Here is a 115343-nt window from a genome sequence, read left to right as displayed (position 1 = left end):
CGTGGAGCAGCGCGACGCCCTGCGCGGCAAGGGCCACTCCCAGGGCGAGAAGCGCACGCCGCACCTGCTGGTCATGACGGCCACCCCCATTCCGCGCACGGTCGCGATGACGGTCTTCGGCGACCTGGAGACCTCCGTCCTCGACCAGCTCCCCGCGGGCCGCTCCCCGATCTCCAGCCACGTCGTCCCGGCGCAGGACAAGCCGCACTTCCTCGCCCGCGCCTGGGAGCGCGTCCGCGAGGAGGCGGAGAACGGCCACCAGGCGTACGTGGTCTGCCCCCGCATCGGCGACGAGGAGGACGACCCGAAGAAGGCCGCCAAGAAGAAGTCCGCCGAGGACGAGGCCGAGAAGCGGCCCCCGCTCGCCGTCCTGGACGTCGCCGAGGAGCTGGCCCACGGCCCCCTCCAGGGTCTGCGCGTCGAGGTGCTGCACGGCCGCATGCAGCCGGACGACAAGGACGCGGTGATGCGCCGCTTCGCCGCGGGCGAGACCCACGTCCTGGTGGCCACGACGGTCATCGAGGTCGGCGTGAACGTGCCGAACGCGACCGTCATGGTGATCATGGACGCCGACCGCTTCGGCGTCTCCCAGCTGCACCAGCTCCGCGGCCGCGTCGGCCGCGGCTCCGCCCCGGGCCTGTGCCTGCTGGTCACGGACATGCCCGAGGCCAGCCCGGCCCGCGCCCGGCTGAACGCGGTCGCGTCCACCCTGGACGGCTTCGAGCTGTCCCGCGTCGACCTGGAGCAGCGCCGCGAGGGCGACGTGCTGGGCCAGGCGCAGTCCGGGGTCCGCTCGTCCCTGCGGATGCTCGCCGTGATCGACGACGAGGAGATCATCGCCGAGGCCCGCGAGGAGGCCACCGCCGTGGTCTCCCAGGACCCCGCCCTGGAGCACCTGCCCGCCCTGCGCAACGCCCTCGACGCCCTCCTGGACGCCGAGCGCGAGCAGTACCTCGACAAGGGCTGACGCCCGGGGACGACATATCGTGAGGTCAAGCCCCCAGGCCAGGCTCCAGCCCCGGCTCCGGACCAAGCCCCGGGGCAAGTCCCGCGAAAAGTCCGGGCCAGGCCCCAGCCCAAGCTCCACCACAGGCCCCAGACCAAGCCCCACGACCGGCCCCAGCCCCCAGCCAAGCCCCACCCCCAGCCGAAGGACGCAGACACCCCCATGACCCGCGTGATCGCCGGAGCGGCCGGTGGCCGCCGCCTCGCCGTCCCGCCGGGGAACGGCACCCGGCCCACATCGGACCGCGCCCGCGAGGGCCTGTTCTCCACCTGGCAGGCCCTCGAAGGCGCCCTGGACGGCGCCCGCGTCCTCGACCTGTACGCGGGCTCCGGCGCCGTCGCCCTGGAGGCGCTGTCCCGCGGCGCCGGGCACGCCCTGCTGGTCGAGGCCGACGCCCGCGCGGTCCGCACCATCAGGGACAACGTGAAGGCGCTCGGCCTGCCGGGCGCCGAGGTGAGAGCGGGCAAAGCCGCGCAGATCATCCGTGACGCAACCCCTGATGCCCCCTACGACCTGGCCTTTCTCGACCCGCCGTACGCGGTGGGCGACGACGATCTTCGGGAGATCCTGCTCACACTCCGCTCGGGAGGCTGGCTCGCGGACGACGCGCTCGTCACCGTTGAACGCAGTACCAGAGGCGGCGAATTCACCTGGCCCGACGGGTTCGAGGGACTGCGGTCCCGTCGCTACGGCGAAGGCACGTTTTGGTACGGTCGCGCCGCCTCTGCGTGCGACGAACCAGAAATCGCGCCATGATCCGACCGGAGAGCGAGGGACTTCCGTTGCGCCGCGCCGTCTGTCCGGGGTCGTTCGACCCCATCACCAATGGACACCTCGACATCATCGCCCGCGCCTCCAAGCTGTACGACGAGGTGTACGTCGCGGTGATGATCAACAAGTCGAAGAAGGGCCTCTTCGAGATCGACGAGCGGATCGAGCTGATCCGCGAGGTCACCGCCGAGTTCGGCAACGTGCGCGTCGAGTCCTTCCACGGACTGCTCGTGGACTTCTGCAAGCAGCGCGACATCCCGGCCATCGTCAAGGGCCTGCGCGCGGTCAGCGACTTCGACTACGAACTGCAGATGGCCCAGATGAACAACGGCCTCTCCGGCGTCGAGACCCTGTTCGTGCCCACCAACCCCACCTACAGCTTCCTGTCCTCCTCGCTGGTCAAGGAGGTCGCGGCCTGGGGCGGCGACATCGCGCACCTGGTGCCCCCGGTCGTGCTCGAAGCCCTCAACAAGCGCCTCGCCAAGGGCTGATCAGGGGCTACAGTCGTCCCGTCCGTCTCCCCAACCCCTGTAGAGAGTGGCGAGCCCGCGGTGGACGTACAGAAGAAGCTCGACGACATCGTGGCGGCGGTCGGCAGCGCCAAGTCCATGCCCATGTCCGCCTCCTGCGTGGTCAACCGCGCCGAGCTGCTTGCGATGCTCGAAGAGGTGCGCCAGGCCCTGCCGGGCTCCCTCGCCCAGGCCCAGGAGCTGATCGGCGGCCGTGAGCAGCTGGTCGAGCGGGCCCGGCAGGAGGCGGAGCGCATCATCGAGAGCGCGCACGCCGAGCGCGGCTCGCTGATCTCCGACACCGAGGTCGCCCGCCGCTCCCAGAACGAGGCCGACCGCATCCTCGCCGAGGCCCGCGCGGAGGCCGAGGAGATCCGCGCCGAGGCCGACGACTACGTGGACAGCAAGCTGGCCAACTTCGAGGTCGTCCTCACCAAGACCCTCGGCTCCGTCGGCCGCGGCCGCGAGAAGCTCCTCGGCACCGGCCCGGGCCTCGACGAACACGGCTACGCGGACGAGGACGCCCCCGAGCGCAGCCACGACCCCGAGACGCTGCGCCGCGACGCCGACGCGTACGTCGACGCCAAGCTCGGCGCCTTCGAGGCCGTCCTCGCCAAGACCCTGGAGGCCGTCGGCCGGGGCCGCCAGAAGCTCCAGGGCCGCGCCCCCGCCGACGACCTCGCCGACCTCGCCGAGCTCGGCCAGCACCCGGCCAAGGGCCCCTCGTCCGACGCGGACTACCTCGCCGACCTGGCCGAGACCCCCGAGCCGCCCCGCCCCCAGAGCCCCCGCGCATCCCCGCCCAGGAGCCCTACGCCCCGCCCCGGCCCGCCCAGGACCCCTACGCCTACGACGCCCCGGAGCCGTACGGCCAACAGCCCCAGCAGCCCGGTTACGGCCACCAGGACGAGTACGCCGCGCAGGACCCGTACGCCTACCAGCAGCCCTACGGCCAGCAGGACCCCTACGGCTACCAGCAGGACCCGTACGCGTACCAGCAGCAGGGCTACGCGGCGCCCCCGCAGCACCCCCAGCCCCCGGCGTACGGCGGCGAGCAGCCCGCCGCGCCCGCGGTGCTCGACGAGACCAGCCTCTTCGACACCACCATGATCAGCGCGGAGCAGTTGCGCCGGTACGAGCAGGGGCGGTAGCCGGGGCCGGGCACCGGATTGGGCCGAGAGCGCCCGGTCCAGTATCCTGGCTCTTCGGTCGCGCGTATGCCCGCGATCAGAGCTGCCCGCTCGGGCCCCGGTTCCGGGGCGTCCGCGCGGCGGCCTCCTTGCCACACCCCTGGATCTCGAAAGCAGGAAGAGCCCTGAGTACGCGCCTCGACCACCGCAACCCCCTCGTGTTCGACACGCACGAGCTGGGTCGGCGTCCCGGTGCCATGCAGCGGCTGACCCGCACCATCGACGCTCCCGGCGCCCCGGCGCCGTTCGGCGTCGAGGGCGTCGTCGGAGTGCCGGCAGGCGCCCCGGTGGAGCTGGAGATCCGTCTGGAGTCGGTCATGGAAGGGGTGCTTGTCACAGGCACCGCCCGTGCGTCGGCCGAGGGGGAGTGCGTAAGGTGTCTGGAGCCGGTCGAGCTGGAGCTCGACGCGGACTTCCAGGAGATGTTCTCGTACCCTGACGCCGACGACCGGGGCCGCGCCGCGGAACCGGCCGACGACGCCGAGGAAGACGAGGACAGGCTCTTTCTCGAGGACGGCCTGTTCGACCTCGAACCCGTGCTGCGTGACGCGGTGGTGCTCGCACTGCCGTTGCAGCCGGTGTGCCGGGAAGACTGTCAGGGTCTGTGCTCCGAGTGCGGAGCGCGCCTTGCGGACGACCCGGACCACCACCACGACGCCGTCGACATCCGTTGGGCGGCACTGCAGGGACTCGCTGACTCCATCCAGGGCGGCGAGAAGGACGAGATGAGCGGCGGCGCGACTCGATCAGCGCGCGCCGACGAGAAGCAGGAGAAGTAGCCGTGGCTGTTCCGAAGCGGAAGATGTCGCGCAGCAACACGCGCCACCGCCGGTCGCAGTGGAAGGCTGCGGTCCCCACCCTGGTTGCGTGCGAGCGCTGCCGTGAGCCGAAGCAGCAGCACATCGCGTGCCCCGCTTGCGGCACCTACAACAAGCGCCAGGTCCTCGAGGTCTGAGCGGCTGGTGAGAGGCGCTGTGTCTAGCCCGAAGAAGGCGGAAGACGCCAAGATGCAGGCAGACAGCAACAACGCGGCCTCGTCCCACACGCTTCTGGAAGGGCGGCTCGGCTATCAGCTTGAGTCCGCCCTTCTGGTGCGTGCGCTCACCCACCGCAGCTACGCGTACGAGAACGGCGGCCTGCCGACGAACGAGCGCCTGGAGTTCCTCGGGGACTCCGTGCTCGGCCTCGTCGTCACGGACACGCTGTACCGCACCCACCCCGACCTGCCCGAAGGCCAGCTGGCCAAGCTTCGGGCCGCGGTGGTCAACTCGCGTGCGCTCGCTGAGGTGGGCCGCGGCCTCGACCTCGGCTCCTTCATCCGGCTCGGCCGGGGCGAAGAGGGCACGGGCGGCCGGGACAAGGCCTCCATCCTCGCCGACACGCTTGAAGCGGTGATCGGCGCGGTCTATCTGGACCGGGGACTCGACGCGGCGAGCGAGCTGGTGCACCGGCTCTTCGACCCGCTGATCGAGAAGTCCTCGAACCTCGGAGCGGGCCTGGACTGGAAGACCAGCCTCCAGGAGCTCACCGCGACGGAGAACCTCGGCGTGCCCGAGTACCTCGTCACGGAGAGCGGCCCCGACCACGAGAAGACCTTCACTGCTGCCGCCCGCGTCGGAGGCGTCTCGTACGGCACCGGCACCGGCCGCAGCAAGAAGGAAGCGGAGCAGCAGGCAGCGGAGTCCGCCTGGCGGGCCATCCGCGCCGCCGCGGACGAGCGGGCCAAGGCCGACGCCGCCTCGGCCGCGCCGGACGCGGAGTCCGCCTGACCGACCGCTTTCCAGGGCGCCCACCACCGCGGTGGGCGCCCTGGCGTTTCTCCGTCCCGCTGGTCGCGGGGCGGGCCGGGCGGGCGCGGTCCCCGGCGCGGGCCCCGGTAACGTGGGGACACTGCCCAGCCCGTCCACCCCGGAGGCCCCCGCCATGCCCGAGCTGCCCGAAGTCGAAGTGGTACGGCGCGGGCTCGCCCGATGGGTGGCCGACCGGACCGTCGCCGACGTGGAGGTCCTGCACCCTCGCGCCGTACGGCGTCACCTCGCCGGAGCCGACGACTTCGCGCACCGGCTCAAGGGGCAGCGCATCGGGACCCCGAGCCGCCGCGGCAAGTACCTGTGGCTGCCGGTCGAGGACAGCGGCACCGCCGTGCTCGCCCACCTCGGGATGAGCGGGCAGCTCCTGGTGAAGACCGGGCAGGCCCCGGATGAGAAGCACCTGAGGATCCGGGTCCGCTTCGCCGACACCGTCGGCACCGAGCTGCGCTTCGTGGACCAGCGGACCTTCGGCGGCCTCTCGCTGCACGACACCGCCTCCGACGGCCTCCCGGACGTCATCGCGCACATCGCGCGCGACCCGCTGGACGAGCGCTTCGACGACGACGCCTTCCACCGGGCCCTGCGCCGCAGCCGCACCACCATCAAGCGCGCCCTGCTGAACCAGTCACTGATCAGCGGCGTCGGCAACATCTACGCCGACGAGGCACTGTGGCGCGCGCGACTCCACTACGAGCGCCCCACCGCCACCCTCACCCGCCCCCGCACCACCGAACTCCTCGGCCATGTGCGGGACGTGATGAACGCCGCGCTCGCCGTCGGCGGCACCAGCTTCGACAGCCTGTACGTCAACGTGAACGGCGAGTCCGGCTACTTCGACCGCTCCCTGGACGCGTACGGCCGCGAGGGCGAGCCCTGCCGCCGCTGCGGCACCCCGATGCGGCGGCGGCCCTGGATGAACCGGTCCAGCTACTTCTGCCCGCGCTGTCAGCGCGCGCCGCGGCTGTCGTAGTCCCGCTGGGCGGCGAGCACGTCGTCCTGGTGGCCCTCGACGAACCGGATGAGGGCGAGCAGCCGCTCGGCGACCTGCTCGCCCAGCGGCGTCAGGCGGTAGTCCACGCGCGGCGGGTTGGTGGGCCGCGCGTCCCGGTGCACCAGGCCGTCCCGCTCCAGCGCGTGCAGCGTCTGCGACAGCATCTTCTCGCTCACGCCGTCGACGCGGCGGCGCAGCTCGTTGAACCGGAACGTGCCGTCGCGCAGCGCGCCGAGCGTGAGCGCGCCCCAGCGCCCGGTGACGTGCTCCAGCGTGGCCCGGGAGGGGCAGTTACGGGCGAACACGTTGTACGCCAGGTCCAGGTCCGAGGCCTTCTCCGTCCCCTGGGGACAGTCGCCTGCGGGCGAGCCGTCTCCGGGTGACGTGCGTGCGGGGGAGTCCATGCCCACAGCGTACTCCTGGGCAGCGCTAACCATCAGCTTGCGCTATCCAAAAGTTAGTGCTTTCCTTTCGTGCGTCTCCCCCGTGCCGTGCCGCGCCGCATCACCGCGGCGTCGGTGAGCACGGCTGCCTCAGAGGAGTACCCCCGCCATGTCCAGCCCTGTCGTCGCCATCGCCTACCACTCCGGGTACGGCCACACCGCCGTCGTCGCCGAGGCCGTGCGCGCCGGTGCCGTCGAAGCCGGTGCCACCGTCCACATGGTCAAGGTCGACGAGATCACCGACGCCCAGTGGGAGCTCCTGGACGCGGCCGACGCGATCGTCTTCGGCTCGCCCACCTACATGGGCACCGCGTCGGGCGCCTTCCACGTCTTCGCCGAGGCCTCCTCCAAGCGCTGGTTCACCCGCGCCTGGCAGGACAAGATCGCGGCGGGCTTCACCAACTCCGCCTCCAAGAGCGGCGACAAGCTGCACACGCTCCAGTACTTCCAGACGCTCGCCGCGCAGCAGGGCATGCACTGGGTGAACCTCGGACTCCTCCCCGGCTGGAACTCCAGCGAGGGCTCCGAGAACGACCTCAACCGCCTCGGCTTCTTCTCCGGCGCCGCCGCCCAGACCAACGCCGACGAGGGCCCGGAGGCCGTGCACAAGGCGGACATCGCCACCGCCGAGCACCTGGGCCGCCGCGTCACCGAGACCGCGCGCGTCTTCACCGCGGGCCGCGCCGCCACGGCCGCCTGAGCCGGGGGCACCTCACTGCGCGAACCCGGGGCCGACCTTGGGCCGCCGCGCGGGCCCGGGGCGGTCTCAGAAGCCGAAGTCCTGCGTCCACCACGGGCCGCCCGGCGCGAAGTGCGCGCCGACGCCCAGGGTCCGGTAGTCGCAGTTGAGGATGTTGGCGCGGTGGCCGGGGCTGGCCAGCCAGGCGTCCATCACGGACCGCGCGTCGGCCTGGCCGCGGGCGATGTTCTCCCCACCCAGGTCCCGGACGCCCGCCTTCTCGGCGCGCTCCCAGGGCGTCGCGCCGTCCGGGTCGGTGTGCGCGAAGAAGCCGCGCTCGGCCATGTCGGAGCTGAACCGCTCGGCCAGCGCGTCCAGTTGGCCGTCGGCGCGCACCGGTCGGCAGCCCGCCTTGGCGCGCTCCTGGTTCACCAGGGCGAGCACCTGGGCCTCCGGCGAACCGCCCCCGGCCGGGGGCTTCGCCGCCGCGGGCGGCTCCTCGGGCTTGCCGGGGTCCGTACGGGAGGGGGCCGGGGCCTGGCCGCCCCTGCCCGGGGCCTCGGCCTCGTCGCCTCCGCCCTTCCGCGCGCCCTCGCCCCGGCCCTCGGCGCTGGGGGAGCCCGGGGCGTCCTCGGCGCGGTCGCGCGGCTTCGACGGCCCGGCCGAGGGCTCGCGCGACGACGGCGACGACGGCTTCGCGGACGGCTCGGCACGGGACCCCGACGGCTCCGGAGCCGGGGCGGCGTCCCCGCGTCCCGCACCGGCGCCGCCGGGAGAGGACTGGCCGCCGCCACCCAGCTGGCCGCCCTGGACGTCGAGGCCGGTCGGGGAGCTGGCCGAGCGGATGGCGCCGGAGTCGTCGCCCCCGCCCACCCAGGAGCCGCCCCCGCCCGGCAGCAGTCCGGAGGCCACCGCGACCGCGCCCATGGCGACGGCCGCCGAGACGCCGAGCAGGCCCGTGCGCACGGGGGTCACGGCCCGGCCCCCGCGGCGGTGCGAGGCCGGGCGCGGGCGCGCCGGGGCGCCGGAGCGCGGGTGCAGCTCGGGGTCGTAGAGCGACTCGGCGTAGCGGGACTCGGAGGGGTTCGCGCGGCCGGTGGCGGAGCGTCGGTGGCGTCCCATCTCCTGGCCTTTCGTCTCGTCCAGACGCCCGGTCCTGTTTCCCCGGCGTCGTCCTGACGGCTCGCGTGGCTCGCCCGTACGGGTGAGGCGTGTCGAGTCGCGACTGTACGCGATGGCGCGAGGGGGCGACGTGCCGCGCGTGGTTTTGGCCAGTTAGCGTGCACCTCATGAACGAAGAAGTCCGCCTCACCGCGTGGGTGCGCGGCCGGGTGCAAGGCGTGGGATTCCGCTGGTTCACGCGGGCCAGGGCGCTGGAGATCGGCGGCCTGAGTGGCTTTGCTCTCAATCTCGACGACGGCCGGGTGCAGGTGGTCGCCGAAGGTTCACGCGCCCGTTGCCAGCAGCTCCTCGACTGGCTTCTGGAGGGCGACACTCCCGGCCGCGTCGACGGGGTGACTGAGATCTGGGACACGCCGCGCGGCGGCTACGACTCGTTCGCGATTCGCTGACGAAGGCCCGCCGGGGCCGCTGTCCCAGGGGGGTGCCGGGAGTGGTCCCGGCACCCCCCTGGGACCGGAAATGCCTGGTGGTTGCCAAGAAACGCTTGCCGTGGCAGGCTCCGGCAGGAATGATGATCTCCACACCCCCAGGGTTCCGGGGAGAGGCAGCGCCGCTGTTGCGAAGGCCGCGCGCCCCTCGGTGACCCGTCAATACGGGGTGTGATCGTGTTGACCGTCAAACTTTTTGGTGAGACGCTGGAAGCCCCGCGCACCTTAGCTGTTTGGCATGTGAGAACGGCCAAGTAAGACCCAGCGAGAACCAAAGAGTGCCAAGCACCGCGGGTGCGATTCCCTCACGACCCACACCGATTCAGTCGGTCACGCAGTGTGGAGGACCATCCATCATGGCAAAGGCGCTTCTCGGTTACGTCGGCGGCAGCGATCCGCGACTTCTCGCCGAGATGCGACGGCTCCAGCAGCGCGTCCAGGACCTGGAATCCGAGCTGGTCAGGATCCAGGCGGAGAACGACGCGCTGACGGCTGCCGCTTCTCACGACTCGCTCCTGGAGAGCATCGACGTACCCAAGGCGGAGCCTGCGCTCACCTGACCCCGCTCGCCGAGCCCGGTGGTGTGGAGCACCACCGTCCGCGCACAGCCCCGTCCGCGGACGCTCGACGCGACCGATCCCTCGGCGCGCCGAGGTCAGGCTGCCCGTGTCAGCCGCTCGACCTATGAGATCTGCGACCTATGAGATCTGCAAGGGACGCTTCGGCGTCCCTTCTTCTTGCCCGTTTCCCGCCCGCCCCCGCGGGCTCTTCCCCGCCCGCCCCCCGCGGGCCCGGACGCCCCGGCGGGCGTCGCGCGTTCTTCGTCCGTCCGACCCCTGCGCGGGGCCGTTCCTTAACTCTGATGTGCCCTGCACGTTCCGCCGTGAAACTGCCCGCACGTTCCTCGGCGGACCGGCGGTGAGAGGTAGAGTCCAACGGCGTGCACCTCAAGGCCCTCACACTGCGTGGTTTCAAGTCCTTCGCGTCGGCCACGACGCTGAAGTTCGAGCCGGGCATCACCTGCGTCGTCGGACCGAACGGCTCCGGCAAGTCCAACGTCGTGGACGCGCTGAGCTGGGTCATGGGCGAGCAGGGCGCCAAGTCGCTGCGCGGCGGCAAGATGGAGGACGTGATCTTCGCGGGCACCACGGGCCGCCCGCCGCTCGGCCGCGCCGAGGTCTCCCTCACCATCGACAACTCCGACGGCGCGCTGCCCATCGAGTACGCCGAGGTCACCATCACGCGGATCATGTTCCGCAACGGCGGCAGCGAGTACCAGATCAACGGCGACACCTGCCGCCTGCTCGACATCCAGGAGCTGCTGTCGGACTCCGGCATCGGCCGCGAGATGCACGTCATCGTCGGCCAGGGCCAGCTCGACTCCGTGCTGCACGCCGACCCCATGGGGCGGCGCGCCTTCATCGAGGAGGCCGCGGGCGTCCTCAAGCACCGCAAGCGCAAGGAGAAGGCGCTCCGGAAGCTCGACGCGATGCAGGCCAACCTCGCCCGCGTCCAGGACCTCACCGACGAGCTGCGCCGCCAGCTCAAGCCGCTCGGGCGGCAGGCCGCCGTGGCCCGCCGGGCCGCCGTCATCCAGGCCGACCTGCGCGACGCCCGCCTCAGGCTGCTCGCCGACGACCTCGTACGGCTGCGGGAGGCCCTGAGCGCGGAGGTCGCCGACGAGGCCGCGCTCAAGGCCCGCAAGGACGCCGCCGAGGCCGAGCTGAAGGCGGCGCTCCAGCGCGAGGCGGTCCTGGAGGACGAGGTGCGGCGGCTGACCCCGCGCCTCCAGCGCGCCCAGCAGACCTGGTACGAGCTGTCGCAGCTGGCCGAGCGGGTGCGCGGCACGATCTCGCTGGCCGACGCCCGCGTCAAGAGCGCCACCTCCGCGCCCCCCGAGGAGCGCCGCGGCCGCGACCCCGAGGACCTGGAGCGCGAGGCCGCCCGCGTCCGCGAGCAGGAGGCCGAGCTGGAGGCCGCCCTGGAGGCCGCTCAGCACGCCCTCGACGACACCGTCGCGCACCGCGCCGACCTTGAGCGGGAGCTGGCCGCCGAGGAGCGGCGCCTGAAGGACGTGGCGCGGGCCATCGCCGACCGCCGCGAAGGGCTCGCGCGGCTCGGCGGGCAGGTCAACGCGGCCCGCTCCCGCGCGGCGTCCGCGCAGGCCGAGATCGACCGCTTGGTGGTGGCCCGCGACGAGGCGCGGGAGCGCGCGGTCCTCGCGCAGGAGGAGTACGAGCAGCTCAAGGCGGAGGTCGACGGGCTCGACGCGGGCGACACGGAGCTGGCCGAGCGGCACGAGGAGGCCCGGCGCGCCCTCGCCGACGCCGAGGCCGGGCTGACCGCCGCCCGCGAGGCGGCCACCGCCGCCGAGCGGAAGCGGGCCGCTGTCGCCGCGCGGCACGAGGCCCTCGCGCTGGGCCTGCGCCGCAAGGACGGCTCGGGCGCGCTGCTCGCCGCCAAGGAGAGCCTGACGGGCCTGCTCGGCCCCGCCGCCGAACTCCTCTCCGTGGCGCCGGGCTTCGAGGTGCCGGTGGCGGCGGCGTTCGGCGCGGCGGCGGACGCCATCGCCGTGACGACGCCCGCCTCCGCCGCGGAAGCGATCCGCCTGCTGCGCAAGCAGGACGCGGGACGGGCCGCGCTCGTGCTCACGGGGCCGGGAGGGGGCGACGGCACCTCCGCCGCGGACGCGGCGACCGGCGCCCCCGACGGCGTACCGCGGCAGCCGCTCGCGCCGCAGACGCCGTACGACGGCCATGGGCCCCGAGGCGAGGGGCCGCCCCGGGCCGCCGAACTCGTGCGCGGGCCCGCCGAGTTGATGCCTGCCGTGCGGTGGCTGCTGCGGGACGTCGTGGTGGTGGGGACGCTGGAGGACGCCGAGGACCTGGTGTACGCGCACCCGGAGCTGACCGCCGTCACCGCCGAGGGCGACCTGCTCGGGGCGCACTTCGCGCACGGCGGCTCCGCGGCCGCCCCGAGCCTGCTCGAGGTGCAGGCGTCGGTGGACGAGGCCGCCGCCGAGCTGGCCGAACTGGGCGTGACCTGCGAGGAGTTGGCGCGCGAGCAGGAGCGCGCGGGGGAGCGGCGCCGGGCGGCGGCCGCGCTCGTGGAGGAGCTGGGGGAGCGGCGCCGGGCCGCCGACCGGGAGAAGTCGGCGGTGGCGCAGCGGCTCGGCAGCCTCGCGGGCCAGGCGCGCGGCGCCGCGGGGAGGCGGAACGGTCCGCCGCGGCCGCCGCCAAGGCCCAGGAGGCCCTGGAGAAGGCCCAGTCGGAGGTGGCGGAGCTGGCCGAGCGGCTCGCCGTCGCCGAGGAGGCCCCGGTCGAGGAGGAGCCGGACACCAGCGTGCGCGACCGGCTCGCCGCCGACGGGGCCAACGCCCGGCAGACCGAGATGGAGGCCCGGCTCCAGGTCCGTACGCACGAGGAGCGCGTCAAGGGCCTCGCCGGGCGCGCCGACTCGCTGGACCGGGCGGCCCGGGCGGAGCGGGAGGCCCGCGCCCGCGCCGAGCGGCGCCGCGCCCGGCTGCGGCACGAGGCGACCGTCGCCGAGGCCGTCGCGTCCGGCGCCCGGCAGCTGCTCGCGCACGTCGAGGTGTCGCTGGCGCGGGCCGACGAGGAGCGGGCCGCGGCCGAGCGGGCCAAGGCGGAGCGGGAGCGGGACCTGGTCGCCGCGCGGAGCGCGGGGCGCGACCTGAAGGCGGAGCTGGACAAGCTGACGGATTCGGTCCACAAGGGCGAGGTACTCGGCGCGGAGAAGCGGCTGCGGATCGAGCAGCTGGAGACCAAGGCGCTGGAGGAACTCGGTGTGGAACCCGCGGGGCTCGTCTCCGAGTACGGGCCCGACCAGCCCGTGCCGCCCTCGCCCCCCGCCGAGGGCGAGGAACTGCCCGCCGACCCGGAGCACCCGCGCAACCAGCCCCGGCCGTACGTCCGCGCCGAGCAGGAGAAGCGCCTGAAGGCGGCCGAGCGGGCCTACCAGCAGCTCGGCAAGGTCAACCCGCTGGCCCTTGAGGAGTTCGCGGCCCTGGAGGAGCGTCACCAGTTCCTCAGCGAGCAGCTGGAGGACCTGAAGAAGACGCGGGCGGACCTGCTCCAGGTGGTCAAGGAGGTCGACGAGCGCGTCGAGCAGGTCTTCACCGAGGCCTACCGGGACACGGCGCGGGAGTTCGAGGGCGTCTTCTCGCGGCTCTTCCCCGGCGGTGAGGGGCGGCTGATCCTGACCGACCCCGACAACATGCTCACCACCGGCGTCGACGTCGAGGCCCGCCCGCCCGGCAAGAAGGTCAAGCGGCTCTCGCTGCTGTCCGGCGGAGAGCGCTCCCTGACGGCCGTGGCCCTGCTGGTGTCGATCTTCAAGGCGCGGCCCAGCCCGTTCTACGTGATGGACGAGGTCGAGGCGGCGCTCGACGACACCAACCTCCAGCGACTCATCCGCATCATGCAGGAGCTCCAGGAGGCGTCCCAGCTCATCGTGATCACGCACCAGAAGCGCACGATGGAGGTCGCCGACGCCCTGTACGGCGTGTCCATGCAGGGGGACGGGGTGTCCAAGGTGATCAGCCAGCGCTTCCGGTAGGCGCGCTGGGCGCCTCTCCCGGGCCTGTAGCGGGCGCGCCCTGGCCGCGCCGGGCACCTCAGATTCAAGTCTTGAAGTCAATGAGTGATCAGTCCGTTGAGCACTCCTTCATAACGCCCTATTGACTTCGAAACTTGAAGGCATAGTCTCTGCAACGTTGCTTTTACCTTCAGGTGGTGGGCGGCGCGAAGTTGTGCGCCACTTGAAGGGCTCGCCCCCACCCCGGCAGCGACGCCGGTGGCCCGAGGAGTACACGTGACAAGGACCACGCAGGCACCCGACCCCGGGGCCCCTGATTCCGGAGCCCGGGAGGCTCAGCCCGACCACCTCGGGCACGTCATCTTCATCACGGCCGCCGCCGCGATGGGCGGCTTCCTCTTCGGCTACGACAGCTCCGTGATCAACGGCGCGACCGTGGCCATTCAGCACCGGTTCGACGTGGACGCCAACCTCCTCGGCTGGATCATCGCCACCGCCCTGCTCGGCTGCGCCCTGGGCGCCGCGATCGCGGGGCGGCTCGCGGACCGCATCGGCCGCATCCGGGTGATGCAGATCGCCGCGGTCCTGTTCGCGGCCAGCGCCGTCGGCTCGGCCCTGCCGTTCGCCGCCTGGGACCTGACGATGTGGCGCCTGATCGGCGGCGTCGGCATCGGCATGGCTTCCGTGATCGGCCCGGCCTACATCGCCGAGGTCGCCCCGCCCGCCTACCGCGGCCGCCTCGCGTCCTTCCAGCAGGCCGCCATCGTCATCGGCATCGCCGTCTCCCAGCTCGTCAACTGGGGCATCCTCAACATGGCCGACGGCGACCAGCGCGGCAAGCTCGCCGGGCTCGAGGCCTGGCAGTGGATGCTCGGCGTCATGGTCGTCCCGGCCCTCCTCTACGGGCTGCTGTCCCTCGCCATCCCCGAGTCCCCGCGCTTCCTGATCTCCGCGGGGCGCGCCACCGAGGCCCGCAAGGTGCTCGCCGAGGTCGAGGGCAGGGGCGTCGACCTGGACGCCCGTGTCGCCGAGATCGAGCAGGGCATGCGCAGCGAGCACAAGTCGACGTTCAAGGACCTGCTCGGCGGGAGGTTCGGCTTCCTGCCGATCATCTGGGTCGGCATCGGCCTGTCGGTCTTCCAGCAGCTCGTCGGCATCAACGTGATCTTCTACTACTCGAACCAGCTCTGGCAGTCCATCGGCAAGGACCCCTCCAGCTCGTTCCTGTACTCCTTCGAGACCTCGATCGTGAACATCGTCGGTACGGTGATCGCGATGGTCCTGGTCGACCGCATCGGCCGCAAGCCGCTGGCCCTAATGGGCTCCGTGGGCATGGCGGCGGCCCTGTTCACCATGGCGTGGGCGTTCTCGTACAAGACCGGAAGCGGTGACGACGTCTCGCTGCCGCACGCCCAGGGACTGGTCGCGATCATCGCCGCCAACGCGTTCGTGCTCTTCTTCGCCTTCTCCTGGGGCGTGGTGGTCTGGGTGCTGCTCGGCGAGATCTTCCCCAACCGCATCCGCGCCGCCGGTCTGGGCGTGGCCGCCTCCGCGCAGTGGCTCGCCAACTTCGCGATCACCAAGACCTTCCCGAGCATGTCCGAGTGGTCGCTGACCGGCTCGTACATCATCTACGGCGCCTTCGCGGCGCTCTCCGTCCCCTTCGTCCTGCGGTTCGTCAAGGAGACGAAGGGCAAGGCCCTGGAGGAGATGGGCTAAGTCCCCGCTGCCCCCTCCTCTGCGGAAAGCTGCCCCGGCCCGAGGCGTCAGTCCTTGAGCCGGGGCAGTACGTCGTCCGTGAACAGCCGCAGGCTGCGCCAGCCCTCGTCCAGCGGCATCCCGCCCACCAGCGGGTGCAGGATCAGGCTCGGCGCGCCGCCCGCCGCCAGCGCCACGCACTCGTCCGGCGTGAGGACCCGGTACACGCCCTCCGCCCGCAGCTCCGCGGCCGTCGTGGCCGCCGACCGCACCGCCGAGCGGATGTCCTTCGACTGCCAGGAGGCGTAGGTGCGCGCCTCGTGCAGGAAGTGCTCCCCGTACGCCGCCCAGGCCCGGTCCGGGTCCTCGGCGAGGTGCAGCAGCGGGGTCTCGGCGGCGGGCATCATGGTCCAGCCCTCGGTGCCGTACTCCACCAGCTTCTGCTCGTAGTAGGCCGCCAGGTCCGGCAGGTGCGCGCTGGGGAAGAACGGCAGGCCGAACCGCGCCGCGCGCCGGGCCGCCGCCCGCGACGAGCCGCCGACCAGCAGCAGCGGGTGGGGCCTGCTCCCCGGCCGCGGCGTGACCCGCACCCGGCGGCCCCGGAAGGTGAACTCCTCGCCCGTCCACGCCGCGAGCAGCGTCTCGACCAGCTCGTCCTGGAGCGCCCCGCGCCGCGCGAAGTCGACGCCGAACGCCTCGTACTCCGCGCGCCGGTAGCCGATGCCCACCACCGTCACCAGGCGGCCCCCGCTCAGCAGGTCCAGGACGGCGACGTCCTCCGCCAGGCGCAGTGGGTCGTGCAGCGGTCCGATGGCCGCCGAGACGGTCACCCCGATCCGCCGGGTGGCCCCGAACACCGCGCCCGCGAAGGCGAACGGCGAGGGCAGCCAGTTGTTGGCGGCGCCGTGGTGCTCCTCGGTCTGCACGGTGGTGACGCCGCGCTCGTCGGCGTACGCGGCCATCTCCAGGGCGGCGCGGTAGCGCGCCCCGAGCGCGTCGGCCGCCGGGTCGACGAGGTTGAAGCGCACGACGGACACGGGCATGGGAACGTCCCCCTCCACCGGGGCGGCGGGGCGCCCGGCGAAGGGGGACGTTAGCTGACGCTGCGTCAGATGAACAGGGTCGTACGGGGGTCGGCTCAGGCCTTGGCGGGGACCGGCTCGGCCTCGGCGGCCGGGGCGGTCTCGGTCAGCGGCTGGCGCGGCAGGACCCCGTACAGCACGCCCGCGACCACGATGGTGACGAGCCAGCCGAGGCCGTTGCGCCCGATCCAGGAGGAGGCGAGGGGGCCGGTGAACCAGTCGACCTTGGTGAACAGCAGGCCCACCACCAGTGCGACGCCCCAGGCGGTCATGGCCTGCCAGGCGAAGCCCGCCCGGTACCAGTAGGCGCTGGTGCGCGTGGTGTCCATCAGGGCCGCGCCGTCATAGGTCGTGCGGCGCAGCATGTCGATGCCGAAGACGCCGATCCAGGCGGAGAAGGCGACCGCGAGCAGCGTCAGGAAGGAGATGAACGAGCCCATGAAGCTGGTGGCCACGTTCATCAGCAGATAGCCGAAGACCAGGCTGATGATCGCGTTCACGCTGACCGCCCAGGCGCGCGGGACCTTGATGCCGAGCGTCATGGCCGTGAAGCCCGCCGAGTACATCGACATCGAGTTGATCAGGAGCATGCCGATCAGGGCGATGATCAGGTACGGCACGGCGATCCAGGTCGGAAGCAGCTCGCCGAGGAACGAGACCGGGTCGGCGGCGCTGGACAGGTCCGGCGTGGAGACGGCCATCACGGCGCCCATGAGCACCATCGGCACGACGACGATGGCGGCGCCGCCGACGGCGTGGCCGACCAGCGGCTTGCTCGGCGCCGTGCGCGGCAGATAGCGGGTGAAGTCGGGGCCGGTCGGGACCCAGCTGATGCCGCCTGCCGCGATGGTGCCGATGCCCGCGATCATCATCGCCGTGGAGCCCGCGGGCTTGTCGAAGACCGCGGACCAGTCCGTGTTCTTCAGCAGGTAGACCAGGACCAGGACGCTGAACGCGCCGAAGAGGTACGTCGACCACTGGCTGCACACGTGCAGCACCTTGCGGCCGAGGCCGGAGATCAGGAACGTGGCGGCGACGAAGGCGAGGAGCGTGATGACCTTCAGGGCCGTGTTCGACGTCACGCCGAAGCAGATGTCGAGGACCGTGAGGATCGCGTACGCGCCGGTGACCGCGTTGATCGTCTCCCAGCCCCAGCGGGCGACCCAGATCAGCGAGCCGGGGAAGAGGTTGCCGCGCTGGCCGAAGACCGCGCGCGACAGCGTCATGCCGGGGGAGCCGCCGCGCTTGCCCGCGATGGAGACCAGGCCCACCAGGCCGTAGCTCAGCACGGGGGAGACCAGGGCGACGATCAGGACCTGCCAGAAGTTCAGGCCGTTCGAGACGATGAGGCCCGCGCCCATCGTGAGGAGCAGAACGCTGATGTTGGCGGCCACCCAGGTGGGGAACAGCTCACGGGTCCTGCCGTGGCGCTCGGAGTCGGGGACCGGCTCAAGTCCCTGGTCTCCAGGGCGCCTTCGTGTTCGGCGGATTCGGCGGTGGTGCTCATGAGGGGGAGTTCCGTGCCTCTCGCTCGGCCCGCGTCGACGTTGTCGCGGCCGGTGGGGGTTTGTTCGGATGGACTCTACGCGCGTTGACGCAGCCTCTTCCATCGTACTTTAGTCCGAGTAATCACGGCTAGTGGCCTATGTCCCTTGGAGGAAAGCACAAGGAGGGTCCGTTCGGGGCCCATGACTGATACTGGTCGGGTTATGGAAATCGTCATCCTCGCTGTAGTCATCGCCGTGGTCGTCCTCGGCGCGATCGGCGGGCTCGTCGTCGGCAGCCGCAAGAAGAAGTCGCTGCCCCCGGCCCAGGCCCCGTCGAGCACGCCCACCATCACCGCACCCCCGGCCGAGCCGCACGTCGGCGACGAGGCCGAGACGCCGCGCGACGAAGCGCGCCGCACGATCGAGGAGGTGGACCTGCCGGTCGCCGAGCCCTCGGCGTCCGCCCCCGTCGTGACCGAGGAGCCCGAGGCCCCCGAGGCCCCGGCCGCTCCGGAGATCGAGACCCCCGAGCCCACCGCGGGCCGCCTGGTGCGCCTGCGCACCCGCCTGTCCCGCTCGCAGAACGCGCTCGGCAAGGGCCTGCTGACCCTGCTCTCCCGGGAGCACCTGGACGAGGACACCTGGGAGGAGATCGAGGACACCCTCCTCACCGCCGACGTCGGCGTCGCCCCCACCCAGGAGCTGGTCGAGCGCCTGCGCGAGCGCGTCAAGGTACTCGGCACCCGCACCCCCGAAGAGCTGCGCGCCCTGCTGCGCGAGGAACTCCTGACCCTCGTCGGCACGGACCTCGACCGCACCGTCAAGACCGAGTCGGGCCTGGAGACCCCCGGCATCGTGATGGTCGTCGGCGTCAACGGCACCGGCAAGACCACCACCACCGGCAAGCTGGCCCGCGTCCTCGTCGCCGACGGCCGCACCGTCGTCCTCGGCGCCGCCGACACCTTCCGCGCCGCCGCCGCCGACCAGCTCCAGACCTGGGGCGAGCGCGTCGGCGCCCGCACCGTGCGCGGCCCCGAGGGCGGCGACCCCGCGTCCATCGCCTTCGACGCCGTCAAGGAGGGCATCGCCGACGGCGCCGACGTCGTCCTCATCGACACCGCCGGGCGCCTGCACACCAAGACCGGCCTCATGGACGAGCTGGGCAAGGTCAAGCGCGTCGTCGAGAAGCACGCCCCGCTCGACGAGGTCCTGCTCGTCCTCGACGCCACCACCGGCCAGAACGGCCTGGTGCAGGCCCGCGTCTTCGCCGAGGTCGTCGACATCACCGGCATCGTCCTGACCAAGCTCGACGGCACCGCCAAGGGCGGCATCGTCGTCGCGGTCCAGCGCGAGCTGGGCGTGCCGGTCAAGCTGGTGGGCCTCGGCGAGGGCGCCGACGACCTCGCGCCCTTCGAGCCCAAGGCGTTCGTCGATGCGCTTATCGGCGACTAGGCGCTCGCGCTTGGCGTGTGCCGTGTTGGGCGTGTGCCGCGGTGTGTCGTCGGTTGTCCGCGGCTGCGTTGTGGTTGGGCGCGCCGTTCCCCGCGCCCCTTCGGGGCGCGCCTGTACCGCGTACGCGAGAAAGGGCCCCGCTCCCCGGGGTGCAGCCGGGGGCCGGGGCCCTTTCGTGTGCGGCGCCGGAGCCTCACCCCGGCGACCGGTGCGCCACGTACGCCAGGGTGCCGAGGAGCAGGCGGGCGTGCGGCGGGTGGGTCGCCGAGTCCGGGTCGGGGGCGCGCAGCCAGCGGACCGGACCGAGGCCGCCGCGGTCCGACGGGGGTGCCGTGATGTACGCCCCCGGGCCGAGGGCGCCCAGGTCGAGGGCCGCGTCGTCCCAGCCCATGCGGTAGAGCAGCTGGGGCAGCTCCGCCGCGGCGCCCGGCGCCACCAGGAAGTGCGTACGCCCCTCCGGAGTGGCCGTCACCGGGCCGAGCGGCACCCCCATCCGCTCCAGCCGCACCAGCGCCCGCCGCCCCGCCGTCTCCGCCACCTCGATGACGTCGAACGCGCGGCCGACGGGCAGCATCACCGCCGCGCCCGGGAAGTGCCCCCAGGCCCGCGTCGCCTCGTCGAGCGTGGCCCCCGCCGGGACCTCCGGCGCGAAGTCGAGCGGATGGGCACCGGGGGCGGCGCAGTCGGGGACGCCGCAGGAACAGCGGCCGTCCTGGGCACGCGCCCCGGGCACCACCGCCCAGCCCCACAGGCCCGTGTACTCGGCGACCGCCGTGCCGCACTCGGAGGCGGCCGCGCGGCGCCGCCGCACCGCGGCACGCGGCTCCTTGTACTCCCGGGGCTGCCCCGGGTTCCGGTCCCGGTCCTCCTTGGCGGCCTGCCGCGTGCCGCGGTCCGTGTCCCTCGCCCACCGGGAGCCGGAATCCCCCGTCTCTCCGGCGGTCCCTCTGGTGCCGGAACGGTCACCGGAACGGGGCTCTTTGGTCCCCCGGATGCCGCCGATCGTGAAGCCCATGCCCCCTCCAACGGGTCGAGTGCGCCCTGGTTACGTGACGGATTCGGAACGTGACCCTGCGTCTGTGTCGTCGTTTGCCTGTCGTTCGGACGTCTCAAGGCGACTCTTGCCGAGTTCTGCCGCCTTCTGCCGCCCTGTGCCCACGGCGCTCGGGGGCTTCGTGGGTGGTACGCCCCGCGCCCCGCGCCCCTGTGTGCTCCGCTCCGCCTGCTGCCGGTTGTGGTGTGTCAAGTGAATCGCGTGCGGCGGGTCGGGAGTTCATTCGAAGGGGTGGCGAATGGTGGCGTTTCTGCGAACGCCCTCGCCGGAGGGGTGATCGTAGGATTACTTTCGGTACATGCCGCCGGAGGCTCGCGCACCCGTGGGTATGCCGGAGGCAAGTCGGATTCCCGTTCGACGAGTGGCATTCTCCGGACGGACCGCCGTAACGGGCGGCATTCTGTTAGGGCTTGACGTGAACCGCGTACAAGTGTCTTGAAGGATGGGGGCGTTCCAGTGGGCGGCAGTGGCGGAAGCGGTGCGAACGCTGAGAAGCGCCCCAATGAGATGCTCAGCTCGTGGTTCGTGCGCAGCGGCTGGTCCAAGGGCGAGCTGGCGCGCCAAGTGAACCGCAGAGCACGCCAGTTGGGCGCGCACCACATCTCGACGGACACCTCCCGGGTCCGCCGCTGGCTCGACGGTGAGAACCCCCGCGAGCCCATCCCGCGCATCCTCTCCGAGCTGTTCTCCGAGCGCTTCGGCTGCGTCGTCGCCGTCGAGGACCTCGGCCTGCGCGCCGCCCACAAGGCGCCCTCCGTCTCCGGCGTCGACCTGCCCTGGACCGGCCCCCAGACGGTCGCGCTGATCAGCGAGTTCAGCCGCAGCGACCTGATGCTGGCCCGGCGCGGCTTCCTCGGCACCTCGCTCGCCCTGTCCGCCGGGCCCTCCCTGATCGAGCCCATGCAGCGCTGGCTGGTGCCGGGCCCCTCCGCGCCCCAGACGGCCGAGCCGGACCCGCAGCAGCTCGCCTCGCGCCGCCCCGGCCGCCTGTCCAAACCCGAGATGGACCTCCTGGAGTCCACCACGGTGATGTTCCGCCAGTGGGACGCCCAGTGCGGCGGCGGCCTGCGCCGCAAGGCCGTCGTCGGCCAGCTGCACGAGGTCACCGACCTGCTCCAGGAGCCCCAGCCCGAGGCCACCGCCAAGCGCCTGTTCCGCGTCGCCGGTGAACTGGCCGAGCTGGCGGGCTGGATGAGCTACGACGTCGGCCTCCAGCCCACCGCCCAGAAGTACTTCGTCCTCGCCCTGCACGCCGCGAAGGAAGCGGGCGAGCGGCCCCTCGGCTCGTACATCCTCTCCAGCATGAGCCGCCAGATGATCCACCTCGGCCGCCCCGAGGACGCCCTGGAGCTCATCCACCTCGCGCAGTACGGCAGCCGCGACTGCGCCAGCCCCCGCACCCAGGCCATGCTGTATGCGATGGAGGCCCGCGCCTACGCCGGAATGGGCCAGCCGGGCCGCTGCAAGCGCGCCGTGCGGATGGCCGAGGACACCTTCGCCGACGCCGACGACTGGGACGAGCCGGAGCCCGACTGGATCCGCTTCTTCTCCGAGGCCGAGCTGAACGGCGAGAACGCCCACTCCTACCGCGACCTCGCCTATGTGGCGGGCCGCAGCCCCAGCTACGCCTCGCTCTCCGAGCCCGTCATGGCGCGCGCCGTCGAACTCTTCCAGCAGGACCCCGAGCACCAGCGGTCGTACGCGCTCAACCTCATCGGCATGGCCACCGTCCACCTGCTCCAGAAGGAGCCCGAGCACAGCGTCAAGCTCGCCCGCGAGGCCCTGGCCATCGCCAAGAAGGTCCGCTCGGAGCGGGTCAACACGCGCCTGCGCAAGACCGTCGACAACGCCGTCCGTGACTTCGGCGACGTACCGGACGTCGTCCAGCTGACCGAGCAGCTCGCCATCGAGATGCCGGACACCGTGGAGGCCGTCTGACGCCGTCCGCCCCGGCCGCCCGCACCCCCTGGACGGCCCGTGACGGCACGGCCCTCCCGGCCACTCCCGTGACCGCCCCGACCACCGCCCAACCGCCCGCCCACCGGTCCTCGTACCAGTCCTCGCACCGGCCCCGATGGCGGCCCCCACCGCTCCGGCCGCGGCAACCCATCCCGAACAAGTCCGACTCGGCTCCCCCACGCCAGGTCACCCGGATGGTCGCCGCGGCCGGGCAGTTTTCCGCCGCGGAGCTTCGGGAGGATATGTCCCGAACCCCGCGCGCACCTCGCAGTTCATGCACGCGTAACACGCCCGACCGCTTCGTCACCGCGGTGAAACACCGAGCGGCACTGGCCGAAACCGCGCTGGGACACCCTCGTGCGACATGACCGGCCCACCGCCCCCACCCCGCACGGGCCGCGTCCGCCGACTTCCGACGACGAGGTGACGCCGATGCCCCCAGGCAGCACGCTTGCCGCAGACGCCCCCCAGCTCTCCGCGGCCAACACCGGGTTCATGCTCATCTGTTCCGCCCTCGTGATGCTCATGACGCCCGGGCTCGCCTTCTTCTACGGCGGCATGGTCCGCGTCAAGAGCACCCTGAACATGCTGATGATGAGCTTCGTCAGCCTGGGCGTCGTCACCGTCCTGTGGGTGCTCTACGGCTTCTCCGCGGCCTTCGGCACCGACCACGGGGGCCTCATCGCCTGGAACTCCGACTACGTCGGCCTCAGCGGCATCGGCCTGACGGAGCTGTGGGACGGCTACACCGTCCCCGTGTACGTCTTCGCCGTGTTCCAGCTCATGTTCGCGATCATCACGCCCGCGCTGATCAGCGGCGCCCTCGCGGACCGCGTGAAGTTCACCGCCTGGGCCCTGTTCATCGCCCTGTGGGCCACGGTCGTGTACTTCCCCGTCGCCCACTGGGTCTGGGGCACCGGCGGCTGGGCCTTCGAACTCGGCGTGATCGACTTCGCGGGCGGCACGGCCGTGCACATCAACGCCGGTGCCGCCGCGCTCGGCGTGATCCTCGTCATCGGCAAGCGCGTCGGCTTCAAGAAGGACCCGATGCGCCCGCACAGCCTGCCGCTCGTCATGCTCGGCGCGGGGCTGCTCTGGTTCGGCTGGTTCGGCTTCAACGCCGGGTCCTGGCTCGGCAACGACGACGGCGTCGGCGCGCTGATGTTCGTCAACACCCAGGTCGCCACCGCCGCCGCCATGCTCGCCTGGCTGGTCTACGAGAAGCTGCGGCACGGCGCGTTCACCACGCTCGGCGCCGCCTCCGGGGCCGTCGCGGGCCTCGTCGCCATCACCCCCTCCGGCGGCTCCTGCTCCCCGCTCGGCGCCCTCGCCATCGGCGCGATCGCCGGAGTGCTGTGCGCCGTCGCCGTCGGCTGGAAGTTCAAGCTCGGGTACGACGACTCGCTCGACGTCATCGGCGTGCACCTCGTCGGCGGCGTCGCGGGCTCCCTGCTCGTCGGGTTCTTCGCCACCGGCGGCGGGCAGTCCACGGCGCAGGGCCTGTTCTACGGCGGCGGCCTCGGGCAGCTCGGCAAGCAGGCCGCGGGCGTCGGCGCCGTCCTCGCGTACTCCTTCGTCGTCTCCGCCGTGCTCGCCCTCCTCGTCGACAAGGCCATCGGGATGCGCGTCAGCGAGGACGAGGAGGTCGGCGGCATCGACCAGGTGCAGCACGCCGAGACCGCGTACGACTTCAGCGGCGCGGGCGGCGGAGTCGCGCCGCGCACCGCGGCCGCCGTGCCCGGCCCCGTCCAGGAGACCGCGTCGGCCACGCCTCACACGCCCCCCAAGAAGGTGGACGCATGAAGCTCATCACCGCCGTCGTCAAGCCGCACCGGCTCGACGAGATCAAGGAGGCCCTGCACGCCTTCGGAGTCCAGGGCCTGACCGTCACCGAGGCCAGCGGCTACGGACGCCAGCGCGGCCACACCGAGGTCTACCGAGGCGCCGAGTACACCGTCGACCTCGTACCGAAGGTCCGCGTCGAGGTGCTGGTCGAGGACGACGACGCCGAACAGCTCATGGACGTGATCGTGAAGGCCGCCCGCACCGGCAAGATCGGCGACGGCAAGGTCTGGAGCGTCCCCGTGGACACCGCCGTACGCGTACGGACGGGCGAACGCGGGCCGGACGCGCTGTGACGGCGCCCAGGACGCCGCACGGCGACCTGGTCCCGTAGGACGCGCTGACACACCGCGAGGAACTGAGGAACAGGAGCCGCCGGTGACGAGTGTGGACGAACGAACCGAGAAAGAAGACTCCGGACCCAGCGGCTACGCGGCGGCCCGGCTGCGCCTCCTCCAGGACGGGGCGCGGTCCGGGCCGCCGCGCCGTTCCGCGCTCGCCGGGCTGACCGACGGCTGGCTGCGCGGCCTGTTCGACGCGGCCCTCGCCGACCTCGGCGGCACCAGGCCGCGCGGCGCCGCGCTCGTCGCCGTCGGCGGCTACGGCAGAAGCGAGCTGTCGCCCCGCAGCGACCTCGACCTGCTCCTCCTCCACGACGGCGGCGCCGACCCCGGGACGCTCGCCGCCCTCGCCGACCGGCTCTGGTACCCCGTGTGGGACCTCGGGCTCGCCCTCGACCACTCCGTACGCACCCCCGGCGAGGCCCGCGCCACCGCCGCCGCCGACCTCAAGGCGCAGCTCGGCCTGCTCGACGCCCGGCACATCGCCGGAGACCCCGCGCTCACCACCGGCCTGCGCACCGCCGTCCTCGCCGACTGGCGCGACCAGGCCCCCAAGCGCCTGCCGCACCTGCGCGAGCTGTGCGAGGAGCGCGCCCGGCGCCACGGCGAACTCAGCCACCTCCTCGAACCCGACCTGAAGGAGGCCCGCGGCGGCCTGCGCGACGCCACCGCCCTGCGCGCCGTCGCCGCGTCCTGGCTCGCCGACGCGCCCCGCGAAGGCCTCGCCGACGCCCGCCGCGCCCTGCTCGACGTGCGCGACGCCCTGCACCTGGCCACCGGCCGCGCCACCGACCGGCTCACCCTCCAGGAACAGGACCAAGTCGCCGCCGCACTCGGCCTGCTGGACGCCGACGCGCTGCTGCGGCAGGTGTACGAGGCCGCCCGCACCCTCGCCTACGCGGGCGACGTCACCTGGCGCGAGGTGGGCCGCGTGCTGCGGGCCCGGAGCGCACGGCCCCGGCTGCGCGGACTGCTCGGCGGCGGCGCCCGGGCCACCGCCACGGAGCGGTCCCCGCTCGCCGAGGGCGTCGTCGAACAGGACGGCGAGGTGGTGCTCGCCCGCGCCGCGCGCCCCGAACGCGACCCGGTGCTGCCGCTGCGGGCCGCCGCCGCTGCCGCGCAGGCGGGCCTGCCGCTGTCCCGGCACGCGGTGCGCCACCTGGCCGCGGCGGTCCGGCCGCTGCCCACCCCCTGGCCCGCCGAGGCCCGCGAGCAACTCCTGACGCTGCTGGGCGCGGGGCGGCCGACCGTGCCGGTGTGGGAGGCGCTGGAGGCGGAGGGCCTGATCACCCGCCTGCTGCCCGACTGGGAGCGGGTGCGCTGCCGTCCCCAGCGCAACGCCGTGCACACCTGGACCGTCGACCGGCACCTGGTCGAGACCGCCGTCCGCGCCGCCGCCCTCACCCGCCGCGTGGGGCGCCCCGACCTGCTCCTGATGGCCGCGCTCCTGCACGACATCGGCAAGGGCTGGCCCGGCGACCACGCGGTCGCGGGGGAGACCATCGCGCGGGACGTGGCGGCCCGCGTCGGCTTCGACCCGTCCGACACCGCCGTGCTCGCCCGCCTCGTACGCCACCACCTCCTCCTCGTCGAGACCGCGACACGGCGCGACCTCGACGACCCGGCGACGGTGACGCAGGTCGCGGAGGCCGTCGGCTCCCCGGGCACCCTGGAACTCCTGCACGCGCTCACCGAGGCCGACGCGCTCGCCACCGGGCCCGCCGCCTGGTCCTCCTGGCGCGGTTCGCTCGTCGCGGACCTGGTGAAGCGGGTCGGCGCGGTGCTCGCCGGGGACGAGCCGGAGGGCGGCGCCGACGAGCCACCGGCCCGCGCGGAGCAGGAGCGGCTCGCCGTGGAGGCCCACCGCACGGGCGGGCCGGTCCTGTCGCTGCGCGGCCACGCCGAGGAGCCGTTCGAGGGGCTGGGAGTGGAACTGCTCATCGTGGTGCCGGACCAGCCGGGCGTCCTCGCGGCCGCCGCCGGGGTCCTCGCCCTGCACCGCCTGACCGTCCGCGCCGCCGAACTGCGGGCGCTCACCCTGCCGGAGGAGGTCGACGGCACCGGCGGGCCGGTCCTGCTGCTCGACTGGCGGGTGGCCGCCGAGTACGGCTCCCTGCCCCAGGCCGCCCGGCTCCGCGCCGACCTCGCACGGGCCCTCGACGGCTCCCTGGACATCGCGGCCCGCCTCGCGGAACGGGACGCGGCCCACCCCCGGCGGCGCGGCGTCACACCCCCGCCGCCCCGCGTCACCGTCGCCCCCGCGGGCTCCCGCCGCGCCACGGTCATCGAGGTCCGCGCCCAGGACGCCCCGGGGCTGCTGCACCGCATCGGGGTCGCGCTTGAGGGGGCGGGGGTACGGGTGCGCAGCGCGCACATCAGCACGCTCGGGGCGAACGCGGTGGACGCCTTCTACGTCACCGGGGCGGACGGGTCACCCCTGCCGGGGGAGGAGGCGGCCTCGGTGGCCCGAATCCTGGAGGAGACGCTGAGGAGTTCCAGCCCGTCCGGCGTCTGAGGACGAGCCGCGAAGCGGCGATGAACGGGGGTGCCAGGGGGCTGGCCCCCTGGTTTCGGGAAAGGGGCGGGCCTGGGGCGCCCCCGCGAGGCGAAGCCCCGGCTGGCGACAGGTGGGGACACCCCGCTTGCCGGGCCGGATACCCTGGAGGGCGACGCAAACCCGCTCCCGACTCCGAGGACCGACGCCGCCGTGTTCGACACTCTCTCCGATCGCCTCGCAGCCACCTTCAAGACCCTCCGGGGCAAGGGTCGGCTCTCCGAGGCGGACATCGACGCCACGGCGCGCGAGATCCGTATCGCCCTGCTGGAAGCGGACGTGGCGCTGCCGGTCGTCCGCGCCTTCATCAAGCAGGTCAAGGAGCGCGCGGCGGGCGCCGAGGTCTCGCAGGCCCTGAACCCCGCCCAGCAGGTCATCAAGATCGTCAACGAGGAGCTGATCGGCATCCTCGGCGGTGAGACCCGCCGCCTCCGCTTCGCCAAGCAGCCGCCGACCGTCATCATGCTCGCCGGTCTCCAGGGCGCCGGTAAGACCACGCTCGCCGGAAAGCTCGGCCGCTGGCTGAAGGCGCAGGGCCACTCCCCGCTGCTCGTGGCCTGCGACCTCCAGCGCCCGAACGCCGTGAACCAGCTGAGCGTCGTCGCCGAGCGCGCGGGCGTCGGCGTCTACGCCCCGCAGCCGGGCAACGGCGTGGGCGACCCGGTCCAGGTCGCCAAGGACTCCATCGAGTACGCGAAGACCAAGGTCCACGACGTCGTCATCGTCGACACCGCGGGCCGCCTCGGCATCGACCAGGAGCTGATGCAGCAGGCCGCGGACATCCGCGACGCCGTCAGCCCGGACGAGGTCCTGTTCGTCGTCGACGCCATGATCGGTCAGGACGCGGTCAACACGGCGGAGGCGTTCCGCGACGGCGTCGGCTTCGACGGCGTGGTGCTCTCCAAGCTCGACGGCGACGCCCGCGGTGGCGCGGCCCTGTCGATCGCGCACGTCACCGGCCGCCAGATCATGTTCGCGTCGAACGGCGAGAAGCTGGACGACTTCGACGCGTTCCACCCGGACCGGATGGCGTCCCGCATCCTCGGCATGGGCGACATGCTCACGCTGATCGAGAAGGCCGAGCAGACCTTCTCGCAGCAGGAGGCCGAGAAGATGGCCTCCAAGCTGGCCTCCAAGAAGGGCCAGGACTTCACGCTCGATGACTTCCTGGCCCAGATGGAGCAGGTCAGGAAGATGGGCAGCATCAGCAAGCTGCTCGGGATGCTGCCGGGCATGGGCCAGATCAAGGACCAGATCAACAACCTGGACGAGCGGGACGTCGACCGCACGGCCGCCATCATCAAGTCGATGACGCCGGGCGAACGCCAGGACCCGACGATCATCAACGGCTCGCGCCGGGCCCGTATCGCCAAGGGCTCCGGTGTCGAGGTCAGCGCGGTGAAGAACCTGGTCGAGCGGTTCTTCGAGGCCCGCAAGATGATGTCCCGGATGGCCCAGGGCGGCGGCATGCCGGGGATGCCCGGGATGCCGGGCATGGGCGGCGGTCCGGGTCGGCAGAAGAAGAAGCAGAAGCAGGCCAAGGGCAAGCAGCGCTCCGGCAACCCGATGAAGCGCAAGCAGCAGGAGCAGGAGGCCGCCGCGCGGCGCGCCGCGGCCGAGGAGGCGGCGGCGGGCGGAGCGTTCGGGCTGCCGCAGAGCGGTCAGGGCGGCAAAGACTTCGAGCTGCCGGAGGAGTTCAAGAAGTTCATGGGCTGAGCCCGGCTCGTTCCGTACGTCACCTGGGGCGTCCCTTCCGTCGGGAGGGGCGCCCCAGGCGTTTCCCGCGCGGGTGCCGGTGCCGCTCTTGTGTCGTAACGTCCGCTTATGAGCAACCCCGTGCCGCCGCGCCAGAAGCCCGAGCAGCCCTGGCGCTCAGAGGGCGCGCCCGAGCCGGAGCCGGGGCCGCCGCCGAAGCGGAAGATGCCGGGCGGCTGGCCGGGGCTCATCCTCACCGCCCTGATCGTGTACCTGATCGCCAACCTCGTGCTGTCGTTCTTCAACGAGGGCGACGAGCCGACGATCTCGTACACGGAGTTCAGCAAGCAGGTCGACGACGGCAACGTGTCGAAGATCTACTCCAAGGGCGACGCCATCCAGGGGCAGCTCAAGAAGGAGCGCGAGGACCCGGACGGCGGAGGGAACTACACCAAGTTCACGACGCAGCGGCCCGCGTTCGCCGACGACAAGCTGTGGGAGGACCTGACCAAGAACAAGGTCACGGTCACGGCGGAGCCGGTGGTGCGGGAGCGCAGCTTCCTGGCCAACCTGCTGATCTCGCTCGCGCCGATGCTGCTGCTGGTGGCGCTGTGGATCTTCATCGCGCGGCGGATGGCGTCGGGGATGGGCGGCGCGGGCGGCATGCTGGGCCGCAAGCAGCCGCCGAAGCCGGTGGAGCTGGAGCCGGGCGAGAAGCGGACGACGTTCGCGGACGTCGCGGGCATCGACGAGGTCGAGGGCGAGCTGAACGACGTCGTCGACTTCCTGAAGAACCCCGAGGCGTACCGGAAGATGGGCGCGCGGATGCCGGGCGGCGTGCTGCTCGCCGGGCCGCCCGGCACCGGCAAGACGCTGCTGGCGCGGGCCGTGGCGGGCGAGGCGGGGGTGCCGTTCTTCTCGGCGTCGGCCTCCGAGTTCATCGAGATGATCGTGGGCGTCGGGGCCTCGCGCGTGCGGGAGCTGTTCGCGGAGGCCCGCAAGGTCGCGCCCGCGATCATCTTCATCGACGAGATCGACACCATCGGGCGGGCGCGCGGCGGCGGCAGCGGCATGGGCGGGCACGACGAGCGCGAGCAGACCCTGAACCAGATCCTCACCGAGATGGACGGCTTCTCCGGTTCGGAGGGCGTGATCGTCATCGCGGCCACCAACCGGGCCGACATCCTGGACCCGGCCCTGACCCGGCCGGGCCGCTTCGACCGGATCGTGAACGTCTCGCCGCCCGACCGCGGCGGCCGCGAGGCCATCCTGAAGATCCACACGCGGGCGATCCCGCTGGCCCCCGACGTGGACCTCGCCCAGGTCGCCCGCACCACTCCGGGCATGACCGGCGCCGACCTGGCGAACCTCGCCAACGAGGCCGCGCTGCTCGCCGTGAAGCGCCAGCAGACCGCCGTCACGCGGGCCGACCTCTCCGAAGCGCTGGAGAAGGTCCAGCTGGGTGCCGAGCGTCCGCTGGTGATGCCCGACGAGGAGCGGCGCCGCACCGCGTACCACGAGAGCGGGCACGCCCTGCTCGGCATGCTCCAGCCGGGCGCCGACCCCGTCCGCAAGATCACCATCGTGCCGCGCGGCCGCGCCCTCGGCGTCACGCTCTCCACGCCGGACGCCGACAAGTACGCGTACACCGAGGAGTACCTGCGCGGCCGCATCATCGGCGCCCTCGGCGGCATGGCCGCCGAGCAGGTCGTGTACGGGGTGATCACGACCGGTGCCGAGAACGACCTGGAGCAGGTCACGAACATCGCGCGCGGCATGGTCGCCCGCTGGGGCATGAGCGAGCGCGTGGGCCGTCTGTCGGCGCTGCCGAACGACGCCCAGCAGGCGTACGGCCTGGCCGCCGCTCCGGAGACGCTGGACACCATCGACGGCGAGATGCGCCGCATCGTGGACGAGTGCTACGAGAGCGCCTGCCGTCAACTGCGGGACCACCGCGCCCAGTTGGACGCCCTGGCCGAGGCGCTGCTGGCGAACGAGACCCTGGAGGAGGCCGACGCCTACCGGGTGGCGGGGATCACCCGCCTCTCCAAGGAGGGCTGAGGTGTGGGGGGCGTCTCCGTAGGGGGGCCTTGTGGGCTGTCTCTACGGAAGGGCCGTCTCTACGGAGGGGCCGTCTCTACGGAGGAGGGCTGTCTCTTCGTAGGGAGGCGTCCCCTGGCTTGGGCGGTCTGTGTGTCGGTCTGTGTGCCGGTCTGTGTGCCGGTCTCTCTGTCGGTCTCTCCGTAGGGGCGGTGTGCGCGCGGGAGGGCCGGGGCGGGCGACGGGTGCGTAGGGGGTGGCTACGGTCTAGCGCGTACGGGCGATGAGGTAGCGGAACACGTTGGGCATCCACACCGTTCCGTCGCGGCGCTGATGCGGATGCAGGGCCTCGGTCAGCTCCTTGTCGACCTGCTCCTGGTCCGTCGCGCCGACCGCCGCGTCGAACAGGCCCGTGGACAGCAGTCCGCGTACGGCGCTGTCCATGTCGGCGTACCCGAAGGGGCAGGCGACGCGGCCCGAGCCGTCCGGCTTGAGGCCCGCGCGCTGCGCGACCTCCTCCAGGTCGTCGCGGCACGCGGGGCGCCAGCCGCGCGGATGCCGCAGCGGATCGGCCAGCTTCGTCGCCACCCGCAGCACCGAAGAGGTGGCGCAGCGCTCCGGAGGGCCCCATCCGGCGAGGACCACCGCCGCGCCGTGCTCGGCCAGGGGCGCGGCCGACTCCAGGAGGGCCGACAGCTCCTCCGCGTCGCCCGTGGCGCAGCCGATCGGCTGGAAAGCGGTGACCAGGGTGTACTCCGGTGCGTCGAGGGCGGTGGCCGCCTCGGGGGCGCCTTCGACGAGCCGGGTGCCGCGCGGGGCCGCCGCCGGGTCGGGCAGCAGCCGCTCCCGGGCGAGCGCGAGGCGTTCCGGCGCCGACGGTTCTACGCCCGTGACGGCCGCGCCGCGCGCCGCCGCCATCAGCAGGGCGAGGCCGGAGCCGCAGCCGAGGTCGAGCAGCCGGGTGCCGCGGCCCACTTCGAGCCGCTCGTACACCGCCTCCACCAGCGGGACCAGCATCCTCTCCTGGATCTCCGCCCAGTCGCGCGCGCGTGCGCACCGGTCCACGCGCGGGGGCGCGCCCGCACGCGGAAGCTGTGACTGCACGAGCGTAGGTGTCATCGAAAGCGCCCCAATCCGCCGAGAGTCGGCGATCTGATTCCGACGATTCGTCCGCCCCCAAGACGTGCGGTCGCACTTCCCCCGTATGCCAGGGAACTCCGCTTCCGTCGTGGCGTCCAGAGGTTGTCCGGCAATGCTTGCGTGCCCCCGTCGTGCGCCCCCGCGAGGCGGAAAATCCCCGGCCCTTCCGGCGGCCCGGACGTAGCATGCGCGCCATGGCAAAGGCACCCGTACTCACGCCCAGGGCGGACGACTTCCCGCGCTGGTACCAGGATCTGGTCAGCAAGGCCGAGCTCGCCGACAACGGCCCGGTGCGCGGCACCATGGTGATCCGGCCGTACGGCTACGGCCTGTGGGAGCGGATGCAGCGGGACCTGGACGCCCGCATCCGCGAGACCGGCACCGAGAACGCGTACTTCCCGCTGCTCATCCCGCAGTCCTACCTGGCCCGCGAGGCCGAGCACGTGGAGGGCTTCGCCCCGGAGCTGGCCGTCGTCACGCACGGCGGCGGCAAGGAGCTGGAAGAGCCGGTCGTGGTCCGGCCCACGTCGGAGACCATCGTCAACGAGTACTTCGCCAAGTGGGTGCAGAGCTACCGGGATCTGCCGCTGCTCATCAACCAGTGGGCCAACGTGGTGCGTTGGGAGCTGCGGCCGCGCCTTTTCCTGCGGACGTCGGAGTTCCTGTGGCAGGAGGGCCACACCGCGCACGCGACGTACGAGGAGGCGCGCGACTTCGCCGCGCGGATCCAGAGGGACGTGTACGGCGCGTTCCTGCGGGACGTCCTCGCCATGGACTTCGTGCTCGGCCGCAAGACCGCCAAGGAGCGCTTCGCGGGCGCCATCAACACCCTGACGCTGGAAGGGATGATGGGCGACGGCAAGGCCCTCCAGCTCGGGACGAGCCATGAGCTGGGGCAGAACTTCGCCCGCGCCTTCGACACCCGGTACCTGTCCAAGGACGGCACCCAGGAACTGGTCTGGCAGACCTCCTGGGGCGCCACGACCCGCCTGGTCGGCGCCCTGGTGATGATGCACGGCGACGACGACGGGCTGCGCGTGCCGCCGCGCCTCGCGCCCGTGCAGGCCGTGGTCCTCGCCGTCAAGGACGACCCGGAGGTGCTCGCCGCGGTCCGCGAGACCGGCGAGCGCCTTACGGCGGCGGGCGTGCGCGTCCGCGTCGACGACCGCACGGACACGCCGTTCGGGCGGCGCGCCGTCGACTGGGAGCTGAAGGGCGTCCCGGTGCGCGTGGAGATCGGCCCGCGCGACGTGCGGAACGGCACCGCGATGCTGGTGCGCCGCATCGGGGGCGGCAAGGAGCCGGTCGCCCTGGACGCCCTCGCGGCCCTGGTGCCCGCCGCCCTCGACGCCGGTCAGGAGGCGCTGCGCGCCGAGGCGCGGGCCCGCCGCGAGTCCCGTACGGCCGATGTGACCAGCGTCGACGCCGCCGTGGAGGCCGCGGCCGCGGGCGGCTGGGCGCGGATTCCGTGGGCGGCGCTCGGAGCGGAGGGCGAGGCGCGGCTCGGGGAGCACGGGGTGACCGTACGGTGTCTGGTCACGGAGGACGGGGCGGTGCCGGACGCCGAGGACGCACCCGGTAACGTCGCCCTTGTGGCCCGCGCCTACTGAGATCCCGGGTTCCGGCTCGGCCGCCTCTCCGGGGTGTCGGGGCGCGTGTACGGGTGCCGCGGGACGCCGTTCGCCCCTTACGCTCCGGCGTGCGCGGTTGACCTAAGCGCCGGGGCGTACGCGCCACTACGTACCGGCTTGATGTGAGCTGCGAGGCTTCTCCGCAGATCAGCGCACCCGCCCTCGTCCGGACGCATCAACGGCAACTGACGGGTAAGTGCAAATTATTTGAGATGCCCCGGAATGGAACCCGGAGGCACCCCGGCTCGTTGTCACGACGTGAGCACGACACCACCTGTTCTCGCCGCAGAGCTGGCACAGGCGTGGGCCGATATTCAGCGGCACCACCCTGAGCTGCCGGACCTAGCCGCGCCCGAATCCCTGATCGGAGAGTCGTCGTCCGCCTGTGGCGCCGAGCTCTCCTTCGAGCGACTGCTGCATGAAGCAGTCCACGGCATCGCCGCCGCCCGAGGTGTGCGCGACACCTCACGCGCGGGCCGCTATCACAACCGCAGATTCCTCGCGATCGCCGAGGAGTTGGGCCTGGACCATCCCGAGGAGCCGCATCCGAGCAGCGGCTTCTCCCTGGTCACGCTCAACCCCGAGGCGAAGAAGCGCTACCGCCCCACCATGGAGCGGCTGCACCGCGCCCTGAAGGCGCACACGGCCGCGACCACCGCGGACACCTCCCGCACGTTCCGCGGCCCCGCCGCCCGGCACGGCTCATCGGGCGGCGGCGTCCGCGTGAAGGCCGTCTGCGACTGCGGGCGCAACGTCCGCGTCGTGCCGTCCGTGCTGGCCCAGGCGCCGATCATGTGCGGCGGCTGCGGCAAGCCCTTCCGCATCCCGGAGGTGGTGGGAGCGGGCATGCGCTGACTGGGCACCAGCGGGCCCCACCCCACAGGGCACCCTCTCGCCCCACCCACAAGCCCCGCCCGGACCCCACCCGGCCCCCGGACGGGCCACACCCGCACCGACGGGGCCCCACCCGGCCCCGACGGGGCCGCACCCGGCCGCGAACGGGCCACATCCGGCACGGACCGGCGCACGACCGGCCGAGGGCCGCACACATCCAGCACCGGACGGGCTCCTCACAGCCCGTCCGGCGTTTGAGGACGAGCGCGCCAGCGCGACCAACGAGGCCGCGGGGCAGCCCACCGCCAAGGGGCAGCGCCAGCCCCGGCAGGAGGCGCCCCCGCCAGGGACGGCGCCAGCGTGTGGCACAATGGCTAGCTGTACTCGACAGCCGCACAGGACCCCTCTCTCCTCCGGCTGACGCGTCCATCGGGCCACTCGGGTACCGCAACCCCACGCGGCATCTCGTTGTGCCCCACCACGTCAAACCAGGAGAACCCACTCCCGTGGCAGTCAAGATCAAGCTGAAGCGTCTGGGCAAGATCCGTTCGCCTCACTACCGCATCGTCGTCGCCGACTCCCGTACCCGCCGTGACGGCCGGGCCATCGAGGAGATCGGTCTGTACCACCCGGTGCAGAACCCGTCGCGCATCGAGGTCAACGCCGAGCGCGTGGCGTACTGGCTCTCCGTCGGCGCCCAGCCGACCGAGCCCGTTCTCGCCATCCTGAAGAAGACCGGCGACTGGCAGAAGTTCAAGGGCGAGCCCGCCCCGGCGCCGCTGCTGCAGCCGGAGCCGAAGGCCGCGCGTCCGACCTTCGACGCCGTGAGCACCGAGGACGAGCCCAAGGGCGAGGCCATCACGCAGAAGGCCAAGAAGGCCGACAAGAAGGCGGACGAGGCCAAGGCCGAGTCCGCTGAGTCGACCGAGGCCTGAGCATGCTCGAGGAGGCTCTTGAGCACCTCGTGAAGGGCATCGTCGACAACCCCGACGACGTGCGGGTCGCTTCGCGCAACCTGCGCCGCGGGCGCGTCCTCGAAGTCCGGGTCCACCCGGACGACCTGGGCAAGGTGATCGGCCGCAACGGCCGTACCGCCCGCGCCCTGCGCACCGTCGTGGGTGCCATCGGCGGCCGTGGTGTCCGCGTCGACCTCGTCGACGTCGACCAGGTCCGCTGAATCGCACGTAGCACCGGCTCGGGCCGGGGAGGGCTTCTGGGCCCTTCCCGGCCCGCGCTCGTTGGGGCCGCGCCCCAGTCGTAGGTAGGGACAGGAGAGACACCAGTGCAGCTCGTAGTCGCGCGGATCGGCCGCGCCCACGGCATCAAGGGCGAGGTCACCGTCGAGGTGCGCACCGACGAGCCGGAGCTGCGGCTCGCCCCCGGCGCCGTCCTCGCCACCGACCCCGCGGGCAGGGGACCGCTCACCATCGAGACCGGCCGTGTGCACAGCGGCCGCCTGCTGCTGCGCTTCGCGGGCGTCAGCGACCGCAACGGCGCCGAGGCGCTGCGCAACACCCTGCTCATCGCCGAGGTCGACCCCGACGAGCTGCCCGAGGACGAGGACGAGTTCTACGACCACCAGCTGATGGACCTCGACGTCGTCACCGCCGACGGCACCGAGGTCGGCCGCATCACGGAGATCTCCCACCTGCCCTCGCAGGACCTGTTCATCGTGGAGCGGCCCGACGGCAGCGAGGTCATGATCCCGTTCGTCGAGGAGATCGTCACCGAGATCGACCTGGAGGCGCAGCGGGCCGTCATCACCCCGCCCCCCGGGCTCATCGACGACCGCGCGGAGATCGCCTCCGCACGGGACGCCGACGGCGACTCCCGGAGCGAGGGCGACGCCTGATGCGGCTCGACGTCGTCACGATCTTCCCCGAGTACCTGGAGCCCCTGAACGTCTCGCTCGTCGGCAAGGCCCGCGCGCGCGGGCGCCTCGACGTCCACGTGCACGACCTGCGGGAGTGGACCCACGACCGGCACAACACGGTCGACGACACCCCCTACGGCGGCGGCCCCGGCATGGTCATGAAGACCGAGCCCTGGGGCGAGGCCCTCGACCAGGTGCTCGCCGACGGGTACGAGGCCGGGCAGTCGGCCCCCGCCCTGGTCGTCCCCACGCCCAGCGGCCGCCCCTTCACCCAGGAGCTCGCCGTCGAGCTGTCCGAGCGCCCCTGGCTGGTCTTCACGCCCGCGCGCTACGAAGGCATCGACCGCCGCGTCATCGACGAGTACGCGACCCGGATGCCGGTCTACGAGGTGTCCATCGGCGACTACGTCCTCGCGGGCGGGGAAGCCGCCGTCCTCGTCGTCACGGAGGCCGTGGCCCGGCTGCTGCCCGGTGTCCTCGGCAACGCCGAGTCCCACCGGGACGACTCCTTCGCCCCCGGAGCGATGGCCAACCTCCTGGAGGGGCCGGTGTACACCAAGCCGCCCGAGTGGCGCGGCCGGGGCATCCCCGAGGTCCTGCTCAGCGGGCACCACGGCAAGATCGCGCGCTGGCGCCGCGACGAGGCCCTGCGCCGCACCACCCGGAACCGGCCCGACCTGATCGAGCGCTGCGACGCCTCGGCCTTCGACAAGAAGGACCGGGAGATGCTCTCCATCCTGGGCTGGGAGCCCGAGCCCGGTGGCCGATTTTGGCGCAGGGTGAAGGCCGTGGAAGAATAGACCGCTGCCGTCCGTCCAGCGTGCGCCCCTGCCACAGGGGGACACGACGCCCGCCCGACGCGACCGGCCGCCTTCCGCACCGCGAGCAGTCGCGCCTCCCGCGCGCCTCACGCACGTACGGAAGCACCGAACTCATCACGACATACCGCTGATGACCTGTGGCATCAGCGAGGAAGCAGACGATCATGTCCCACCTGCTCGACTCCGTCGACGCCGCGTCGCTGCGCAGCGACATCCCGGCCTTCCGCCCGGGTGACACCGTCAACGTCCACGTCCGCGTCATCGAGGGCAACCGCTCTCGTGTGCAGCAGTTCAAGGGCGTCGTCATCCGCCGCCAGGGCGCCGGTGTCCGCGAGACCTTCACGGTCCGCAAGGTCTCGTTCTCCGTCGGCGTCGAGCGCACCTTCCCGGTGCACACCCCGATCGTCGAGAAGATCGAGCTGGTCACCAAGGGCGACGTCCGTCGCGCCAAGCTGTACTACCTGCGCGACCTGCGCGGCAAGGCCGCGAAGATCAAGGAGAAGCGCGAGAACTGAGCCGTCGCGCGGCCCCCGGGCCGAGCACCGGCGAGGGTCCACAGACGGGCCGGATAGCATCTGGCCCCGATGGACACCGAAGCGCAGCACGCGGAGCGCGACCGCTCCTCCCGCCCCTCCGACTCCGACCCCGCTCCCACGCGGGAGCCGGACTCCGAGGGCACGGAGGAGCGGTCGCGCTCCGTTTTCGCGTCCTTCGTGGCGTGGCTTCCCGGCGGTCGCCTCACCCTGAGCGCCCTGCTGACCGCCGCCGTGCTGCTGCTCGTCAGCACCTTCGTCGTACAGCCGTACGAGATCCCGAGCGGCTCCATGGAGCCCACGCTCCGCGTCGGTGACCGCGTCCTGGTGAACAAGTTGGCGTACCGTTTCGGGTCACAGCCGCGCCGGGGCGACGCGATCGTCTTCGACGGAAGCGGGTACTTCGGAGACGCCGACTATGTGAAGCGGGTCGCGGGCGTCGGCGGGGACCGCGTGGTCTGCTGCGACAAGCGGGGGAGGATCAAGGTGAACGGCGTCTCCGTGGACGAGCCGTACCTGTACCCCGGGGACGCCCCCTCCACCGTGCGGTTCGACGTCGTGGTGCCCGACGGTCACCTCTTCGTCCTCGGCGACCACCGCAGCGAATCCAGCGACTCCCGCGACCACCTGGGCTCGCCCGGCGGCGGCATGATCCCCGTGGACGACGTCATCGGCCGGGTGGAGTGGATCGCCTGGCCGTTCGGCCGCTGGACGTCCCTGGAGCGCCCCGACGTGTACGCGCGCGTCCCCGGGCCGGGCGGCGGGCATGGGTAGCCGCGGGCGAGCCAAACCCACCCACGGGGCCGACACCGGACTGCCCACCGGCACCCGGCCCACCACGGGGCCCGCGCTGCCCGGCCGGGCCGAGCGCCGCAAGCTCGCCAAGAAGGTCAAGCGCCGCAGGCGCCGCTCCGCGATCAAGGAGATACCTCTCCTCATAGGCGTCGCCCTGCTCATAGCCCTGGTCCTGAAGACCTTCCTGGTGCAGGCCTTCGTGATCCCCACGGGCTCCATGGAGCAGACCATCCGCGTCGGCGACCGCGTCCTGGTGGACAAGCTCACCCCGTGGTTCGGCAACAAGCCCGAGCGCGGCGACGTCGTCGTCTTCAAGGACCCCGGCAACTGGCTGGAGGAGGAGCGGGGCACGAAGAAGGACGACCCCGTCGTCATCAAGCAGATCAAGCAGGGCCTGGCCTTCATCGGGCTGCTTCCCTCCGACGGCGAACGTGACCTGATCAAGCGCGTCGTCGGCGTCGGCGGCGACACCGTGAAGTGCTGTGACAAGAACGACAGGGTGACCGTCAACGGCGTCCCGCTGAACGAGCCGTACATCCACCCCGGAGACAAGCCCTCCGCCTTCGACTTCGAGGTGAAGGTCCCCCGGGGCGGCTCTTCGTCATGGGGGACCACCGGTCGAACTCCGCCGACTCCCGCTTCCACCGCAACGAGAAGTTCAGCGGCACGGTCTCCGAGGACTCGGTGGTGGGCCGCGCCCTCGTCATCGCCTGGCCGCTCGGTCACTGGCGCGAACTGGAGGCGCCCGACACGTACGCGTCGGTGGCCGACGCGCCCGCCGGGTCGGTCGCGTCCACAGGTACGTCGCATAGGGTGGCCCCTGGCGATCGCAATGGAATGACCGGGCTCCCGACCCCTGCGGAACTCCCGCTCGTTATGGGAGTGGTGGGCCTGCATCGCGCACGGGGCAGGCAGCGGCACGGACTGAGGAGTGGATGTGGGGGATGTGGCGGTCGGCGCACGATCCGGACACGATGGGCCCGAGGAGCCGCCGAGGCGCTCCGAAGAGCCGCCCCCCGCACCCGCGGCGGACGGGGTGAGCGCGGCGGCTGACACGGCGTCCGGGGCGACCGGGGGCGGCAAGACCCCCCTGGGGCTCCCGGGGTGCCGGGTGCGGCCCCGGTGCCGGAGGACGAGCGGCGCGCTCCGCGGGAGGCGGGCGGCGAGCCGCCCGAGCCGCCGAAGCCCGCCAAGGGCAAGAAGCCCAAGTCCTTCTGGAAGGAGCTGCCGCTCCTCGTCGGCATCGCGCTGATCCTGGCCCTGATCATCAAGACCTTCCTGGTCCAGGCCTTCTCGATCCCGTCCGACTCGATGCAGAACACGCTCCAGAAGGGCGACCGCGTCCTGGTGGACAAGCTCACGCCGTGGTTCGGGTCCAAGCCCGAGCGCGGCGAGGTCGTCGTCTTCAAGGACCCGGGCCACTGGCTGGACGGCGAGCCCACGCCCGACCCGAACGCGGTGCAGAAGGTGCTCGGCTGGATCGGCCTGATGCCGTCCGCCGACGAGAAGGACCTGATCAAGCGCGTCATCGGCGTCGCCGGTGACACCGTGGAGTGCAAGGGCACCGGCCCGCTGAAGGTCAACGGCAAGGCCCTGAACGAGCCGTACGTCTACCCGGGCAACACGCCGTGCACGGACGACGACCAGGGCGGCCAGTTCAAGTTCACCGTCCCCCAGGGCAAGATCTGGGTCATGGGTGACCACCGGCAGAACTCGCTGGACTCCCGCTACCACCAGAACCAGCCGGGCGGCGGCGCCGTCCCCGTGGACAACGTGGTGGGCCGCGCCTTCGTGATCGCCTGGCCGCCCACCCGCTGGGCGACGCTGCCGGTCCCGGACACGTTCGACCAGCCGGGCATCAGCCAGGCGCTGAGCGCGGCACCGGCCGCCCTCGGCCTCGCGGGCGCCGTGCCGGTGGTGCTGTGGCGGCGCCGCCGGGCCGCCGTGAGCGCGGAAGCCGCGTCCGGCGCGAGGGTTTCTGGCTGACGTACCGCCGGGTAGTCTGCCGTCCCAGATCGCCGATCTTCCACGGCCCCCGGTGCCGCGGCGCGCCCGCCGACGCCCCGCGCCGGTGCGCCGCCCGGCACGGGGGCCGTGAGGACGTCTCCGAGCCGGGGGAGCCAAGGGATGAGCAGCGCAGGCCGTACCGACGAGGGCCACGGAAGGCTCGGCAGCGTGCTGTCGTCCGCCGCCGTGGCCCTCGGCTGTGTCCTCTTCCTCGGCGGGTTCGTCTGGGGCGCCTTCGTCTACAAGCCGTACACGGTCCCCACCACCTCCATGTCGCCGACCATCGGCGCGGGCGACCGGGTGCTGGCCCAGCGCATCGACGGTGACGACGTGCGCCGCGGGGACGTGGTGGTGTTCCGGCAGAAGTCGTGGGGCGACCTGCCGATGGTGAAGCGGGTCGTGGCCGTCGGCGGCGACAAGGTCGCCTGCTGCACGGACGGCGAGCTGACCGTCAACGGCAAGCGGATCGCGGAACCGTATCTGCCCAAGGGCGCGGAGCCGAGCGGCATCCCCGCCACCACCGTGCCCAAGGGCCGCCTCTTCCTGCTCGGCGACGAGCGCAACGGCTCCCTCGACTCCACCGCCCACCTCGACGAGGCGGGCAACGGCTCGGTGCCGCGCCGCGCGGTCGAGGCCCGCGTCGACGCCGTGGCCTGGCCCCTGGACGGCATGCTGGACCGCGCCTCCGGCTTCGACGCCCTGCCGGGCGGCACGTCCGAGCCGGGGCCGCTGCCGCTGCTGGTGGGCGCGGTGGTGGCGGGCATCGTGCTGGTGCTCGGCGGGGCCGCGTACGGGCCGATCGCCCGGCGGGCGCGGCGCGGTGGCGCGGGCGGCGGGCGCCGTGGGGCGACGGAGGCGGCCGGTGTCGGCTGAGGGGGCGCCTGACCACGGTGTACGCACGGAGCCCGGCGAGGCCTCCGCCGACGCGGCGGTGGGCGGGCGACCGCTGCGGAAGGTGGCGCGGGTCGTGCTGCTCGACGGGCGGGACCGGATCCTGCTGATGCACGGCCACGAGCCGGGCGACCCGGCCGACGACTGGTGGTTCACGCCGGGCGGCGGCGTGGAGGGCGACGAGACCCGCGAGCAGGCCGCGCTGCGGGAACTCGCCGAGGAGACCGGCATCACGGACGTCGAGCTGGGTCCGGTGCTGTGGCGGCGGGTGTGCTCGTTCCCGTTCGCGGGGCGGCGCTGGGACCAGGACGAGTGGTACTACCTGGCCCGTACGGAACAGACGGCCACGCGCGCGACGGCCCTCACCGACCTGGAGCGGCGCAGTGTCGCCGGAGCACGTTGGTGGACCTGCCGAGAACTGGCCCGGGCGCATGAGACGGTGTATCCGACCAGACTCGCCGAGCTGCTCCGCAAGCTGCTCGACGAGGGTCCTCCGAACAGACCGGTGACCCTGGACACGGAAATCGTGTAGGGGCTCCCGGGGCTGGCGCACAATAGGGGGACGCACGGCTGAAGGGGAACATGCCATGAGCGCCGAGGACCTCGAAAAATACGAGACCGAGATGGAGCTGAAGCTCTACCGGGAGTATCGAGACGTCGTCGGCTTGTTCAAATACGTGATCGAGACCGAGCGCCGTTTCTATCTCACGAACGACTACGAGATGCAGGTGCACTCGGTCCAGGGCGAGGTGTTCTTCGAGGTCTCCATGGCGGACGCATGGGTGTGGGACATGTACCGCCCGGCGCGGTTCGTCAAGCAGGTGCGCGTACTGACGTTCAAGGACGTGAACATCGAGGAGCTCAACAAGAGCGATCTCGAACTGCCGGGCGGCTGAGTTCGCACGGCCGTCCGACCGGGCTCGCCCGTGAGGGTCGGGGATGCCGCCGGGTCGTTCACGCTCACGGGTGAGCGAGTTATCCACATCGGCTGAGCGGTCCACCAAGATCCACAAGGTTCGGCCCGCCTCGCGACCGTTGGTGTCGGAGGTGGTGCCGACATGAACGCACGAGAAGCACTCGGCAAGTACGGCGAGGAGCTGGCCGCACGGCGGCTGGCCGAGGCCGGTATGACGGTCCTGGAGCGCAACTGGCGCGGTGGCAGGGCGGGCGAGATCGACATCGTCGCCCTGGACGGCGACGCGCTGGTCGTCTGCGAGGTGAAGACCCGCAGGCAGTCGTCCTTCGAGCATCCGATGGCGGGCGTCACGCCCGCCAAGGCCCGACGGCTGCGCGGCCTCGCGGACCGCTGGCTCCAGGAGCACGGAGGTGCCCCGCCGGGCGGCGTGCGCATCGACCTGGTGGGCGTCCTGCTGCCCGAGCGTGGCGCGCCCGTGGTGGAGCACGCGCGGGGGGTGGCCTGATGGGATTCGCGCGTACGTGTTCGGTGGCGCTGGTCGGCGTCGAGGGCGTCGTCGTCGAGGTGCAGGCCGACCTGGAGCCGGGCGTCGCGGCGTTCACCCTGGTCGGACTGCCCGACAAGAGCCTCACGGAGAGCCGTGACCGGGTCAGGGCGGCCGTGGTCAACTCGGGCGGGGAGTGGCCCCAGAAGAAGCTCACGGTGGGGCTGAGCCCCGCGTCCGTGCCCAAGGGCGGCAGCGGCTTCGACCTCGCCGTGGCCTGCGCGGTCCTCGGCGCCGCGGAGCGGATCGACCCCCGGGTCCTGGCCGACATCGTGATGATCGGCGAGCTGGGGCTCGACGGCCGGGTGCGCCCCGTGCGGGGCGTGCTCCCCGCCGTGCTCGCGGCGGCGGACGCGGGGTACGAGCAGGTGGTGGTGCCGGAGTGCACGGCTGCGGAGGCCGCGCTCGTGCCCGGCGTCTCCGTCCTCGGCGTGCGCAGCCTGCGCCAGCTCATCGCCGTGCTCGCCGACGAGCCGGTCCCGCACGAGGAGCCGGACCACGCCGGGCGCCCGGACCCGCTGATGGCGGGCCTCAGCCTGCCCGGCGGCGGGCTCGACGTCTGCACCGGCGGCCTCGGAGCGGCGGACGGCGACCACGGGCACGACCTGGCGGACGTCGTGGGCCAGCGCTCGGCGCGCACGGCCATGGAGGTGGCCGCCGCCGGAGGACACCACGTCTTCCTCCAAGGGGCGCCCGGCGCGGGCAAGACCATGCTCGCGGAGCGGCTGCCCGCCATCCTGCCCCGGCTGACCAGGGCGGAGTCCCTGGAGGTGACGGCCGTCCACTCGGTCGCGGGCCTGCTGCCGCAGGGCAAGCCCCTGGTGGACATCCCCCCGTTCTGCGCGCCGCACCACTCGTCGAGCATGCAGGCCCTGGTCGGCGGCGGAAAGGGAATCGCCCGCCCCGGAGCGGTGTCCCTGGCGCACCGCGGCGTGCTCTTCCTGGACGAGGCCCCGGAGTTCAGCAGCCACGCCCTGGACGCGCTCCGGCAGCCGCTGGAGTCGGGGCACGTGGTCATCGCCCGCAGCGCGGGCGTGGTGCGGCTGCCGTCCAAGTTCCTGATGCTCCTCGCCGCCAACCCCTGCCCGTGCGGCCGCTTCAGCCTCACCGGCGACGCCTGCGACTGCTCGCCCGCGAGCGTCCGGCGGTACCAGGCCAGGCTGTCCGGCCCGCTCCTGGACCGCGTGGACCTGCGGGTCGAAGTGGAGCCGGTGACCCGTGCCGAGCTGACGGCGCAGGGCGCGCGGGGCGAGTCCACCCGCGTGGTGGCGGACCGGGTGCGGGCCGCCCGGGACCGAGCGGCCGCCCGCTTCGCCGACACCCCCTGGCGCACCAACTGCGACGTGCCCGGCCATGAGCTGCGCACCCGCTGGCGCCCGCTGCCCGGCGCCATGACGGCGGCGGAGCTGAGCCTGGAGCGGGGCCTGCTCACCGCCCGGGGCCTGGACCGGGTGCTGCGCGTCGCCTGGACCGTCGCGGACCTGGCAGGTCACGACCGCCCGGACGAAACGGACGTGGCCCTGGCCCTCCAGCTCCGCACGGGCGTGCCGCGCGGGGTGCCCATGGTGGTGGGGGCGCAGCCATGAGCGAGGACCTCGGGCGTGATCGGGGCGCCGGCGGCGTGGGGGACGAGGGCTTCGGCGAGGGGGCGACGGCGGCGGGCCCGGGGGCGCCGTGCGACCGGGGCGATGAGCGGCTCGCGCGGGTCGCGTTGACGCGGGTGCTGGAGCCGGGGGACGCCGTGGGCGGGCGGTGGCTGCGGGAGTGGGGAGCCGTGGCGGTGCTGCGGCGGCTGGTCGACGGGCAGCGGATGCTGCCGGGGGTGAGCCCCAAGCGGTGGGAGGGGCTGCGGACGCGGGCCGGGCGGGTGCGGGCGGAGCGGGACCTGGAGGTCGCGGCCGAGGCGGGGGCACGGTTCGTGACGCCGGACGACACCGAGTGGCCCGCGCAGCTGGACGACCTGGGGGACGCCCGGCCTCTCGGGCTCTGGGTGCGCGGGCGGCCCTCCCTGCGGATCTGGGCGCTGCGCTCGGTGGCCGTGGTGGGCGCCCGGGCGTGCACGGAGTACGGAGCGCACATGGCGGCCGCCCTCGGCGCGGGCCTCGCCGAGCGCGGGTGGGTGGTGGTGTCGGGCGGCGCCTACGGGGTGGATGGCGCCGCGCACCGGGGTGCCCTGAGCGCGGGCGGCGCCACCGTCGCGGTGCTGGCCTGCGGGATCGACCGGCCCTACCCTCGCGGACACACCCAGTTGATCGGCCGCATCGCGGAACAGGGGCTCGTGGTGGGTGAGTTGCCGCCCGGTGACCACCCGACGCCCAGCCGGTTCATCCAGCGGAACAGGGTCATCGCCGCCCTCACCCGGGGCACGGTCGTCGTGGAGGCGGCCTACCGCAGTGGCGCCCTGGTCACGGCACGCGGCGCGCAGGACCTCGGGCGGTTCACGATGGGCGTGCCGGGACCCGCCACCAGCCGCCTCTCGGCAGGGGTGCACGAACTCCTGCGCGCGGACGGCGTGCTGGTCACGGACGCGGCCGAAGTCATCGAGCTGGTCGGGGACATGGGGCAGCTGGCCCCGCCGCGGCGCGGGCCCGTCGTGCCGCGCGACCTGCTCGACCCCGGTGCCGCCCGCGTCCTCGCCGCGCTGCCCGGCCGCGGCGGCGCCACCGCGGCGGAGGTCGCCGTGGAGGCGGGGACCAGCGTGGACGACGCCATCGGTCGGCTGTACGAGCTGCGCTCCTTGGGGTTCGTCGAACGTCACGGCGACGGCTGGCAGTTGACACGCCAGGCAATCGCGTCCGACTTTCCGACGGGGGGTGAGCCGTGACGGCGCCTGTTCCGCCGGATGGATGACGCGGCGGCCGTACCCCTGACGGCCTGCGGAAACCGTGCAGTTGGCGCCGGGTGTCCAGGACGTGGCGCAAGGGTTACGGCACCGGCGGGCGTCAAGCGGAACGTATCTGCGTACGCGTGATCCCCTACTCTTCGCTCACTGCGACGCTTCAGTCACGCTACGCTCGCAACGAATCCGGTGCAGACAGGCAATCAGACGGACAACCTCATTCACTTCACGCAAACCCACAACCGCACTAGTTCCGGCAACCTCCCAGGTTCACGGCAGAACGGCTCAAGGCAACGCATGCCCCAGCACACCTCCGGGTCCGACCGGGCGGCAGTTCCCCCGCCGCCCGTAGCGGCGAGCGGGAGCGGCCCTCCGCGCCCTCGTCGCTGGACGAGCTGTGGCGGTCGTACAAGGCGACGGGTGACGGACGGCTGCGCGAGCAGCTGATCCTGCACTACTCGCCGCTGGTGAAGTACGTCGCGGGCCGCGTCAGCGTGGGCCTGCCGCCCAACGTCGAGCAGGCGGACTTCGTGTCGTCGGGCGTGTTCGGGCTGATCGACGCGATCGAGAAGTTCGACATCGAGCGGTCGATCAAGTTCGAGACGTACGCGATCACCCGGATCCGCGGCGCGATGATCGACGAGCTGCGCGCGCTCGACTGGATCCCCCGCTCGGTGCGACAGAAGGCACGCAACGTCGAGCGGGCCTACGCGACGCTTGAGGCGCGGCTCAGACGGACGCCGTCGGAGGGCGAGGTGGCCGCCGAGATGGGCATCGCGGTGGAGGAACTGCATGCCGTGTTCAGCCAGTTGTCCCTGGCCAACGTCGTCGCCCTGGAGGAGTTGCTGCACGTCGGCGGCGAGGGCGGCGACCGGCTGAGCCTGATGGACACCCTGGAGGACACCGCCGCGGACAACCCCGTGGAGGTGGCCGAGGACCGCGAGCTGCGGCGGCTCCTCGCCCGCGCCATCAACACGCTGCCGGAACGCGAGAAGACCGTGGTGACGCTGTACTACTACGAGGGGCTCACGCTCGCCGAGATCGGCAACGTGCTCGGGGTGACCGAGAGCCGGGTGAGCCAGATCCACACCAAGTCGGTGCTCCAGCTGCGGGCCAAGCTGGCCAGCTTCGGGCGCTGATCGCACCGAGCCGCCCCCCCGCCCCGGGCGGCTTCGGGCGGGCCCCTGGGCGGCCCTCGGACGGATGCGCGCGCCAGGCGCCGCCCCTGCCAGGCGGAGCGCCCGCTTGGCGGGCTCCCCTGGCGGGGGCGGCGTCCGTAAAGTGGGAGCGTGCCAAGGATTCGAGCGGCCTCTGTGGCCGAGCACCGGTCGATGCAGCGCGGCGCCCTGCTGGACGCCGCGCGCACCCTGCTGTCCGAAGGCGGGACGGAAGCGCTGACGTTCCCCGCGCTGGCCGAGCGCACCGGGCTCGCGCGGTCCTCCGTCTACGAGTACTTCCGCTCGCGCGCGGCCGTCGTCGAGGAGCTCTGCGAGGTCGACTTCCCCGTCTGGGCGGCGGAGGTCGAGGCGGCCATGGAGCGGGCCGCGACGCCCGAGGCGCAGGTCGAGGCCTATGTGCGGCAGCAGCTCGCGCTGGTGGGGGACCGTCGGCACCGGGCCGTGGTGGCGATCTCCGCGAGTGAGCTGGACGCCGGGGCCCGGGAGAAGATCCGGGCGGCGCACGGCGGCCTCGTGGCCATGATCGTGGAGGCCTTGGAGGGGCTGGGGCACGAGCAGCCGCGGCTGGCCGCGATGCTGCTCCAGGGGATCGTGGACGCCGCGGTGCGGCGGATCGAGCTGGGGGTGGCCGAGGAGCCGGAGGCCATCACGGAGGCGGCGGTGGCGATGGCCCTCGGGGGCGTCCGAGGCTGAGCCCCCGGCCCCGCCCCGCCTCGCCCTGTCTCGCCCCGTCCGGCCCCGCCCCGCCCTGCCTCGCCCTGTCCGGCCCCGTTCCGCCTCGCCCGCTCCGGCGTGGCTGGGGACGCCCCTCACGGCCCCCGACCAGGGGCACCCCCACCCGCGCCCTCCAGAGGCGTCGACCCCGCAGCCCCAGGGGGCACCACCCCCGCGGCTCCCCAAGGGGCACCCCCGGCGGCCCGCACCGGCAGCAGCCGGGACGGCCCCCCGTTCAGAAGCCACGGCGGCAGCAGGGCCAGTGGGTTCAGATAGGTGTCCGCTCTGCGCAGGCCCCAGTGCAGGCAGGGGGCGGGGCAGTGGCGGCGGGCGGTGGGGTCCAGGGTGCCGAGGGGGTCGCCCGCCCGGACCCGGGTGCCCTTCTCCACCGCCGGGCGGAGCGGTTCGTACGTCGTGCGCAGGGGCGGGGAGCCGGTGCCGGGCAGCTCCACCGAGACCACGCCCCGGCCCGCCACCCGGCCCGCGAAGGACACCCGGCCCCCGGCCGCCGCCCGCACCGGGGCGCCCGGCGCGGCCGCAAGGTCCACGCCACGGTGGCCGGGGCCGTACGCCGACGCCGGGGGCTCCCAGCCCCGCAGGACCACCGGGCGCGACCCCACCGGACCCACCGGACCCACCGGCCAGGCGCCGCCCACCGCGGGCACCGGCGGCGGGGCGGGCCCCACCGCCGCCCCCACCGGACCGATCGGCACCGCGCCCGCCAGGAGCAGCACCGCCAGGAGCAGAGCCGTCGCCGCCACCGCGCGCCCCGGCCACCCCCAGCGGCCCAAGCGCCCCAAGCGGCCCAAGCGCCCAAGGCGCCCAAGGCGCTCCCGGCCCCGCACGTTCCCCGGACCACCCCCGCGCGCACCGCGCGTCACACTCGTACACGTCATGCGACAAACCGTCCCGCGTCGCCCCCGTTCCGCGTGGATCATGGCCGGGAACTGTGGACTACCAGCCGGTTGTGGACAGCGGCGTCACCCGCTGCCTCGCGGGTCCCGTACACTTCATGTGGCGATCCGGGTCACCGGGTCGACTTCGCACGCCCCGCACCGGGCTCTCGCAGCCGACGGTGTCAGCGCCTTTCGGTCCCGCACGCGAGTGCGTGGCACGGCGCTAGGCCGGGCGTCAGGAAACAACCGAGAAAACACCAAGGAGTACGGCCATGGCCGTCGTCACGATGCGGGAGCTGCTGGAGAGCGGCGTCCACTTCGGTCACCAGACCCGCCGTTGGAACCCGAAGATGAAGCGCTTCATCTTCACCGAGCGCAACGGCATCTACATCATCGACCTGCTCCAGTCGCTGTCGTACATCGACCGCGCCTACGAGTTCGTCAAGGAGACCGTCGCCCACGGCGGCACGGTCATGTTCGTCGGCACGAAGAAGCAGGCGCAGGAGGCCATCGCCGAGCAGGCCACCCGCGTCGGCATGCCCTACGTCAACCAGCGCTGGCTGGGCGGCATGCTCACCAACTTCTCGACCGTCTACAAGCGCCTGCAGCGCCTCAAGGAGCTTGAGGCCATCGACTTCGAGGACGTGGCCGCCTCCGGCCTCACCAAGAAGGAGCTGCTGGTCCTCTCCCGCGAGAAGGCCAAGCTGGAGAAGACCCTCGGCGGTATCCGCGAGATGCAGAAGGTGCCCAGCGCCGTCTGGATCGTGGACACCAAGAAGGAGCACATCGCGGTCGGCGAGGCCCGGAAGCTCAACATCCCGGTCGTCGCCATCCTCGACACCAACTGCGACCCCGACGAGGTCGACTACAAGATCCCGGGCAACGACGACGCGATCCGCTCCGTCACCCTGCTCACCCGCGTGATCGCCGACGCCGTCGCCGAGGGCCTCATCGCCCGCTCCGGCGTGGCCGCCGGTGACGCGAAGCCGGGCGAGAAGGCCGCTGGCGAGCCGCTCGCCGAGTGGGAGCGCGACCTGCTCGAGGGCGAGAAGAAGGCGGACGCCGAGAAGGCCGACGCCGAGGCCCCCAAGGCCGAGGAGAAGGCCGCCGAGGCTCCGGCCGCGGACGCCGAGCAGGCCTGACGCGCCAGCCCGGGCAGCACCTGCTGCTGACGGCGGGGGCCCGCGCCACACGCGCGGCCCCCGCCGTTCACCCGTAGATCTTCGACTGCGAGAAAGACTTCCGAGAATCATGGCGAACTACACCGCCGCTGACGTCAAGAAGCTCCGTGAGCTCACGGGCGCCGGCATGATGGACTGCAAGAAGGCGCTCGACGAGGCCGACGGCAACGTCGACAAGGCCGTCGAGGCGCTGCGCATCAAGGGCCAGAAGGGCGTCGCCAAGCGCGAGGGCCGCTCCGCCGAGAACGGCGCGATCGTCTCCCTGATCGCCGACGACAACACCACCGGTGTCATCGTCGAGCTGAAGTGCGAGACGGACTTCGTCGCCAAGGGCGAGAAGTTCCAGGCCGTCGCGGCCGCCATCGCCGCGCACGTCGCCAAGACCAGCCCGGCCGACATCGAGGCGCTGCTCGCCTCCGAGATCGAGCCCGGCAAGACCGTCCAGGCGTTCGTCGACGAGGCCAACGCCAACCTCGGCGAGAAGATCGTCCTGGACCGCTTCGCGCAGTTCTCCGACGGCTATGTGACCGCGTACATGCACCGCACCATGCCCGACCTGCCCCCGCAGATCGGTGTCCTGGTCGAGCTGGACAAGCCGAACGCCGAGGTCGCCAAGGGCGTCGCCCAGCACATCGCCGCCTTCGCCCCGAAGTACCTCTCCAAGGACGACGTCCCGGCCGAGGTCGTCGAGGCCGAGCGCCGCGTCGCCGAGGAGACCACCCGCGCCGAGGGCAAGCCCGAGGCCGCCCTGCCGAAGATCGTCGAGGGTCGCCTCAACGGCTTCTTCAAGGACGCCACCCTTCTGGGCCAGCCGTACGCGCTCGACAACAAGAAGTCCGTCGAGAAGGTCCTCCAGGAGGCCGGTGTCACCCTGAAGCGCTTCTCGCGCATCAAGGTCGGCATCTGAGTCCGTCCCACGATCGCCGGTAGACCCCGCTAGGGTCGACCGCGGTCGACGCGTACCGACCGATGTACGCGACCGCTGCGCGCACGCGCACGCGACGGACGACCGCAAGATCTGACGAGGAGGCCATTGCCGCGCATGGGATGCACACCACCCCACCGGCAATGGCCTCTTCGTATGTGCACCACAAGGAGAACACCATGACCAAGGCCGACACCAAGAGTGACGACGGCAAAGTGGCCGGGCGCTTCCTGCTGAAGCTGTCCGGCGAGGCGTTCGCCGGAGGCGGCGGACTCGGCGTCGACCCCGACGTGGTGCACAAGATCGCCCGGGAGATCGCGGCCGTCGTGCGCGACGGCGCGCAGATCGCCGTCGTCATCGGCGGCGGCAACTTCTTCCGCGGCGCCGAACTCCAGCAGCGCGGCATGGACCGCGCCCGCTCGGACTACATGGGCATGCTCGGCACGGTCATGAACTGCCTCGCGCTCCAGGACTTCCTGGAGAAGGAGGGCATCGACTGCCGCGTGCAGACCGCCATCACCATGGGGCAGGTCGCCGAGCCGTACATCCCGCTGCGCGCCGTGCGCCACCTGGAGAAGGGCCGCGTCGTGATCTTCGGCGCGGGCATGGGCATGCCGTACTTCTCCACCGACACCACCGCGGCCCAGCGCGCCCTGGAGATCGACGCCGAGGCCCTGCTCATGGGCAAGAACGGCGTCGACGGGGTCTACGACTCCGACCCCAAGGCGAACCCGGACGCGGTGAAGTTCGACTCCCTCGGGTACGGCGAGGTCATCACCCGGGACCTGAAGGTCGCCGATGCCACCGCCATCACCCTGTGCCGGGACAACAAGCTCCCCATCCTCGTCTTCGAACTGCTCGCGGAGGGCAATATCGCCCGGGCGGTCAAGGGTGAGAAGATCGGCACACTCGTCGGCGACCAGGACACCCGCGCCTGAGCCGAGGTCGTTCCTCGCGGAGCGCGAGCCGCGGCGCTCCGGGAGGCTCCGGGAGGCTCTGCGGGGCCCCTGGAGGGCCCTCCGAGGGATGGACAAAGCCCTGCCGGTCGGACACCGTGCAGGAAAGAGACGCGACGCAGCCGGCCGATCCGTGGAAGCCGGGCCCACTCAAGACACGCAGGAGCAAGTGGTGATCGAAGAGACCCTCCTCGAAGCCGAGGAGAAGATGGAGAAGGCCGTCGTGGTCGCCAAGGAGGACTTCGCCGCGATCCGCACCGGCCGTGCGCACCCGGCGATGTTCAACAAGATCGTGGCCGACTACTACGGCGCGCTGACGCCGATCAACCAGCTCGCCTCGTTCTCGGTGCCGGAGCCGCGGATGGCGGTGGTGACCCCGTTCGACAAGACGGCCCTGCGCAACATCGAGCAGGCGATCCGCGACTCCGACCTCGGCGTCAACCCGAGCAACGACGGGAACATCATCCGGGTGACGTTCCCCGAGCTGACCGAGGAGCGCCGCCGCGAGTACATCAAGGTCGCCAAGGGCAAGGCCGAGGACTCGAAGGTGTCGATCCGCTCGGTGCGCCGCAAGGCCAAGGACGCCCTCGACAAGGCGGTCAAGGACGGCGACATCGGCGAGGACGAGGGCCGCCGCGCCGAGAAGGACCTCGACGACCTCACCTCGAAGTACGTCGCCCAGGTCGACGAGCTGCTCAAGCACAAGGAAGCCGAGCTGCTCGAAGTCTGACCCGTCGCGGTCTGCCGAGTCGAGCGACGTCTGAACTAGGCCTGAGGAATCCGATTCCGTGAACGACACTTCCTGGGGGGCGCCGTCCAGAGCCGGGTACTGGGGGGCATCCGACCCGGGACCGGTCCAGGGTGCTGCCCCGGTGGGTCCCGTACGCGATGCGCATGCCCTGAATCCATCAGAGACTCAGCCCATGCCCATCGTTCCCGACGTAGCCGCGAGCGGCGGACACCAGGACGACGACCGGGGGGCTGCTCAGCCGAGCGGCCCCCTGTTCCGTGAGGAGCCCGCACAGCCCCCGCACCAGCCGCAGGAGCCCATGTCCGGCGCACCACAGCCCTCCGCCCCGCAGAAGAAGAGCGCGGGCCGCGACCTGGGGGCGGCCATAGGCGTGGGCGTGGGGCTCGGGGCGGTGATCGTCGCCTCCCTGTTCATCAAGAAGGCGGTGTTCGTCGGCGTCATAGCGGTCGCCGTCGTGGTCGGCCTGTGGGAGCTGACCTCCCGCCTCCAGGAGCGCAAGGCCATCAAGGCGCCGCTGGTGCCGCTCGCGGTGGGCGGCGCGGCGATGGTCGTCGCGGGGTACGTGCGCGGGGCCGAGGGCGCCTGGGTCGCGATGGCGCTCACCGCGCTCGCGGTACTCGTCTGGCGGATGACGGAGCCGCCCGAGGGCTATCTCAAGGACGTCACGGCGGGCGTCTTCGCCGCCTTCTACGTGCCGTTCCTCGCCACCTTCGTGGCGCTGATGCTCACCGCCGACGACGGCCCGCAGCGGGTGCTCACCTTCCTCGTCCTGACCGTGGTCAGCGACACCGGCGCGTACGCGGTCGGCTGGCGCTTCGGCAAGCACAAGCTGGCGCCGCGCATCAGCCCCGGCAAGACCCGCGAGGGCCTGCTCGGGGCGGTGGCGTTCGCCATGGGGGCGGGCGCGCTGTGCATGCACTTCATGATCGACGACGGCCAGTGGTGGCAGGGGCTGCTGCTCGGCCTCGCGGTGGCGGCGAGCGCGACGCTCGGCGACCTCGGCGAGTCCATGATCAAGCGCGACCTCGGCATCAAGGACATGGGCACGCTGCTCCCGGGCCACGGCGGCATCATGGACCGCCTGGACTCGCTGCTGCCCACGGCGCCCGTGGTGTGGCTGCTGCTCGTGGTGTTCGTCGGGTCGGGGTGAGCGCAGCCACTGGTACGAGGTGAGCGCAGCCACTGGTACGAGGCGAGCGCACCCGCTGACCTGCGGTTTCGTTGGTGAGGGGCCCGTTGTCCACAGGCGGCGGGCCTCTCGTCGTATCTCTGGGACAATGGAGTCACCATGCCCAAGCCCGGAGAACTCACTTTCGTCGCCCCCCGCGGAGCCAAGAAGCCGCCGCGGCATCTCGCCGACCTCTCGCCCGCCGAGCGCAAGGAGGCCGTCGCCGCCGTCGGCGAGAAGCCGTTCCGCGCCAAGCAGCTCTCGCAGCACTACTTCGCGCGGTACGCGCACGACCCCGAGCAGTGGACGGACATCCCGGCCGGTGCGCGCGGCAAGCTCCAGGAGGCGCTGCTGCCGGAGCTGATGTCGGTCGTGCGGCACATCAGCTGTGACGACGACACCACCCGCAAGACCCTGTGGCGCCTGTTCGACGGCACGCTCGTCGAGTCCGTCCTGATGCGGTATCCGGACCGGGTGACCATGTGCATCAGCTCCCAGGCGGGCTGCGGCATGAACTGCCCGTTCTGCGCCACCGGCCAGGCGGGCCTGGACCGGAACCTGTCCACGGCCGAGATCGTGCACCAGATCGTGGACGGCATGCGCGCCCTCAGGGACGGCGAGATCCCGGGCGGTCCGGCCCGGCTGAGCAATATCGTCTTCATGGGCATGGGCGAGCCCCTGGCGAACTACAACAGGGTGGTCGGCGCCATCCGCCGCCTCACCGATCCCGAGCCCGACGGCCTCAGCCTTTCGCAGCGCGGCATCACGGTCTCGACGGTCGGGCTGGTGCCCGCCATCCATCGGTTCGCCGACGAGGGCTTCAAGTGCCGCCTGGCGATCTCGCTGCACGCCCCGGACGACGAGCTGCGCGACACCCTGGTGCCGGTCAACACGCGCTGGAAGGTCCGCGAGGTCCTCGACGCCGGATGGGAGTACGCGGCCAAGTCCGGGCGGCGCCTGTCCATCGAGTACGCGCTGATCCGCGACATCAACGACCACGCCTGGCGCGGCGACCGCCTCGGCCGCCTGCTCAAGGGCAAGCCGGTGCACGTCAACCTGATCCCGCTGAACCCCACGCCCGGCTCCAAGTGGACCGCCTCCCGCCCCGAGGACGAGAAGGCGTTCGTGGAGGCCATCGCCGCCCACGGCGTGCCGGTCACGATCCGTGACACCCGTGGCCAGGAGATCGACGGGGCGTGCGGGCAGCTCGCGGCGGCCGAGAGGTAGTCTGGGCGGGCGTACGGACATCTGCGTACACCCGCCTGCGTACGGGCGTCCGCACCGTCCGATGTCCGCACGTACCCGCACGTTCCCATACCCGCACGTTCCGACATCTGCATATTCCGACAGGGGAGCGCCACAGCGCTGAGAGTGCGGCATCCGACACGGGTGGCCGCAGACCCTCTGAACCTCGCCCGGGTCATTCCGGGTAGGAAGTTCGGTCTTCACTCAAGCTGTTGCGCCCTGCCCGGCACCGGATCCACGGTCCCGGGCGGGGCCGCGTCTCTTCCTGGTCCACTCCAGGAGGAATCAACCAGTGAGCATCACCAAGCGGGCCTCGGCCACCGCGGCCGCGGTCGTCGCCGGGCTCGTCGCCGTCAGCGCCTGCGGCTCCGGCGACAGCGGGTCCGGCAAGGACTCCAAGAGCGTCACGCTCGTCACGCACGAGTCGTTCAACGTCTCCAAGGACGTCCTCAGGGCCTTCGAGAAGCGCTCCGGGTACAAGGTCCGCGTCCTCAAGGACGGGGACGCCGGGGCCGCCGTCAACAAGGCGATCCTCTCCAAGGACAACCCGCAGGGCGACGTGTTCTTCGGCGTCGACAACACGCTCCTCTCGCGCGCCCTGGACAACGGGCTGTTCCAGCCGCACGTGGCCAGCGACGCGTCCCTCGTGCTGCCGGAGTACCGGCTGCCCAAGGGCGAGAAGCGCGTGACGCCCGTCGACACCGGCGACATCTGCGTCAACTACGACAAGCAGTACTTCGCCGACAAGAAGCTGGCGCCGCCGAAGACCCTCGACGACCTGATCAAGCCGCAGTACAAGAACCTCCTGGTCACCGAGAACGCGTCGACCTCGTCGCCCGGCCTCGGCTTCCTGCTCGGCACGGCCGCCAAGTACGGCGACGACGGCTGGCAGGACTACTGGAAGAAGCTCAAGGCCAACGGCGTCAAGGTCGTCGACGGCTGGACGCAGGCCTACGACCAGGAGTTCTCCGGTTCGGCGGGCGGAAAGAAGGCCAAGGGCGACAGGCCGCTCGTCGTCTCGTACGCCTCCTCGCCGCCCGTCGAGGTCATCTACGCCAAGAAGAAGCCCAAGGAGGCCCCGACCGGCGTCGCGACCGGCACCTGCTTCCGGCAGATCGAGTACGCGGGCCTGCTCAGCAACGCGGACAACCCCAAGGGCGGCAAGGCACTGCTGGACTTCCTCTCCAGCAAGCGGTTCCAGGACGACATGCCGCTGCAGATGTTCGTGAACCCGGTGCGGGAGGCCGCGCAGGTGCCGAAGGTGTTCCGCGAGTACGGCGTCGAGGTCGACAAGCCCGAGACGATGGACCCGAAGAAGATCGCCGACAACCGTGACGCGTGGGTCAAGACGTGGACCTCGCTCGTACTGAAGTAGCGGAAGCGGCTGACGCGAAGTCCCCGGCGGGCGGGGCGCCCGCCCGCCGGGGCTCTCCCGGGGCAGCGCGGCGCGGCTCGGCCTGATGGCCGTGCCCGTCGCGTTCTTCGGGACCTTCTTCGCCTACCCGGTGGCGGCGATCGTCGCGCGCGGCCTGAAGGCGGGCGGCCAGTGGCAGTTCGGGCGGATCGCCGACGTGCTCGGCGACGCGGGCGTCCGGCACGTGCTGTGGTTCACCACCTGGCAGGCGCTCGCCTCGACCGCGCTCACGCTGGCGCTCGCGCTGCCCGGCGCGTACGTCTTCGCGCGCTTCCGCTTCCCCGGCAAGCAGCTGCTGCGGGCCGTCGTCACCGTGCCGTTCGTGTTGCCGACCGTCGTCGTCGGCACGGCCTTCCTCGCGCTCCTCGGCCGCGGCGGACTGCTCGACGAGGTGTGGGGCGTGCGCCTGGACACCACGGTGTGGGCGATCCTGCTGGCGCACGTCTTCTTCAACTACGCCGTCGTCGTACGGACCGTGGGCGGCCTGTGGTCCCAGCTCGACCCGCGCCAGGAGGAGGCCGCGCGGATGCTCGGCGCCTCCCGGCTGACCGCCTGGCGCACGGTGACGCTGCCCGCGCTCGGCCCGGCCGTCGCCGCCGCGGCCCTCATGGTGTTCCTGTTCACCTTCACCTCCTTCGGCGTGGTGCAGATCCTCGGCGGGCCGACGTTCGCCACGCTCGAAGTGGAGATCTACCGGCAGACCGCGCAGCTCCTGGACCTGCCGACCGCCGCCGTGCTCACGCTCGTGCAGTTCGCGGCGGTCGGGGCGGTGCTCGCCGTGCACGCGTGGACGGTGCGGCGGCGGGAGACCGCGCTGCGGCTCGTCGACGCCTCGCGGACCGCGCGGCGGCCGAGCGGCGCCGGGCAGTGGGGGCTGCTCGCCTTCGTCCTCGCCACGATCGTCGTGCTGGTGCTGCTGCCGCTCGGGGTGCTGATCGAGCGCTCCCTGGACGCCCCCGGCGGCTACGGCCTCGACTACTTCCGGGAGCTGGGCTCGGCGGAGAGCGGGGCGTTCCTGGTGCCGCCCATCGACGCCGTCGGCAACTCGCTGCGGTACGCGGCCGTGGCCACGGTCATCGCGGTCGTCGTCGGCGGGCTCGCCGCCGCCGCGCTCACCCGGCGCGCGGGACGGCTCGTACGCGGCTTCGACGCGCTCCTGATGCTGCCGCTCGGGGTGTCGGCGGTGACGGTCGGCTTCGGCTTCCTGATCACCCTGGACGAGCCGCCGCTCGACCTGCGGGCCTCGTGGATCATCGTGCCGCTCGCCCAGGCCCTGGTCGGCGTGCCGTTCGTGGTGCGCACCATGCTGCCGGTGCTGCGCGCGGTGGACGGGCGGCTGCGGGAGGCGGCGGCCGTGCTCGGGGCCTCGCCGCTGCGGGTGTGGCGGGAGGTGGACCTGCCGATGGTGCGGCGGGCGCTGCTGATCGCGGCCGGGTTCGCGTTCGCGGTGTCGCTCGGCGAGTTCGGCGCCACTGTGTTCATCGCGCGGCCCGACAACCCGACGCTGCCGGTGGCCGTCGCGCGACTGCTGGGACGGCCCGGCGACCTCAACTACGGGCAGGCGATGGCCCTGTCGACGATTCTGATGGTGGTGTGCGCGGTGGCCCTCGTCCTGCTTGAGCGGCTGCGCACGGACCGTACGACGGGAGAGTTCTGATGACCGCCGCCGAGCCCGGCGCGCACGCCGGGGCCAGGACCGCCGCCCCCGAAGAGGCGGTCGCGGGCGCCCGGTCCGCCGCGTCCCCTGAGGCGCTGCTGCGGATCGAGGGCGCCACGGTGCGCTTCGGCGCGCGGTCCGCGCGCCCGGCCCTGGACGGCGTCGGCCTCGACGTCGCCGAGCACGAGATCGTCTGCGTGCTCGGGCCGAGCGGCAGCGGCAAGTCCACGCTGCTGCGCGCCGTCGCCGGGCTCCAGCCCCTCGACGGCGGCCGGGTGCTGCTCGGCGGGCGCGACCAGCGCGGCGTGCCCCCGCACAAGCGGGGCGTGGGCCTGATGTTCCAGGACCACCAGCTGTTCCCGCAGCGGGACGTCGCGGGCAACATCGGCTTCGGCCTGCGCATGCACGGCGTCCCCCGCGCCGAGCAGGCCCCGCGCGTCGCGGAACTCCTCGACCTCGTCGGGCTCCCGGGCGCCCAGAAGCGGGCGGTGGCCTCCCTGTCGGGCGGCGAACAGCAGCGCGTGGCGCTCGCCCGGGCGCTCGCCCCCCGGCCGAGGCTGCTGATGCTCGACGAGCCGCTGGGCCAGCTCGACCGCTCCCTCCGCGAGCGCCTGGTGGCCGAACTGCGGGAACTCTTCCAGGAGTTGGGCACCACCGTGCTCGCGGTGACGCACGACCAGGGCGAGGCCTTCGCGCTCGCCGACCGGGTCGTGGTGATGCGGGACGGGAAGATCGCCCAGTCGGGCACGCCCCTTGAGGTGTGGCGCGAGCCCGCCGACGAGTTCGTGGCGCGCTTCCTCGGCTTCGAGAACGTCGTCGACGCGACCGTCACCGGCGGGCGCGCGGACACGCCCTGGGGCCCGCTCCCCGTGCCGGACGGGACGGCCGACGGGCGGTGCCGGATCCTGGTGCGGCCCGCCGGGGTGCGCGTGGCGGGGGCGGGCGAGGGGCTCGCGTGCGTGGTGACGGGGCGCACGTTCCGGGGCACGCACGTCGCCGTGCGCCTGGAGCCCGTGGGTGGCGGACCGCTGCTGGAGGCGGCGTGCGGACTGCGCGAGGCGCCCGCGGAGGGGCAGAGCGTCGGCGTGCGCTTCACGGCGGAGGACATCGTCGTTCTCCGGCGGCCCGGCACGCCCTAACCTCGGGGCATGTCGACTCTGCCGTACGAGCGCTACTGCGCCGAAGTCCCCGGCCAGTTGGAGGGCCTGCGGGCGGTCCTGCGCGGGGCGGACCTGTCGGTGACCGTGCCGACCTGCCCCGACTGGACCCTGGACCAGCTGGTGCGGCACGTGGGCGGGGCGGTGCGCACCGTGGAACTGCACGTGCGGACGCGGGCCACGGCGCACATCCCCGACGCCGACGTGCCCGGCTTCACCGGTCCCGAGGGCGACGACCCGGCCGCGCTCGACGCGTGGCTCGCCGACACCGCCGCGATGTTCGCCGAGACGGCCGGGGCGGCCGGTGCCGATACGCCCGTGTGGTCGTGGGCGGGGCAGGCCACCGCCGGGTTCTGGGCGCGGCGGATGACGCACGAGGTGGCCATCCACCGGGCGGACGCGGCCATCGCCGTGGGGGCGCCGTACGCGCTCGCCCCGGAGGTCGGCGCCGACGCGCTCGACGAGTGGCTGGAGATCGTGCACTACGTCCAGCACGTGCTGCGGGCCGAGCAGGCGCGGGGGCTGGTCGGGGACGGGCGCGTGCTGCGGCTGCGCGCCACCGACACGGACCCCGGGCTGGGGGCCGACTGGGCCGTGACGCTCGGGCCCGACGGGGTCGCCTGGCGGCGGGCGGGGGACGCGGCAGGGGACCTGGCGGGGGACGCGGCGGGGGACGTGGTGCTGCGGGGGCCCATGACGGAGGTGCTGCTCGCCTTCTACCGGCGGCGGGGGCTGGCCGAGGGGCGGGTCGAGGTGGACGGGGACCGGGGGCTGCTGGAGTTCTGGCTGGAGCGGGCCTCGTTCGGGTGACGGGGGTACGGACGCTGGCCCGGGGGCCCGGCGGTGGGGCGGGCGCCGGGCGCGCTCGGCGGCTTGGGTGGGCACGGCCCAGGGCTGCGGGGGGCGGCCGCCAGGGGCTAGTCGGCGAGGTCCAGCAGGGCGGTCGCGGCGGCTTCCGGGGTGGGGACCAGGGCGATGCGCGTGGACATCGCCCGGCCCGCCGCGAGGGACTGAAGCAGGGGCCAGGCCGGGTAGCGGACCGTCCAGTGGTCGTGGTCCACCAGGACCATGGGGGTGGGCTTGCCGCGCGACTCGTAGTAGTTGGGGGTCGCGTTGTCGAAGATCTCCTGGACGGTGCCCGCCGCGCCCGGCAGGAAGACGACTCCCGCGTTCGAGCGGGCCAGGAGGCCGTCCTCGCGGGTGGCGTTGGCGAAGTACTTCGCGAGGTGCGAGGCGAACGCGTTCGGCGGCTCATGGCCGTAGAACCACGTGGGGATGCCCACCGAGGTCCCTCCGGACGGCCACCGCTCCCGCACCGCGAAGGCGGCCCGCGCCCAGTCCGTCACCGACGGCGCGAACGACGGCGCTTGGGCGAGGAGTCCGAGCGCGCCGTCCAGCATGTCGTCGTCGTACACGGCCGCGTACGCCCCGAGGTTCGCGGCCTCCATCGCGCCGGGGCCGCCGCCGGTCGCGACCGTGAGACCGGCCCGGGTGAGGGCGCGGCCGAGCCGGGCCGCGCTCGCGTACTCCGCCGAGCCCCGGCTGAGGGCGTGGCCGCCCATGACGCCCACCACCCGCTGCCCGAGGAGGAGTTCGTCGAGGGCGTCCGACACGGCGTCGTCGTGCACGGCGCGCAGCATCGAGGCGAAGACGTCGCCGTCGGCCTTGGTGCGCTGGAACCAGGCGTACGCGCGGGCGTCCGGCGTCGCCTCGTACCCACCGTCGGACAGGCCCGCGTACAGGTCCTCGGGGGCGTAGAGCAGCGCGCGGTAGGGGTCGAACGGGAGGCCCGGCACGGGCGGGAAGACCAGCGCGCCGGTGGCCCGCACGCGGGCGGCGGCCTCCTCCGCCATGGGGCAGCCGAGGAACACGGCGTCCGTGGTGTCCACGGTGCGCAGGACGTCCGTACGGGCCGTCAGGTCGACCGCCTGGACGCGGTGTCCGGCGAGTGAGCCGTCGCGGGCGACGACCTCGTCGAACTCGGCGAGCGTCTCGATCTCGCGGTCGGCGTGGTGGCGGCGGGCCGATGCCTCGGACGCTTCGTGCGCTGCGGTCGCTTCGGAGGGGCGCATCCGCCCATGCTAGGCATCGGGCGGGAGCGGGGTGGTCCGAGCGGGGCGGTCGGGGCGGGCCGGTCAGCCCTCGGCCTGGGTCAGCCCTCGGCCTGGGTCGGGTCCATCCACATGATTTCCCAGGTGTGGCCGTCCAGGTCGTCGAACGCCCGGCCGTACATGAAGCCGTAGTCCTGGGTGCGGCCCGCCGTGGCGCCCGCCGCGAGCGCCTTGTCGACCAGCTCGTCGACCTTCTCGCGGCTCTCCGCGCTCAGACACAGCAGGACCTCGCTGGTCTTCGTCGCGTCGGCGATCTGCTTCGTCGTGAACTCCTCGTAGTGCTTCCTGCTCAGCATCATCGCGACGATCGTGTCGCTGATCGCCACGCAGGCGGCGTCGTCCGTGGAGAACTGGGGGTTGATGGTGTAGCCGAGGGCGGAGAAGAACGCCTTGGAGGCGGCGACGTCGCTGACGGGCAGGTTCACGAAGATCATCTGCTGGCTCATGGTGGGCTCCTGCGTGGTGGGTGCTGTGCGGTGTGTGCCGTGTGCTTACGCAGGGGTAGACGGACGGCGGGTTCGGAACTCATCGCTGGGCGGCGGAAAAACTTCCGGCGGGGTGGGCGGGGCCCTCGCGGGGGCGCCCCAGGCCCGCCCCTTTCCCGGCTCAGGTGGCCAGGGGAGTCGCCGCCAGGTGGGCGACCGTCCAGGTCAGGGGGGTGAACAGGGCCAGGAGCGCCGCGGCCCGCAGGGTGGCCGCGCCGCGCAGCAGGGTCAGGGGGGCGCCCAGGCGGCGCAGCGCCGCCGCCGTGGTGGTGCGGGTGCGGTGGGCCTCGGCGGTGGCGGTCGCCAGGGTGAGGACGGCGCAGCCCGCGACGACGAGGGCGCCGAGCGTGGTGAGCGGGCCGACGTGCGCGCCGGTGTCCGTGGCGTACAGGGTGCTCGCCGCGTACGCGCCCGACGCCACCGCGCACACCACCCCGAGCGGCTGGCCGATCCGCCGGGCCTCCTGCATCAGGACCCGCCCGGCGAGCAGGCGCATCGCCCCGGGGCGTACGGCTTGCAGGACGCGCCCGCACACGTAGGTGAGCCCGGGGCCGGTGACCGCGAGGCCCACGGCGGTCAGCGCCCAGCCGACGAGGACGCCCCCGGGGCCGCCCGCGACGCCGCCCGGCATGCGGGGGCCGGAGGCGGCGTCGGCCCGGCCCGCGTACATCTCCACGGCGAGTCCGGCCGCGAGCAGCGCGATGCCCCAGGGGAGGCCGCCCGGCGCGGGCGACGGGGCCGGTGCCTCGTCGTCGTGGGCCCTGCCGGGCCTGGCCGGGCGCGGGCGCAGGGCCAGCGCGGTCGCCACGGACGCCACCAGTGGGACGAGGGCGAGCAGCGTGAGCGCGGCGGCGAGCGGCAGCGGCCGGTCGGCGGCGAGGAGTTCGGCGGCGGCGCCGTCGAACGGCAGGCCGGTGAGGTCGCCGCGCAGGTGCAGGAAGAACAGCAGCGCCACCATGGAGCCGAGCGTGCACGCCACGGCGGTGGTTGTGGCGGAGACGGCCATGAGCCTGCCGGGGCCGAGGCCGATCGCGGCGAGGCCGGGGCGCGGCCGGGTGCCGGGGTCGGTACGGGCCACGGCGACCGCGAAGTAGACGGTCGCGGCGAGCGGCAGCGCGCACCAGGCGAGGCGGACCGCCGCGCCGGTGGACGCGGGGTGGCCCAGCGCGTAGCCGAGCGCGCACAGGAACAGGAACCCGGTCCCGGCCGAGGCCGCGGCCACCAGCAGGCGGCGCAGCAGGACGAGCGGGTGGGCGCCGCGGGCTAGACGGAGAGCGAGCACGCGGCCCGACCTTCCGCACCGGAGCCGTTCGCGTGGTCGGCACCCACGCTGGCGGCGTCGCCGTCTGCCGGGGTGGCGCCCTCGGCCCGGGGGGCGCCCTCTGCTCGGGGTGCGCCCTCTGCTCGGGGGACGCCGTCTGCCCGTGGGGCGCCGTCTGCCTGGGTGGCGCCTTCCGTACGGGTGGCGCCCTCCGCCCGCGTCGTGCTGTCCGTGGCGGGGGCCCTGCCAGCGGAGGCGGCGGCCCCGCCCGCGCCAGCAGCGCCGTTCGCTCCGGAGGTCTCCCCGGCACCGCCACCCGCACCGGCAGCCCCACCCCCGTCGGCGGCCCCACCCGTACGCGCTCCCTCCGGAACCGGTGCCCCCTCCGGAACCGGCGCCCCCTCCGGCAGCCGCACCGTGCTCACCCGCCGCCCGTCCAGCAGGGACACCGTGCGGTCGGCGAGGGCGGCGACGTCCGGGTCGTGGGTGGCGAGGACGACCGTGATGCCGTGGGAGCGGGCGGCGGTGGTCAGGGTGCGCAGGACGTGGGCGCGGTCGGCGCGGTGCAGGGGCGCGGTGGGCTCGTCCGCGAACAGCACGGACGGCGTCGCGGCGAGCGCGCGGGCGACGGCGACGCGCTGGCGCTCGGGCTTGGTGAGCGCGTGCGGGCGGCGCCGCGCGCAGTCGCCGATGTCGAGCCGCTCCAGCCACTCCAGGGCGGCCCGCTTGGCGGTGCGGTGGGAGGCTCCGCGCAGGAGCAGGGCGAGCGCCGCGTTCTCCCAGGCGGTCAGCTCCGGCACGAGGTGGGGCTCGGGGTCGATCCAGGCGAACCGGTCGCGCCGCAGCCGCTCGCGGACGAGGGGGCCCATGGTGTGCACGGGGGTGGAGTTGAACCACACCTCGCCCTGACCGGGCGCCAACTGGCCGGACAGGCACCGCAGCAGGGTCGTCTTGCCGCTGCCGCGCGGGCCGCCGACGGCGAGGATCTCGCCCTCGCGGACACCGAGCGAGACGCCGGTGAGTGCGGGAGTGCCGTTGAGCGTGACGTGCAGGGCACGTGCCCACAGCACGTCGTTGTCCGGCGGGGCCACCATGGCGTACACCTCGGTTCAGATCAGATTGTTTCCCCCGTACGGGGGAACGAAGGCCGGGCCGATCGGTCACTGGGCACGGTAGGTATTCGGCGCGGGCCCCCGGACAAGGACGCGGCCCGGGTACGGCCATCTCACTCGGATGGACGTACCCGGGCCGCGCCGGGGTCCGGCTCAGATCTTGGTCCAGGCCTCCGTCAGGACCTGGCGGACGATGGACTCGATCTCGTCGAACGTGGACTGGTCGGAGATCAGCGGCGGGGAGAGCTGGATGACGGGGTCACCGCGGTCGTCGGCGCGGCAGTACAGGCCGTACTCGAAGAGCTTCTTGGAGACGAAGCCGTAGAGCACGCGCTCCGACTCCTCGTCCGTGAAGGACTCCTTGGTGGCCTTGTCCTTCACCAGCTCGATGCCGTAGAAGAAGCCGTTGCCGCGGACGTCGCCGACGATCGGCAGGTCGTGCAGCTTCTGGAGGGTCGTCAGGAAGGCGGACTCGTTGTCGAGGACGTGCTGGTTGAGGCCCTCGCGCTCGAAGATGTCGAGGTTGGCGAGACCGACGGCGGCGGAGACCGGGTGGCCGCCGAAGGTGTAGCCGTGCAGGAAGGTGTTGTCGCCCTTGTAGAACGGCTCGGCGATGCGGTCGGAGACGATGGCGGCGCCGATGGGGGAGTAGCCCGAGGTCATGCCCTTGGCGCAGGTGATGATGTCGGGGACGTAGCCGAACTTGTCGCAGGCGAACATCGTGCCGAGGCGGCCGAAGGCGCAGATGACCTCGTCGGAGACGAGCAGCACGCCGTACTGGTCGCAGATCTCGCGCACCCGCTGGAAGTAGCCCGGCGGGGGCGGGAAGCAGCCGCCCGCGTTCTGCACCGGCTCCAGGAAGACCGCGGCGACGGTCTCCGGGCCCTCGAAGAGGATCTGCTGCTCGATCTGGTCGGCGGCCCAGCGGCCGAAGGCCTCCGGGTCGTCGCCGTGGATCGGGGCGCGGTAGATGTTGGTGTTCGGCACCTTGTGGGCGCCGGGGACCAGCGGCTCGAAGGGGGCCTTGAGGGCCGGGAGGCCGGTGATGGACAGGGCGCCCTGCGGGGTGCCGTGGTAGGCGACCGCGCGGGAGATGACCTTGTACTTCGTGGGGTTGCCGGTGAGCTTGTGGTACTGCTTCGCCAGCTTCCAGGCGGTCTCGACGGCCTCGCCGCCGCCGGTGGTGAAGAAGACCTTGTTCAGGTCGCCGGGCGCGTGGTGGGCGAGTCGTTCCGCCAGCTCGACGGCGCTCGGGTGGGCGTACGACCAGATGGGGAAGAAGGCCAGGTCGGCGGCCTGCTTGGCGGCGACCTCGGCCAGCTCGCGGCGGCCGTGCCCGGCCTGGACCACGAAGAGGCCCGCGAGACCGTCGAGGTACTTCCTGCCCTGGTCGTCGTAGATGTAGGTGCCCTCACCGCGCACGATGGTGGGCACGGGCGCGTTCTCGTACGACGACATGCGCGTGAAGTGCATCCACAGGTGGTCGTACGCGGTCTTGCTGAGGTCCTTGCTCACGGCTATCGGGTTCCCCACATATAGGTCTGCTTCTTCAGCTTGAGGTAGACGAAGCTCTCGGTGGAGCGCACGCCGGGGAGCGCGCGGATCCGCTTGTTGATGACATCGAGCAGGTGGTCGTCGTCCTCGCAGACGATCTCCACGAGCAGGTCGTGCGAGCCCGCGGTCATGACCACGTACTCCGCCTCCGGCATCGCGGCGACCGCGTCGGCGACCGGGTCCACGTCGCCCTCCACGTTGATCCCGACCATCGCCTGGCGCCGGAAGCCCACGGTGAGCGGGTCCGTGACGGCGACGATCTGCATCACGCCCTGGTCCAGGAGCTTCTGGACGCGCTGGCGCACGGCCGCCTCGGAGAGGCCGACGGCCTTGCCGATCGCGGCGTACGGACGGCGGCCGTCCTCCTGGAGCTGCTCGATGATCGCCAGGGAGACGGCGTCGATCGTCGGCGAGCCGCTGGGTCCGCGGGGGCTGCTGGGGTCTGCGCTTCGACTGGCCACGTCTTCACTGTGCACGACGTCTTGACAGTTTCGCAAGGGCTGACCAATGAAATTCGTTGCTCAAGGGGTGGTGGAAGCACGGATTTCGCAGTCGTGGATGGCTGGGTATGTTGAAAGCGTCGGTGTACGGACTAGGGTGGGTGTCTCATCCACTGGACACTGACTGGAGGGCCGGAAGTGAGCACCGAGCTGCGCCGTCTGCGCAACTACATCAACGGGGAGTTCCGGGACGCGGCCGACGGACGGACCACCGAGGTGATCAATCCGGCGACCGGTGAGGCGTACGCGACAGCGCCGCTGTCCGGGCAGGCCGACGTCGACGCCGCCATGAAGGCCGCCGCCGACGCCTTCCCGGCCTGGCGCGACCTCGTGCCCGCCGAGCGGCAGAAGGCCCTGCTGAAGATCGCCGACGCGTTCGAGGAGCGGGCCGAGGAACTCATCGCCGCCGAGGTGGAGAACACGGGCAAGCCGATCGGCCTGACCCGCACCGAAGAGATCCCGCCCATGGTCGACCAGATCCGGTTCTTCGCGGGCGCCGCGCGCATGCTGGAGGGCCGCGCCGCCGGTGAGTACATGGAGGGCCTGACCTCCATCGTCCGCCGCGAGCCGGTCGGTGTCTGCGCGCAGGTCGCGCCGTGGAACTACCCGATGATGATGGCCGTGTGGAAGTTCGCCCCGGCCCTCGCCGCGGGCAACACGGTCGTCCTGAAGCCGTCCGACACCACCCCCGCGTCCACGGTCCTGATCGCCGAGATCATCGGCTCGATCGTGCCGAAGGGCGTCTTCAACGTCATCACCGGCGACCGCGACACGGGCCGCATGATGGTCGAGCACCCCACCCCGGCGATGGCCTCCATCACCGGCTCCGTGCGCGCGGGCATGCAGGTCGCCGAGTCCGCGGCCAAGGACCTCAAGCGGGTGCACCTGGAGCTGGGCGGCAAGGCGCCCGTCGTGGTCTTCGAGGACACCGACATCGCCGGTGCCGTCGCGGGCATCTCCGAGGCGGGGTACTTCAACGCGGGCCAGGACTGTACGGCCGCGACCCGCGTCCTCGTCCACGAGTCCATCCACGACGAGTTCGTCACCGCCCTCGCCAAGGCCGCCGCCGACATCAAGACCGGCCAGCCGGACGACGAGGACGTGCTGTACGGCCCGCTCAACAACCCCCACCAGCTCGCCCAGGTCGAGGGCTTCATCAACCGCCTGCCCGCGCACGCCAAGGTCGAGGCGGGCGGCCACCGCGTCGGCGAGAAGGGCTACTTCTACGCCCCGACCGTGGTCTCGGGCCTGAAGCAGGACGACGAGATCATCCAGAAGGAGGTCTTCGGCCCGGTCATCACCGTCCAGTCCTTCACCGACGAGGCCCAGGCCGTCAGTTACGCCAACGGCGTGGAGTACGCCCTCGCCTCCTCGGTGTGGACCAAGGACCACGCCCGCGCCATGCGCATGTCCAAGGCCCTGGACTTCGGCTGCGTCTGGATCAACACGCACATCCCGCTGGTCGCCGAGATGCCGCACGGCGGCTTCAAGAAGTCCGGCTACGGCAAGGACCTCTCGGCGTACGGCTTCGACGACTACACGCGCGTCAAGCACGTGATGACGTCGATCGGCTGACGCCTCAGCCCCGCGCGGGGCTGACGTTCTGAGTCGTCCGAGGGGCGGGCGGTGGACACCTTGTCCATTGCCCGCCCCTCGTGGGTGAAGTGAGGCTGGGCGCATGACAGTTGCCGCACGTCGTCGTACGTTCCTCAAGGGCATCGGCGCGGCGGGGGCGCTCGGCGCCCTCGGTGCCGTGACCGGCTGCGGGGTGCCCGCCGCGTACATCGAGCCCTCCGACCGCGCCGCCGAGGACCGCTCCGGCCGCGAGCGGAAGCTGACGTTCGCCAACTGGCCCCTGTACATCGACACCGACGACCAGGACCGCACCAGGCGGCCCACCCTCGACGCCTTCGAGAAGCGGACCGGCATCGACGTCCGCTACACCGAGGAGATCAACGACAACGACGAGTTCTTCGGCAAGATCAGCCCCTCCCTGATGAACCACCAGGAGACCGGCCGGGACCTCGTCGTCATCAGCGACTGGATGTGCGCGCGCTTCGTCCGCCTCGGCTGGGTCCAGGAGATGGACCGCGCCCGCCAGCCGAACGTCGCCAGACACCTCGACCCGCTGCTGCGCTCCCCGCACTTCGACGAGGGCCGCAGATCGTCGGTGCCCTGGCAGTCCGGCATCACCGGCATCGCGTACAACAGGCGCAGGCTCGGCCGCGAGATCCGGCACGTGTCCGACCTGTGGGCCGACGACCTGAAGGGCCGCGTCACGCTCCTGTCCGGCCTCGACGAGGCGTTCGCGCTGCTGATGCAGGGTGACGGCGTCGACATCGGTAAGTGGACCGCCGACGACTTCCACCGGATGTGCGACCGGGTGGAGAAGCACGTACGCGGCCACCACATCCGCCGCTTCACCGGCAACGACTACATCAAGGACCTCGCCAGCGGCGACGTCCTGGCCTGCCAGGCCTACAGCGGCGACGTCATCCAGCTCAAGGCCGACGACCCGGACATCGAGTTCGTCGTCCCCGAGGAGGGCGCGGAGCTGTGGGCCGAGTCCCTGATGATCCCCAACCTCGCCCGCCACAAGCGCAACGCCGAGCGCCTGATCGACTACTACTACGAGCCCGAGGTCGCCGCGCGCCTCGCCGCCTGGGTCAACTACGTCTGCCCCGTGCCCGCCGCCCGCGACGTCCTCGCCTCCGCCAAGGACAGGGAACTCGCCGCGCTCGCCGAGGACCCGCTGGTCTTCCCCGACGACGCGATGCGCGGGCGGCTCGCCATCGCGCGCGACATCACGCCCGAGGAGCGGCCGGAGTTCGCCCGGCGGTGGAACGCGCTGGTGGGCCTGTAGGGCTCAGCGGCCGCCGCCCGCCGCCCGCTGAAGGATCGCCGCCACGACGTCGGACTTGGCGTCGGCGTAGTTCTGGACGTACTCCCAGGTCCGCTCGGACAGTGCCCGCTTGGTGGCGGCGTACAGCGCGCGGTCGTCCTCGTGGGCGCGCAGGTGGTCGCGGAACAGGAGCATGCGGTCGGCTTCGGGGCAGCCCGCCGACAGGACGTGCAGGTTGACGGAGTCGGCGCCGTCGTCGGCGGCGGTGAGGCGCTTGCGCAGGACGCGGTGCTCGTACCACTCCGGCTCGCGGATGGCGAGGGTGAAGCCGAGGCCTTCGAGGGCGGGGAGGTAGTCGGGTTCGGCGCCGGAGTCGGGGACCGTCAGGAGCATGTCGATGATCGGCTTCGCGGGCAGGCCCGGCACGGACGTCGAGCCGACGTGCTCGACGCCGTGGGCCAGGCCCCCGAGCGCCGCCCGCATCCGCGCGGCCTGGCGCGCGAACGCCTCGGGCCAGCGCGGGTCGTACTCCCGCAGCGTGATCCGGCCGTTGAGCTTCGGGGCGGCGCCGACGGTGGCCGCCTCGATCTCCTCGGCGGTCATGGGGGCGCGGGGAGTGTCCTGCTCGGGCACGGTCGGCTCCTGTCGTCGCGGGTGGGCGGCGCGCCCCGCACGGCCTCGGGGGCGCGGCGACCCCAGTAGACCAAAGGCCCGTCGCCCGCGTCCGCCCTGTCACGGGCGGGCGGCCACCACCACGTCCCACGCGGCGAGCGCCCGCTCCGCCACCTGCTCCAGGGCCGCGCGCGAGGCCCCGTCGCGGGCCTGGAACGACATGCCGTGGAGTACCGCCGAGTAGAAGTCGGCCACGGCGGCGGCGTCCGCGCCCTCGGGCAGGTCGCCGTCGCGGACGCCCTGCTCCAGGCGGCGCACCAGCAGCTCCCTGCCGGACTCGCGCAGCTCGGCGAGGTGCCGCTGCACGGGGGTGTTGGGCGCCGAGCAGTTGGTCGCCGCCAGGACGATCATGCAGCCGGGGGGCTTGCCGGGCTCGGTGTAGGCGCGGGCCTTCTCGCGCAGCAGCGCCTCGACGGCACCGCGCGCGGTGGTGTCCTCGTCGGAGGCGCCCGCCATGTACGACCCCTCGGTGGTGGCGTACAGCGCCACCGCCTCGCGGAACAGCTGCTCCTTGGAGCCGAACGCGGCGTACAGGCTGGGCGAGGCGATGCCCATGGCCGAGGTGAGGTCCGTCATCGACGTCGCCTCGTACCCCTGCTGCCAGAAGACCTCCATGGCCCGCCGCAGGGCCTCGGTCCGGTCGAAGCCGCGCGGGCGTCCGCGTCCGGCCATGGCCGCGCCTCCCTCGTCTCGTCTCTCGGCCCGGCAGCGACTCGCTGGCGACGCGTGTCCGTACCGAATTTCTGTAGTGACCGACAAATATAAGCCTTGACGTGGGGGTGCGCCCGTGTGAAAGTTTCCGTGCCGATTCTGTGCCGATCGGCACAGAAATAGAGGCGGCACACCACCGACGGATCATTGGGGTTGGGATGACGGACCTTCAGGGCAAGGCGGCGCTGGTCACGGGCGGCAGCCGGGGCATCGGGGCGGCGATCGTGAAGCGGCTCGCGCGCGACGGCGCGGATGTGGCGTTCACCTATGTGAGCGCGGCGGGGAAGGCGAAGGCGGAGGCCGTGGCCGCCGAGGTGACGGCCCTCGGGCGGCGGGCCGTGGCCATCCAGGCCGACTCGGCCGACGCCGACGCGGTCAGGGAGGCCGTGGGGCGGGCCGCGCGCGAGCTGGGCCGCCTGGACATCCTCGTCAACAACGCGGGGATCTTCCCGCACGGCCCGTTCGAGGAGGTCGCCCTCGACGAGCTGGACCGGGCGCTCGCCATCCACGCGCGCGCCGCCTTCGTGGGCGCGCAGGCCGCGCTCGCGCACCTGCCCGAGGGCGGGCGCATCGTGAGCATCGGCTCCAACCTCGCGGACCGCGTGCCGTTCCCGGGCATCGTCCTGTACAGCATGAGCAAGTCCGCCCTGAGCGGCTTCACCAAGGGCCTCGCCCGGGAGCTGGGCCCGCGCGGCATCACCGTCAACCTGGTCAACCCGGGCTCGACGGACACGGACATGAACCCGGCCGACGGCGAGTCGGCGGACTTCCAGCGCGGCCTGTCCGCCCTCGGCCGCTACGCCGCCCCCGACGACATCGCGGCCATGGTGGCGCACCTGGTGGGGCCCGGCGGCAAGGCCGTCACGGGGGCGGAGTTCACGGTGGACGGCGGGACCAACGCCTGACGCTCCGCCGGGCCGCCCAGGGGCTCTCGGGGGCTGCTGGGGCGGGGCCGCCGCGGCCGCGGCGCGGCTGGGCGCGCCCCGCGGCGGATCCGCGCGCCGTCACCGCCCCGCGCCCCCGCGGAGCGCGATCACCTGGCCTCGGCCGCCAGCGCCGCCGCGTACGCCGCCGACGTCGCCGCCGCGGCCGTCCGCACGGCCGCGGTGAGCCGCGCGTGCGGCGTGCCCGTGCGGGCCGTCACGGACACGGCGGCGAACGGGGTGCCGGTGGCGTCGACGACCGGCGCCGCGTACGCCAGTTCGCCCAGGCGGTACTCCTCGTGGGCCGCCGCGATGCCGTCCTCGCGGACGCGGGCCAGCTGGGCGGCCAGGCGCGCGGGCGAGGTCACGGTGCGGGGGGTGTAGCGGGGGAGGAGGGTGGCTGGGGCGGACAGGGCGGACAGGGCGGATGGGGTGGCTGGGGCGCCGGGGGCGGCTGCGGCGGTTGATGCCGTGCCGGGGGTGGCCGCGGCGGGCGGTGCCATGCCGAGGGTGGCCGCGGCGCCGGATGCCGTGCCGGGAGCGGGCGGTGCCGTACCGGGAGCGGGCGGGATCGTGCCGGGGACCGTAGGGACCGTGCCGAACGCGCCCTTCGCGCCCGCAGCCAGCAGCACCTTCCCCGCTGCCGTCGCCCCCAGCGGCAGCTTCTCGCCGCTCACCAGGAACAGCGCGACGCCCCCGGACTCCACCGCGACGTCCGCGTGGCCGCCCGTGCGCGCGGCCAGCGCCCGCAGCGACGGCAGGGCCGCGGCGAGCAGCCCCCGCGGGCACAGGGCCGCCTCGCCGAGCACCCGCATGCGCGTGCCGAGCCGGTACGAGCCGTCGGACGCCCGCTCCAGGCCGCCCCACGCGACCAGCTCCCGCACCATCCTGAGCGCCGTCGGCAGCGGCAGGCCCGTGCGCCGCGCGACATCGGTGAGCCGCAGCGTGCCGGGCGCGTCCGCGAACGCGTCGAGGACCGACAGGACCCGCCCCGCCACGCTCTGCCCCATGCCGTCCCCGCCTTCCGCCGTGCCGTCGTCGTACGCGGGCGCGGGCGCCGCCCGGTGAGCCCGCGCCCCTCGGGGATTCCACCCAGTGGAAGCGGCCCGTTGCCGCCCCGCGCCGCCGCGCGTGAGGGTCAACGCATGACTCTCGGACTCTCTTCCGACCAGCTCCTGTCCACCACCCGCGCGGTGCGCCACCGCCTGGACCTCACCCGCCCCGTCGCCCGTGAACTCCTCGAGGAGTGCGTGGACCTGGCGGTGCAGGCGCCCACCGGGCGCAACCGGCAGCGCTGGCACTTCGTCGTCGTCACCGACCCGGACCGGCGCGCCGCGCTCGCCGACGCCTGGCGGGCGGGCGTGGCGGACCCCGGCGCCTCACCGGCGCTGCGCGCGAGCGACGTACGCCGGATGAACGTCGCGCCCGGCGTCATGGACCGGGTCTTCTCCGGCGCCGCCCACCTCCACCGGCATCTGCACGAGGTCCCCGCCCTGGTCGTGCCGTGCGTCGAGGGGCGCACCGACGGCGCGCCGGTGGTGCACCAGGCGGGCACGTGGGGCTCGATCCTGCCCGCCGTCTGGAGCTTCATGCTCGCGGCGCGCGCCCGGGGCCTCGGCACGGTCTGGACGACCGGCAACGTGGCCAACGAGCGGGCGGCCGCCCGCGTCCTGGGCATCCCCTACGGGGAGGTGATGCAGGCGGCCCTGATCCCCGTGGCGCACACCCTCGGCACGGACTTCCGCCCGGCCCGGCGGGTGCCGCGCGCGGAGGTGCTGCACTGGGACGCGTGGTGACGGGCCGGTCAGGGGCGGGTGGGGGTGCCGCCCTTGAGGGCCGCCGTCACGATGCGCTGGACGACGGCGTTCATCTCCTCGCCCTTGGCGTCGGTGGAGTTGACCGAGTACACGAGGACGGTGTCCAGGTTCCGGTCGGCGGCGATGATCGAGTTGTAGCCGTGGCGGCTGCCGGTCTTCAGCCACAGCTCCTTCCGCTCCCCGGCGGGCGTCGTGTACGTGAACCGCTGAAGCCCCGCGCTCATCGTGGCGCCCTTGATGCCGGACGGCACGGTGAACATCTCCTCAAGCTGCGGGCGCGGCACGATCCGGCCCTTGAACAGGGCCACCGTCAGGCGCTCCAGGTCGGCCGTCGTCGAGATCAGGTCGCCGCCAGCCATGCGGTCGCGCTGGTTCCACTCGGTGACGTCGACGAGCCGGGTGCCGCCGCCGGGGGCGGGCACGGCCTGGTAGCCGCGGTTGTGCGGGCCGTGGACGCGCGGGTCGGTGCCGGGGAAGGAGGAGCGCCACATGCCCGCGGGCCGCAGCACGCGCCGGGTGGCCTCGTGCTCGTACGACTGCCCCGTGACCTTCTCGATCAGCAGGCCGAGCAGGGTGTAGTTGATGCCCAGGTACTCCTGGACGGCACCGGGGGCGTGCGCGGGCCCCTTGGCGATGGACGTGGCGGCCACCTCCTGCGGCGTCAGCGTGTCGAAGCGGTGCGCGTACAGCTCGTCGAAGGTCGTGCCGAGCGCGCGGCCGGGCTTCAGCCCGCTGGTGTGGTTGAGGAGCTGGCGTACGGAGATGGGCTTGTCGAAGGCCTTCGCGTTCGGCGCGAACACCTGCGGCAGATAGTCCTGCACGGGCGCGTCCAGGTCGACCTCGCCCTCGGCGGCGAGCTGGAGGACGACGGCCGCCGTCACGACCTTGGTGACGGAACCCGCCCGGAAGCGGCCGTTCGGGTCGGCCGGGCGCCCGGTCCTGATGTCCCTGACGCCCGAACTCCCGCGCCAGGAGCCCTCGTTGCCGCTGACGCGGACGAGCGCGGCGGTCGCGTCGGCGTTCGGGAGCCCGGCGATCGCCGCCCGCAGCGCCTTGGTATCGGGGCCGGGGGAGTCGGCGACGGCCGCCGGTGCCCGGTCGGCGGCGGTGGCGGGCCCGGTCGCGGTGAGGCCGAGGACCACGGCGGCGGCGAGTGCGGCGCAGGCGGCGGTACGGGTGCGCATGGGCTGCTCCAAGGTGTTCGCGGGAGTGATGGCTCCATCCTTGGTGGCGCCCGCCGTGGGGGGGATCGTCGTCAGGGAGGGGACGCTCCCTGACCGCCCCCGAGGGTCAACCGCCGGTGAGGTCAGGGCAGTCGAAGGGTCTCCCCCTAAGGGTGCCGCGGCCGAAGGCCCTCCCCTGAGGGGCTACGGCTTGCGCCCCACCGCGCCGAACTGCGGCACCGGCTCCGCCTGCGGATGGCGCCAGCGCGAACACGACTCCACGCCCGGTTCGAGCAGCTCCAGGCCCTCGAAGTAGGACAGGAACTCGGCGCGGGTGCGGCCGGTGATCGGCGGCGTCGCGTTCGCGTTCCAGAAGTCCATCGCGGGCTGGTTGTCCGCGCCGCCGACGTCGGCGTCCAGCGTCGGGTGCGTCATCACCAGGTAACTCCCCGACGGCACCGCGTCCATGAGGGTGCGGACGACGTCGTGCGTCTGCTCCGTGTCCGGGATGAAGTTCAGGATGCCGAGCAGCATCACCGCCACGGGGCGCGTGAAGTCCAGGGTGCGCCCGGCGGCCTCTATGATCGCGGCGGCGTTGCGGGCGTCCTCGTCGATGTACGTCGTCACGCCCTGGGGCGCGCTGGTGAGCAGGGCGGCGGCGTGGGCCAGGACGATCGGGTCGTTGTCGACGTAGACGACGCGGGCGTCGGGCGCGAGGCGCTGCGCCACCTCGTGGGTGTTGTCGCCCGTGGGCAGTCCGGTGCCGATGTCCAGGAGCTGGCGGATGCCCAGGTCCCCGACGAGGTGGGCGACCGCGCGGCCGAGGAACGCCCGGTCCGCGCGCGCCACTTCGCCGATGCCGGGGAACATCTCCGTGACGCGGTCGCCGACGGCCCGGTCCACCTGGTAGTTGTCCTTGCCGCCCAGCCAGTAGTTCCATACGCGGGCGTTGTGCGCGATGTCCGTACGGATCCTGCCGGTGCTGTCTGCCGTCACTCGTGCGGTTCCTTCCCCGTCTTCTGGGCCCGCCCGCCGGGCCGCCCGGTCAGTACGGCGGCGAGGGTGTCCACGCGGTTGGAGGTGATCGAGTCCACCCCGTGAGACATGAGCTTAACGATGGTGCGCCGGGTGTCGGCAGTCCACGCCGAGATCAGCAGCCCACGGGCGTGCCAGTGGTCGACCAGCTCCCGACTGACCAGGCCGAAGCGGTAGTTGAGCCAGCGCGGGGCGATCGCGTCGAGCAGGGCGGGGCGCGGCGGGGCGAGCGTCGTCCAGGTGAGGGCGATCTCCGCGGCGGGGTCGGCGGCGCGCAGCGCGAGCATCGCGGCGGGGCCCGCGCAGTAGGCGACGCGGTCGGCGGCGCCGTGGTCGACGACGGTGCCGACGACGGCGCGGGCGGTGCGCGGGGTCGCGTCCGGCAGGTCGATCAGGACCCGGCGGCCCTCGGTCTCCTTCAGCGCCTCGTCCAGGGTGGGCACCCCGCCGCCGGTCAGGCCGTGCAGCTCGGCGGCCGACAGCGCGGCGAGCGGCCGCTGGTGCCCCCACAGGCGGTCGAGGGTGGTGTCGTGCAGCAGCACGGGGACGCCGTCGGCGGTCAGCCGGACGTCGATCTCCACCGCGTCCGCGCCCCGCGCGTAGGCGGAGCGGAGGGACGGCAGGGTGTTCTCGCGGACGCGGTAGGGGTCGCCTCGGTGGGCCACGGCGGTCACGGTGCGCATGCGCCCATTGTGGCCGCCGCCGTGGCCGTGGCCCGCCGTCGGTCCGTCGGGTCCGTCGGGTCCGGTGGGTCAGGCGGACAGCCAGGACTCCGTGTACGCGTCGATCTCGGCGGCGATGCGCGCCTTGCCCGCGTCGTCGAGGAAGGACGCCGCGACGGCGTTCTTCGCGAGGGCCGCGATGCCGCGCTCGTCGAGGTCGAGGAGGCGGGCGGCGACCGCGTACTCGGTGTTCAGGTCGGTGCCGAACATCGGCGGGTCGTCCGAGTTGATCGTGACGATCACCCCGGCGTCCACGAACTGCCTCAGCGGGTGCTCGTCGAGCGCGGCGACGGCGCGGGTCGCGACGTTCGACGTCGGGCAGACCTCCAGCGGGATGCGGTGCTCGGCCAGGTGCGCGAGGAGCTTCGGGTCCTTCGCGGAGCTGGTGCCGTGCCCGATCCGCTCGGCGCGCAGGTGGGTGAGCGCGTCCCAGACCGTCTCCGGGCCCGTGGTCTCGCCCGCGTGCGGCACCGAGTGCAGGCCCGCGGCGATCGCCTGGTCGAAGTACGGCTTGAACTGGGGGCGCGGTACGCCGATCTCGGGGCCGCCGAGGCCGAACGACACCAGGCCCTCCGGGCGCAGCCCGTCGGTCGTGGCCAGTCGTACGGTCTCCTCGGCGGAGGCCAGGCCCGCCTCGCCGGGGATGTCGAAGCACCAGCGCAGGACGACGTCCAGCTCCGCCTCCGCCGTCTTGCGGGCGTCCTCGATGGCGGCCATGAAGGCGCGCTCGTCGATGCCGCGGCGGGTGGAGGAGTACGGGGTGATGGTCAGCTCGGCGTAGCGCACGTTCTGGCGGGCCAGCTCGCGGGCGACCTCGAAGGTGAGCAGCTGGACGTCGTCCGGGGTGCGGATGAGGTCGACGACCGACAGATAGACCTGGATGAAGTGCGCGAAGTCCGTGAACGTGAAGTAGTCGGCGAGGGCCTCGGGGTCGGTGGGCACCTTGGAGTCCGGGTGCCGGGCCGCCAGGGCGGAGACGATCCGGGGGAGGCCGAGCCGACGTGGTGGACGTGCAGCTCCGCCTTGGGCAGACCTGCGATGAAGCTTGCCGCTTGGGCTGTGGTGCGCGAGTCGGTCACGGTTCCTCCCCGGAACAAGGTTTGATCGGCTGATCGGGTGACCCCAGGGGGTCCGGATCATCGTAGGTCGCCCTGGACCCGAAACCACGCGCACCCGCCTGCCTGCCGGGCGCCCCGGAGGGCGGTCAGCTGGTCACGGCGGGAGAGCGCCCCGCGCCAGGGGTGTGCCTGGCGAAGCCGGGGGTGACGGGTGGGCGGGTGGGAGAGGAACCCCTGGCTCAGCGCAAGCGTGCCCGCGCTTCCATCAGGGCGAAGCCCAGCAGGTTCAGCCCCCGCCAGCCCTCGGGCCCCGCCGCCCGCGCGCCCTCCGCGTCGAGGCCGACGCCCCACACCCGGTCCAGCGGGCTCGCCTCCACCAGCACCCGCTCCCCGGTCCCGACCAGATAGGCCCGGAGCGCGTCGTCGGAGGCGAACTTCCGCTCGCTGCCCTCCACCACGATCCCGAACCGCTCCCGCTCCCAGACCGCCTGGTCGAAGCCCCGCACGCGCCGCCCCGCCCGCTTCGCCTCGGCGGGCGTCCGCGCCGCGAGCGCCGCCCGCTCGGCCTCGGCGTCGCCGAAGAGGCGGGCCTTGGCGGCCATCATCCAGTGCTCCGCCGTCGCGTAGGCCACGCCGTCGGCGGTGAAGGGCGACGGACACCACTGGCTGAGGCAGCTCGCGCCGAGCGTGCCGTCCTGCCGCGGGGTGTGCCCCCAGAAGTACACGTACTTCAGCGCGCGCCCCGCGCGCACCGCGGCCGTCAGGGACTCCATCGAGCGGATGTCGGCCGTGTCGGCGCGCGGGCCCGCCCCCGTGATCTCGTTCATACACGCCACCCTGGCACGCACCACGGACACTCCGTCCCCCCTTTTCCGGGTCGACTCGACACCTGGTCGACAGATTCCGTCGCGTAACCAAAAGGCAACTACGGAATCACTTGTTGGACCCTCGGGCCTCTGTCAGGATCGGCACTCAAATCGATCTGGAACGACGCAGGCCCCCGGGGTCCGGGCGGTCCGCGGAGGAGAGCGGCATGCACACTTTCCAGGCGCGGGAGCACTTCGCGGACGGCGCGCAGTACATCGCGGGGCGGCTCACCCACGGCACCTCGGGCGACCGCCACGCCGTCGTGGACCCGGCGACGGGCGAGGAGGTCCTGACGTACGAACTCGCGGGCGCGAAGGACGTCGACGCGGCCGTCGCCGCCGCGGCCGAGGCCTTCCCCGGCTGGGCGGGCGCCAGCCCCGGCGAGCGCTCCGACGCGATGCACCGCTTCGCCGCCGAGCTGTCGGCCCGCGCCGAGGACCTCGCCCGGGCCGAGTCCCTCCAGTGCGGCAAGCCCATCAAGCTGAGCCGCGAGTTCGACGTCCCCGGCACCGTCGACAACACCGCGTTCTTCGCGGGCGCCGCCCGCCACCTGACGGGCCAGTCCGCGGGGGAGTACGACGGCGGCGACCACACCTCGTACGTGCGCCGCGAGCCCATCGGCGTCGTCGGCTCCATCGCGCCCTGGAACTACCCGCTCCAGATGGCCGCCTGGAAGGTGCTCCCGGCCATCGCCGCCGGGAACACCATCGTCCTGAAGCCGTCCGAGCTGACGCCGTTCACCTCGCTGATGTTCGCCGAGGCCGCCACCGCCGCCGGGATCCCGGACGGGGTCGTGAACATCGTCACCGGCGCGGGCCGGGACGCCGGTGAGCACCTGGTGGGGCACCCGGGCGTCGCCATGACGTCGTTCACCGGCTCCACCGGCGTCGGCAAGCGCGTCGCCGAGATCGCCACCGCCACCGTGAAGCGGCTGCACCTGGAGCTGGGCGGCAAGGCGCCCTTCGTGGTGTTCGACGACGCGGACCTGGAGGCCGCCGCGCACGGCGCCGTCGCGGGCGCCCTCATCAACGGCGGCCAGGACTGCACCGCCGCCACCCGCGCCTACGTCCAGCGCCCCCTGTACGACGCCTTCGTGACCGCGGTGGCGGACCTGATGGCGACCGTGCGCGTCGGGGACCCCTTCGACCCGGCCACCGACCTGGGGCCGCTGATCTCGTTCGCGCACCGCGACCGCGTCGCCGGGTTCGTCGACCGGGCCCGCTCGTACGCCCGCGTGGTCACCGGCGGCGCGGCGCCCGACCGCCCCGGCGCGTACTACCAGCCCACCCTCGTCACCGACGCCGCGCAGGACAGCGAGGTCGTGCAGGCGGAGATCTTCGGGCCGGTGCTTGTCGTGCTGCCCTTCGACAGCGACGACGAGGGGCTGCGGCTCGCCAACGACACCCCGTACGGGCTCGCCGCCTCCGCCTGGACCCGCGACGTGTTCCGCGCGGGCCGCGCGACCCGCGAGATCAAGGCCGGGTGCGTGTGGGTCAACGACCACATCCCGATCCTCAGCGAGATGCCGCACGGCGGCTACAAGGCCTCCGGCTACGGCAAGGACATGTCCGCGTACTCCTTCGAGGAGTACACGCAGATCAAGCACGTCATGTTCGACAACACCGCGGCCGCCAGGAAGGACTGGCACCGCACGATCTTCGGGGACCGATAGCCACCTCCGGGCCGGGGCGCCGCGAGACCGGGCGGCGCCCGCCCCTCACCCTCCCGCAAGGGACCCTCCCGAAAGGGCAACCAGACGCATGGAGCCGTACGAGCCCGACAGCCTCTCCCCGGCCCAGCGGGCGGCCATGCACCGAAGCCTGCGCGGCGCCCTGACCAGCGGGCCGACCGGCGCCCGCGCCGCGCTCACCCGCCGCTCGCTGCTGCGCGCCTCCAGCGGCGGCCTGCTCGCCGCGGGCGGCGCGGCCGCCCTGAGCGGCTGCGGCATCCCCGCCGCGGGCAAGGGCACCGGCGGCATCGCCGCCGAGGACCGCTCCCGGGAGGAGAAGCGCGTGAACTTCTCCAACTGGACCGAGTACATGGACGTCGACGACGACGAGCGGCGCCCCACCCTTGAGGCGTTCACCCGGCGCACCGGCATCACGGTCAAGTACACGGAGGACATCAACGACAACAACGAGTTCTTCGGCAAGGTCAAGCCGCAGCTCGCCGCGGGCCAGGACACCGGCCGCGACCTGATCTGCGTCACCGACTGGCTCGCCGCCCGCCTCATCCGCTTCGGCTGGGTGCAGAAGCTGGACGCCGCCCAGCTCCCGCACGCCTACGCCAACCTGTCCGCCCAGTTCCGCTCGCCCGACTGGGACCCCGGCCGGGCGTACTCGTACCCGTGGACGGGCATTTCCGCCGTCGTCGCGTACAACAAGAAGGCCACCGACGGCAAGGAGATCACCTCCGTCTCGCAGCTGCTCGACGAGCCGAAGCTCAAGGGGCGCGTCGGATTCCTGTCCGAGATGCGCGACACCGTCGGCATGACGCTGCTCGACATGGGCAAGGACCCCGCCGACTTCACCGACGACGACTTCGACGCGGCCATCGCCCGGCTCCAGAAGGCCGTCGACCGCAAGCAGATCCGCCGCTTCACCGGCAACGACTACACCTCCGACCTCGACAAGGGCGACCTCGCCGCCTGCGTCGCCTGGGCCGGGGACGTCGTGCAGCTCAAGCTCGCCAACCCCGACATCGAGTTCGCCGTCCCCGACAGCGGCTACGTCACCTCCACGGACAACCTCCTGATCCCCAACAAGGCGCGCCACAAGCGCAACGCCGAGCGGCTCATCGACTACTACTACGAGCCGGAGCCCGCCGCCCGCCTCGCCGCGTACATCAACTACGTCTGCCCGGTCGACGGCGTCCGCGACGAGCTGGCCAGGATCGACCCCAAGGCCGCGCGGAACCCGCTGATCCTCCCCGACAAGGAGATGGCGGCGAAGTCCCACGCCTTCCGGTCGCTCACGCCGAAGGAAGAGACCGCGTACGAGGAGAAGTTCGCCCGGCTCACGGGTTCCTGAACACCCGGTCCCCCGCCGTCCCGACCGCTCACCACCCCTGGGAAGAACTCATGACCGACACCAGCGGCGATGTCCGCCTGACCGGGATCAGCAAGAGCTACGGCTCGTTCACCGCCGTCCACCCGCTCGACCTGACCGTGCCCCAGGGCTCGTTCTACGCCCTGCTCGGCGCGTCCGGCTGCGGCAAGACGACCACGCTCCGCATGATCGCGGGCCTGGAGGAGCCCACGACCGGCGCCGTGTGCCTCGGCGACCAGGACGTCACCGCGCTGCCGCCCTACAAGCGGCCCGTCAACACGGTCTTCCAGTCGTACGCGCTCTTCCCGCACCTCGACATCTTCGAGAACGTCGCCTTCGGCCTGCGCCGCCGCGGCGTCAAGTCCGTGAAGAAGCAGGTCGGCGACATGCTGGACCTGGTGCAGCTCGGCGAGCACGCCCGCAAGAAGCCGCACCAGCTCTCCGGCGGCCAGCAGCAGCGCGTCGCCGTCGCCCGCGCCCTGATCAACCACCCCAAGGTGCTCCTCCTCGACGAGCCCCTCGGCGCCCTCGACCTGAAGCTGCGCCGTCAGATGCAGCTCGAACTCAAGCGCATCCAGACCGAGGTCGGCATCACCTTCGTGCACGTCACGCACGACCAGGAGGAGGCCATGACGATGGCCGACACCGTCGCCGTGATGAACGGCGGCCGCGTCGAGCAGCAGGGCGCCCCCGCCGACCTCTACGAGAACCCGCGCACCACGTTCGTCGCCAACTTCCTCGGCACGTCGAACTTCATCGAGGCCGAGGTGGACTCGGTCAGCGGCGGCGACGTCGTCCTGACGGCGGGCGACGGCAAGCTCGCCCTGCCGAAGGAGCGATGTCGCGCCGCCACCGCCCCCGGAGGCAAGGTGCTCGTCGGCATCCGCCCCGAGAAGATCGCCCTCACCCACGCCGACGACGCGGGCACCGTCCCCGACGGACGCAACCGCATCACCGGCCGGATCACCGAGTCCAGTTTCATCGGCGTCTCCACGCAGTACGTCGTGGACAGCCCCGTCTGCGCGGCCTTCCAGGTGTACGCCCAGAACGTCGAGCGCGACCCCCGCCTCGCCCCCGGCGCCGAGGTCGTCCTGCACTGGAACCCCGCCCACACCTTCGGCCTCGACGCCGCCCAGGACGCCGACGCGGGCGTCGAGAAGGTGGAGGAGGACGCGTGACGGCCCCCGCCCCCACCGCGGCCCCCGCGCCCGCCGCCGACCAGGCCCCGCCCCCGGCGGCTCCCCGCAGGCGCGGCCGCCTCGTCCCGTACTGGCTGCTGCTGCCCGGCATCCTGTGGCTGCTCGTCTTCTTCGCGCTGCCGCTGGTCTACCAGGCGTCGACGTCCGTGCAGACCGGGTCCCTCGAAGAGGGCTACAAGGTCACCTGGCACTTCGCCACCTACTGGGACGCGCTCGGCGACTACTGGCCGCAGTTCCTGCGCTCGGTGCTGTACGCGGGCGCCGCCACCGTGCTGTGTCTGCTGCTCGGCTACCCGCTGGCGTACCTCATCGCGTTCCGCGCGGGCCGCTGGCGCAATCTGATCCTGGTCCTGGTCATCGCGCCGTTCTTCACCAGCTTCCTCATCCGCACCCTGGCCTGGAAGACGATCCTCGCCGACGGCGGCCCGGTCGTCGGCGCCCTGAACGCGCTGCACGTCCTGGACGTCACCAACTGGCTCGGCGCCACCGACGGCGACCGCGTCCTCGCCACGCCGCTCGCCGTGGTCTGCGGACTGACGTACAACTTCCTGCCGTTCATGATCCTGCCGCTGTACACGTCCCTGGAGCGCATCGACCCGCGCCTGCACGAGGCCGCGGGCGACCTCTACGCCCGGCCGTCCACGACGTTCCGCAAGGTCACCTTCCCGCTGTCGATGCCCGGCGTGGTCTCCGGCACGCTGCTCACCTTCATCCCGGCCGCCGGTGACTACGTGAACGCCGACCTGCTCGGCTCCACCGACACACGCATGGTCGGCAACGTCATCCAGACGCAGTTCCTGCGCATCCTCGACTACCCGACGGCCGCCGCGCTCTCCTTCATCCTCATGGCCGCGATCCTGTTCATGGTGACGTTCTACATCCGCAAGGCGGGGACGGAGGATCTGGTCTGATGGCCCTCGTACGGTGGCTGCGCCGGAATCTCGTCGTCATTTTCGGCCTCCTCACGCTCGCCTACCTCCTGCTGCCCAACGTGGTCGTCACGGTCTTCTCCTTCAACAAGCCGAAGGGCCGCTTCAACTACTCCTGGCAGGAGTTCTCGACCGACGCCTGGAAGGACCCGTGCGGCGTCGCCGACATGTGCGGCTCCCTCTCGCTGAGCCTGCGGATCGCGTTCTGGGCCACGCTCGGCGCGACCGTGCTCGGCACGATGATCGCCTTCGCCCTGGTGCGCTACCGGTTCCGGGCGCGCGGCGCGGTGAATTCGCTGATCTTCCTGCCGATGGCGATGCCCGAGGTCGTCATGGCCGCCTCGCTGCTCACCCTGTTCCTCAACATGGGCGCGCAGCTCGGCTTCTGGACGGTCCTGATCGCGCACATCATGTTCTGCCTGAGCTTCGTGGTGACGGCCGTGAAGGCGCGCGTGATGTCCATGGACCCGCGCCTGGAACAGGCCGCGCAGGACCTCTACGCCGGGCCCGTGCAGACGTTCCTGCGGGTCACCCTGCCCATCGCCGCGCCCGGAATCGCCGCGGGCGCGCTGCTGGCGTTCGCGCTGTCCTTCGACGACTTCATCATCACGAACTTCAACGCCGGATCGACCGTGACCTTCCCCATGTTCGTCTGGGGATCCGCGCAGCGGGGCACGCCCGTTCAGATCAATGTGATCGGCACGGCGATGTTCCTCGTCGCCGTCGTTCTCGTCCTCGCGGGAATGCTGATCGGCAAGCGCCGCGCCAAGAAATCCCGTTAGGGAATCCGAAGGAGTTGGAAATCATGGCCCGAAGCGCCATGAACCGCTGGACCACATCCCTGAGCGACGCCAAGCCGGTCCCGTACTGGCTCGACGACCCCGCCAAGCCCGGCCCCGAACCCGCCCTGGTCGGCGACGAGCGCTGCGACCTGCTCGTCGTCGGCGGCGGCTACAGCGGCCTGTGGACCGCCCTCATCGCCAAGGAGCGCGACCCCGGCCGCGACGTCGTCCTCGTCGAGGGCCGCGAGATCGGCTGGGCCGCCTCCGGCCGCAACGGCGGCTTCTGCGCCGCCTCCCTCACCCACGGCCTCCCCAACGGCCTCGCCCGCTGGCCCAAGGAGATCGCCAAGCTGGAGGAGCTGGGCGCGCGCAACCTCGACGAGATCGAGGCGGCCGTGAAGCGGTACGCCATCGACTGCGACTTCGAGCGCACCGGCGAGATCGACGTCGCCACCCAGCCCCACCAGCTCGCCGAACTCCACGAGACGTACGAGGAGCTGGCCGCCCTCGGCCTCACCGGCACCGCCGAGCTGCTCGACCGGGACGCCGTGCGCGCCCAGGTCGACTCGCCGACGTTCCTCGGCGGCTTCTGGGACCGCGACGGCGTCGCCCTGCTGCACCCGGCGAAGCTGGCCTGGGGCCTCAAGCACGCCTGCCGCGACCTCGGCGTCCGCATCCACGAGCACACCCCGGCCCTGGACCTGGCCTCGACGGGCCCCGGCATGGCCGTCCGCACTCCCTATGGCCGCGTCTTCGCCCGCCAGGTCGCCCTCGGGACGAACGTCTTCCCGTCCCTGGTCAAGCGGGTGCGCCCGTACACGGTCCCGGTCTACGACTACGCCCTGATGACCGAGCCGCTCAGCGCCGACCAGCTGGCCGCCGTCGGCTGGCAGGGCCGCCAGGGCCTCGGCGACGCCGCCAACCAGTTCCACTACTTCCGGCTCTCCGCCGACAACCGGATCCTGTGGGGCGGGTACGACGCCATCTACCCCTTCGGCGGCAAGGTGCGCGCCGAGTACGACCAGCGCCCCGAGACGTTCGCCCGGCTCGCCCGGCACTTCTTCACCTGCTTCCCGCAGCTGGAGGGCCTGCGGTTCACGCACGCCTGGGGCGGCGCCATCGACACCTGCTCGCGCTTCTCGGCCTTCTTCGGCACGGCGTACGCGGGCCGGGTCGCCTACGCCGCCGGGTACACGGGCCTCGGGGTGGGCGCCACGCGGTTCGGCGCCGACGTGATGCTGGACCTGCTCGCGGGGGAGCGGACCGAGCGCACGGCCCTGGAGATGGTGCGCTCCAAGCCGCTGCCGTTCCCGCCCGAGCCGTTCGCCTGGACCGGGATCACGCTCACCAAGAAGGCCCTGGCCCGCGCCGACGAACGCGGCGGGCGGCGGAACCTGTGGCTGCGCGCCCTGGACCGCGCGGGCCTCGGCTTCGACAGCTGACGCCCCGCCGCCGGTGCCGCCCGGCCGCCGGTGCCGCCCGGCCGCCGGTGCCGCCCGACCGCCGGTGCCGCCCGGCGGCCGACCCTCTGACCGGCCCGAACGGGACCGCCGGGCGCACCGGCGTACGCCCTCACGCGCCGTGACGCACTTCACTACCAACAAGTAGGCACGACTCGCGTAATGCCCGGGCCCCGACCCGCTCTTCCTCGTGGCGGACCAACCGTCACACACGAAAGGAAGGGCTCCATGAACGGCTCGGGTGCGAAATCGGCGGTCGAATGGCTGGTGTCGGTGGCTCCGGACCCCGACGCCTGCCGCTGGGAGTGGGAGCGCAACCCCCTCGGGGTCGCGCTGCTCCCGGCGGGCAGGCTCTGGGACGTGCTCATCCTCCCCGCCGAACTCGGCTATCCCACGCTGGACGTGCTCACGCGGGTGGTCGACCGGCCGGGCCCGGTGCTCGCCGACTTCGGGGACGCGCGGATGGGCTTCTTCGTGCCGCCGGGCACGGTGGCGCGCTGGGTGGGCACGGGGGTGCGCGGCGCGGGCCGCGGCACCTGGATCGTGGTGCCCTACCCGGGGCGGTCGACGGGCGCGGTGCGCTGGCTGATCCCGCCGGACGGCTCCGGGACCCTCGTCGACCCGGCGCTCCTGGAACTCGCGATGCACGAGGCGGCGGCGACGCTGGCGCGCGAGGACCAGGAGCGACCGGAACGCCCCGGGGCGCCGGGCCCGTACGGGCCACCCCGGTGGCCGGACGACCCGGAACGACCATCCTGACCGCCCCACCCTCCCCCTCGGCCCACCGCACTCACCCCCTCACCGACCTCCCCGCCCGCTCTCCGCCCGCTCTCCTCCCGCTCTCCACCCGCCCTCCCTCCGTCCCCACTCGGCACCTGACAGGGCCTTGACAACCGGATTGGTCTGGACCAACTTGGCTGTGTCCTGCTCTCCACCACCCCCACTCCCGGAGGCAGTTGTGGCACGCACCCGCACCCGTTCAGGCCGCACCGGCGCCCGCCCAGGCCGCCCCCTCAGAATCCGCACCGCCGTCGCCGCGCTCGCGCTCGCGGCGTCCGGCACGCTCGCCGCCCAGCTCCCGGCCACCGCGTCGGGCGACCCCGCCGCCACCGGCACCCCCGTCACATCCCCCGCCGCCAAGCCGCTGCCCGCCCACGTCCTCGTCGGCTATCTGCACACCAGCTTCGCCAACGGCTCCGGCTACACCCGGCTCGCGGACACCCCGGCGAGCTGGGACATCATCGACCTCGCGTTCGGCGAGCCGACCTCGCCGACGTCCGGCGACATACGCTTCGGCCTCTGCCCCAAGTCGGAGTGCCCGAACGTCGAGACCAAGGACGAGTTCAAGGCCGCCGTCAAGGCCAAGCAGGCCCAGGGCAAGAAGGTCCTGATCTCCATCGGCGGCCAGAACGGGCAGGTCCAGCTCACCACCACGCAGGCCCGCGACAAGTTCGTCTCGTCGGTCTCGGCGATCATCGACGAGTACGGACTCGACGGCCTCGACATCGACTTCGAGGGCCACTCGCTCTCGCTGACCTCGGGCGACACCGACTTCAGGAACCCCAAGAGCCCGGTGATCGTCAACCTGATCTCCGCCGTGAAGTCCCTCAAGGCCAAGTACGGCCCGGACTTCACCCTCACCATGGCGCCGGAGACGTTCTTCGTGCAGCTCGGCTACCAGCACTACGGCCCCGGCCAGTGGGGCGGCGACCCGCGCGCGGGCGCCTACCTGCCCGTCATCCACGCCCTGCGCGACGACCTGACCCTGCTGCACGTCCAGGACTACAACTCGGGCCCGATCATGGGCCTCGACAACCAGTACCACCAGATGGGCGGCGCCGACTTCCACATCGCCATGACCGACATGCTCCTCACCGGCTTCCCGGTGAAGGGCAACACGGCCAACGTCTTCCCGCCCCTGCCCCCCGAGAAGATCGCCATCGGCATGCCCGCGTCCCCCCACGCGGGCAACGGCCACGTCCCGCCCGGCGAGGTCAACAAGGCCCTGGACTGCCTCACCAAGAACACCAACTGCGGCTCCTACAAGCCCCACGGCAAGTGGCCCGCCCTGCGCGGCCTGATGACCTGGTCGATCAACTGGGACCGCTTCAACAACCAGGAGTTCTCCCGGAACTTCGACGCGTACTTCGGTCAGTCGAGCAGCTGAGCCCACAGCCCGCGCAGCAGCGCGCCGCGGTCGCCCGCCAACTCCCGGAGCACGGCGGGCAGGTCCAGCGCGAGCGACCGCACCCGCGCCGCCGTGCGGCCGTCCCACCGCCGCACGGCGACGCTCGCGCGCGGCGCGCCCGGACCGCCGGGGTGGATCAGCACGCACGTCGGCGTCTTACCGGACGGCTGCCGGGCCAGCGCGTGGGCGTACAGGAACGCCTGGTACAGGTCGCCGGTGGCGAGCTTCCTGCCGCCCGGCGAGGCGTCGTACAGCTTGTACTTGACGTCGACGGGGCGGCACAGGGCCCCGCCGTCCCGGGTGAGCAGGGCGTCCGGGCGGACCTCGCTGTAGGGGCGGTCCGTCCGCTCGTCGTGCAGGACGTGGGAGCGCCCGGCCTGGCCGTGGACGCGCCAGCCCGTGCCGCTCGCGGCCTCGGTGAGCAGCCGGGTGGTGAAGTCCTCGAACAGGGTGTTCATGTCGACGAGGAAGGCGCGGGAGGCCAGCGGCCCGTGCGCGAACAGGCCCGCGATCCCGCCGCCGGTGAGCAGCAGCGCGGCCCAGCGGTGGGCGGGCCGGTAGTGCTCGTTGTGCCGGTGGTAGTCGAGCCGGGCGAGGGCGGAGCGCGGGTCGCCGAGCGGGCCCGGGGCGAGCCCGGCGAAGCGGGCGGCGGCGCGGCGGGCCCGGGCGCGCACGGCCGGGTCGGCGGTGGTGCGGGCGGCCAGCTCGGTGGCGGCGGCGCACAGCCGGTTGTCGAGGACGTCCGCGTCGTGCTCGTCGTACCGGCAGGCCAGCTTGTCCAGGCGGCCGAAGTGGCGCAGCGCCTGCCGGTCGGGCAGCAGCCGCCCGCGCACCGACGGCAGGTCCGCCTCGACGGGCACATAGTCGTGCCGGACGCCGTGGCCCAGCAGCCGCTCGGCCTGCTCGGTGACCAGGAGCGCCACCAGGTCGCGCAGGTGGGGGGCGCCCGCGGCGGCCGAGCGGGCCGCGGCGAGCGGCGGGCAGGTGCCGTCGGCCGCGTACGCCAGCATCCGCAGCACGTCGAGGTCCTCGCCCAGGTACTTGGGCCGCACCCGGATCTCGCAGGCGTCGAGCCGCACCACGCCCACGTGCTGATGCGCCGTCACCTCCAGCCGGTCGCGGGCGAGTTCGCGTACCGCGAGGCGCCCGGCGAGCGCGGCGTCGGCGCAGCGCGCGCGGTCGGCGGGGCCGAGCCGGACGCCCTCGACGACGGCGGTCTCGTACTCGCGCAGCCGCACCACGGGTACGGGCGCCGCGCTAGTCCGTGCCACCGCTGACCTGGAGTTCCGTGTACAGCGCGGTGACCAGGCCCTCGTCGGTGAGGTCCCGCAGGGTGTGCGTCTCGGCGTCGACCAGGGCCTCGCCGAGGAAGGCCGCGAGGAGGGTGTAGTCGTCGTACGCGTACTCCTGGAGCAGCGGCAGGATCTCGCCGCGGATGATGGCCGCGAGGTCCGCCGCGGAGTCGACGGGCTCGCCTCCCGGCAGGAAGTAGGCGTGCCCGATCTGCTTCTCACGGTCCAGGTGGGTGCGGATGCGCTGGTTGAGGGCGTCGAGCAGGTCGGCGAGGTGCAGCTGCTCCACGTGGCAGCCCTGGAGCGGCGCGGAGCTGGGCAGCAGCTCGACGAACGCGAAGCGGCGGCGGACGGCGGCGTCCAGGGCGCGGATGGAGCGGTCGGCGGTGTTCATGGTGCCGATGAGGTACACGTTCGGCGGGATGGCGAAGGGCCGCTGGCTGAGCGGCAGGGTGACCGTGCGGCCGCGCTTGTCCTTCTCCAGGAGCGTGATCAGCTCGCCGAGGATCTTGGGCAGGTGGCCGCGGTTCAGCTCGTCGACGACCACCAGGTACGGGTGTCCGGGGTCGGCCGTCGCGCGGGCGCACACGCGCTTGAACACGCCGTCGGTCAGGTCGAGCGTCAGACCGCCGACGCCGCCGCCCCTGACCGGCCGGAAGCCCTCGACGAAGTCCTCGTAGCCGTACGTGGGGTGGAACGTGACGGTGGTCAGGCGCCCGGCGTCCGTGAGGGCGTCCAGGGTCGTTGCGTAGGCGGCGGTGCCCGGCTCCGCGTACGGGTCGACGCCGGGCAGGCCGCCGGAGAGTTCGCCGAGCCAGCGGGCCGCGAACCGCAGCGCCGTGTAGGTCTTGCCGGTGCCGGGCGGCCCGAACAGGACGACCTGGCCGCGGCGTTCGAGGGCGTCGGCGACGGTCTGCAGTTCGGCGTCGAGCGGCCGCGCGGCGGCGGGCCCGGTGAGCGCGTCGGTGTCGGCGTCCTCGGCGGTGTCCGCCGTCTCGGGCGCGGCGCCCGTCCGGCCGCGGCGGATCCGCTGCCACAGCGCGGCGGGGACGTCCTTGACGGTGACGGTCGCCCAGGACCGCTCGGGCTCGTCGAGCCGCTGGGCGTAGCCCTCGTCCCAGGCGACGGCGACGGTGTGCCGGTGGTCGGGCAGGTCGGCGCGCCAGGCGTAGCCCTCGTCGGTGACGCGGCCGACGCCGAGGACCTGGCTGGCGCCGGTGTTGGCGACGACGAGGTCGCCGGGGCGCAGGCCGAGCAGCTTCCACACCTCGTTGGCCTTGGCGGAGATCTTCGCCTTGTAGCCGTGGTAGCGCTCGCCGTACGCCGCCGTGAACGCGGCCTGGAACTCGTCCTTGTCGGCGTAGGCGCGCAGGTCGCCGACCTCGTCCCAGCCCACCGCGATGTGCCCGCCGGTGCGGCACCGCTCCCACAGGCTGCCGTCGCGCCCGGCGGCGACCTTGACGACCTGCTGGGCGCGGTGCGGGTCGGCCCACCAGAACAGGAACGTGACGACCTCGTCGTAGGTCCATCCGGCGAAGCGCGCGTCGGCGTCGATGACGCTCTTGAGCCGGTCCATGAGCGCGAACCGCTCCAGCTTGGGCACGGGCTCGCCGGTCAGCCGCCGTACGAAGTGCGGCACCCAGGTGGTGGCGTAGACGGCGAGCGCCGCGTCGGGCGCGTACACCCGCAGTGTCTTGGCGATGAGCGCGGGCCCGGAGCGGATGGCGTCGATGGCGTCGATGTCGGACATCCGGCCCTCGCGGGCGGCCGTCACGGCCTCGACGATCCCGGCCCGCACCGCCTCCCAGGCCTCCTCGACGCCGCCGTAGCGCGAGTCGTGCCACCAGCGGCTGTCCTGTTCGCGCCAGTACAGGAGGTGCTTGCGGGCGGAGCCGCCCGCGATGGAGCCGAGCGCGTTGCTGCCGAACTCCAGGACGTAGCAGTACGGCTTGGTCTGCGCGCTGTCGCCGAGGCCGAGGGCGTACCGGTCCAGGGGCAGCGTCGGCCAGTCCTCCCAGGGGAAGGCGCGGCGGATCTCCTCGGCCTGGGCGTTCATCTCGGCGAGCCGGGGCGCGTGCCGCTCCCGGTCGAAGGCCGCGAGGGCCTCGTCGAGCGGCCAGGGGCGCAGCGTCTCGGCCTGCGTCGGGGAGACGGGCCTGAGCACGCAGGAGCAGACGCCGGTGAGGGGCTGGCCGCGGCCGCCGAGCAGCCCGATGGACTTGGCGTACGCGGCGCGGCCCGCGGTGTCCTGGGAGGGCGCGGAGTCGATGAGGCGGCGCCAGAGCAGCCCGTCGGGGTCGGGGAAGCGGGGCAGGCTCGCGGGGTCCGTCAGGTGTCCGCAGCCCGGGTCGTGGTGGATGAGGCGGCCGTGCTGCGGGAGCAGGACGAAGCCGGGGGAGCGGGTGAGCGCGTAGTCCCCGCGCTCGTAGGTGACGGCCACCTGCTCCGATTCGTCGGCCATGACGCCCCCTTGCCCGCGGTCCGCTTCGGGGCCGACTCCGCTTCGGTGGCGGCCCGCTTCTGGTGCGACCCGTTCCCGGGGCGGGCCGCTGGCGGCCGCCCCTAGCTCCGGGTCGACTGCCGACCGTATCGCGTGTGCAGCAGGGTCGTGGTCAGGAGCAGCATTCCGCCGAGCAGCCAGCTGGCGGCCACGTCCGCGGGCCAGTGGTAGCCGCGGACGGCCAGGCCGAGGCCGACGCCGGAGTTCAGCAGGGCGCAGGCGGCGAGCAGGGCGCGGCGGGCCGCCCGGCGGGCGAGGAGGGGCAGCAGCAGGAGGGCGGCCGCGCCGTAGGCGACGGTGGCGGTGGCGGTGTGGCCGGAGGGGTAGTAGCCGGTGCCGTCCATGCCCGGTGGGGCCGGGCGGGCGAGCGCCGCCTTCAGGGGCACCACGAGCGCGGGGACGGCCGCCATGGCGAGCGCGGCGAGCAGCGGCGCGAGCCACCAGCGGAACGCGTCGGCGCGGTGGGCGCGGTGGGCCGCGTACGCGAGGACGGCGGCCAGGACCGGCAGGGCGACGGTCATATTGCCCAGGTCGGCGAGGAGTTCGGCGAGCGGCGTCGGCAAGGGGCCGTCGATGAGGGCGCGGCCGAGGCGTTCGTCGAGGCGGCGCACGGGGCCCTTGGCGGCGATCTGCCAGGTCAGCAGGGCGAAGAGGGTGGCGCAGAGGCCGAGGCCGAGCAGGAGGGGAGTGGTCGGCCGCCCCGGAACAGGGGGGGTGGTTCCGAGGCGGCCGTGGTGACCGGGCTGCCGCGCGCCCCGGGGGGTTTGGGGCGTGCGGCCATCCGATCGGTGAGGAGTTCCGGAGCCAGTGGCTCCAGGGGTGTGCGCGAAGGCACGACCAGGGCGGGGCTGGGGATGCTCCGTCCCGGTGCTGCTCACGGTGGCCCGTGAGCGGGGTGTTTCTCTCATCTGCGGAAACCGTACGTCAGGAGATCGGGGCCCAACAGCCACAACGGCATCCCGTCATGGGGCTCCCACACCTTCTTCACAGGCCCTGACCGTCACTTCGGGTCATGGGTTCCGTACCCCGCGAGGTACCGCCACGTCAGGCGGCGTGCGGGGGAGTGGGCGGGGGCGTGCGGGGGCGCGGACGGCGTGGAGCCGGGATCTTCCCGGTTTGGGAGGATCCCGGCTCCAAAGGTACAGACCAGGGTGCGACCGGTGCGGCGAACGCGCCGGTCAGACGGCCCTGGACCGTCGCTGACCGGTCGCGACCCGTCGCGACGACGCCCTCAGCGCGACGACGGCCTCAGTGCGACGACGGCCTCAGACCGTCGCGAACGCCGCCTCCAGCACGTCCAGGCCCTCGTTCAGGAGGTCGTCGCCGATGACCAGCGGCGGCAGGAAGCGCAGCACGTTGCCGTAGGTGCCACAGGTCAGGACCAGCAGGCCCTCGGCGTGGCAGGCCTTGGCGAGCGCCCCGGCGGCCTGCGGGTGCGGCTCCTTGGTGGCGCGGTCCTTGACCAGCTCGATCGCGATCATCGCGCCGCGGCCGCGGATGTCGCCGACGATCTCGTACTTCTCGGCGATGGCGGCCAGGCGGGCCTTCATGACGGCCTCGATGTGCTGGGCCTTGGCGTTGAGGTCCAGCTCCTTCATCGTCTCGATGGCGCCGAGCGCGCCCGCGCAGGCCACCGGGTTGCCGCCGTAGGTGCCGCCGAGGCCGCCCGCGTGCGCGGCGTCCATGATCTCGGCGCGGCCCGTGACGGCGGCCAGCGGCAGTCCGCCCGCGATGCCCTTGGCGGTGGTGATCAGGTCCGGGACGATGCCCTCGTCCTCGCAGGCGAACCACTGGCCGGTGCGGCAGAAGCCGGACTGGATCTCGTCGGCGACGAAGACGATGCCGTTGTCGTTCGCGAACTTCACGATCTCCGGCAGGAAGCCCTTGGCGGGCTCGATGAAGCCGCCCTCGCCGAGCACCGGCTCGATGATGATCGCGGCCACGTTCTCGGCGCCGACCTGCTTGGAGATCTGGTCGATGGCCTGCGCGGCGGCCTCCGGGCCCGCGTTCTGGGGCCCGGTCGGCCAGCGGTAGCCGTAGGCGACCGGGACGCGGTAGACCTCGGGTGCGAACGGGCCGAAGCCGTGCTTGTACGGCATGTTCTTCGCGGTCAGGGCCATCGTCAGGTTGGTGCGGCCGTGGTAGCCGTGGTCGAAGACGACGACCGCCTGGCGCTTGGTGTACGCGCGGGCGATCTTCACCGCGTTCTCGACGGCCTCGGCGCCGGAGTTGAACAGCGCGGACTTCTTGGCGTGGTCGCCCGGCGTCAGCTCCGCGAGCGCCTCGGCGACGGCCACATAGCCCTCGTACGGCGTGACCATGAAACAGGTGTGGGTGAAGTCGGCGAGCTGGGCGGAGGCCCGGCGCACGACGGCTTCGGCGGAGGCGCCGACGCTGGTCACCGCGATGCCGGAGCCGAAGTCGATCAGGCGGTTGCCGTCGACGTCCTCGATGATGCCGCCGCCCGCGCGCGCCGCGAAGACGGGCAGGACGGAGCCCACGCCACCGGCGACCGCGGCGGTGCGGCGGGCCTGAAGCTCCTGGGACTTCGGCCCGGGGATGGCGGTGACGACGCGGCGCTCCTGGGGAATAGCGGACATGAGAGCTCCTGGGGTGGCTTGGGGGTGGGTCGTGCGGACGTCCTCGGGCACGGCCGCCCTGCGGCGGCCTTCGGCGGCTTGGGGACGCTTTCTGGGTCTTTCTCCGCAGGTTAGGGGCGGGGGCGGGGAGCGGGCATGCTCCATGCGGTAGTTGTTCCGCGTGGCGGTTGTCCGCCGTGGACATAGCGACCGTTCCCCGTGGCCGCCGCGGCCCGGCGGGCCCCGCGTGGCGTGATCGGCGCGCACACGGCCCCGGGGCGGTGGGCGGGCACTAGATTGAGCCGCGAACCGAATGGACAGGGCAGGTCAGGGGGCAAGGCGATGACAACCGACGGCACGCAGGACGCGCGCGGCACGCATGCCACTCCGGTGCCGCGCCCGGCGTCGCCACCGGCCGCCTTCGCGGCGGGGGCGCCCGGGGGCGCGGTGCCGCCGCGGCCGACCCGCGCGCCGGGGGCGCCGCCGGGGGCCGGGGGCGACGCCTTCCTGACCTGGCTGCGTACGGCGCGGCCCAAGGCCGCGCCCGGGATCTGGCGGTTCGGGCACGCGCCGCGGCCGGAGGTCGAGCCGGAGGTGGTGCCGACCCGGCAGCTCCTCACCGGCGCGGGCATCGCGTTCCTCGTGGGCTGGCTGATCTGGTCGCTGCTCAACAACGGCTACCTGGGCGGCTGGTGGATCGTTCCCCTTGAACTGTTCACCCCGGACTCCTGGCGCTACAGCGACAGCAAGCTGGTCAACCTCGTCGTCTGGGACGGCTACACCCTCCTCGTCGTCCTCGCCATCATGATCGGCGTCGGCAAGGTGGGCCGCTGGGGCGAGGTCTGGCGCCGCTTCGTCGCCCCGCGCCTGCGCCGCCGGGAGCCGGTCGAGCAGCCCCCGCCGCCCGAGGAGGACCCCGCCCAGTGGCCGAAGCTGCGGGCCGGTGGCGCCGGGGCCGCCGCCGACCGGCTCGCCGCCGACGCCCATGCCGGGCTGATGAAGGACATCGACGCCGCGCGCATCGCCCGCGCCTGGCGCTCCGTGCGCTCGGGGAACAACTCGCTCGCCGCCTTCACCGACGCCGTCGTGCGCGACGGCGCCGCCGCATGCCCGCACCCCTCAGGGGACCGCGACCTGCCCGCCCGCACCGCCCGGCACGACCTGGCCACCGCCCAGGTCCGGCTCGGCACCACCGTCGACGACCCCCGCAACCCCTACGCCTACCGCGGCACCGGCCTCGCCGTCGGCCCCGACCTGATCGGCACCTCGCTGCTCGCCGTCGGCCCCGCCGGGTCCGGCAAGACCGGCACCGTCGTGTGGCCCATCGCCGAGTCGCTGTGCCTCCAGGCCCTGGCCGGGCGGGCCGCCGTCGTCGTGGTCGGCGCGGCGGGCGCCGGGCTCGGGCCCGCCGACGCCTACGACGTGGTGGTCCGCATCGGCCACCCCGACTCGGTGTACGACCTCGACCTGTACGGCGGCGCCACCGACCCCGACGAGGCCGCCGCCGTGCTCGCCGAGGCGCTCGTCGGCGACCTCGCCGACCCGCACCCCGGCGCCGACAGCCGCCGCTCCACCACCGTCCTCGCCCAGCTGCTCGGCCCCTACCACGCGGTGCACGGCCGCTACCCCTCCGTACCCGACCTGCGCGCCCTGCTCGACGGCGACCCCGCGCCGCTCGGCGCGCTGCGCAAGGCGCTCCAGGAGGCCGGGCGCGAGGGTCTGCTGCGGGAACTCGACGCCCGCGAGCGGCAGTTGGGGCACCCCGGGGACGTCGGCGCCGTCCTGGCGGACCGGATCGCGCTGCTCGACCGGCCCGCGTTCGCCGCGTTCTTCGACACCTCGGGGCGCAGCACGCCGTTCTCGCTGCGTGCCCTCGACCACCCGGTGCGGGTCCGCATCGACCTGCCCGAGCGCGGCCACGCCGACGCCTCGCGGATCCTCGCCCGGCTCGTGCTCGCCCAGTTCACCTCCAGCGCCGCCGCGCGCGAGGACCGCTCCCTGTTCGCCTGCCTCGTCCTCGACGACGCCACCGGCACCGTCACCCCGGAGGCGGTGCGCCGTGTCCAGCGCCTGCGGTCGGCCAACGCGGGCGTCGTCATGACCCTGCGCACCCTCGACGACGTACCGCGCCCGCTGCGTACGCCGCTGCTCGGCGCCGTCGGCTGCCGCATGGCCCTGTCCGGGCTCACCCCCTGGGACGGGCAGGACTTCGCGGAGGTCTGGGGCAAGGAGTGGACGGAGACCCGGGACGTCACCGACCGCCAGATCATCGCCGAGACCCCCGCGGGCAAGGCCTTCCACATCCTGCGCCGGGTGATCACCGGCAACGCGCCGACCGCCCGCGCGGTCACCGTCCGCCAGGTCGAGCGGGAGCGCTGGTCGGCGTCCGAACTGGCCCACGCGGTGCAGCCGGGGCACGCGGTGCTGTCCCTGACGGATGTGCGGGGGGAGCACGCGCCGCCGCTGCTGGTGGATCTGCGGGGGTGACGTGGGCGCCGGGGCGCCGGGGCACGAGGAGTGTCGAGGCGCTGGAGGGGCGCGGGGAGTGTCGAGGGTGCTGGAGGGGGCGTGGGCGGTGTCGAGAGCGCCGGGGGCGCGGGGAGCGCCGGGTGTGGCGCGCGCCCGGCCGCACGGCGCGAGAACAGGGGCACCTATACCTGGCACGGCTCCCGTGGCGACCGTACGGTGAGGCAGAATCGACGGTGGCCGTCATACGCGACGGCCAAGGGATCACGTAAGCCCTCTCGGTAGCCCCCGCCCAGCCCCCGCCCAGCCCCCGCAAGCCCTCCGGTCTCCGGCCGCCCCCGGCCGGGCCCCGCCGTCGTCCGACCTGAAGGTCCCATGCCCCCCACGCTCGCCTCGCTCGTCGGCCACTCCGCGCTCAAGCTCACCGTGCGCGCGGGCGAGGACCGCCTGGACACCCCCGTGCGCTGGGCCCACGTCAGCGAGCTGGCCGACCCCGTGCCGTACATGGAGGGCGGCGAGCTGCTGCTCATCACCGCCCTCCAGCTCGACGCGGAGGACCCCGAGGCCATGCGGCGCTATGTGAAGCGGCTCGCGGGCGCGGGCGTCGTCGGCCTCGGCTTCGCGGTCGGCGTGAACTACCCCGACATCCCGAAGGCCCTCGTCGACGCGGCCGCCAAGGAGGGCCTGCCGCTCCTCGAAGTGCCGCGCCGCACCCCCTTCCTCGCCATCAGCAAGGCCGTGTCGGCGGCCATCGCCGCCGACCAGTACCGGGCCGTCACCGCGGGCTTCGCCGCCCAGCGCGAGCTGACCAAGCAGGCGCTCGGGGGCGGCGCCGAGGGGCTGCTCCGCGCGCTCGCCGGACAGGTCGACGGCTGGGCGGCGCTGTACGACGCCTCGGGCGCCGTCGTCGCCGCCGCGCCCGAGTGGGCCGCGCGCCGCGCCGCCCGCCTCACCGGCGACGTCGAGCGGCTCCGCGAGCGGCCCGCGCCCGCGAGCCTCGTCGTCGCCGGGGCCGACGACCGCGTCGAGCTGCACACTCTCGGCGCCGGGCGGCGGCCGCGCGCCGCGCTCGCCGTCGGCACCGCCTCGACGCTCGGCACCGCCGAGCGCTACGCCGTCCACTCCGCGATCGCCCTGCTCACCCTCACCACCGAACGCTCCCGCTCGCTGCACGACGCCGAGGCCCGCGTCGGCGCCGCGGTCCTGCGGATGCTGCTCGCCGGTGAGCCCGACCACGCGCGGGTCGTCGCCGGGGATCTGTACGGGGAACTGCTCGACGCCCCGTTCCGGCTCGCCGTCGCCGAGGCCGCCGAGCCCGGGGCCCCTGCCCCCGCGGGGGCCGATTCCGCGGGGGCGGGGGAGCACGGCTGGTCCGCGCCGCTCGTCGACGCCGTCGAGACGGCCGCCGCACGCTTCGGCGAGGCGCTGCTCGTCGTGCCGGACGGCGAGCGGCTCGTGCTGCTCGTCGCGGACGGGGGCGCGGCGCAGCGGGCCGCCGTGGAGTACGCGGCCGGGGTCGACGCCGGGCGCGACGGCGCCGCGGGGGCTGCCGCTGCCGGGCGGCCGGAGGCGGGGGAGGAGCCCAGGCTGCTCATGGGGCTGTCCGCGCCCGCCGGTACGGTCGCCGCCGCGCCCGCCTACAAGCAGGCCGAGCAGGCCCTGTCCGTGGCCCGGCGGCGCGGGCGGGTCCTCGTCGAGCACGAGGAGCTGGCCGCCGGTTCCGTCCTTCCGCTGCTCGCGGACGACGCGGTGCGGGCCTTCGCGGACGGGTTGCTGCGGGCGCTGCGCGAGCACGACGCCACGGGGCGGGGCGACCTGGTCGCCTCGCTGCGGGCGTGGCTGTCGCGCCACGGGCAGTGGGACGCGGCCGCCGCCGACCTCGGCGTGCACCGGCACACCCTGCGGTACCGGATGCGGCGGGTCGAGGAGATCCTCGGGCGGTCCCTGGACGACCCGGACGTACGGATGGAGCTGTGGCTGTCCCTCAAGGCCACGGCGGCGTCCACGGACTGACTTCCGGCGGCCGCGTCTCGTGGGGGTGCGGGTGCGTCGGCGCCTGCCGCTGCTCGTCGCTTGCCTTGCCCACCCGCCCGCCCGTGCCCGCCTTGTGACCGGTGGCCGCCCCTCGCGGGGGTGCGGGTGCGTCGGCGTCTGCGGCTCCTCGTCGCTTGCTATTCCCCACCCGCCCGCCCGTGACTGCCTCGTGACCGGTGGCCGCCCCTCGTGGGGGTGCGGGTGCGTTGGCGTCTGCCGCTGCTCGTCGCTTGTCTTGCCCACCCGCCCGCCCGTGACTGCCTTGTGACTGGTGACCGCCCCTCGCGGGGCCGCGCGCCGTCCGGCGGCTGCGGCTCTCGCTCGTTTCTCCTTCCCGCCCGCCCGTGACTGTCTCCCAGGTGGTGGTCGCCTATTGCAGGGGCACCCTCCCGCACTCGCCAACGGCGACCAACCCCGGCAAGGAGCCCCCACCTCCCCCCTGCCCCGCACGGGTGGGCGGGTGGGAGAAAGGAACCGAGACGGGCCCGCGGGTGCCGACGGTGGGCAACCACGGCGTGGGGGGTCGGCCTCCCGGCTGCCCCGCACGGGTGGGCGGGTGGGTGAAAGGAAGCGAGACGGGCCCGCAGGTGCCGACGGTGGATAGCCGGGGCGGCGGCCTCCCGGCCGCCCCGCACGGGTGGGCGGGTGGGCGAGGGCGGCGGAGGCGCCCGCACAGGCAAGGGCGCTCGCGCCAGGAAGCCGCCCTGACATTCCGTCCTGTGCCCGGCCAGGAGTACTACGCCCCGGACAAACCCCCAGGTAGGCCCCCGGCCCTACCGTGGTGCTCGTACACCCCCGCAAGGACGAACCCCACGGAAGGGCCGGGATTCGCATGACTTCCATCCACGCCTTCTGGCTCGCCGGTCGCCAGACCACCGGCGAGACCACCCTCGACGTCACGTCCCCGTGGGACGGCCGACTCGTCGGCAGGGCGGCGGTGCCGACCGACGCCCAGGTGGAGGAGGCCGTCGCCGCCGCGTACGCCGTCCGCGAGGAGTTCGCGGCCACCCCGGCCCACGTCCGCGCCGCCGCCCTCGACCACGTGAGCCGCAGGCTCGTGGAGCGCACGGAGGAGATCGCGCAGCTGATCTCCGCCGAGAACGGCAAGCCGATCAAGTGGGCGCGCGGCGAGGTCGGCCGCGCCGTCTCGGTGTTCCGCTTCGCCGCCGAGGAGGCCCGCCGCTTCAACGGCGGCGAGGCCCAGCGCCTGGACACCGATGCCGGAGGCCAGGGCCGCCTGGCCCTGACGCGCCGCTTCCCCAAGGGCGTCGTCCTCGGCATCGCGCCGTTCAACTTCCCGCTGAACCTGTGCGCCCACAAGGTTGCCCCGGCCCTCGCCGTCGGCACCCCGATCATCCTGAAGCCCGCCCCGGCGACCCCGCTGTCCGGCCTGCTCATCGGCGAGCTGCTCGCCGAGACGGACCTGCCCACCGGTTCGTGGTCCGTGCTGCCGGTCGCCAACGACAAGATGCCCGCCCTCGTGCAGGACGAGCGCCTGCCGGTCATCTCGTTCACCGGCTCCGACAAGGTCGGCTACGCGATCATGGACTCGGTGCCGCGCAAGCACTGCACGCTGGAGCTGGGCGGCAACGGCGCGGCCGTCGTCCTCGGCGACTTCTCGTCCGACGCGGACCTGGACTGGGCCGCGAGCCGCATCGCGACCTTCTCCAACTACCAGGGGGGCAGTCCTGCATCTCCGTACAGCGCGTGATCGCCGACGCGTCCGTGTACGACCGCCTCGTACCGCGCGTCGTGGAGGCCGTCGCGGCGCAGGTCACCGGCGACCCCTCGGACCCGGCGACGGAGGTCGGCCCGCTGGTGAACGAGGACGCCGCCAAGCGCGTGGAGACCTGGGTCGACGAGGCCGTCAAGGCGGGCGCGACGCTGCTGACCGGCGGCGAGCGCGACGGCGCCACGTACGCGCCGACCGTCCTCACCGACGTACCCGCCGATGTGACCCTCGCCCGCGAGGAGGTCTTCGGGCCGGTACTGACGATCACGAAGGTGGACGGCGAGCAGGCCGCGTTCGACGCCGTGAACGACTCCAAGTACGGCCTCCAGGCGGGCGTGTTCACGCACGACCTCCAGGCCGCGTTCCGCGCCCACCGCGCCCTGGAGGTCGGCGGCGTCGTCATCGGCGACGCGCCCTCCTACCGCGCCGACCAGATGCCGTACGGCGGCGTGAAGCAGTCCGGCGTGGGCCGCGAGGGCGTCCGCTCCGCCATGGACGACTACACCTACGAGCGCGTCATGGTCCTCACGGGCCTCGCCCTGTAGCCGCCGCGGTCCCACCGGGAGCGCCGCGCGACGCCGAACGGCCGGAGCCCGCTGTGCGGGGGCTCCGGCCGTTCGTGCGTCCCGGCACCGCCGCCCGGCACCGCCGCCCGGCACCTGATCACCGCGCCAGGGCTGGTGACCATGCCCGGAATCGGGTACCAACGATCCAGTAGCACCGGTCAGTAACTATCGAGACCCATCCGGGGACTATCCAGACCCATCCGGGACGAACATCCGCTTTCCCGGCCATGATCCCGACTCGCGGCGAGGTGAGCCTCATGTCCGCAGCACACTCCACCCAGCCCAAGGTGTCCGAGCGCGAGGCGCGCCGGGTCGCCGAGGCCGCTCGTGAACAGGACTGGCGCAAGCCGAGCTTCGCCAAGGAGCTGTTCCTCGGCCGGTTCCGGCTCGACCTGATCCACCCGCACCCCCTGCCCGCCGCCGAGGACGCCCGCAGGGGCGAGGCGTTCCTGGCCAGGCTGCGCGACTTCTGCGAGACCGAGGTCGACGCCGCCCGCATCGAGCGCGAGGCGCGCATCCCCGACGAGGTCATCGCGGGCCTGAAGGAGCTGGGCTGCCTCGGCATGAAGATCGACACCAGGTACGGCGGCCTCGGCCTCACCCAGGTGTACTACAACAAGGCGCTCGCCCTGGCCGCCTCCGCGTCCCCGGCGATCGGCGCGCTGCTCTCCGCGCACCAGTCGATCGGCGTCCCGCAGCCCCTGAAGATCTTCGGCACCCAGGAGCAGAAGGACACCTACCTGCCGCGCTGCGCCCGCACGGACATCAGCGCGTTCCTGCTCACCGAGCCCGACGTCGGCTCGGACCCCGCCCGCCTCGCGACGACGGCGGTCCCCGACGGCGACGCCTACGTCCTGGACGGCGTGAAGCTGTGGACGACCAACGGCGTCGTCGCCGACCTGCTCGTGGTGATGGCGCGGGTGCCGACGTCCGAGGGCCACCCGGGCGGCATCACGGCCTTCGTCGTGGAGACCGCGTCCGACGGCGTCACCGTCGAGAACCGCAACGCCTTCATGGGCCTGCGCGGCCTGGAGAACGGCGTCACCCGCTTCCACCGGGTGCGCGTCCCCGCCGCCAACCGCATCGGCCCCGAGGGCGCGGGCCTGAAGATCGCCCTCACCACGCTCAACACCGGCCGCCTCTCGCTGCCCGCCACCTGCGCGGGCGCCGGGAAGTGGTGCCTGAAGATCGCCCGCGAGTGGTCCGGCGCCCGGGAGCAGTGGGGCAAGCCCGTCGCGTACCACGAGGCGGTCGGCGCGAAGATCTCCTTCATCGCGGCGACGACCTTCGCCCTGGAGGCCGTGCTCGACCTGTCCTCGCAGATGGCCGACGAGGACCGCAACGACATCCGCATCGAGGCCGCCCTCGCCAAGCTGTACGGCTCGGAGATGGCCTGGCTGATGGCCGACGAGCTGGTGCAGATCCGCGGCGGCCGCGGCTACGAGACCGCCGAGTCCCTGCGGGCGCGCGGCGAGCGCGCGGTCCCGGCCGAGCAGATCCTGCGCGACCTGCGCATCAACCGCATCTTCGAGGGCTCCACGGAGATCATGCACCTGCTGATCGCCCGCGAGGCCGTCGACGCCCACCTCAAGGTCGCGGGCGATCTCATCGACCCGGACAAGACCCTCTCCGACAAGGCGCGCGCCGGGGCCGCGGCGGGCGCGTTCTACGCCCGCTGGCTGCCGAAGCTGGTCGCCGGAGCGGGTCAGCTGCCGCGGTCGTACGCCGAGTTCCACCCGGCGGGCCACGCCGACCTGTCCGGGCACCTGCGCTTCGTGGAGCGGTCGGCGCGGCGCCTGGCCCGCTCCACGTTCTACGGGATGTCGCGGTGGCAGGGGCGCATGGAGACCAAGCAGGGCTTCCTCGGGCGGATCGTGGACATCGGCGCGGAGCTGTTCGCGATGAGCGCGGCGTGCGTGCGGGCGGAGCTGCTGCGCGCCACCGAGGACCACGGGCGGGAGGCGTACCAGCTGGCGGACGCGTTCTGCCGCCAGGCGCGCATCCGCGTCGACGAGCTGTTCGGGCGGCTGTGGACCAACACCGACGACCTGGACCGCCGGGTCGTCAAGGGCGTCCTCGCGGGCACGTACACCTGGCTTGAGCAGGGCATCGTCGATCCCAGTGGCGACGGCCCCTGGATCGCCGACGCCACCCCGGGCCCCAGCACCAGGGAGAACGTCCACCGCCCCCTCCGCTGACGCCGGTCCCTCGCGGGGGCGCCCCAGACCCGCCCCTCCCCGAACCAGGGGGCCAGCCCCCTGGCACCCCCGCGAATCGGCCTGGCGGCCTCGTCCTCAAACGCCGGACGGGCTGAGACGCTGCCGCACCGGCAGAACTCAGCCCGCCCGCGACGATCCAGCCTGTCCGGCGTTTGAGGACGAGGCGCGAAGCGCCGATCAGGCGGTGCCGGGCGCCCACGCCAGGAAGGGCGCACGCCACAATGGGGGGATGAGCGAAAGCCCCGCACCCCTCGCCGACCCGCACCTCGTCTTCGACCCCGTCGCCGCCGACGGCCCGCGGGACATCGTCGTCCTCGGCTCGACGGGTTCCATCGGCACGCAGGCGATCGACCTCGTCCTGCGCAACCCCGACCGCTTCCGCGTGACCGCCCTGTCCGCCGCGGGCGGCCGTGTCGCGCTGCTCGCCGAGCAGGCCCGGCGGCTGCGGGTGCGCACGGTCGCCGTGGCCCGCGAGGACGCGGTGCCCGCCCTGCGGGAGGCGCTGCGGGAGGAGTACGGGGCCGGGGAGCCGCTTCCCGAGATCCTCGCGGGACCGGACGCGGCGACCGAGCTGGCCGCCAGCGAGTGCCACACGGTCCTCAACGGCATCACCGGCTCCATCGGCCTCGCCCCCACGCTCGCCGCCCTGGAGGCGGGCCGCACCCTCGCGCTCGCCAACAAGGAGTCGCTGATCGTCGGCGGCCCGCTGGTGAAGGCCCTGGCCAAGCCGGGCCAGATCATCCCCGTGGACTCCGAGCACGCCGCGCTGTTCCAGGCGCTGGCCGCGGGCACCCGGGCCGATGTACGCAAGCTGGTCGTGACCGCGTCCGGCGGCCCCTTCCGCGGCCGGACCAAGGCCGACCTCGCCGACGTCACGCCGAAGGACGCGCTCGCGCACCCCACCTGGGCGATGGGCCCGGTGATCACGGTGAACTCGGCGACCCTGGTCAACAAGGGCCTGGAGGTCATCGAGGCCCACCTGCTGTACGACATCCCCTTCGAGCGCATCGAGGTCGTCGTGCACCCCCAGTCGTATGTGCACTCCATGGTCGAGTTCACCGACGGCTCCACGCTCGCCCAGGCCACCCCGCCCGACATGCGCGGCCCCATCGCGATCGGGCTCGGCTGGCCCGAGCGGGTGCCGGACGCGGCGCCCGCGTTCGACTGGAGCACGGCCTCCACCTGGGAGTTCTTCCCGCTCGACACCGAGGCGTTCCCGTCGGTGGGGCTCGCCCGGCACGTCGGGAAGCTCGCCGGAACGGCTCCGGCGGTGTTCAATGCCGCCAACGAGGAGTGCGTGGACGCCTTCCTGGCGGGCACGCTGGCCTTCAACGGCATCATGGAGACGGTGACGCAGGTCGTCGCCGAGCACGGCACGCCGCGCTCGGGAACCTCCCTGACCGTGGCGGACGTCCTCGAAGCGGAGACCTGGGCGCGGGCCCGGGCCCGTGAACTGACCGCTACGACGGACCGGACGACCGCGGAGGCCCGTGCATGACGACCTTGATGATGATTCTCGGGATAGTCGTCTTCGTGATCGGGCTGCTCTTCTCGATCGCCTGGCACGAGCTGGGCCATCTGTCGACGGCGAAGATGTTCGGCATCCGCGTGCCGCAGTACATGGTCGGCTTCGGCCCGACGATCTTCTCCCGGAAGAAGGGCGACACCGAGTACGGCGTCAAGGCCATCCCCCTCGGCGGGTACATCCGCATGATCGGCATGTTCCCGCCGGGCCCCGACGGGAAGCTGGAGGCGCGGTCCACCTCGCCCTGGCGCGGCATGATCGAGGACGCCCGCTCGGCGGCGTTCGAGGAGCTGAAGCCCGGCGACGAGTCGCGCCTCTTCTACACGCGCAAGCCGTGGAAGCGCGTGATCGTGATGTTCGCCGGTCCCTTCATGAACCTGGTCCTGGCCGTGGTGATCTTCCTCGGTGTGATGATGACCTTCGGCATCAGCACCCAGACCACGTCCGTCGGCAAGGTCTCCGACTGCGTCATCGAGGCCAGCGCCAACCGCGGCACCTGCGAGAAGGGCGACAAGCCCGCCCCCGCCAAGGCCGCGGGCCTCAAGGCGGGCGACAAGATCGTCGCCTTCCAGGGCAAGGCCGTCGACGACTGGTCCACGCTCCAGTCCCGGATCCGCGACACCATCGGCCCGGCCACGATCACCGTGGAGCGTGACGGGAAGCGCGTCGACCTGCACGCCAACCTGATCAAGAACCAGGTCAGCAAGACCGACGGGGACGGCGGCTACGTCGAGGGCAAGTACGTGTACGCCGGGTTCCTCGGCTTCACCCCCGCCTCCGGCATCGTCCAGCAGTCCTTCGGCCAGTCCGTGGACCGCATGGGCAACATGATGGAAAACGGCGTCGAGTCGATCCTCGCCCTGCCCTCCAAGATCCCCGACCTGTGGGACGCGGCGTTCGGCGACGGCGAGCGCAAGCAGGACTCCCCGATGGGCGTGGTCGGCGCGGCCCGCGTCGGCGGCGAGGTGTTCACCCTGGACATCCCGCCGGAGAACCAGATCGCGATGATGCTGTTCCTGCTGGCGGGCTTCAACCTCTCCCTGTTCCTGTTCAACATGCTGCCGCTGCTGCCCCTGGACGGCGGGCACATCGCGGGCGCGCTGTGGGAGTCGCTGCGGCGCAACGCGGCCAAGGTGCTGCGCCGCCCGGACCCGGGCCCGTTCGACGTGGCGAAGCTGATGCCGGTGGCCTATGTGGTGGCGGGGATCTTCATCTGCTTCACCATCCTGGTCCTGATCGCGGACGTGGTGAACCCGGTCAGGATTTCCTAGGCGTTCTTTTCGGCGCGATTTCGTCGGCGTGCGGAGTTTGCGGCGGCCGGGCACCCTCGGGGCCCGGCCGCCGTCGTGTGTGCGGGCGCACCCGCCAACGGGTGTACATCGGGGCGTGATGTGCTTGGGCCCCCCGGGGTGCCGTAATCTCGAACCCGCGAACAAGCGACGTAGTAGCGATGCCGCGAAGCCCGGAGCCCGCCGCACTCGGGACCCTTGATCCACACTTTGGGGATGCACGCCAGATGACTGCCGTTTCTCTCGGAATCCCGTCCGTTCCGACCAAGCTCGCCGACCGCAGGGTCAGCCGCAAGATCCAGGTCGGTTCCGTGGCCGTCGGCGGGGACGCGCCGGTGTCGGTGCAGTCGATGACGACGACGCGTACGTCGGACATCGGGGCGACGCTCCAGCAGATCGCCGAGCTGACGGCGTCGGGCTGCCAGATCGTGCGCGTCGCCTGCCCCACGCAGGACGACGCGGACGCGCTCGCGACGATCGCGAGGAAGTCGCAGATCCCGGTGATCGCGGACATCCACTTCCAGCCGAAGTACGTGTTCGCGGCGATCGACGCCGGGTGCGCGGCGGTGCGGGTGAACCCGGGCAACATCAAGCAGTTCGACGACAAGGTCAAGGAGATCGCCAAGGCCGCGAGCGAGACCGGCACGCCGATCCGCATCGGCGTCAACGCGGGCTCGTTGGACCGGCGACTGCTCCAGAAGTACGGCAAGGCCACCCCGGAGGCGCTGGTCGAGTCCGCGCTGTGGGAGGCGTCCCTCTTCGAGGAGCACGGCTTCCGGGACATCAAGATCTCGGTGAAGCACAACGACCCGGTCGTCATGGTCAACGCCTACCGGCAGCTCGCCGCCCAGTGCGACTACCCCCTGCACCTGGGGGTGACGGAGGCGGGCCCGGCGTTCCAGGGCACGATCAAGTCGGCGGTGGCCTTCGGTGCCCTGCTCTCCGAGGGCATCGGCGACACGATCCGCGTGTCGCTTTCGGCGCCCCCGGCGGAGGAGGTCAAGGTCGGCATCCAGATCCTGGAGTCGCTGAACCTGCGCCAGCGCCGCCTGGAGATCGTCTCCTGCCCGTCGTGCGGGCGCGCCCAAGTCGACGTCTACAAGCTGGCCGACGAGGTCACCGCCGGTCTTGAGGGCATGGAGGTGCCGCTGCGGGTGGCCGTCATGGGCTGCGTCGTCAACGGCCCCGGTGAGGCCCGCGAGGCGGACCTCGGTGTCGCGTCGGGCAACGGCAAGGGGCAGATCTTCGTCAAGGGCGAGGTCATCAAGACCGTGCCCGAGTCGAAGATCGTGGAGACCTTGATCGAGGAAGCGATGAAGATCGCCGAGCAGATGGAGAAGGACGGCGTCCCCTCGGGCGAGCCGTCGGTCTCGATCGCGGGCTGACCCCTTTCGCGCACGCCGACTGATGGATCCCCTCAAAGTGAGTGGCGGGCCAGGCCAGCGGGGCCTTGGTGCGCATGGGGGGACCCAGCGGCTCTCGTGACCGGCCAGCACCCGGACGCCCGCGGTGGCGGACTCTGTCCGCAGGGAAGGATGGCTTCCATGCCCGTAGTGACCTTTCCCTCGCTGTTGTTCGAGCCGGACCGGCCCCAAGGCGGGGCGTCTGGGGAAGGACTCGAACGATGGCGCACTCACCACACCGACGCTGGAAGGGCTGCTGCGCGCTGTGCGCACCGCACACGGTGCGTGGCGTCGGCCGCTCGGAGAAGGACCCGGCAGCCGTCCGGCGCCAGCTCGGCAGGTCCCGTCGCCTGACCCGCCGGGACCTGGGTGACCAGAGCTGATCTGCTGCTCTCGGACCGCGGCCGCTCCCTCATCGAGGCGTCGGCCGCAGTCCGACCGGCTGGAAGTGGGGCCGCCTGCTGGCGGCGTCCGCGGGACTGGGCCGAGGCCGGGGACTCCTCGAACTCGCCTGTTCCGTTATCTGCTTGAGTGTCACACGTTCTGGGGTGGGTGTTCGCCTGGAGAACGTGACAGGGGTGGGTGCTCGCCCGGGGAATGTGACAGGGGTGGGGGAGTGTCACGATTTTCGGGGCATGTGTTGTCGCGGGCCTGGCTCCGGGGGCGTCCACGGCGTCCTCGTCGATGGCGAGGCGCAGCCGTACCTCCGCCCATACGCACTTGCCGGGCTGGCGAGGCGTGACGCCCCACCGGTCGGCCAGGGCGTCGACGAGGAGCAGCCCCCGTCCCCCCTCGTCCTGGTCTGCCCTGGTTGACCGCGCCCCCGGCAGCCGCTCCCCGCGCGCGTCGGACACCTCCAGCCGTACGGTGTCCGCCGTCGCGGCGACCCACAGGTGAAAGTCCCGCCCACGGACGCGCCCGTGCCGCACGGCGTTCGCGGCCAGCTCGGCGGCGATGAGCGTGACGGTCTCGTTGACCGGGCCGTCGTACGGATGCCCCCACGCGTCAAGCCGGTGCGAGACGAGCCGCCGGGCGAGCCGGGCGCCGCGCGGGGTCGACGTGAAGCGCATCGCGAACTCGTGTGCGGGCACGGGCAGTTGGGTAACGGTGCGATCTGAGCCAGTTGCCGGTTTCATGCCGCACACGCTCGCGCACGCTGCGTAGCCTTGACCAGCGGGCGGGCTGTGACGCTCGCAGGTTGTACGCGTACACGGTGCGGTTGTACGTGCGTGAGGCGTAACCGGTGCCGGGGTGAGGGCGGTGAGCAGAGTATGAGCGATGAAGACATGTCAGTACAGGAGGACCTGGAAGAGCCATCGGGAATGCCGCGCACGTTCGGGCGGGTGATGAGGCGGTTCCGGGTCCTGGCGGGTATGGAGCGTGCCGAACTCGGCGCCCGTACCGGCTACTCGGAGTCGACGATCGCGTCCTTCGAGCAGGGCAGACGCATCCCGCCCCCGGCGTTCATCGTGCGCGTCGACGAGGTGCTCGGGGCGCGAGGGGTGCTGGCCGAGATGACGGAGGACCTGGAGCGGGCGCAGTATCCGGTGTTCTTCCAGAGCGCGGCGGCGCTGGAGAGGAAGGCGGTGGGTTTGCACGTGTTCGCCGTGCAGGCTGCGCCGGGACTGCTTCAGACGAAGGACTACGCGGAGGCGGTGTTCACCTCACGGCGGCCCGCGCTGGACGCGGAGACCGTTGAGCAGCGCGTGACGGCGCGGCTGGCCCGGCGGGCGATCTTCGAGCGGAAGCCCGCGCCCACGATCAGCTTCGTGCTGGAGGAGTCCATCTTGCGCAGGCGGCTGGGCGGGCGGGCAGTCCTGCGGGGCCAGTTGGAGCGGATTCTGCTGGTCGGGCAGGGGCACAATGTGGAGATCCAGGTCATGCCGGATGCCTGTGAGGAGCACGCGGCGCTTTCCGGTCCCTTCACCTTGATCGAGACGACGAAGGGGCGCAGGATCGCCTATGTCGAGGCGCACAGGCACAGTCATCTCTTCACCGACCGCTCGACGGTCAGGGAACTGGAAGACCAGTACGGTGTCCTGCGCGCTCAGGCTTTGTCCCCGCGTGAATCACTGGCCCTCGTAGAGAAGTTGCTGGGAGAGACATGAACGTCGAAGAGCCGTCGCGTCTGGCGTGGTTCAAGAGCAGCTACAGCACAGGCCAGGGTGGCGAATGCGTAGAGGTCGCCCTTGACTGGCGCAAGTCCAGTTACAGCAGCGGCGCCGGAGGCGAATGCGTAGAGGTCGCCCTGGACTGGCACAAGTCCAGTCACAGCAGCGGCGAGGGCGGTGAATGCGTAGAGGTCGCCACCTGCCCCACCGCCATCCACATACGTGACTCCAAGCAGACACCCGGCGCCGGTCCCACCGTCGCGGTGGGGCCCGCGGCCTGGGAGGCGTTCCTCGGATTCGCCGCCCGGCCGTGAGGTGAACGCACTTACACTCTCCGGGAATTGACAGAGGCGTGAGACGGGGAGGGCGGCGTGGACGCAGAACTGGTGCTGCTGATGGAGAGCGGTGTGGCCGCGTTGGGTGGGCTCATGGCCACAGACACGTACATCCGGCTGCGCCCCCGTCTGGCTCGCATCCTTCGACGCGGAGGAGACGACGGGACTGTGACGGAATTTGAGCGGCTCCGCGCCGAGTTGGCGGACGCGGTGGCTCGCGGCGACGAGGCCGCACGGCGAGTGCTGGAGGAGGAGCTGCGCGGGCACGTACGGCAGCTGCTCCAGAGCGACCTGGAGGCCGCGCGGGAACTCGCTGCACTCCTCCAGGAGGAGCGGTCCAGCCCTGGCCAGAGTGCCCCCGCGTCGGGCGGGGTCACCTTCAGTAACAACACGTTCCATGGCCCCGTGCTCGGCTCCGGTACGCAGTTCAACGCGCTGTGAGGTCGGAGAGACGCATGGCGAAGCCGAACCATCTCGACGGGGTGCACATCGAGGGCAACCACATCAACGGCCCTGTCCTTGGACAGGGCGTCCAGATCTACATCAACGGCGCGTCGGCGACAGCCCCGGCCACCGGGGCCGAGGCACGGCGCGCTGCCGGACGCCTGATGCTGCACACCTGGATGAGCAAACTGTGTCAGGGGACGTGGGGGGTGTGCACGGCTGCACCTGTGCCCTTGCTCTTTGTCTTCGCCACTTGCCTTCGCTTCACAGGCTTCAGCGACGCCCTCATGAAAGGCTGGTCGGCGGTGCTGGCGCCAGCCATTCTGGCGTTCTGGTGTGGCGACGTGGCGTTCTTCTGGCTGCGTCGCCGCTGGGAGGCGCGAGGTATCGCATGGCTGACCAGTTCTGAGGCCCAGCCCACATTCACGCAGGTGGCGTGGCGAGTGTTCGCGAATGCAGTGGTGCTTTGCGTGCCCTTGTTCATGATGGAAGGGGCTCCCCTCTGGTCCCACTGGCTCTGAGCCCCATGTTTCGTCGCAAGGCGCCCTACGGCCGCCGCCAGGTACAGTGCGGAGATCAGTAGACCGTATGGTGAGGCCCCCGCTCGTGTTGACTCAGACCACCACCAGGGTCCTCGAACCGAGTGACCTCGACGCCGCGCTCGCCGTGCTCGACCGCGAGCCGGTCGCGAACGCCTTTGTCACGGCCCGGGTGCGGCTCGCGGGCCTCGACCCCTGGCGCCTCGGCGGCGAGATGTGGGGCTGGTACCAGGACGGCATGCTGGAGTCCCTGTGCTACGCGGGGGCCAACCTCGTCCCGATCTGCGCGACCCCGCGCGCCGTGCGGGCCTTCGCCGACCGGGCCCGCCGGGCGGGCCGCCGCTGCTCCTCCATCGTCGGCCCGGCCGAGCCCACCGCCCAGCTCTGGAGGCTGCTCGAACCCTCCTGGGGACCCGCCCGCGAGGTCCGCTCCCAGCAGCCGCTCATGGTCACCGACCGGCTCCCCGACGACGTCACGCCCGATCCGTACGTCCGCCGCGTCCGCAAGGACGAGATGGAGACGATCATGCCCGCGTGCGTGGCCATGTTCACCGAGGAGGTCGGCGTCTCCCCGCTCGCCGGGGACGGCGGCCTGCTCTACCAGGCCCGCGTCGCCGAACTCGTCGGCTCCGGCCGCTCCTTCGCCCGCATCGACGGCGAGGGCCGGGTCGTCTTCAAGGCCGAGATCGGCGCCGCCACCGACCGGGCCTGCCAGGTCCAGGGCGTCTGGGTGGCCCCCGAGTACCGCGGCCAGGGCCTCGCCGCGCCCGGCATGGCCGCCGTGCTGCGCTACGCCCTCGCGGACGTCGCGCCCGTCGTGAGCCTGTACGTCAACGACTTCAACGCCCCGGCGCGCGCCGCGTACCGGCGGGTGGGCTTCCGCGAGGTCGGCGCGTTCATGAGCGTCCTGTTCTGATCCCTGCGCTGATCCGTACCGGTTCGGCCCCCCGCCTGATCGGTACTGACTCCACGAGGCGCGAAGTAGGGTGCGCGCATGACTGACGACGTCATGATCGGGCCCCTCGACCTGGCCGCGCGGGTCGACGAGGCGCTGCGCGTGCAGGCCCTCGCCTTCGGGCTCGGCGACGACGAGGTGGCCGTGCGGCGGCAGATCGTGCTGCGGCACCTCACATCGCCGGGCGCCCGCGCGCTCGGCGCGACCACGCCCGACGGGCGGCTCGTCGGCTTCGTCTACGGCATGCCCAACGACCGCGCCCACTGGTGGTCCACCGTCGTCGAGCCCTATCTGCGGGCCCAGGGCCTGGACGGCTGGCTCGACGGCTCCTTCGTGATCACGGAACTGCACGTGCGGCCCGGCTACCAGAACCAGGGCATCGGCCGCGCCCTCATCACCGGCATCACCGACACCGCCGCCGAGCCCCGCTCGATCCTCTCCGCCATCGACACCGAAAGCCCCGCCCGCGCCCTGTACCGCTCCCTCGGCTACCAGGACCTGGCCCGGCAGGTCCTCTTCCCCAGCGCCCCCAAGCCGTACGCCGTCATGGGCGCCCCCCTGCCGCTGCGGCGTCCCACCGCCCCCTGACGGATTTCCGCCCGCGCCCGTGCCCCGGCTAACCTGCGGCCATCACCCTTCTCTACCAGGAGTTCAAGATGGCCCAGGTCCAGCGCATGTCCCGGTTGATGGTCAAGACACTGCGCGACGACCCGGCGGACGCGGAGACGCTCAACCACAAGCTGCTCGTCCGCGCCGGATACGTGCGCCGCACCGCCGCGGGCATCTGGACATGGCTGCCCCTCGGCAAGAAGGTCTACGAGAACGTCGCGCGCGTCGTCCGCGAGGAGATGGACGCCATCGGCGGCCAGGAGGTCCTCCTGCCCGCCCTCCTGCCCAAGGAGCCGTACGAGGCCAGCGGCCGGTACGAGGAGTACGGTGACCTGCTGTTCCGCCTGAAGGACCGCAAGGGCTCCGAGTACCTGCTCGGCCCCACCCACGAGGAGATCTTCACCCAGGTCGTCAAGGACCAGTGCGCGTCCTACAAGGACCTGCCGGTGATCCTCTACCAGATCCAGACCAAGTACCGCGACGAGGCCCGCCCCCGCGCGGGCGTCCTGCGCGGCCGCGAGTTCCAGATGAAGGACTCGTACTCCTTCGACACCACCGACGAGGGCCTCGCCGAGGCCTACGCCCTGCACCGCGCCGCCTACCAGCGCATCTTCGAGCGCCTCGGCCTCGACTACCGCATCGTCTCCGCGGTCTCCGGCGCCATGGGCGGCTCCGCGTCCGAGGAGTTCCTGGCCCCGCCCCCGCGGGCGAGGACACCTTCGTCGACTGCCCCGCCTGCGACTACGCCGCCAACACGGAGGCCGTCACCTTCGCCCTGAAGCCCGTCGAGGGCGCCGAGCACGGCCCGGTGGAGGAGCTGGACACCCCCGACACGCCCACCATCGAAACCCTCGCCGAGCACCTGGGCGTCCCGGCCTCCGCCACGCTGAAGAACCTCCTCGTCAAGGTCGACGGCGAGATCGTCGCCGTCGGCGTCCCCGGCGACCGCGAGGTCGACCTCGGCAAGCTCGCCGAGCACCTGGCCCCCGCGGAGGTCGAGCTGGTCACGGCCGAGGACTTCGAGGGCCGCCCCGACCTGGTACGGGGCTACGTCGGCCCGCAGGGCCTGGAGAAGGTCCGCTACCTCGCCGACCCGCGCGTCGCCCCCGGCACCGCCTGGATCACCGGCGCCAACAAGCCGGACACGCACGCGAAGAACGTCGTCTGCGGCCGTGACTTCGAGGTCGACCAGTACCTGGACGTCGTCGTCGTCGAGGAGGGCGACCCCTGCCCGTCCTGCGGCGCGGGCCTGAAGCTCGGCCGGGCGATCGAGATCGGCCATATCTTCCAGCTGGGCCGCAAGTACGCCGACACCTTCCAGCTCGACGTCCTCGGCCAGAACGGCAAGCCGGTCCGCGTGACCATGGGCTCCTACGGCATCGGCGTCTCCCGCGCCGTCGCCGCGCTCGTCGAGCAGTCCGCCGACGAGCACGGGCTGTGCTGGCCCAAGGAGGTCGCCCCCGCCGACGTCCACGTCGTCGCCGCGGGCAAGGCCCTGCAGACCGAGCTGGCGCTCGACGTCGCGGAGCAGCTGGGCGCCGCGGGCGTGCGGGTACTCGTGGACGACCGCGCCGGGGTGTCGCCCGGCGTCAAGTTCACCGACGCGGAGCTGATCGGCGTCCCGAAGATCCTCGTCGCGGGGCGGCGCTCCGCGGACGGCGTCCTTGAACTCAAGGACCGCCGCACGGGGGAGCGCGAGGAGCTGACGGTCGCGGAGGCCGTCGCCCGCCTCTCGGCGTAGCCCACGCTTCTCAAACGCCGGACGGGCTGGATACAGCCCGTCCGGCGTTTGAGGACGAGGCCGGAGGCCGATTTTCGGGGGTGCCAGGGGGCGGAGCCCCATGGTTTCGGTGAAGGGGCGGGACTGGGGAGCCCCCGGCAGGGCCTACAGCCAGCTCGCGAACTCCAGCAGCAGCTCCGCGTCCTGCGCCCGCCCCACGCGCAGTGCCCGCACGCCGGACTCCACCGCCCGGAACAGCGCCCACCCCCGCAACCGCTCCTGATCCACCTCCAGCGACTCGGCCAGCCGCTTCAGCCGCCGCCGCGCCACCGCCGCCCCCGAGGGCGAGGCGATCAGGTCCTCCACCCGGTCCCGCACCAGCCGCGCCAGGTCGAACGCGCACTCCCCGACGACCGGATCGGGCCCCACGGCCAGCCACGGCACGCGCTCCGCGGCCAGCACCTTGCTCTGCCGGAACGTCCCGTGCAGCAGCCGCGCCTCACCGGGGTCGGCGAGCAGCGCCTCCCGCGCCGCGAGGGCGGCGTCGACGAGCGGCGCGACCTCCGGGTCACGGGCGGCCCGCAGCGCGTCCGCCTGCCGCCCCGTCCGCTCCGCCACCGTCTCGAACCGGTGGTCCGACGGCGGCGCGACCCACAGCCGCCGCAGCGTCCCCGCGGCCTCCAGCATGGACTTGGCCTCCGGCAGGGAACGCACGGACACGTCCCGCTGGAGGCGCTCCACGAGCAGCACCCCGTCGGCGTCGGCGGCGGCGTCGCTGTCGGCGTCCAGCAGCCGCGCCGCGCCCAGCCCGCCCCAGTGCGCGAGCGCGGCGCGCTCGCTGAGCGGCCGGGAGCGCGGCGGCACCAGCTTGAGGACGGCGGGCGTGCCGTCCTTGAGCCGCACCAGCAGGACGAGGCTGCTGCGGCCGCCGGGCACCTGGACGCGCTCGACGGTCAGCTCCCGCCGGGCCACGGCCCGCTCGGCCAGCTCCGGCAGCGTCCGCAGCCAGTCGTCGGTGTCCGCGTCGCCCGGCACCTCGCCAAGGGCACGGACGAGGCGCGGCGGCGGTTCGAAAGCCATGCGCGAGGTGTTCCTTTCCCAGCGCAGTCCCGCTGCCCTGTGTACGTGTGCGGTGTACGGCCCGTTCGGTGGGCCGAGGGAAGGCTACGCTTCCGCCGCCCCGGCACGCCGCACCAGGCCGGGCCACGGCGTCGCGCCCGCGCGGTGCCGTGGAGTGCCCCTCCCGGCGCCCGGACCGCGGGTCACGTCCCCGGCTTCGCCTTGGCGGCGCGTTCGGGCAGGCCGGGGAAGGGCACGCTGTCGCCGCGCCAGCGGGCGGCGCGGACCGCGGCCTCGCGCAGGGCGTCGGCGGCGGCCGCGCGGCGCGCGGTGTCGGCGGCCCGCACCAGATCGGCGTACGCGCCCGCGACCCGCTCCTCGATCTCGGCGGCGAGCCGGGCCGCCGCCTTGGGACCCGGCACCGGGAAGGGCAGCGCGTACGCGGCCTCCGCGGGGTCGGGTTCGCCGCCCAGCTGGCGCACCGTGCGGCGCAGGGCGTCGCGGCGCGCCCGGTGGGCGTCGTAGGCCGTGCGGGCCTCGCCGCGGCGGGCGTCACCGACGCGGCCGCCGACGACCCCGTACCCGTACACGGCCGCGTGCTCGGCGCGCAGCGCCGCCCGGGTGGCCGCCAACTCGTCCTCGCGCGCGGTCACTTGTGGTCCTCCGTCAGCAGATAGGCGTGCGCGGCGCCCGC

General features: G+C 72.8%; 92 protein-coding genes and 11 pseudogenes (2 of these 103 only partly in view). 74 read left to right on the top strand and 29 right to left on the bottom strand.

What is annotated here, in order from left to right:
• The 8 genes and pseudogenes from recG to mutM all read left to right on the top strand — a co-directional run.
• Positions 1-967: the 3' end of an ATP-dependent DNA helicase RecG gene (gene recG / locus ACOBQU_RS11160; protein ID WP_423626236.1), read on the top strand. Its footprint begins 1250 nt before the window's first position; only the last 967 of its 2217 coding nucleotides appear in the window; its start codon lies beyond the left edge, outside the window; the stop codon is at positions 965-967.
• Between the two features lie 201 nt (positions 968-1168).
• The gene (gene rsmD / locus ACOBQU_RS11155) at positions 1169-1762 is read left to right on the top strand and encodes a 16S rRNA (guanine(966)-N(2))-methyltransferase RsmD (protein ID WP_423626234.1); all 594 of its coding nucleotides are present in this window, start codon (positions 1169-1171) and stop codon (positions 1760-1762) included.
• A gap of 26 nt (positions 1763-1788) precedes the next feature.
• Positions 1789-2268 carry a pantetheine-phosphate adenylyltransferase gene (gene coaD / locus ACOBQU_RS11150; RefSeq protein ID WP_423634405.1) on the top strand — a complete coding sequence of 160 codons (480 nt, stop codon included), beginning with the start codon at positions 1789-1791 and terminating at the stop codon, positions 2266-2268.
• 60 nt (positions 2269-2328) lie between these two features.
• Positions 2329-3437: pseudogene (locus ACOBQU_RS11145) on the top strand (cell division initiation protein).
• Positions 3438-3580: 143 nt separating this feature from the next.
• The gene (locus ACOBQU_RS11140) at positions 3581-4255 is read left to right on the top strand and encodes a YceD family protein (RefSeq protein ID WP_423634403.1); all 675 of its coding nucleotides are present in this window, start codon (positions 3581-3583) and stop codon (positions 4253-4255) included.
• 2 nt (positions 4256-4257) lie between these two features.
• Positions 4258-4431 (top strand): 50S ribosomal protein L32, encoded by a 174-nt coding sequence (gene rpmF, locus ACOBQU_RS11135; protein ID WP_040247813.1) that lies wholly within the window; start codon positions 4258-4260, stop codon positions 4429-4431.
• 7 nt (positions 4432-4438) lie between these two features.
• Positions 4439-5245 (top strand): ribonuclease III, encoded by an 807-nt coding sequence (gene rnc / locus ACOBQU_RS11130; protein WP_423626232.1) that lies wholly within the window; start codon positions 4439-4441, stop codon positions 5243-5245.
• Positions 5246-5399: 154 nt separating this feature from the next.
• A complete protein-coding gene (gene mutM / locus ACOBQU_RS11125; RefSeq protein ID WP_423626230.1) occupies positions 5400-6257 on the top strand; it encodes a bifunctional DNA-formamidopyrimidine glycosylase/DNA-(apurinic or apyrimidinic site) lyase in 858 nt (285 codons plus the stop codon).
• Here mutM and ACOBQU_RS11120 read toward each other — a convergent pair.
• A complete protein-coding gene (locus tag ACOBQU_RS11120; RefSeq protein WP_423626228.1) occupies positions 6233-6682 on the bottom strand; it encodes a winged helix-turn-helix transcriptional regulator in 450 nt (149 codons plus the stop codon). The two genes, mutM and ACOBQU_RS11120, sit on opposite strands and share 25 nt — an antisense overlap.
• Before the next feature lie 148 nt (positions 6683-6830).
• Here ACOBQU_RS11120 and ACOBQU_RS11115 point away from each other — a divergent pair, with 148 nt between their 5' ends.
• A complete protein-coding gene (locus tag ACOBQU_RS11115) occupies positions 6831-7421 on the top strand; it encodes a flavodoxin family protein (RefSeq protein ID WP_423626227.1) in 591 nt (196 codons plus the stop codon).
• Positions 7422-7487: 66 nt separating this feature from the next.
• On the opposite strand, the gene ACOBQU_RS11110 is transcribed toward ACOBQU_RS11115, so the two are convergent.
• Positions 7488-8522: a CAP domain-containing protein gene (locus ACOBQU_RS11110; RefSeq protein WP_423626226.1), complete on the bottom strand. Its 1035-nt coding sequence runs from the start codon at positions 8520-8522 to the stop codon at positions 7488-7490.
• A gap of 167 nt (positions 8523-8689) precedes the next feature.
• On the opposite strand from ACOBQU_RS11110, the gene ACOBQU_RS11105 reads away from it, so the two are divergent.
• From ACOBQU_RS11105 to ACOBQU_RS11090, 4 genes and pseudogenes are all read left to right on the top strand, one after another.
• A complete protein-coding gene (locus tag ACOBQU_RS11105; protein WP_423626224.1) occupies positions 8690-8971 on the top strand; it encodes an acylphosphatase in 282 nt (93 codons plus the stop codon).
• 395 nt (positions 8972-9366) lie between these two features.
• Positions 9367-9570, top strand: a complete 204-nt coding sequence (locus ACOBQU_RS11100; RefSeq protein ID WP_423626222.1) for a hypothetical protein — start codon at positions 9367-9369, stop codon at positions 9568-9570.
• 380 nt (positions 9571-9950) lie between these two features.
• Positions 9951-13585: pseudogene (locus ACOBQU_RS11095) on the top strand (AAA family ATPase).
• A 255-nt stretch (positions 13586-13840) separates the two neighbouring features.
• Positions 13841-15283 carry a sugar porter family MFS transporter gene (locus tag ACOBQU_RS11090; protein WP_423626220.1) on the top strand — a complete coding sequence of 481 codons (1443 nt, stop codon included), beginning with the start codon at positions 13841-13843 and terminating at the stop codon, positions 15281-15283.
• Positions 15284-15330: 47 nt separating this feature from the next.
• On the opposite strand, the gene ACOBQU_RS11085 is transcribed toward ACOBQU_RS11090, so the two are convergent.
• Positions 15331-16305 (bottom strand): LLM class flavin-dependent oxidoreductase, encoded by a 975-nt coding sequence (locus ACOBQU_RS11085; protein WP_423626218.1) that lies wholly within the window; start codon positions 16303-16305, stop codon positions 15331-15333.
• A gap of 95 nt (positions 16306-16400) precedes the next feature.
• A pseudogene (locus ACOBQU_RS11080) lies at positions 16401-17851 on the bottom strand (purine-cytosine permease family protein).
• A 202-nt stretch (positions 17852-18053) separates the two neighbouring features.
• Here ACOBQU_RS11080 and ftsY point away from each other — a divergent pair.
• Positions 18054-19283 carry a signal recognition particle-docking protein FtsY gene (gene ftsY / locus ACOBQU_RS11075; RefSeq protein WP_423626217.1) on the top strand — a complete coding sequence of 410 codons (1230 nt, stop codon included), beginning with the start codon at positions 18054-18056 and terminating at the stop codon, positions 19281-19283.
• Positions 19284-19476: 193 nt separating this feature from the next.
• Here the strand turns inward: ftsY and ACOBQU_RS11070 are convergent, their stop codons facing one another.
• Positions 19477-20298: a bifunctional DNA primase/polymerase gene (locus ACOBQU_RS11070; RefSeq protein WP_423626216.1), complete on the bottom strand. Its 822-nt coding sequence runs from the start codon at positions 20296-20298 to the stop codon at positions 19477-19479.
• 495 nt (positions 20299-20793) lie between these two features.
• Here ACOBQU_RS11070 and ACOBQU_RS11065 point away from each other — a divergent pair, with 495 nt between their 5' ends.
• The 6 genes from ACOBQU_RS11065 to ftsH all read left to right on the top strand — a co-directional run bounded on the left by ACOBQU_RS11065 (position 20794) and on the right by ftsH (position 30789).
• Positions 20794-22275: a hypothetical protein gene (locus tag ACOBQU_RS11065; protein ID WP_423626215.1), complete on the top strand. Its 1482-nt coding sequence runs from the start codon at positions 20794-20796 to the stop codon at positions 22273-22275.
• 453 nt (positions 22276-22728) lie between these two features.
• On the top strand, positions 22729-24099 hold the full coding sequence (locus ACOBQU_RS11060) for an ammonium transporter (RefSeq protein WP_423626214.1): 1371 nt from the start codon (positions 22729-22731) through the stop codon (positions 24097-24099).
• Positions 24096-24434, top strand: coding sequence for a P-II family nitrogen regulator (locus tag ACOBQU_RS11055; protein WP_423626212.1), 339 nt, complete (start codon positions 24096-24098; stop codon positions 24432-24434). The genes ACOBQU_RS11060 and ACOBQU_RS11055 overlap by 4 nt, the downstream gene beginning before the upstream one ends.
• An 82-nt stretch (positions 24435-24516) precedes the next feature.
• Positions 24517-26994: a [protein-PII] uridylyltransferase gene (locus ACOBQU_RS11050; protein ID WP_423626211.1), complete on the top strand. Its 2478-nt coding sequence runs from the start codon at positions 24517-24519 to the stop codon at positions 26992-26994.
• A 192-nt stretch (positions 26995-27186) separates the two neighbouring features.
• On the top strand, positions 27187-28749 hold the full coding sequence (ffh, locus tag ACOBQU_RS11045; RefSeq protein WP_423626209.1) for a signal recognition particle protein: 1563 nt from the start codon (positions 27187-27189) through the stop codon (positions 28747-28749).
• A 108-nt stretch (positions 28750-28857) separates the two neighbouring features.
• The gene (gene ftsH, locus ACOBQU_RS11040; RefSeq protein WP_423626208.1) at positions 28858-30789 is read left to right on the top strand and encodes an ATP-dependent zinc metalloprotease FtsH; all 1932 of its coding nucleotides are present in this window, start codon (positions 28858-28860) and stop codon (positions 30787-30789) included.
• Positions 30790-31035: 246 nt separating this feature from the next.
• Here ftsH and ACOBQU_RS11035 read toward each other — a convergent pair whose 3' ends face one another.
• Entirely contained in the window at positions 31036-31887 is an 852-nt protein-coding gene (locus ACOBQU_RS11035) for a class I SAM-dependent methyltransferase (RefSeq protein ID WP_423626206.1), read from the bottom strand.
• 215 nt (positions 31888-32102) lie between these two features.
• Here ACOBQU_RS11035 and proS point away from each other — a divergent pair, with 215 nt between their 5' ends.
• From proS to ACOBQU_RS10945, 18 genes and pseudogenes are all read left to right on the top strand, one after another.
• Entirely contained in the window at positions 32103-33518 is a 1416-nt protein-coding gene (gene proS / locus ACOBQU_RS11030) for a proline--tRNA ligase (protein WP_423626204.1), read from the top strand.
• Between the two features lie 243 nt (positions 33519-33761).
• Positions 33762-34394: a hypothetical protein gene (locus ACOBQU_RS11025; RefSeq protein ID WP_423626202.1), complete on the top strand. Its 633-nt coding sequence runs from the start codon at positions 33762-33764 to the stop codon at positions 34392-34394.
• 485 nt (positions 34395-34879) lie between these two features.
• The gene (gene rpsP / locus ACOBQU_RS11020; protein WP_423626200.1) at positions 34880-35308 is read left to right on the top strand and encodes a 30S ribosomal protein S16; all 429 of its coding nucleotides are present in this window, start codon (positions 34880-34882) and stop codon (positions 35306-35308) included.
• 2 nt (positions 35309-35310) lie between these two features.
• Positions 35311-35550, top strand: a complete 240-nt coding sequence (locus ACOBQU_RS11015; protein ID WP_138962065.1) for an RNA-binding protein — start codon at positions 35311-35313, stop codon at positions 35548-35550.
• A gap of 105 nt (positions 35551-35655) precedes the next feature.
• Positions 35656-36225 (top strand): ribosome maturation factor RimM, encoded by a 570-nt coding sequence (rimM, locus tag ACOBQU_RS11010; protein WP_423626197.1) that lies wholly within the window; start codon positions 35656-35658, stop codon positions 36223-36225.
• Positions 36225-37046 (top strand): tRNA (guanosine(37)-N1)-methyltransferase TrmD, encoded by an 822-nt coding sequence (gene trmD / locus ACOBQU_RS11005; protein WP_423626195.1) that lies wholly within the window; start codon positions 36225-36227, stop codon positions 37044-37046. The genes rimM and trmD overlap by 1 nt, the downstream gene beginning before the upstream one ends.
• Positions 37047-37231: 185 nt before the next feature.
• Entirely contained in the window at positions 37232-37582 is a 351-nt protein-coding gene (gene rplS, locus ACOBQU_RS11000; protein ID WP_189956174.1) for a 50S ribosomal protein L19, read from the top strand.
• 69 nt (positions 37583-37651) lie between these two features.
• Complete coding sequence (gene lepB, locus ACOBQU_RS10995) at positions 37652-38374, top strand: signal peptidase I (protein ID WP_423626193.1); 723 nt, start codon at positions 37652-37654, stop codon at positions 38372-38374.
• Positions 38367-39448 (top strand): annotated as a pseudogene (gene lepB / locus ACOBQU_RS10990) (signal peptidase I). Before lepB (ACOBQU_RS10995) ends, lepB (ACOBQU_RS10990) begins: the two are co-directional and overlap by 8 nt.
• Before the next feature lie 69 nt (positions 39449-39517).
• Positions 39518-40381: a signal peptidase I gene (lepB, locus tag ACOBQU_RS10985; RefSeq protein ID WP_423626191.1), complete on the top strand. Its 864-nt coding sequence runs from the start codon at positions 39518-39520 to the stop codon at positions 40379-40381.
• Between the two features lie 141 nt (positions 40382-40522).
• Entirely contained in the window at positions 40523-41275 is a 753-nt protein-coding gene (lepB, locus tag ACOBQU_RS10980; RefSeq protein ID WP_423626189.1) for a signal peptidase I, read from the top strand.
• Between the two features lie 58 nt (positions 41276-41333).
• Complete coding sequence (locus ACOBQU_RS10975; protein WP_423634401.1) at positions 41334-41825, top strand: NUDIX hydrolase; 492 nt, start codon at positions 41334-41336, stop codon at positions 41823-41825.
• Between the two features lie 55 nt (positions 41826-41880).
• Complete coding sequence (locus ACOBQU_RS10970) at positions 41881-42189, top strand: DUF2469 domain-containing protein (protein ID WP_003965949.1); 309 nt, start codon at positions 41881-41883, stop codon at positions 42187-42189.
• Positions 42190-42351: 162 nt separating this feature from the next.
• Positions 42352-42714 carry a YraN family protein gene (locus ACOBQU_RS10965; RefSeq protein WP_423626188.1) on the top strand — a complete coding sequence of 121 codons (363 nt, stop codon included), beginning with the start codon at positions 42352-42354 and terminating at the stop codon, positions 42712-42714.
• Positions 42714-44339, top strand: coding sequence for a YifB family Mg chelatase-like AAA ATPase (locus ACOBQU_RS10960; protein WP_423626187.1), 1626 nt, complete (start codon positions 42714-42716; stop codon positions 44337-44339). The genes ACOBQU_RS10965 and ACOBQU_RS10960 overlap by 1 nt, the downstream gene beginning before the upstream one ends.
• The gene (dprA, locus tag ACOBQU_RS10955; protein WP_423626185.1) at positions 44336-45577 is read left to right on the top strand and encodes a DNA-processing protein DprA; all 1242 of its coding nucleotides are present in this window, start codon (positions 44336-44338) and stop codon (positions 45575-45577) included. Before ACOBQU_RS10960 ends, dprA begins: the two co-directional genes overlap by 4 nt.
• A gap of 312 nt (positions 45578-45889) precedes the next feature.
• Positions 45890-46731: pseudogene (gene whiG / locus ACOBQU_RS10950) on the top strand (RNA polymerase sigma factor WhiG).
• A gap of 174 nt (positions 46732-46905) precedes the next feature.
• Complete coding sequence (locus ACOBQU_RS10945) at positions 46906-47463, top strand: TetR/AcrR family transcriptional regulator (protein ID WP_423634399.1); 558 nt, start codon at positions 46906-46908, stop codon at positions 47461-47463.
• Positions 47464-47579: 116 nt separating this feature from the next.
• Here ACOBQU_RS10945 and ACOBQU_RS10940 read toward each other — a convergent pair whose 3' ends face one another.
• Positions 47580-48245, bottom strand: coding sequence for a murein hydrolase activator EnvC family protein (locus ACOBQU_RS10940; RefSeq protein ID WP_423626183.1), 666 nt, complete (start codon positions 48243-48245; stop codon positions 47580-47582).
• Between the two features lie 407 nt (positions 48246-48652).
• Here ACOBQU_RS10940 and rpsB point away from each other — a divergent pair, with 407 nt between their 5' ends.
• The 10 genes from rpsB to ACOBQU_RS10890 all read left to right on the top strand — a co-directional run bounded on the left by rpsB (position 48653) and on the right by ACOBQU_RS10890 (position 59644).
• Positions 48653-49522, top strand: coding sequence for a 30S ribosomal protein S2 (rpsB, locus tag ACOBQU_RS10935; protein ID WP_423626181.1), 870 nt, complete (start codon positions 48653-48655; stop codon positions 49520-49522).
• Between the two features lie 109 nt (positions 49523-49631).
• Positions 49632-50468, top strand: a complete 837-nt coding sequence (gene tsf / locus ACOBQU_RS10930) for a translation elongation factor Ts (protein WP_423626179.1) — start codon at positions 49632-49634, stop codon at positions 50466-50468.
• Between the two features lie 197 nt (positions 50469-50665).
• Positions 50666-51424, top strand: a complete 759-nt coding sequence (pyrH, locus tag ACOBQU_RS10925) for a UMP kinase (protein WP_423626178.1) — start codon at positions 50666-50668, stop codon at positions 51422-51424.
• A 190-nt stretch (positions 51425-51614) separates the two neighbouring features.
• Positions 51615-52172 carry a ribosome recycling factor gene (gene frr, locus ACOBQU_RS10920; protein ID WP_423626176.1) on the top strand — a complete coding sequence of 186 codons (558 nt, stop codon included), beginning with the start codon at positions 51615-51617 and terminating at the stop codon, positions 52170-52172.
• 58 nt (positions 52173-52230) lie between these two features.
• Complete coding sequence (locus ACOBQU_RS10915) at positions 52231-53343, top strand: phosphatidate cytidylyltransferase (RefSeq protein WP_423626174.1); 1113 nt, start codon at positions 52231-52233, stop codon at positions 53341-53343.
• Positions 53344-53481: 138 nt separating this feature from the next.
• Positions 53482-54588, top strand: coding sequence for a 23S rRNA (adenine(2503)-C(2))-methyltransferase RlmN (rlmN, locus tag ACOBQU_RS10910; protein ID WP_423626172.1), 1107 nt, complete (start codon positions 53482-53484; stop codon positions 54586-54588).
• A gap of 310 nt (positions 54589-54898) precedes the next feature.
• Positions 54899-55981 carry a thiamine ABC transporter substrate-binding protein gene (locus tag ACOBQU_RS10905; RefSeq protein ID WP_423626171.1) on the top strand — a complete coding sequence of 361 codons (1083 nt, stop codon included), beginning with the start codon at positions 54899-54901 and terminating at the stop codon, positions 55979-55981.
• An 85-nt stretch (positions 55982-56066) separates the two neighbouring features.
• Positions 56067-57677: an ABC transporter permease gene (locus ACOBQU_RS10900; RefSeq protein WP_423626170.1), complete on the top strand. Its 1611-nt coding sequence runs from the start codon at positions 56067-56069 to the stop codon at positions 57675-57677.
• Positions 57677-58816, top strand: coding sequence for an ABC transporter ATP-binding protein (locus ACOBQU_RS10895; RefSeq protein ID WP_423626168.1), 1140 nt, complete (start codon positions 57677-57679; stop codon positions 58814-58816). The genes ACOBQU_RS10900 and ACOBQU_RS10895 overlap by 1 nt, the downstream gene beginning before the upstream one ends.
• Positions 58817-58825: 9 nt before the next feature.
• Positions 58826-59644 carry a maleylpyruvate isomerase family mycothiol-dependent enzyme gene (locus ACOBQU_RS10890; protein WP_423626166.1) on the top strand — a complete coding sequence of 273 codons (819 nt, stop codon included), beginning with the start codon at positions 58826-58828 and terminating at the stop codon, positions 59642-59644.
• Between the two features lie 107 nt (positions 59645-59751).
• Here ACOBQU_RS10890 and ACOBQU_RS10885 read toward each other — a convergent pair whose 3' ends face one another.
• From ACOBQU_RS10885 to ACOBQU_RS10860, 6 genes and pseudogenes are all read right to left on the bottom strand, one after another.
• Positions 59752-60906 (bottom strand): LOG family protein, encoded by a 1155-nt coding sequence (locus ACOBQU_RS10885; RefSeq protein WP_423626164.1) that lies wholly within the window; start codon positions 60904-60906, stop codon positions 59752-59754.
• A gap of 80 nt (positions 60907-60986) precedes the next feature.
• Positions 60987-61391 (bottom strand): VOC family protein, encoded by a 405-nt coding sequence (locus ACOBQU_RS10880; RefSeq protein WP_423626162.1) that lies wholly within the window; start codon positions 61389-61391, stop codon positions 60987-60989.
• 160 nt (positions 61392-61551) lie between these two features.
• Positions 61552-62712, bottom strand: a complete 1161-nt coding sequence (locus ACOBQU_RS10875; RefSeq protein ID WP_423626160.1) for a hypothetical protein — start codon at positions 62710-62712, stop codon at positions 61552-61554.
• Positions 62713-63071: 359 nt separating this feature from the next.
• A pseudogene (locus ACOBQU_RS10870) lies at positions 63072-63785 on the bottom strand (ABC transporter ATP-binding protein); the annotation flags it as partial.
• 171 nt (positions 63786-63956) lie between these two features.
• Positions 63957-65336, bottom strand: a complete 1380-nt coding sequence (locus tag ACOBQU_RS10865; protein ID WP_423626158.1) for an aspartate aminotransferase family protein — start codon at positions 65334-65336, stop codon at positions 63957-63959.
• Entirely contained in the window at positions 65321-65833 is a 513-nt protein-coding gene (locus tag ACOBQU_RS10860; protein WP_423626157.1) for an Lrp/AsnC family transcriptional regulator, read from the bottom strand. Before ACOBQU_RS10860 ends, ACOBQU_RS10865 begins: the two co-directional genes overlap by 16 nt.
• 162 nt (positions 65834-65995) lie before the next feature.
• On the opposite strand from ACOBQU_RS10860, the gene ACOBQU_RS10855 reads away from it, so the two are divergent.
• Positions 65996-67432, top strand: a complete 1437-nt coding sequence (locus tag ACOBQU_RS10855) for a gamma-aminobutyraldehyde dehydrogenase (protein WP_423626155.1) — start codon at positions 65996-65998, stop codon at positions 67430-67432.
• Between the two features lie 103 nt (positions 67433-67535).
• The gene (locus ACOBQU_RS10850; RefSeq protein WP_423626153.1) at positions 67536-68720 is read left to right on the top strand and encodes a polyamine ABC transporter substrate-binding protein; all 1185 of its coding nucleotides are present in this window, start codon (positions 67536-67538) and stop codon (positions 68718-68720) included.
• Between the two features lie 3 nt (positions 68721-68723).
• Here ACOBQU_RS10850 and ACOBQU_RS10845 read toward each other — a convergent pair whose 3' ends face one another.
• Together ACOBQU_RS10845 and ACOBQU_RS10840 are read right to left on the bottom strand one after the other, a co-directional pair.
• Positions 68724-69332 (bottom strand): GrpB family protein, encoded by a 609-nt coding sequence (locus tag ACOBQU_RS10845; protein ID WP_423626151.1) that lies wholly within the window; start codon positions 69330-69332, stop codon positions 68724-68726.
• Between the two features lie 99 nt (positions 69333-69431).
• Entirely contained in the window at positions 69432-70043 is a 612-nt protein-coding gene (locus ACOBQU_RS10840; RefSeq protein ID WP_423626149.1) for a TetR/AcrR family transcriptional regulator, read from the bottom strand.
• A gap of 197 nt (positions 70044-70240) precedes the next feature.
• Here ACOBQU_RS10840 and ACOBQU_RS10835 point away from each other — a divergent pair, with 197 nt between their 5' ends.
• Entirely contained in the window at positions 70241-70987 is a 747-nt protein-coding gene (locus tag ACOBQU_RS10835; RefSeq protein WP_423626147.1) for an SDR family NAD(P)-dependent oxidoreductase, read from the top strand.
• A 128-nt stretch (positions 70988-71115) separates the two neighbouring features.
• Here ACOBQU_RS10835 and ACOBQU_RS10830 read toward each other — a convergent pair whose 3' ends face one another.
• Positions 71116-72015: an IclR family transcriptional regulator gene (locus ACOBQU_RS10830; RefSeq protein ID WP_423626145.1), complete on the bottom strand. Its 900-nt coding sequence runs from the start codon at positions 72013-72015 to the stop codon at positions 71116-71118.
• Positions 72016-72150: 135 nt separating this feature from the next.
• Between ACOBQU_RS10830 and ACOBQU_RS10825 the strand changes: the two genes are divergently transcribed.
• On the top strand, positions 72151-72801 hold the full coding sequence (locus ACOBQU_RS10825; RefSeq protein ID WP_423626144.1) for a nitroreductase family protein: 651 nt from the start codon (positions 72151-72153) through the stop codon (positions 72799-72801).
• 8 nt (positions 72802-72809) lie between these two features.
• Here ACOBQU_RS10825 and ACOBQU_RS10820 read toward each other — a convergent pair whose 3' ends face one another.
• The 5 genes and pseudogenes from ACOBQU_RS10820 to ACOBQU_RS10800 all read right to left on the bottom strand — a co-directional run bounded on the left by ACOBQU_RS10820 (position 72810) and on the right by ACOBQU_RS10800 (position 77627).
• On the bottom strand, positions 72810-74006 hold the full coding sequence (locus tag ACOBQU_RS10820; protein ID WP_423626142.1) for a serine hydrolase domain-containing protein: 1197 nt from the start codon (positions 74004-74006) through the stop codon (positions 72810-72812).
• Between the two features lie 183 nt (positions 74007-74189).
• On the bottom strand, positions 74190-74981 hold the full coding sequence (locus tag ACOBQU_RS10815) for an SAM-dependent methyltransferase (RefSeq protein WP_423626140.1): 792 nt from the start codon (positions 74979-74981) through the stop codon (positions 74190-74192).
• Entirely contained in the window at positions 74978-75703 is a 726-nt protein-coding gene (locus tag ACOBQU_RS10810; protein ID WP_423626138.1) for a glycerophosphodiester phosphodiesterase, read from the bottom strand. The genes ACOBQU_RS10815 and ACOBQU_RS10810 overlap by 4 nt, the downstream gene beginning before the upstream one ends.
• A gap of 69 nt (positions 75704-75772) precedes the next feature.
• Positions 75773-76821: pseudogene (locus tag ACOBQU_RS10805) on the bottom strand (adenosine deaminase).
• 218 nt (positions 76822-77039) lie between these two features.
• Positions 77040-77627, bottom strand: coding sequence for an NADAR family protein (locus ACOBQU_RS10800; RefSeq protein ID WP_423626136.1), 588 nt, complete (start codon positions 77625-77627; stop codon positions 77040-77042).
• Between the two features lie 206 nt (positions 77628-77833).
• Here ACOBQU_RS10800 and ACOBQU_RS10795 point away from each other — a divergent pair, with 206 nt between their 5' ends.
• The 8 genes and pseudogenes from ACOBQU_RS10795 to ACOBQU_RS10760 all read left to right on the top strand — a co-directional run.
• On the top strand, positions 77834-79339 hold the full coding sequence (locus ACOBQU_RS10795; protein WP_423626134.1) for a gamma-aminobutyraldehyde dehydrogenase: 1506 nt from the start codon (positions 77834-77836) through the stop codon (positions 79337-79339).
• Between the two features lie 88 nt (positions 79340-79427).
• Positions 79428-80696: a polyamine ABC transporter substrate-binding protein gene (locus ACOBQU_RS10790; protein ID WP_423626133.1), complete on the top strand. Its 1269-nt coding sequence runs from the start codon at positions 79428-79430 to the stop codon at positions 80694-80696.
• Positions 80697-80746: 50 nt separating this feature from the next.
• Complete coding sequence (locus tag ACOBQU_RS10785) at positions 80747-81892, top strand: ABC transporter ATP-binding protein (RefSeq protein WP_423626131.1); 1146 nt, start codon at positions 80747-80749, stop codon at positions 81890-81892.
• On the top strand, positions 81889-82824 hold the full coding sequence (locus ACOBQU_RS10780; protein ID WP_423626130.1) for an ABC transporter permease: 936 nt from the start codon (positions 81889-81891) through the stop codon (positions 82822-82824). Before ACOBQU_RS10785 ends, ACOBQU_RS10780 begins: the two co-directional genes overlap by 4 nt.
• Complete coding sequence (locus ACOBQU_RS10775) at positions 82824-83624, top strand: ABC transporter permease (protein ID WP_423626129.1); 801 nt, start codon at positions 82824-82826, stop codon at positions 83622-83624. The genes ACOBQU_RS10780 and ACOBQU_RS10775 overlap by 1 nt, the downstream gene beginning before the upstream one ends.
• Positions 83625-83647: 23 nt before the next feature.
• Complete coding sequence (locus ACOBQU_RS10770; protein ID WP_423626127.1) at positions 83648-85066, top strand: NAD(P)/FAD-dependent oxidoreductase; 1419 nt, start codon at positions 83648-83650, stop codon at positions 85064-85066.
• Between the two features lie 246 nt (positions 85067-85312).
• Positions 85313-85765, top strand: a pseudogene (locus ACOBQU_RS10765) (hypothetical protein); the annotation flags it as partial.
• A 463-nt stretch (positions 85766-86228) separates the two neighbouring features.
• A pseudogene (locus ACOBQU_RS10760) lies at positions 86229-87251 on the top strand (chitinase); the annotation flags it as partial.
• Here the strand turns inward: ACOBQU_RS10760 and ACOBQU_RS10755 are convergent.
• The 4 genes from ACOBQU_RS10755 to gabT form a co-directional block, all read right to left on the bottom strand.
• Positions 87236-88543 (bottom strand): McrC family protein, encoded by a 1308-nt coding sequence (locus ACOBQU_RS10755; RefSeq protein WP_423626125.1) that lies wholly within the window; start codon positions 88541-88543, stop codon positions 87236-87238. The pseudogene ACOBQU_RS10760 and the gene ACOBQU_RS10755 overlap by 16 nt on opposite strands.
• Positions 88530-91025 (bottom strand): McrB family protein, encoded by a 2496-nt coding sequence (locus ACOBQU_RS10750; RefSeq protein ID WP_423626123.1) that lies wholly within the window; start codon positions 91023-91025, stop codon positions 88530-88532. Before ACOBQU_RS10750 ends, ACOBQU_RS10755 begins: the two co-directional genes overlap by 14 nt.
• A 101-nt stretch (positions 91026-91126) precedes the next feature.
• Positions 91127-91675, bottom strand: coding sequence for a phosphatase PAP2 family protein (locus tag ACOBQU_RS10745; RefSeq protein ID WP_423626121.1), 549 nt, complete (start codon positions 91673-91675; stop codon positions 91127-91129).
• A gap of 654 nt (positions 91676-92329) precedes the next feature.
• On the bottom strand, positions 92330-93664 hold the full coding sequence (gene gabT / locus ACOBQU_RS10740) for a 4-aminobutyrate--2-oxoglutarate transaminase (RefSeq protein ID WP_423626119.1): 1335 nt from the start codon (positions 93662-93664) through the stop codon (positions 92330-92332).
• Between the two features lie 321 nt (positions 93665-93985).
• On the opposite strand from gabT, the gene ACOBQU_RS10735 reads away from it, so the two are divergent.
• The 7 genes and pseudogenes from ACOBQU_RS10735 (at position 93986) to ispG (ending at position 106859) form a co-directional block, all read left to right on the top strand.
• Positions 93986-96130, top strand: a complete 2145-nt coding sequence (locus tag ACOBQU_RS10735; RefSeq protein WP_423626118.1) for an ATP-binding protein — start codon at positions 93986-93988, stop codon at positions 96128-96130.
• A 354-nt stretch (positions 96131-96484) separates the two neighbouring features.
• Positions 96485-98122, top strand: a complete 1638-nt coding sequence (locus ACOBQU_RS10730) for a PucR family transcriptional regulator (protein ID WP_423626117.1) — start codon at positions 96485-96487, stop codon at positions 98120-98122.
• A gap of 853 nt (positions 98123-98975) precedes the next feature.
• Positions 98976-100420: pseudogene (locus ACOBQU_RS10725) on the top strand (aldehyde dehydrogenase family protein).
• A 278-nt stretch (positions 100421-100698) separates the two neighbouring features.
• The gene (locus ACOBQU_RS10720; protein ID WP_423626115.1) at positions 100699-102639 is read left to right on the top strand and encodes an acyl-CoA dehydrogenase family protein; all 1941 of its coding nucleotides are present in this window, start codon (positions 100699-100701) and stop codon (positions 102637-102639) included.
• Between the two features lie 250 nt (positions 102640-102889).
• Positions 102890-104158 (top strand): 1-deoxy-D-xylulose-5-phosphate reductoisomerase, encoded by a 1269-nt coding sequence (gene dxr, locus ACOBQU_RS10715; RefSeq protein WP_423626113.1) that lies wholly within the window; start codon positions 102890-102892, stop codon positions 104156-104158.
• On the top strand, positions 104155-105456 hold the full coding sequence (locus tag ACOBQU_RS10710; protein ID WP_423626112.1) for a M50 family metallopeptidase: 1302 nt from the start codon (positions 104155-104157) through the stop codon (positions 105454-105456). Before dxr ends, ACOBQU_RS10710 begins: the two co-directional genes overlap by 4 nt.
• 245 nt (positions 105457-105701) lie before the next feature.
• Positions 105702-106859 carry a flavodoxin-dependent (E)-4-hydroxy-3-methylbut-2-enyl-diphosphate synthase gene (gene ispG, locus ACOBQU_RS10705; protein ID WP_423626110.1) on the top strand — a complete coding sequence of 386 codons (1158 nt, stop codon included), beginning with the start codon at positions 105702-105704 and terminating at the stop codon, positions 106857-106859.
• Positions 106860-107107: 248 nt separating this feature from the next.
• Here the strand turns inward: ispG and ACOBQU_RS10700 are convergent, their stop codons facing one another.
• Positions 107108-107947, bottom strand: coding sequence for an ATP-binding protein (locus tag ACOBQU_RS10700; RefSeq protein WP_423634397.1), 840 nt, complete (start codon positions 107945-107947; stop codon positions 107108-107110).
• Positions 107948-108148: 201 nt separating this feature from the next.
• Here ACOBQU_RS10700 and ACOBQU_RS10695 point away from each other — a divergent pair, with 201 nt between their 5' ends.
• The 7 genes and pseudogenes from ACOBQU_RS10695 (at position 108149) to ACOBQU_RS10665 (ending at position 113611) form a co-directional block, all read left to right on the top strand.
• Positions 108149-108985: a helix-turn-helix domain-containing protein gene (locus ACOBQU_RS10695; protein WP_423626108.1), complete on the top strand. Its 837-nt coding sequence runs from the start codon at positions 108149-108151 to the stop codon at positions 108983-108985.
• On the top strand, positions 108982-109302 hold the full coding sequence (locus ACOBQU_RS10690; RefSeq protein WP_423626107.1) for a DUF397 domain-containing protein: 321 nt from the start codon (positions 108982-108984) through the stop codon (positions 109300-109302). Before ACOBQU_RS10695 ends, ACOBQU_RS10690 begins: the two co-directional genes overlap by 4 nt.
• A gap of 189 nt (positions 109303-109491) precedes the next feature.
• The gene (locus tag ACOBQU_RS10685; RefSeq protein ID WP_423626105.1) at positions 109492-109764 is read left to right on the top strand and encodes a hypothetical protein; all 273 of its coding nucleotides are present in this window, start codon (positions 109492-109494) and stop codon (positions 109762-109764) included.
• 14 nt (positions 109765-109778) lie between these two features.
• Positions 109779-110288 carry a hypothetical protein gene (locus ACOBQU_RS10680; RefSeq protein WP_423626103.1) on the top strand — a complete coding sequence of 170 codons (510 nt, stop codon included), beginning with the start codon at positions 109779-109781 and terminating at the stop codon, positions 110286-110288.
• Positions 110289-110373: 85 nt separating this feature from the next.
• Positions 110374-111222: a GNAT family N-acetyltransferase gene (locus tag ACOBQU_RS10675; protein ID WP_423626101.1), complete on the top strand. Its 849-nt coding sequence runs from the start codon at positions 110374-110376 to the stop codon at positions 111220-111222.
• Between the two features lie 78 nt (positions 111223-111300).
• Positions 111301-111849 (top strand): GNAT family N-acetyltransferase, encoded by a 549-nt coding sequence (locus ACOBQU_RS10670; protein WP_423626099.1) that lies wholly within the window; start codon positions 111301-111303, stop codon positions 111847-111849.
• Between the two features lie 68 nt (positions 111850-111917).
• Positions 111918-113611: pseudogene (locus tag ACOBQU_RS10665) on the top strand (proline--tRNA ligase).
• A 144-nt stretch (positions 113612-113755) separates the two neighbouring features.
• Here ACOBQU_RS10665 and ACOBQU_RS10660 read toward each other — a convergent pair.
• The 3 genes from ACOBQU_RS10660 to ACOBQU_RS10650 form a co-directional block, all read right to left on the bottom strand.
• On the bottom strand, positions 113756-114670 hold the full coding sequence (locus ACOBQU_RS10660) for an aminoglycoside phosphotransferase family protein (protein ID WP_423626097.1): 915 nt from the start codon (positions 114668-114670) through the stop codon (positions 113756-113758).
• A gap of 182 nt (positions 114671-114852) precedes the next feature.
• Positions 114853-115302 carry a ferritin-like domain-containing protein gene (locus ACOBQU_RS10655; protein ID WP_423626095.1) on the bottom strand — a complete coding sequence of 150 codons (450 nt, stop codon included), beginning with the start codon at positions 115300-115302 and terminating at the stop codon, positions 114853-114855.
• Positions 115299-115343 carry the 3' portion of a hypothetical protein gene (locus ACOBQU_RS10650; protein ID WP_423626094.1) on the bottom strand. 462 nt of this gene lie beyond the right edge of the window, so the window shows 45 of its 507 coding nt (coding positions 463-507); its start codon lies off the right edge, out of view — the gene reads right to left on this strand; it ends in the stop codon at positions 115299-115301. Before ACOBQU_RS10650 ends, ACOBQU_RS10655 begins: the two co-directional genes overlap by 4 nt.

The organism is Streptomyces sp. G45 (genome assembly GCF_049542095.1).
Classification (GTDB): Bacteria; Actinomycetota; Actinomycetes; order Streptomycetales; family Streptomycetaceae; genus Streptomyces.
Note: the sequence above shows the minus strand (reverse complement) of the source record. Positions and strands in the feature narration are given on the sequence as shown.

Coding starts and splice junctions, on each gene's coding strand:
- lepB (WP_423626189.1), top strand. CDS start 40,523: ATGAGCAGCGCAGGCCGTACCGACGAGGGCCACGGAAGGCTCGGCAGC.
- lepB (WP_423626193.1), top strand. CDS start 37,652: ATGGACACCGAAGCGCAGCACGCGGAGCGCGACCGCTCCTCCCGCCCC.
- ACOBQU_RS11035 (WP_423626206.1), bottom strand. CDS start 31,887: ATGACACCTACGCTCGTGCAGTCACAGCTTCCGCGTGCGGGCGCGCCC.
- ACOBQU_RS11015 (WP_138962065.1), top strand. CDS start 35,311: ATGCTCGAGGAGGCTCTTGAGCACCTCGTGAAGGGCATCGTCGACAAC.
- ftsY (WP_423626217.1), top strand. CDS start 18,054: ATGGAAATCGTCATCCTCGCTGTAGTCATCGCCGTGGTCGTCCTCGGC.
- ACOBQU_RS10785 (WP_423626131.1), top strand. CDS start 80,747: ATGACCGACACCAGCGGCGATGTCCGCCTGACCGGGATCAGCAAGAGC.
- tsf (WP_423626179.1), top strand. CDS start 49,632: ATGGCGAACTACACCGCCGCTGACGTCAAGAAGCTCCGTGAGCTCACG.
- rsmD (WP_423626234.1), top strand. CDS start 1,169: ATGACCCGCGTGATCGCCGGAGCGGCCGGTGGCCGCCGCCTCGCCGTC.
- ACOBQU_RS10850 (WP_423626153.1), top strand. CDS start 67,536: ATGACAGTTGCCGCACGTCGTCGTACGTTCCTCAAGGGCATCGGCGCG.
- ACOBQU_RS11055 (WP_423626212.1), top strand. CDS start 24,096: ATGAAGCTCATCACCGCCGTCGTCAAGCCGCACCGGCTCGACGAGATC.
- ACOBQU_RS10885 (WP_423626164.1), bottom strand. CDS start 60,906: ATGCGCCCCTCCGAAGCGACCGCAGCGCACGAAGCGTCCGAGGCATCG.
- ACOBQU_RS10720 (WP_423626115.1), top strand. CDS start 100,699: ATGTCCGCAGCACACTCCACCCAGCCCAAGGTGTCCGAGCGCGAGGCG.
- ACOBQU_RS11100 (WP_423626222.1), top strand. CDS start 9,367: ATGGCAAAGGCGCTTCTCGGTTACGTCGGCGGCAGCGATCCGCGACTT.
- ACOBQU_RS10775 (WP_423626129.1), top strand. CDS start 82,824: ATGGCCCTCGTACGGTGGCTGCGCCGGAATCTCGTCGTCATTTTCGGC.
- gabT (WP_423626119.1), bottom strand. CDS start 93,664: ATGTCCGCTATTCCCCAGGAGCGCCGCGTCGTCACCGCCATCCCCGGG.
- rplS (WP_189956174.1), top strand. CDS start 37,232: ATGTCCCACCTGCTCGACTCCGTCGACGCCGCGTCGCTGCGCAGCGAC.
- ACOBQU_RS10880 (WP_423626162.1), bottom strand. CDS start 61,391: ATGAGCCAGCAGATGATCTTCGTGAACCTGCCCGTCAGCGACGTCGCC.
- ACOBQU_RS10710 (WP_423626112.1), top strand. CDS start 104,155: ATGACGACCTTGATGATGATTCTCGGGATAGTCGTCTTCGTGATCGGG.
- rpsB (WP_423626181.1), top strand. CDS start 48,653: ATGGCCGTCGTCACGATGCGGGAGCTGCTGGAGAGCGGCGTCCACTTC.
- proS (WP_423626204.1), top strand. CDS start 32,103: ATGGCAAAGGCACCCGTACTCACGCCCAGGGCGGACGACTTCCCGCGC.
- ACOBQU_RS10700 (WP_423634397.1), bottom strand. CDS start 107,947: ATGCGCTTCACGTCGACCCCGCGCGGCGCCCGGCTCGCCCGGCGGCTC.
- ACOBQU_RS10965 (WP_423626188.1), top strand. CDS start 42,352: ATGAACGCACGAGAAGCACTCGGCAAGTACGGCGAGGAGCTGGCCGCA.
- ACOBQU_RS10900 (WP_423626170.1), top strand. CDS start 56,067: ATGGCCGTGCCCGTCGCGTTCTTCGGGACCTTCTTCGCCTACCCGGTG.
- ACOBQU_RS10895 (WP_423626168.1), top strand. CDS start 57,677: ATGACCGCCGCCGAGCCCGGCGCGCACGCCGGGGCCAGGACCGCCGCC.
- ACOBQU_RS10735 (WP_423626118.1), top strand. CDS start 93,986: ATGACAACCGACGGCACGCAGGACGCGCGCGGCACGCATGCCACTCCG.
- ACOBQU_RS11105 (WP_423626224.1), top strand. CDS start 8,690: ATGAACGAAGAAGTCCGCCTCACCGCGTGGGTGCGCGGCCGGGTGCAA.
- ACOBQU_RS10680 (WP_423626103.1), top strand. CDS start 109,779: ATGGCGAAGCCGAACCATCTCGACGGGGTGCACATCGAGGGCAACCAC.
- ACOBQU_RS11025 (WP_423626202.1), top strand. CDS start 33,762: ATGGAACCCGGAGGCACCCCGGCTCGTTGTCACGACGTGAGCACGACA.
- ACOBQU_RS10960 (WP_423626187.1), top strand. CDS start 42,714: ATGGGATTCGCGCGTACGTGTTCGGTGGCGCTGGTCGGCGTCGAGGGC.
- ACOBQU_RS11070 (WP_423626216.1), bottom strand. CDS start 20,298: ATGGGCTTCACGATCGGCGGCATCCGGGGGACCAAAGAGCCCCGTTCC.
- ACOBQU_RS10790 (WP_423626133.1), top strand. CDS start 79,428: ATGGAGCCGTACGAGCCCGACAGCCTCTCCCCGGCCCAGCGGGCGGCC.
- ACOBQU_RS10660 (WP_423626097.1), bottom strand. CDS start 114,670: ATGGCTTTCGAACCGCCGCCGCGCCTCGTCCGTGCCCTTGGCGAGGTG.
- ACOBQU_RS10820 (WP_423626142.1), bottom strand. CDS start 74,006: ATGCGCACCCGTACCGCCGCCTGCGCCGCACTCGCCGCCGCCGTGGTC.
- trmD (WP_423626195.1), top strand. CDS start 36,225: ATGCGGCTCGACGTCGTCACGATCTTCCCCGAGTACCTGGAGCCCCTG.
- ACOBQU_RS10890 (WP_423626166.1), top strand. CDS start 58,826: ATGTCGACTCTGCCGTACGAGCGCTACTGCGCCGAAGTCCCCGGCCAG.
- ACOBQU_RS10830 (WP_423626145.1), bottom strand. CDS start 72,015: ATGGGGCAGAGCGTGGCGGGGCGGGTCCTGTCGGTCCTCGACGCGTTC.
- ACOBQU_RS11115 (WP_423626227.1), top strand. CDS start 6,831: ATGTCCAGCCCTGTCGTCGCCATCGCCTACCACTCCGGGTACGGCCAC.
- ACOBQU_RS10695 (WP_423626108.1), top strand. CDS start 108,149: ATGAGCGATGAAGACATGTCAGTACAGGAGGACCTGGAAGAGCCATCG.
- ACOBQU_RS11120 (WP_423626228.1), bottom strand. CDS start 6,682: ATGGACTCCCCCGCACGCACGTCACCCGGAGACGGCTCGCCCGCAGGC.
- dxr (WP_423626113.1), top strand. CDS start 102,890: ATGAGCGAAAGCCCCGCACCCCTCGCCGACCCGCACCTCGTCTTCGAC.
- ACOBQU_RS10750 (WP_423626123.1), bottom strand. CDS start 91,025: ATGGCCGACGAATCGGAGCAGGTGGCCGTCACCTACGAGCGCGGGGAC.
- ACOBQU_RS11085 (WP_423626218.1), bottom strand. CDS start 16,305: ATGCCCGTGTCCGTCGTGCGCTTCAACCTCGTCGACCCGGCGGCCGAC.
- pyrH (WP_423626178.1), top strand. CDS start 50,666: ATGACCAAGGCCGACACCAAGAGTGACGACGGCAAAGTGGCCGGGCGC.
- ACOBQU_RS10690 (WP_423626107.1), top strand. CDS start 108,982: ATGAACGTCGAAGAGCCGTCGCGTCTGGCGTGGTTCAAGAGCAGCTAC.
- ACOBQU_RS10835 (WP_423626147.1), top strand. CDS start 70,241: ATGACGGACCTTCAGGGCAAGGCGGCGCTGGTCACGGGCGGCAGCCGG.
- rlmN (WP_423626172.1), top strand. CDS start 53,482: ATGCCCAAGCCCGGAGAACTCACTTTCGTCGCCCCCCGCGGAGCCAAG.
- ACOBQU_RS10770 (WP_423626127.1), top strand. CDS start 83,648: ATGGCCCGAAGCGCCATGAACCGCTGGACCACATCCCTGAGCGACGCC.
- ACOBQU_RS10800 (WP_423626136.1), bottom strand. CDS start 77,627: ATGAACGAGATCACGGGGGCGGGCCCGCGCGCCGACACGGCCGACATC.
- ACOBQU_RS10970 (WP_003965949.1), top strand. CDS start 41,881: ATGAGCGCCGAGGACCTCGAAAAATACGAGACCGAGATGGAGCTGAAG.
- mutM (WP_423626230.1), top strand. CDS start 5,400: ATGCCCGAGCTGCCCGAAGTCGAAGTGGTACGGCGCGGGCTCGCCCGA.
- ftsH (WP_423626208.1), top strand. CDS start 28,858: ATGAGCAACCCCGTGCCGCCGCGCCAGAAGCCCGAGCAGCCCTGGCGC.
- ACOBQU_RS10670 (WP_423626099.1), top strand. CDS start 111,301: ATGACTGACGACGTCATGATCGGGCCCCTCGACCTGGCCGCGCGGGTC.
- ACOBQU_RS10730 (WP_423626117.1), top strand. CDS start 96,485: ATGCCCCCCACGCTCGCCTCGCTCGTCGGCCACTCCGCGCTCAAGCTC.
- ACOBQU_RS10825 (WP_423626144.1), top strand. CDS start 72,151: ATGACTCTCGGACTCTCTTCCGACCAGCTCCTGTCCACCACCCGCGCG.
- ACOBQU_RS11110 (WP_423626226.1), bottom strand. CDS start 8,522: ATGGGACGCCACCGACGCTCCGCCACCGGCCGCGCGAACCCCTCCGAG.
- ACOBQU_RS10810 (WP_423626138.1), bottom strand. CDS start 75,703: ATGCGCACCGTGACCGCCGTGGCCCACCGAGGCGACCCCTACCGCGTC.
- ACOBQU_RS11060 (WP_423626214.1), top strand. CDS start 22,729: ATGCCCCCAGGCAGCACGCTTGCCGCAGACGCCCCCCAGCTCTCCGCG.
- dprA (WP_423626185.1), top strand. CDS start 44,336: ATGAGCGAGGACCTCGGGCGTGATCGGGGCGCCGGCGGCGTGGGGGAC.
- ACOBQU_RS10840 (WP_423626149.1), bottom strand. CDS start 70,043: ATGGCCGGACGCGGACGCCCGCGCGGCTTCGACCGGACCGAGGCCCTG.
- ispG (WP_423626110.1), top strand. CDS start 105,702: ATGACTGCCGTTTCTCTCGGAATCCCGTCCGTTCCGACCAAGCTCGCC.
- ACOBQU_RS10795 (WP_423626134.1), top strand. CDS start 77,834: ATGCACACTTTCCAGGCGCGGGAGCACTTCGCGGACGGCGCGCAGTAC.